This is a genomic window from Lentzea cavernae (assembly GCF_014653695.1).
Lineage (GTDB): Bacteria > Actinomycetota > Actinomycetes > Mycobacteriales > Pseudonocardiaceae > Lentzea > Lentzea cavernae.
Genome location: NZ_BNAR01000007.1, coordinates 57,160 through 171,526, shown reverse-complemented (window position 1 = coordinate 171,526; position 114,367 = coordinate 57,160). Strand labels below are relative to the sequence as shown.

Below are 114,367 nucleotides of genomic sequence, written 5' to 3'. Positions count from 1 at the left end.
CCTCGGGTTGACCAGCTTCCTGGTGACCAGCGACGGGGAGCGTGTCGCCAATCCGGCGCACTTGGCCCGCAAAGCGCGAAGTCTCGCCCGCTACCAGCGCAGGCTGGCCCGTTGCCGGCCAGGCAGCCTCAACCGCCGCAAGGCCAAGGTCAAGGTCGCTCGTGCGCACCGCGAGGTTCGTCATGCGCGCGCGGACTTCCTGCACCGCACCACCACACGTCTCGTGCGTTCGGCGGACCTGATCGCGATCGAGGACCTCTCGGTGCGGAACATGGTCCGCAATCGCGGTCTCGCCCGCGCCATCTCCGACGCGGGATGGGGTGAGTTCCGCCGTCAGCTGGAGTACAAGTGCGCCCGCTCCGGTCGGAGACTGGTCGTGATCGACCGGTGGCACCCGTCCAGCAAGACGTGCTCGAACTGCGGGTTTCGGCTCGCTGAGCTGGAGCTCTCCACCCGGCACTGGACGTGTCCGGACTGCCGCACCCGGCACGACCGGGATCTGAACGCGGCGAAGAACATCCTTGCGGCTGGTCGAGTCGTAGCCCGAGGCGACTCGGGTGAAGCCTGCGGAGCTGATGTCAGACGGCAAGGATCCTCCTTTCCGCGATCGGCAGTGAAACAGGAAGCCCGCGCTGTGAGGCGCAGTCCGTAGGGACTACCCGCCGCAAGGCGGGCGGGAACCCCGTCCTCGTGGCGGGGGAAGTCAACTCATCTCGCTGTCGTTCGCCTCTACCAGCTGGAACCAGTAGAAACCGTGACCCGGAAGGGTCAGCAGGTAGGGGAGTTCCCCGATCGCGGGGAATTTGACACCTCCGGTGAGCTCCAGCGGCGTGTGGTCGCGGTGCTCGGAGAGGTCCAGCTCGACGGGTTGCGGGAAGCGGGACAGGTTGTTCACGCAGAGCACGATGTCCTCGCGGCCGTCCGGGCGCTTCCACTGCCGCTTGTAGGCGAGCACGCTCGGGTTCGAGCCGCCGAGCTCGGTGAAGTCGCCCTCGGCGAACGCGTGGTGCTGCTTGCGCACCTCGATCATGTGCCGCGTCCAGTTGAGCAGCGACGTCGAGCTGTTGAGCTGGGCCTCGACGTTCAGGCCCTGGTAGCCGTAGACCGGGTCCATGATCACCGGCAGGTAGATCCGCCCGGGGTCGCACGACGAGAAACCGGCGTTGCGGTCGGGCGTCCACTGCATGGGCGTGCGGACGGCGTCGCGGTCCTGCAGCCAGATGTTGTCGCCCATGCCGATTTCGTCGCCGTAGTACAGAACGGGCGATCCGGGCAGGGACAGCAGCAGTGCGGTGAACAGTTCGTGCTGGTTGCGGTCGTTCTCCAGCAGCGGGGCGAGCCGTCGGCGGATGCCGATGTTCGCCTTCATCCGCGGGTCCTTGGCGTACTCGGAGTACATGTAGTCGCGCTCTTCGTCGCTGACCATCTCGAGGGTGAGCTCGTCGTGGTTGCGCAGGAAGATGCCCCACTGGGCGTTCTCGGGGATCGCCGGCGTCTGCGCGAGGATCTCCGAGATCGGGAACCGCGACTCGCGCCGCACCGCCATGAAGATGCGCGGCATCAACGGGAAGTGGAACGCCATGTGGCACTCGTCGCCGCCGACGGCCTGGTCACCGAAGTACTCGACCACGTCCGAGGGCCACTGGTTGGCCTCGGCGAGCAGCACGCGGCCGGGGAACTCGTCGTCGACGACCTTGCGGCACTTCTTGAGGAACTCGTGCGTGCGCGGCAGGTTCTCGCAGATCGTGCCCTCCTCCTCGAAGAGGTAGGGCACGGCGTCGAGGCGGAACCCGTCGATGCCGAGGTCGAGCCAGAAGCGCAGCGTGTCGAGCATCGCCTCCTGCACGTCCGGGTTCTCGTAGTTGAGGTCCGGCTGGTGGCTGAAGAAGCGGTGCCAGAAGAACTGCCCGCGCACCGGGTCGTAGGTCCAGTTCGACGACTCCGTGTCGACGAAGATGATCCGCGCGTCGCTGTAGCGCGAGTCGTCGTCGCTCCACACGTAGTAGTCGCCGTACGGGCCGTCCGGGTTCTGCCTCGACTCCTGGAACCACGGGTGCGCGTCGGAGGTGTGGTTGAGCACCAGGTCGGTGATCACCCGGATCCCGCGCCGGTGCGCTTCTTCCAGCAGGTAGACGAAGTCGTCGACCGTGCCGAACTCCGGCAGCACCGCCCGGAAGTCGCTGATGTCGTACCCGCCGTCGCGCAACGGCGAGGCGTAGAACGGCGGCAGCCAGAGGCAGTCGACGCCGAGCCACTCCAGGTAGTCGAGGCGGGAGGCGAGACCCCTGAGGTCGCCCGTGCCGTCGCCGTTGGAGTCGCTGAAGGCCCGGACCAGGACCTCGTAGAAGACGGCGCCCTTGTACCAGTCCGGGTTCGGCTTGGCCTGCTTCGCTGACCTGAAGTCCTCGGCCTGCGGCTCGACCAGCATGCCGTCGTCGTTGATGGCTTCACCGGTGTGCGGAACACCGTCCAGCCCGAGCTCAGCGTCGGGACGGGAGTCGTCCATGGGTTCCCACCTCGTCGGGGGTTGTGCGGTTGGGCGTTGCCCTAGGAAAAACGGCGCTGCAGGCTGACGACGTGCGCGGTGGCACGCCACGGTTCGAGGCGGATGTAGTTCGCCTGTCCCCAGTCCCACGTCTCACCGGTGACCTCGTCGTGCGCGATCACGCGCTCGTGCCAGTCGAACCCGAGCTCCGGCAGGTCGAGGTACAACGTCCCCTCCTGCGCGTTGTGCGGGTCGAGGCTGACGACGACCACGACCGTGTCGCCGGTCTCCGGATCGCGCTTGGAGAACGCGACCAACGCGTCGTTCTCGATGCTCTGGAACTGCAGCGTGCGCATCTGCTGCAGCGCCGGGTGCGCCTTGCGGATGTGGTTGAGCTTGCGCAGCCACGGCTCGAGGCTGCGCCCGTCCGCCAGTGCACGGGCGTAGTCGCGTGGCCGCAGCTGGTACTTCTCGGAGTTGAGGTACTCCTCGCTACCGGGCTTCACGGCCTCGTACTCGAACAGCTCGTAGCCGCTGTACACGCCCCACGTGGGGGAGAGGGTGGCCGCGAGCGCCGCGCGGAGCCCGAACATGCCGGGGCCGCCGTGCTGCAGCGACTCGTGCAGGATGTCCGGCGTGTTCACGAAGAGGTTCGGTCGCGCCTCGTCCCAGTGGTCGCGGACGTCCTCGCCGAACTCGATCAGCTCCTGCTTGCCCGTCCGCCACGTGAAGTACGTGTAGGACTGGGTGAAGCCGAGCTTGGCCAGACCGTAGAGCCGAGCCGGGCGGGTGAAGGCCTCCGCCAGGAACAGCGTGTCCGGGTAGACCTCCTTCACCTTCCAGATCAGCCACTGCCAGAAGTCCGGCGGCTTGGTGTGGGGGTTGTCGACCCGGAAGATCCGCACCCCGTGCTCGGCCCAGAAGAGCACCACGCGCAACACCTCGTGGTAGAGGCCCTGCGGGTCGAGGTCGAAGTTGATCGGGTAGATGTCCTGGTACTTCTTGGGCGGGTTCTCGGCGTACATGATCGTGCCGTCGGGCTGCGTCGTGAACCACTCCGGGTGCTTGAGCACCCACGGGTGATCGGGCGCGCACTGCAGCGCGAAGTCGAGCGCCACTTCCAGCCCGAGGTCCTTGGCCCGCGCGACGAGCGCGTCGAAGTCCTCGATCGTGCCGAGCTGCGGGTGGATCGCGTCGTGCCCGCCCTCGTCCGCGCCGATGGCCCACGGTGACCCCGTGTCCTCGGGCGTCGCGACGAGCGTGTTGTTGGGGCCCTTGCGGTTGACCCGGCCGATGGGGTGGATCGGCGGGAAGTAGACGACGTCGAAGCCCATCGCCGCGACCCGGTCGAGCTCCTTGGTCGCCGTGGCGAACGTGCCGTGCACGGCCTGGCCGGTCTCGTCGATCCCGCCCGTGCTGCGCGGGAAGAACTCGTACCAGGAGCCGTACGCCGCCTTCTTGCGGTCGCACCAGATCTTGTGGGTCTTGCCCTTGGTGATCAGCTCGCGCACGGGGTGCTCGAACATCACCTTCTGCACGTCGGCGGCCAGGGCGGGCGCGACTCGTTCGGCCAGCGGCCGGTCCACGTCGCGCAGTGCCGTGGCGGCGGACATGAGAAGTGCTCGCTCTTGTCGCCTATCGGGTCGCTTTCCCACCCGATCGAGTAGCCGGGCACCGATTTCAAGATCGTTTGCGAGATCACCGGCACCCTGTCCCGCCGCGATCTTCACCTCAACGGCGTGGTTCCAGGTGCCCCAGGGGTCACTCCACGCATCGATCCGGAAGGTCCAGGCGCCCTCGGCGTCCGGAACCACGGTCGCGCCCCACCTGTCGAGGCCGACTCCGACCTCGTGCATCCGCGTCTGCCGGGCGACTCGGTCGTTCGGTCCACGCCACGTGACTGTCGCCGCGAGTTGGTCGTGTCCCTCGCGCCACACCGTGGCCTGAACCGGAATGTGTTCCCCCACAACGGCTTTGGCTGGATATCTGCCAGCCGACACCACCGGGGTCACGTCGTCGATACCGAGCCGTCCGCTCATCGGCAGCGCCCTTCGCCGTGTCGCTTCGCGTTGATGCGTCAAATCCTGCCTTGCTCGATCAAGCCGTCTGACAGCGGGTTCCCCATCCTGATCCGTACCCCGCCTGGCTCGATCGCACACCTCAACTGCTGATCGTGTCCAGGGTCTCTCGGCCACGTTCCCAATGCATGGTGGCCACTTGATTGCACTCTTCCCGTACAACTCACCGTGTTACGCGTGCGCTACGGGTACCGTGCGCGCGTGAACAAGCTTGGCGGTCGCTACGTCCTGCTCGATCAGCTCGGCGCCGGTGCGATGGGTGTCGTGTGGCGCGCACGCGACGAGTTCCTGCACCGTGACGTGGCGGTCAAGCAGCTGCTTCTCAACGACGTTGAGTCGAACGAGTTCCACGAGGCCGTGCAGCGCGCCATGCGTGAAGGTCGCATCGCGGCCCGCCTGCAACACCCGAACGCGATCGCCGTGTACGACGTCGTGGTCGAGGACGGCAAACCCTGTCTCGTCATGGAGTATTTGCCGTCCCGCAACCTCTCCTCGATCCTGGAGCGCGGGCCGATGCCTCCCCAGGAGGCCGCGCGGATCGGTTCGCTGGCCGCCGGGGCGCTGGCCGCCGCCCACAGCGCCGGGATCGTGCACCGCGACATCAAGCCCGGCAACGTCCTCATTGGACGCGACGGGACGGTGAAGATCACCGACTTCGGCATTTCGCGCGCTTTGGGCGATGTGGCCGTGACCAAGACCGGCATGCTGGCGGGCACGCCCGCGTACCTGGCGCCGGAGCTGGCCCGCGGTGCCGAGCCCGCGCCGCCCTCGGACGTGTTCTCGCTCGGCGCGACGATCTACGCGATGACCGAGGGCGAGCCGCCGTTCGGCAAGAGCACGAACGACCTCGGGCTGCTCTACAAGGTCGCGCGCGGCGAGACGCGCCCGCCGATGCGCTCGGGCCCGCTCACCGGCCTGCTGACGAGGCTGCTGGCGAACGAGCCGTCCCAGCGCCCGACCGCCGCGCAGGCCGCGGAGGAGCTGAAGGCGATCGCCGCCGGCCAGCCCGTTCCCGCGACCCGCGTGATCCCGCCGCGCCCGATGACCCCGCCGACGGGCACCGCCGTGATGGGCGCGGCCGGCACGATGCAGGGCCCGCCGCCGCGCACCATGCCGCCCCAGCAGCCGCCGCGCACCCGTCCGCCCGCACCGCTGCCCTCGACCTACGACGAGGGCTACGACGACTACGAGCCCGAACCGGAGCCGAAGAAGAGCAACCGGGGGCTCGCCGTCGCGGCCGCGATCCTCGGCGTCCTCCTGATCTCCGGCGTCGCCTACGCGATCTACTCGAACTACGGCGACAACTCGACCGGGGCGGACCCCGGCCCGTCCACGACGACCACTTCGGACACCCCGGAGCCCACCTACGACAAGCCGACCACGAACCCCCCGACGAAGACGACCGAGAAGCAGACGCCGTCGTCCAAGCCGGCCCCGACGACCACGACGAAGCCCCCGGCCACCAAGTTCACGACGGCCCAGATCACGACCTTCGTGAAGCAGCACTACGCGAAGCTGCCGGCGAACGTCGACGCCGCCCGCGGCGACTGGGACCCGGACCGGGCGCCCAGTTCGGCCGAGGAGAAGGAGTTCTGGGGCAAGTACTCCAAGGTCGCGGTGAAGGGGAACCCGGTCGTCGAGGCGAACGAGGACGGCACCTTCACCGTCACGACGGCGCTGGAGCTGACCGACAAGGAGACCGACAAGGCCTCGGTCGAGGAGCACTCGCTCAAGATCTCGGGCAAGGGCGACAAGCCGCTGATCACGAACGAGCAGAGGGGCTGACGGGGTTTCGAAACCCCCGGAAACTTCCCTCCGGCGCCCTCGCTGCCAGTAGCCTCCCCAGCCGTGCAGACAGTCGCCGATCGGTACGCACTGCTCGAACGCCTCGGCAGCGGCGCGATGGGCGTCGTGTGGCGCGCCCGCGACGGGCTGCTGGAGCGCGAGGTCGCCATCAAGCAGCTCCTGCTGCCCGACCTGCCGCCGGAGCAGGTCGAGGTGGCCTGCCAGAGGGCGATGCGCGAGGGCAGGATCGCCGCCCGGCTGCAGCACCCGAACGCCATCGGGGTCTTCGACGTCGTGGTCGAGGACGGCCGGCCGTGCCTGGTCATGGAGTACCTGCCGTCCCTCAGCCTGTCGGCGGTGCTCAAGGAGCGGGGCACGCTGCCGGTCGAGGAGGCCGCGCGGATCGGCGCGCAGGTCGCGGACGCGCTCGCCGCCGCCCACGAGGCGGGGATCGTCCACCGGGACATCAAGCCCGGCAACGTCCTGATCGGGCACAACGGCGCCGTCAAGATCACGGACTTCGGGATCTCCCGGTCGGCGGGCGACGTGTCGGTCACCCGGACGGGCGCGTTGTCGGGCACGCTCGCCTACCTCGCACCCGAGCTGGCCCGCGGCGCCGAACCGAATCCCGCGGCGGACATGTTCTCGCTCGGGGCGACGCTCTACGCGATGACCGAGGGGCAGCCGCCGTTCGGCCGGACCGAGAACGACTTCGGCCTGCTCTACAAGATCTCGACCGGCCAGGTCGTGCCGCCCATCCGGTCGGGGTCCCTCACGCCGCTGCTGACCAGGCTGCTCGCGATCGAGCCCGCGGGCAGGCCGGCCGCCGCCGAGGTCGCTGCGGAGCTGGCCGCCCTCTCCGGCACCGGGGGCCGCCGCCGAGGTGTCCTGGTCGCCGCGGCCGTCGCGGCGGTGGTGTTCACCGCCGCCGTCGTGACCACCTCGTTCGTGCTGGACCGCAACCAGGCCACCACCCCCACCGGCGACGGCTCGGCAGGGCAGAGCACGACCTCACAGCCCGCGGCGTTCACCACCACCGATGTGGACGCCTTCATCAAGCAGCACTTCGCCAAGCTGCCGCACGACCCGGCCGGCGCGCGGCAGGACTGGGCGCCGGAGTTCCGGCCGGCCGAGGGGGACGACGACCGGTTCTGGGAGCGGTACGAGGTCGTCGCGATCTACGGTGAACCCGTGGTCAGCAGCACCGCGCAGGACGAGCGCCACGCCGTCGAGCTCGACCTGACGCTGCGCGAGGCGGGGGCGGCCGAGCACGACGTCTCGATCGTGCGCCACCGGCTCGACCTGATGGTCCGCGACGGCGGGCTGCTCATCACGAGCGCTCGTGAAGTGAGCGGTTGAGGCTGCTCACGGCCCTTCTCCGTCTTGACCGGTTCTGCAAGTCGTTGCAGGTCTGACCGGGAACGTTGTCAGCCCCTCAGGGGTGGCAGGTAAGTTCGCTCGTCATGCGAGCACTTCGACGGTTCACCGTGCGAGCCAGCCTGCCGGAGCCCTTGTCCGCGTTGAGCACGCTCGCCACCAACCTGCGCTGGACGTGGCACCCGCCCACGCAGGACCTCTTCGCCTCGATCGACCCCCGCGTCTGGTCCGAGGTCGGTGGCGACCCGTTGCGCCTGCTCTCCGTCGTGGACGCGGGGAAGCTGGAACACCTCGCGAGGGACGAGCAGTTCCTGCTCAAGCTCCGCGCGCTCGCGAGCGACCTGGAGCGGTACGTGCAGGGTCCGCGCTGGTACCAGCGCCGGCAGGACGAGATCACCCAGCGCCGTGAGCACGGTGCGCCCGACACACCGCTGCCCACGAGCGTCGCGTACTTCTCGATGGAGTTCGGCGTGCACGAGGCGCTGCCGAACTACTCGGGCGGCCTCGGGATTCTGGCCGGCGACCACCTCAAGGCGGCCTCCGACCTGGGCGTTCCCCTCATCGCGGTCGGCCTCCTCTACCGGTCCGGGTACTTCCGGCAGTCGCTGTCGCTCGACGGCTGGCAGATCGAGCACTACCCGACGCTCGACCCGCGCGGGCTGCCGCTCGAGTTGCTGACCGAGCCGTCCGGGCTGCCGCTGCTCGTGCACGTGGCCATGCCGGGCGACCGGATGCTGCGCGCGAAGATCTGGAAGGCGCAGGTCGGGCGCATCCCGTTGCTGCTGCTCGACTCGGACGTGGAGCAGAACGACGAGGACCTGCGCGGCGTCACCGACCGGCTCTACGGCGGCGACCAGAACCACCGCATCCGCCAGGAGATCCTCGCCGGCATCGGCGGTGTCCGCGCCGTCAGGACGTTCTGCGAGCTCACCGGCCACGCCCAGCCCGAGGTGTTCCACACCAACGAGGGCCACGCGGGCTTCCTCGGCCTCGAGCGGATCCGCGAGTACATCACCAACGACGGTCTCGACTTCGACCAGGCGCTCACGGCCTCACGCGCCGGTGCGGTGTTCACGACGCACACGCCCGTGCCCGCCGGCATCGACAGGTTCCCCGTCGACCTGGTCCAGCATTACTTCGGCGCCGAGAACCTGGTGCCGGGCGTGAACACCCAGCGCATCCTCGCGCTGGGCGCCGAGGACAACCCCGGCATGTTCAACATGGCCCACATGGGCCTGCGGCTCGCCCAGCGCGCGAACGGTGTGTCCAAACTGCACGGTGAGGTCAGCCGGGACATGTTCCGCGGCCTCTGGCCGAACTTCGACGGCACCGAGGTGCCGATCGGTTCGGTCACCAACGGCGTGCACGGCCCGACGTGGGCGGCGGCCGAGATGAGCAAGCTGCTCGGAGCGTCCGAAGCGGACACCCAGACGAGTTCCGGGTTCGGCATCGGCTCCTTCGAGCCGGTCACCGACGCCGGGCTGTGGGAGCTGCGGTCGACGTTGCGCGGCCGGCTGGTCGACGAAGTGCGCCGCCGCGTGCGCGAGTCGTGGCTGCAGCGCGGCGCGTCGGCGCTGGAGCTGGGCTGGACCGACTCGGTCTTCGACCCCGACGTGCTGACTGTGGGCTTCGCACGGCGCGTGCCGACGTACAAGCGCCTCACGCTGATGCTGCGTGACCCCGAGCGGCTGCGTTCGCTGCTGCTGCACCCCGAACGGCCCGTGCAGCTCGTCGTGGCGGGCAAGTCGCACCCGGCCGATGACGGCGGCAAGGCGCTGATCCAGCAGATCGTGCGCTACGCCGACGAGGCGGGCGTGAGGCACCGGATCGTGTTCCTGCCGGACTACGACATGTCCATGGCCCGGTACCTGTACTGGGGCTGCGACGTGTGGCTGAACAACCCGATGCGTCCCCTCGAGGCGTGCGGCACGTCCGGCATGAAGGCGGCTCTCAACGGCGGCCTCAACCTGTCCATTCGAGACGGTTGGTGGGACGAGCTGTACGACGGCTCGAACGGCTGGGCCATCCCGACCGCCGACGGCGTCAACGACCCGGTCCGCCGCGACGACCTGGAGGCGAACGCGCTGTACGAGCTGCTCGGCCAGCAGGTCGCGCCGCTGTTCTACGACCGCGGCGAGGACGGCGTGCCGACCCGCTGGATGTCGATGGTCCGGCACACCCTGGCCTCGCTCGGCCCGGTCGTGCAGGCCTCGCGCATGGTCCGCGAGTACGTCGAGACGTACTACGCGCCGGCCGCCGCGTCCGCGCAGAACGTCATCGGTGAGGGCTACCGGGGTGCCAAGGAGCTCTCCTCGTACCGGCACCGGCTGCGCGCGTCGTGGACGCGGGTGCGGGTGCTCGACAGCGACCTGGTGATCAGCGGTTCCTCGGTGCCGGTGCTCGGAGCGCCGGTCATCGTGCGGGCGCGGGTCGAGCTGGCCGGGCTGGAGCCGTCCGAAGTGGACGTCCAGGTCGTGCTCGGCAAGGTGTCGCACGACTCCGACGAGCTGAAGGACATCGTGTCCTCGCCCATGAGCTACGCGGGCAACGGCAACTACGAGGCCGAGGTGCCGCTGCCGCACGCCGGTGCGCTCGGCTACACCGTGCGCGTGCTGCCGCGCCACGGCCTGCTGGCGACTCCCGCCGAACTCGGCAGGGTCGTTCTGGCTGGTTGACCGTTTCACGAGATCGACACAGGGCATCCGGTTCGCCTTCGAACAGCGAACTGGATGCCCTGATGTGTTCGTCTTCCTTGTTGCCCGTTCACTGCTGGTGACCTGCCGCAGGCCTGTACCCCTCACCTCCCTTCCCTCAAACGAATGACCACTTTTTCGAGTGGGTGAATTCGTGATCTCCGCTGGTAGGGGCCAGTGAGCGGGCTTACGCTCCATGGCATGGAATGAACCGCTCCTGAATTCGCTGAAGGAATTTCCGGCGCGGTCCCAGTGAATTGCGCATTGAGGAAGAAGGTAGCCGTGAAGAAAACGATTACCGCACTCTCGCTCGTCGCTGCTCTGTTCACCGCCTCGACCATCCCGGCTGCCAGTGCGTCGCCCGCCGCGCCAGAACTCCCAGCCGCCTGCGCCGGTCTCGTCCAGGACCTCGCCGGAAAGCTCACGAAGACCATCAGCAGTCTCCTGCCCCTGCCCAACGTGGGCGCGGTGACACCGCTGATCGGCGACATGCTCAACCTCGTGACAGCGATGCAGAGCTCAGGCTGTCTACCTGCACTACCCGTGAGCGCGCCCGTGCCGCTGCCGGTGAGGGCGGCGGAGTACACCGGCCCGGTCGACCAGTGCCTGCCGGTCGTGCTGAACCTGATCTCGACCATCGCGGGCCTCGGCGGCACGGTCCTGGGCGCCGCCGGCGGAGCGCTACCCGACGTCGGCAAGGTCACGGGCCTGCTGACCACACTGCTGAAGACCGTCACCGACCTGTTGAGCAAGTGCGGCCTCCCGGCACCTCCCGGTGGCCTGCCCACGCTGCCCGGGCTGCCGTTGCCGGTCGAGAAGAACTGATTCGACGCGGGGTGGGAAAGGGCCCGTCACCAATCCAGGTGACGGGCCCTTTCCCTGGTCCGTTCACTGCGGAATGACGTCGAATTCCTGGGGGTCAGCTGATTTCCAGGCGGGCACGGGTAGCTGCCACCCGCGGGCTCCAGCCCGCGAGTTCGTGCGCCTCGGCCACGAATTCACGGGCTTTCGCGTTGTCACCGTCCGCCATCCACGCGCGCGCGATGGTGATCAGGTCGTCGGCACGGCCCTGCGCGTTCTCGCTCGACTCAGCTGAGTAGCCCGCGAGTTGCCGGGCCTTGGCGTTGTCGCCCTCGATCAACGCCATGATCGCCAGCGTCCCGTGCGCGCGGTGCTTCGGATATCCGGCCTCGTAGGCGTTGTCGAACATGCCGCGCGCGGTTCCCAGCCCGGCCTCCGCCGGGAACTGGCCCGCCTCGACCGCCAGCACGGCGACCCCGGCGGTGGTGGCCATGACGAACGCCAGGTCACGCCTGCTCAGGTCCTCGCGGCTGCTCAGGCCGATCACCGTCTGCAGCGCGTCGAGGTACCGCTCGCGCGCGCAGGACGTCACGACCTTGAGCCCGACCACGGTGAGCAGATCGGGATGCTCCCGCACGAGTTCGGCGTAGATCCGCTCGGCCTCGTCGAGGTCACCGCGCTGGTAGGCGTCCATGCCGGCGAGCACGCCGGGCCGCGCCTCCAGTTCGGCGAGCGGGCGCCCCGTCATCTTCGGCAGCGTGAACACGAACCAGCCGAGGCTGGTGTTGCCGGCCCCGTCCCTCGGCACGAGCTGCAGCAGGAGGCAGGCGGTGGCGGCGAGCGCCATCCCCTTGCCGAACGAGGACCCGGTCGCGAGCCACGTCAGCGCCGCGATCGCCGCGCAGAAGACGATCGCGAACGCTCCGGTCAGGACGGTCCGCCGCCGCACGCCCGGCTTGAGCCCGGTGAGCCCGACCGTGGCGAGCACGGGGAAGCGGCGCAGGACCACCCGCTGGTGCGCCCTGGTCCACGACTTGAGCTCGCCGCTGAGGCCGATGATCACGTGTGTGATCCGGAGTCCGAACAGGACGGCGCCGAGCGCCAGGCCCGCCTGGGCCGCGGTCAGTTCCACGAGCAGGCCGACCAGCGCTCCGGCCAGGCCCAGGTAGAACTCGGACAAGGTCCAGGCGATCGTGCCGGCCACCACGAGTGCCGTCACGACCCAGCGCACAATCGTCACGATCACCAGACGTTACCGGCGTGACGGCGGTTCCAGGGCCGGACGGTCAGACGACGGGCTGCGAGCCGCCCTCGCGGATCGGCAGCCCGGCGGCGCGCCAGCCGCGGTACCCGCCGACGAGGTCCGTCGCGTTCGGCAGCCCGACCCGCTGCAGGTCCCGCGCCGCGAGCGACGACGAATAGCCCTCGTTGCACACCACGACGACGGTCGTGTCCGCGGTGAAGCCCGGCAACCGCCAGTCGCCTTCGGGGTCGAGCCGCCACTCGAGCACGATCCGCTCGACCACGACGGAGTTCTCGATCTCGCCCTCGGCCAGCCGGTTGTGGGCGGGCCGGATGTCCACGACGAGCACGTCCTCGAGCGCGAGCACCTCGTGCGGTTCCAGCCGCTTGAGGTGCGACCGGGCCTCGTCGAGGATGGTGTCGAGCTTGCTCACGGGCCCTCCAGGTCGGCCAGCTGGCGCAGTTGCGACAGGGGCAGGCGTTGCGCGGGCAGAGGCGGGATCGAGTCGGGGATGTCGTGCAACGACGCGTACTCGCGCGTCGGCACGAGCGGCGGCGAGTAGGCGTGCACGGTCGCGGCCGGCGCGTCGAACGGGTTCAGCACCTGGTGTGCCCGCCCGGAACCGAAGCCCAGCGCCTCCCCGGTGCCCCGCACCGCCGACCGGATCGGCCCGGCGGGGTAGCGGTAGTCCTCCTGCAGCGCGCCCTTGAGCACCGTGAACGACCCGGCCGAACCGCCGTGGTCGTGCGGCTCGGTGCCCTGGCCGGGCAGCCACGACAGCAGCCACAGCTCGACGCCCTCGGTCAGCCCCAGGCGCGCCCACCAGCGGCGTTCGGTCGAGTAGTCGAGGATCTGCAGCAGGCCGGTGGTCAGCTCGCTCGCCACGAACGAGGTCAGGTCGCGCAGCTCGCGCGGGGTCCAGAGGTCGCGGGACGGGTGGATCACGTCCCGCAGCAGCTGGCTGTCCAGCACCGGGTGGAGGTCGAATTGATCATGATCTGCATACGTCGAGGTCACGCACTCGCTCCTGATGGCCGCGTCGGTACGGGGTAGCGATCAAGACGCGACGCAGGGCGCTGTCAGCGCGTGCGTCGCGTCGAGCTACACCCGCACGACGCCACGAGAACGAGATCGATCGTGCGGTCTGTCCAGCAGTAGACGACCACGTCCGTGATGGTGCCAGACGCACTCTGAGTGTGGCTAGAGCGTCCATTTGGCGGAAGAACGTCGGACACAGAGTCAAGTAGCCGCAAGGGGTTCAGCGCGGAATGCGCAGCAGGAGCAACGAGCGCGCCGCCATCGCCACCTTCTCCCTGGGCGCCAGCGAACCGGGGTTCGCGGGGGAGCCGTCGGCCGTCGTCGTGTCCAGGAACGGTTCGTACGACGGCCCGTACCGCTCGTGCGGCAGCGTCACGCTGATGGCATCCGCACCTGCGTGCATCAGCATCAGCCACGAGTCGTCCGACACGAGCTCACCGTCGCGCGTGCGCGAGAGGCAGTTCGAGCCGTCGACGAACATGCCGAGCGTGCGGCGGCCCTCGTCGAACCAGTCGGTCTCGGCCATCTCCTGCCCGTCCGGCCGGAACCACACCAGGTCCGGGTTGCCGCTGGGCGTCGTGCGGCCCTCGAAGAACTCGGGCTGCCGCAACGCCGGGGACGACGCGCGCAGGTCGATCAGCCGCTGCGTGAACCCCAGCAGCGCCTCGCCCGCGTCCGTCGTCGTCCAGTCGACCCACGACACGTCGTTGTCGAGGCAGTACGCGTTGTTGTTGCCGCCCTGGGTGCGCCACATCTCGTCGCCCGCCGTCATCATCGGCGTGCCGGTGGACAGCAGCAGCGTCGCGAGCAGGTTCCGCGCCTGCTTTGCCCTCAGCGTGAGAACCTCGGGATCGGACGTCTCACCCTCGGCGCCGCAGTTCCACGAACGGTTGTCGTTCGTGCCGTCGCGGTTGTCCTCGCCGTTCTCCTCGTTGTGCTTGCCGTTGTAGGACACCAGGTCGCGCAGCGTGAACCCGTCGTGCGCGGTGATGAAGTTGATCGACTGCCACGGTCGGCGCAGGTCGTCCGCGTACAGGTCGCTCGACCCGGACAGCCGGTACGCGAGATCGCGCACGGACGTGTGGCCGCGCCAGAAGTCCCTGACAGTGTCGCGGTAACGGCCGTTCCACTCCGCCCACTGCACGCCGAAGTCGCCGACACGGTAGCCGTCGCCCGTCGCGTCCCACGGTTCGGCGATCAGCTTGGACCGGCACAGCACCGGGTCCGTCGTGATGGCCGTGAGCAGCGCAGAGTCGCGGTCGAAGAACCCGCCGCCGGGCCTGCCCATGGTCGAGGCGAGGTCGAACCGGAACCCGTCGACGCCCATCTCGGCGGCCCAGTACCGCAGCGAGTCCGTGACCAGGCGCACGACCTGCGGCGACCCGGCGTCCAGCGTGTTGCCGCAGCCCGTGATGTCGACCGTGCTGCCGCCACCGGCGTGCAGGTAGTACCCCGGCGCGTCGTAGCCGCGGAAGCTGATCGTCGGCCCGTCCGGACCGCCCTCGCACGTGTGGTTGTAGACGACGTCGATCAGCACCTCGATGTTCGCCGCGTGCAGCGCCGCGACCATCGTGCGGAACTCCTGGATCTCGTTGCCGGGCTCGCTCGCGTAGGCCGCGTGCGGCGCGCAGTACCCGAGCGGCGAGTAGCCCCAGTAGTTGCTCGCACCCCTGCTGATCAGCGACGGCTCGTCCTGGAACGCCTGCACGGGCAGCAGTTCGACAGTGGTGACGCCGAGCCGCGCGAGGTGCTCGATCGCCGCCGGGTGCGCGAGGCCGAGGTAGGTGCCGCGCAGCTTCTCCGGGATCTCCGGGTGCTTCTTCGTGAAGCCCCTGACGTGCATCTCGTAGACGACCGCCTCCTCGAACGGCACCTCGGGCTTCACGCCCGTGTCCGCGCCGCCCGGCGAGCTCACGACCGACAGGGGGACGCTGCCCAGCGAGTCGACCGCGGACGGCGGCCCGTGCATCGGGTCGCCGACGTACCCGAGCGCCGCCTCCAGGTTCGTGATCCCGCCCACGACCTGCCGCGCGTACGGGTCGACCAGCAGCTTCGCCGGGTTGCACCGCAGCCCGCGCCCCGCGTCGTACGGCCCGTGGACGCGGAACCCGTACCGCTGCCCCGGCGTGACCCCCGGCACGAGCCCGTGCCAGACGCCGAACGTCCGCTCGGTCAGCTCGACCCGTTTCTCGGCTCCGTCGTCGTCGACGAGGCAGACCTCGACCGCGTCGGCGACGTGGGACGTCACCGCGAAGCGGACACCGCCGGCCTCGGCGTGCGCCCCCAGCGGGAACGGTCGGCCTGCCAGCACCTCGGACTCGGGTCGCGTAGCCATACCCCGATCTTGGCATCCGGCACCGACAAAGAACTCGAGAGTTCACACCGGCGGCGCAGCGGGGTCACCCGGCCCGAGGGACACCCCGATGAGTGGTCGGTCCGGGGCCGTTCGGAAGAATGGGGGTGTGGCGGACGTCGACGTGACAGATCTGGTCGTGCACATGGCGGGCGTGTCGGTCCGCCGAGGGAAGAACACGCTGGTCGGCAACATCGACTGGAGCGTGGAACTGGACGAGCGCTGGGTGGTGCTGGGCCCGAACGGTGCCGGCAAGACGACCCTGCTACGGCTCTCCAGTGCCGACCTGCACCCCACCAGGGGCAAGGTCCACCTCCTGGGTGAACGCCTGGGCAAGACCGACGTCCAGGAGCTCAAGCCCCGGATCGGTCTCTGCTCGGCGGCCCTCGGTGGCCGCATCCCGCCGGACGAGACGGTGGTCGACCTGGTCGTCTCCGCCGGCTACGCGGTGCTCGGGCGCTGGCGCGAGGAGTACGGCAAGCAGGACACGGACCGCGCCCGCGAGCTGCTCGGCACCCTCGGCATGGAGCACCTCGCCGACCGCCTCTACGGCACGCTGAGCGAGGGCGAGCGCAAGCGCACGCTGATCGCCCGCGCGCTGATGACCGACCCCGAGATGCTGCTGCTCGACGAGCCGGCCGCCGGTCTCGACCTGGGCGGCCGCGAGGACCTGGTCGCGAAGCTGTCGGAGCTGGCCCTCGACCCGGACGCGCCCGCGATGGTGCTGGTCACGCACCACGTCGAGGAGATCCCGCCGGGCTTCACGCACGCGCTGCTGCTGCGCGAGGGCTCGATCGTGGCGCAGGGCCTGCTGGACGACGTCCTGACGGAGGAGAACCTCTCGAAGACGTTCGGGCAGGACCTGGAGCTGCAGAAGTCGGGAGACCGCTTCTTCGCCCGCAGGAAAGTCTGAAAAGCTACCGCCGGGTAACGTGACACCGTTGTCGCGACAAACAGGAGGGCGCCGTAGTGGCTGAGTTCGTGAGGCTCGAAGTCGAGGACGGGATCGGCACGATCCGCCTGGAGCGGCCGCCGATGAACGCCCTGAACCGGCAGGTGCAGACCGAGCTCCAGGCCGCCGCGAAGGAGGCCTCCGAGCGTTCGGACGTCTACGCGGTCATCGTCTACGGCGGCGAGAAGGTCTTCGCGGCCGGCGCCGACGTCAAGGAGTTCGCGCAGATCTCCCACGCCGAGATGACGCTGCGGGCCAAGGGCCTGTCGGACGCCCTCGGCGCGCTGGCCTCGGTGCCCAAGCCGACGGTCGCCGCGATCACCGGCTACGCGCTGGGCGGCGGCTTCGAGGTCGCCCTCGGGTGCGACCGCCGCATCGCCGGCGACAACGCCAAGGTCGGCCAGCCCGAGATCCTGCTCGGCCTGATCCCCGGCGGTGGCGGCACGCAGCGCCTCGCCCGGTTGATCGGTCCGTCGAAGACCAAGGACCTGCTCTACACCGGCCGGTTCGTCGGCGCCCAGGAGGCGCTCGAGATCGGCATGGTCGACGAGGTCGTGGCGCCGGACGACGTGTACGCGGCGGCCGTGCGCTGGGCCAAGCAGTTCGTCGGCGGCCCGGTGCTCGCGCTGGCCGCGACCAAGGCGGCCGTGGACGGCGGTCTCGACACCGACCTGGAGTCGGGCCTGAAGCTCGAAAGCCACCTCTTCGCGGCCCTGTTCGCGACGGAGGACAAGAAGAACGGCGTGGAGTCGTTCATCGCGAACGGTCCCGGAAAGGCGAAGTTCAGTGGCAACTGATCCGGCACCGAACCCGCACGCGACGGCCGAAGAGGTCGAGGCGGCGTACAAGGACACCAAGCTCGCCCAGGTGCTCTACCACGACTGGGAAGCGGGCACGTACGACGAGAAGTGGTCGATCTCCTACGACGAGCGCTGCATCACCTACGCGACGGACCGCTTCCGCGCCGCCGCCGGTGAGGTCGGGCCGTACGAGCACGCGCTGGAACTGGGCTGCGGCACCGGCTTCTTCCTGCTGAACCTCATGCAGGGCGGGGTGATCAAGAAGGGCTCGGTCACCGACCTGTCGCCCGGCATGGTCGAGGTCGCGCTGCGCAACGCCGAGCACCTCGGGCTGGACGTCGACGGCCGCGTCGCCGACGCCGAGCGCATCCCGTACGACGACAACACGTTCGACCTCGTCGTCGGCCACGCGGTGCTGCACCACATCCCGGACGTCGAGTCGGCGATGCGCGAGGTGCTGCGCGTGCTGAAGCCCGGCGGCAAGTTCGTGTTCGCGGGCGACCCGACGAACATCGGCAACTTCTACGCCCGCAAGCTCGGCCAGGCGACGTGGTGGCTCACCACCAACATCACCAAGGCCGTGCCGGTGCTGGGCGACTGGCGCCGTCCGCAGGAGGAGCTCGACGAGTCCTCCCGCGCGGCCGCTCTCGAGGCCGTCGTCGACCTGCACACGTTCGACCCGGACCAGCTCGAGGCCACGGCCCGTCGCGCCGGTGCCGTGGGCGTGCGCGCGGTGACCGACGAGCTGTCCGCGGCCCTGTTCGGCTGGCCGGTGCGCACGTTCGAGGCCGCCGTGCCGCGCGAGAAGCTGGGCTTCGGGTGGGCGATGTTCGCCTACCGCACCTGGCAGAACCTCACGTGGGTCGACCAGAACGTGCTCGCGAAGGTGCTGCCGCGCGAGGTGTTCTACAACGTGTCGATCACCGGCGAGAAGACTTCCTGAGTTGGGCTACGCGTTCACCACGGCCGACGTGGCGTTCCTGCGCTCCGCCGCCGGAACCGCCGCGCTGGCCGAGGTGAACGCGTTGCCGTTCTCCGACGCTTCTCGACTGCGTGACGTCGAGACGGCGCGGAAATCGCTCGGGCCGTCGTTCGCCCCGGTCGTGGAAACCGTGCTGCTGCGGCGTCGTGCGGTGTCCAAACTGGACTCCGCCGCGTCGTGGCTCTTCACCGACGACGCCCTGCAGCAGGCCACGGCCTCCGCTGTCGCCCGGCATCGCGCTTCGCGGTTTGCCGGTCGCACGGTGCACGACGTGACGTGTTCTGTCGGTGCCGACCTCTTCGCGTTGAGCGCGGTGGCCTCGCGGTGCGTCGGATCGGATCTTGATCCGGTGCGGCTCGCCATGGCGCGCAACAACGTTCCGGGCGGGCTCGTCGTCCAGGCCGACGCGCTGCGGCCGGTGTCGCGCGCGTCCGCCGTGACGGCCGACCCGGCTCGCCGTGACTCGTCCGGCCGCCGCAAGTGGAACCCCTCGGACTTCGTGCCGCCGCTGGACGAGCTGTCCGAGGTGTACGCGGGTGTCGACCTCGCGGTGAAGTGCGCTCCGGGCATCGACTTCGCCGTCGCGCCGTGGGCGTCCGAGGTCGAGGTGGTGTCGCTGGACGGCGCGGTCCGCGAGGCCTGCCTGTGGACGCGCGGCCTTGCCACGCCGGGGGTCTCGCGCCGGGCCACCGTTCTGCACGGGTCGTCGTCGTGGACGTTGACCGACGCCGAGCCCGACGACTGCCCGGTCGCCCCGCCCGGCGCGTGGCTCGTCGACCCGGACGGCGCGGTCGTGCGCGCCGGTCTGGTGCGGCACTACGCGGCCCAGCATGGGTTGTGGCAGCTCGACGAACGCATCGCCTACCTGAGCGGCTCCGAGCCGCCGCCCGGCATCCGGGCGTTCCGCGTGCTCGAACACGGGCACTACACGGAGAAGTCGCTCAAGTCGTTGCTCAAGACGCGGGGGATCGGCCGGCTGGAGATCCTCGTGCGCGGTCTCGACGTCGACCCGAACACGATGCGCAAGCGCCTCAAGCTCTCCGGTCCCGCCTCGGCCACCGTCGTGCTGACGCGGATCGGCTCAAAGCCGGTCTTCGTCCTGTGTGAGGCTGAGCGCACCTAGCAGCAGGTCGAGGCGGATCGCGTCGAGGTCCGGTCGCAGCCTGCCGCCCTGCGCGAGCGTCGCGATGCCGTGCAGCGAGCTCCAGAACACCTCCGTCAACGCGTCCAGGTCACGGTCGCCGTGAACGGGTTCGACCGCGGCGACCAGTTCTCCGAACGCGTCGAGCAGCTCCTGCGGCACCTCGCTCGTGCCCCACGGGAGGTCGACCTGCTGCACGAACATCGCGTCGTAGAGCGCCGGCCTCTCTCGCGCGAACTCGAGGTACGCCTCCGCTGCCGCCCGCAGCCGGGACTCCCCGCGTGACGGGCGGGCTTTCCGCAGCAGCCGGGCCAGCTCGCCGCTGCCCTGGACCGCCACCGCGCGCACGATCGCGTCCTTGCCCTTGAAGTGGCTGTAGAGCACCGGCTGGCTGTACTCGACCTTCTCGGCGAGCCTGCGCGTGGTGACCGCGTCCCAGCCCTCCGCCTCGGCCAGGTCCCGGGCCGTGTCGATGATCAGCTGATGGCGTTCGGCGCGCTCGCGCTCCCGTCGGTTCTGGATCGTCACGCCACAGAATCTAGCACTGCTAGACATCCGAGCGCTCCTAGTGTTAGCGTCGCTCTTGTCGCTAGCAGTGCTAGATTTCTCTGGAGGATGCAATGCGCTTGGCCACGATCATGGGGTGGCTCGTCGTCGCGGCGGGCTTCTACTTCGGCCTGGGCTACCTGCTCAACGGCGACGGTGCCGCGGCGGGCTTCGGCATCGCCGACCCCACCGGCTACTACGTCGTGAAGGGCGTGCGCGACCTGGCCTACGCGTTAACGGCCTTGATCCTGCTGCTCATGAAGCAACGCCGGGCCCTGGGCTGGGTGGTCCTGGCGGACTCGATCATCCCGATCGGCGACTGCATCGCGGTGATGACGCACGGCGGCACGGTCGGTTACGCGCTCATGGTGCACGGCTCGGCGGCCGTGCTCGTGCTCTTCACCGCGTTCCTGCTGCTCCGTGAGCCAGCGCCCGAACGGCCTCACGCAGTTCCGGCGCACTGATCTCCCCGAGCAGCAGCCCGGTCAGCGCCTGGAACGCCCGCAGCAGCTCGCCGGGACGCGTGGACGACACCAGCGTCCCGGCGAACGCGTCCGCGTCCCGCAGGTCGTCCAGCCCCCGCCCCTGCACCGCGTTCACGCCTTCGCGCAGGCACCACAACGACATCACGTGGTCCCGCATCCCGTTGATCATGTACACCGCCTGCCACACCCGCCCGCGCGCGATGGACGACCGCGCGTGCAGCGCGTACAACCACGCAAGCCCAACGAGTTCGCCGCGGTCGGGCTGCCCGGCCTGCGGCAGCTCGTTGGCCTCCCCGAACACCAGCCTGAACGTCGGCCCGGTGGCACCGAACTCGTCCGACGGCCAGAACGCGACGTCCACCTGCAACGTCGACCGCATCAGGAACACGCGGAACAACACCGCACCACGCCGCACATCAAGATGACCGACGGCACCACGCGCGTACATCAACGCCGTCCAGTCGACGACCACCGCGTCGATCTCACGGCCGACCGACAGCGCGAGGTCGATGTCGGACCAGCGGTCCTCCGCGCCCACCGCCGCCGACCCGGTGAGCGCGGCACCGACCACCCGCGGATCACCCTCGGCGGCGCCGACGAGATCACGCCGCAACCGGTCGCGCTCAGAAACCGTGAACACCACACAACCCCATACGCCACTTCACCCCGGCTTGCGGACCAGATTGGTGTACCCGGCCAGCGCCAGCGTCGCCAGCCCCCACACCGCGAGCTGCACCAACCAGATCGCCGCCGTGAACGCCTGCCCCTTCCGCGACGCCGTGTCGAGGTCGCACCTCGCGCGCATCCCGGTCATCGCCAACGGCAACCCCCGATCCAGCCCCAGCCCCACCAGCTCCACGGTGGAACAAGGAGTTCCGGCCCCGACCGGCGCCGAGGCGACCCGTTCGGCCACGAGATGCCCGGGCCGCGTGGACACCTGCCCGGCCCACCAGCCAATAGCCCCGGCGACGACGAGCACCAGCAACAACGCCGCTGCCGTCCGCCGCGCCCGATACCCGTACCCGGCCAGCACTCCCCACAGCCAGTGGAACCACCGCGTCAACCGCCCGCCCAGCGACCGCGGGCTGCGCCGGCGCAGATCCGTCTGCTGCGCCATGAGGATCCGGCGCACGGTGCCGTCGTGGCCGGCGGCCCGCTCGACCGCGGCCAGCCGTTGGTAACCGGACGCGTGGTAGGCGGGGGTGTGGCAGCGGATGACGTGCAGCCACTCCTCCCAGTCCCACCTCGACGCGAGCGACGCGTAGCTGAAGTGTTCGAGGCGCACCAAAGCCTTGTGCTCGCACGTCGTGCCGCGTCCTCGGTCGGGACACAGGGCGGAGTGCGGCAACCCCACCGCGACGCCGACCGCCGCGTCCCGGAGGTCCAGCACCGGAGCCGACTTCGTCTCCAGCACCACCGTTTTGTCGCAGCTGAACCTCTCGACGTGGGCGCCGGCCATCTCGATCGCGGAGCCGTTGCCGCCGGCGGAGAGCCGGGTCCGGCCGCGGAGGGTGAGATCTCCGCCTATGCGGACACGATCGGCGGTGATCGCGGGACCGGCGGGGTTGGTGATCGTCGTGTCGGTCAGCTCGACGATCCCGCTGATGCGGCCGCCGAGCAGGTTGACCGTGCTGGCCTCGTCGCGGCCCGTGATGCGGACCTCGCTCTTCAGCATGAGACTTCCGTCGACCTTGACGCTGTTCGCGTCCAGCGCGATCCCCGCACTGCAGGTGATCTCCGTGTCCCTCAGGCCGAACTGTCCCAGGAAGTGCGCACCTCGGAGGTCGAGCCCGCTGTCGTGCCCGTTGATCCGGATGTTGCGCCACAACGCGAAGGTGCCGTCCACGACGGCGCTCTCCAGGACCACCGCGGGCCCGGTGGCGTTGGTGATCTCCGTGTCCGCCATGTCGAAGTCCGACGCGAGGTGGGCGCCGGTGAGGTTGATCGCGCCGCGGTGTCCGTGCCCGAGGATCCGGACTCCGTCCCGGAAGATCAGGATTCCGCCCACCTCGAGACCACCGGCCGCCAGCGCGGGACCGGCGGTGTTGGTGATCTCCGCGCCGGTGAGGTCGAGGTCCCCGCCGATGTGGGCGCCGACGAGCCTGACCGCGCCGGGTTCGCTGTCGGCGATGATCCGGACACCGTTGCGCAGGAAGAGGACGCTGTCGAGGTGGAGGCTGTCCGCGTGGATTCCCCCGCACCGCCCGCCGTTGAAGATCAGACTCGGCAGGCTCGCGTAGAGAGCGGTGATCGGCTCTTCGATCGTGCAGTCGGTGAAGGTCAGCCCGGCCGAGGCCTTGACCCTGTTGAGGTTGAGCATGCCGTCGATCCGTGCGCCGCGCAGTCTCACGCCGGCGGCGTCGAGTTCGCCGTGGCGGCCGAGCAGCAATTCCCTGATCAGCCCGGCGGGCACCACGTCGTCCGGCTCGGCGCAGGTCAGCCACTCGCCGTCGCGGGCCGCCGCGATGAGCCGCTGCTCGATGTCGGTCACCCGCGGATCATGCCCGCGGCAGGGGCGGCCCGGTCCGGAGAACCGGTCCGCCCCACCGGGATGGCCTAACCGCGCCCCTATCCCAGTGCCACAGCGAAGATGTGCATGTTCCCGTCGTCCGGCAGCACGACACTCGCCAGTGTCTTGCCCTCCGGAGCCACGTACGTCTTCGTCGCGAAGATGTGCGTGGCGACCTTCTCGCTGCCACCGCCCGACTGGTTGCGGTACGGCGTGTTCGCGACGATCACGTTGCCGAAGCTCGGCGCCGCACCGCCGCCGCCCAGCGTCCAGTCGCTGAACCCGACGTCCACCGAAGCCGTGGTGCCGTCCGTGAACGTCACCGTGGCCGGTTTCGTGCGGGCGCCGTTGGCCGCGGAGCCGACGAACGCCAGCCGCGTTCCGGACAGGGACAGCGTCTGCTTCTGAGCCGTCGCGTTGTCGGGACGTCCGGCAGGCGAGGACGGCCACGTGAACGTGAGGCCGTCGACGGTGGCCGTGCCGCCCGGCGGAAGTCCGGCCGTGGCCAGTGCTTCGCGCGAATAGCTGTAGCCGCCGCCGTCGAAGTCGCCCTCGCCGGTGGCGTCGGCGGAGGCACCGACGTTGTTCACGGCGGCGAGCATGCTGCCCGCCGGCGCCACCTTCACGATCTGCGGCAGCACCACGGGTTTCGCGGCTCCCTCGACGTTCACCGTCACGGTGATGTCGTAGAAGCCCTGTGCCGCGTCGGGTTTGGCCGTGACCGTGAACTCGCCGGGCACGGCGCCGGTCGCCGGCGTGAACGTGAGCGCGTCCGAACCGGTGATCGTGAAGGTCGCCTTCGGGTCGCCGTCGTAGAGCTTGACCGAGTTGACCTTCGCCGTGACGGTCCCGCCGGGCTCCACCACGAGCTGGCGCGGTTCGACCGTCAGGAAGTACGGCTGGTCGTGCTTGATCGGCTTCTCGCCGTCGCGGAACGACGGCGGGGCGTCCGCGGCGCCGGTGCCCCACGACGAAGCCGTCTTGCCCAGCACGAAGTCGAGCTTGCCGCCGCGTTCCACGAACGACTCGGGCAGCCAGGTCTTCGTGGCCGCCTTGCCGTTGACCTTCAGCGACTGCACGTACTTCGTGGCCGTCCCGGCCTGGGGCGCGGTGATGGTGATGTCCTTGCCGCCACCGCGGTTGATCTTCACCGAGGTGAACAGCGGGGCGCTCAGCACCAGTTCGGCGCGGGACGGCACCTGCGGGTAGACGCCCATGGCGGTGAACACGAACCACGACGACATGGCACCGAGGTCGTCGTTGCCGGGGATGCCGCCGGGGGCGTTCTTCCACAGGGTGTTGATGGTCTCGCGCAGCGTCTCCTGCGCCTTGGCGGGCTGGCCCGTGTAGTTGTAGAGCCACGGCACGTTCACGGACGGCTCGTTGTCCAGTTCGGACTTCGCGCCGCCCCGCCCCGTCAGGGCCCAGCTGCCGTCGGCGTTGTGGAAGAAGTCGTCCAGCCGCTTGGTGGCGCGCTCCCGGCCGCCCAGCGAGTCGACGAGTCCGGCGACGTTGTGCGTGACCATCCACGTGTACTGGGCGCTGCTGCCCTCGACGAACCCGTTGCCGGTGTCGGGCGTGAAGTCCTTGACCCACGTGCCGTCGGCGTTGCGGTTGCGGATGTAGCCGCCGGTGGAGTCCGCGACCGGGTCGAAGTTGTTCTGCCACCACTGCGCGCGCTCGGCGAACGTCTTCGCGGTCTTCTTCTCGCCCGCGCGCTCGGCCAGCTGGCTGATCGCGAAGTCCGCCGCGGAGATCTCCAGGGTCTCCGCCGCGCCACCCCAGGCGTTCGACACGGCCGGCATGTACTTGTTCTGCAGGTACTTGTCGAGCGACGGCCGCTGCCCGACGGACATGACGGCCCAGCCCTCCTTGCTCAGGTCCAGCGCCGTGGGCACGGTCGCGGCCTTGACCAACGACCTCAGGGACGACTTGAGGTCGTACCCGTTGCCGCCGAACGCGGAGATGGCGGCCAGCGCGATAGGCGCCGGGTCGCCGTTCATGACGTGCGTGCCGCCGGCGGCGTGCGTCCAGCGGTCCCAGACGCCGTTGTTCTGCTCGGCCTGGTTGAGCAACGACTGCGCGATGTCGGAACCGACCTGCGGCTCGAGCATGGTGAGCAGCTGCAGCTGCGAGCGGTAGATGTCCCAGCCGGAGAACGTTCCGTACTGGGCCTTCTGCCTGCGTTTGTCGATCTTGTGGGTCTTGCCGTCGAACCCGGCGTACTCGCCGTTGACGTCGCTGAACAGGTTGGGGTGCAACAACGAGTGGTACAGCGCGGTGTAGAACTTCGTCCGCTCGTCATCGGAGCCGCCGCCGACCTCGATGCGCTTGAGCTGCTTCTGCCACGCGATGTACGCGTTGTCCCTCATGTCCTCGATGGACTGACCCTTGTTCTCGGCCTTGAGGTTGGCCTTCGCGTTGTCGAGGCTGACGTAGGAGATGCCGACCTTGACCCCGACCTGCGAGCCGGGCGCGAACCCGAGGTAGGCGCCGGAACCCTTGCCCAGCACCGGCCAGCCGTTCGTCCCGTACGTCGTGCCGCCCTGGGAGGACGTGCTTCCGGGCGTGACAACGTTGTCCTGGTACGTGCCGACCTCGGCGAACTCCTGGTCGAACTCCGCCACGAAGTGCAGCGTGTAGTAGCTGCGACGGCCGGCCTGGTTGATGTAACCGCAGAAGTTGCCGCTGGTCACGGAGCCGGTGATGGTCCGCTTGTCCTTGTCGACCACGGTCTGGGCGTCACTGCTGCCGACCTGCGACTTGGAGGTGTTGATCAGCACCGTCGCCGGCTTGTCGGCGGGAAAGCTGAACCGCGCCGCACCAGTGCGTTCGGTGGCGGACAGCTCGGCCTTGGCGCCGGACTTGAGCGTCACGTCGTAACGCCCGGGCTTGGCCACCTCGTCCGCGTGCGCGAACTCGCTGGCGTAAACGGCATCCGTCGCGTCCGTGGTCGGCGACGTCGTGACGGTCCCGACGTGCGGGAAGATCGGGATGTCACCGCTGCCGCCCGCGCAGCCCGTCCCCGACATGTGGGTGAGGCTGAAGCCGCGGATCTTCGTGGCGTCGTACCGGTAACCGCCGGGAGCCGCGGCGCGCAGGGTGTTGCCGCGACTGGCCTCCGGGCTGAAGGAGAACATGCCGAACGGCACGACCGCGCCGGGGAAGGTGTTCCCGAGGTTGGTCGTGCCGATGAACGGGTTCACGTGTGCTGCCGGATCCGGCACCACCTGGACCTGGGGCTGAGCGGAGGCAGGGACCACTACTCCGAACGTCATGGCCACCGCCACCGCAGCTGTCGTGAGGACTCTTCGCTGCATGGACGCGGACCCTACTTTCCGTGCCCGCCCAACCCCAGAGAGCGACGCGAAGTTGTCGTCAAACGGACAAGCGCTGCTCCATGAAGGCCCTCAGTGCGGGCCAATCGCAGTCTTCCGCGACCTCTACCTGGTGCTTTCCCTCGACGAGGGCACCCTCGTCGTCGATGTCCAGACCGTGCGTCTTGAGCGTGAGGCTGCCGGGCACGATCGCCTCCGCCACCGCCACGGCGTCGTGGATCAGGATGCCCTCCTCGCGCCCGGACATGTTCTGCTCGGAGTGCCGCGCGAGGTACTCCCGGTACGTGCCGGTGAGGTTGCTGAGCACCGGGTCGACGTTCGCGAGGAACTCGGTGTCCGCGATGCACCGCTGCGTCAGGTTGAGCGGGACGACGACCGGGTTGCCCCGGCGGATCACCGTCCGGGCCGCCTCGGCGTCGGCCCAGAAGTTGAACTCGGCCCGCAGCGTCATGTTGCCGACGCCGAGCCCGCCGCCCATGACGATCAGCCGCGGGAACTCGACACCCGCCTCCAGAGCGCGGGCTATGTTCGTGAGCGGCCCGATCGCGGCGACGACCGTGTCCGGCGTGATGGTGTCCGCGAAGAACTGCACGACGTCTTCGCCTTTCACCCCTTCGGGGTTCTCCGGCAACGTGAGCGCCTGCCCGCCGAGCCCGTCCTCACCGTGCACGTCCGCCGCCCCACCAGGCCCGCCGAAGCCCCTGACCACCGGCACGTCGGCGCGCCCGAGGTGCGCGAGCAGCCGCAACGCGTTGGCCGTCGTCAGGTCCAGCCCGACGTTGCCGAAGACCGTCGTCAGACCCCGGAGCTCGACCTCGGGACTGCGGGCAGCGAGCGCGATCGCGAACGCGTCGTCGACGCCGGGGTCGGTGTCGATGATGAGAGGAGTCGCCATGCCCCTAGGGTGCCTCAGCGCCGACTTCGGCGACGTCCCACACGACGCACCGCACACCGGGCGGCTCGGTCGCACCCTGGTCGAGCATGGCCTGGTGGTAACGCCGGGCGTCCGCCTCGTTGTCGTACACCTGGATCATGTGCCCCTCGAGCGTCCACGTGCCGTGCACGAACCCGGGCAGCCCGACCTTGCTCGACGCCATCAGCGGCACCTGCGCCCGCAACGCGTCGAGCGCTCCCGGGTCGATGTCCCAGACGCCGATGACCGCCCACATGGGGCCACTGTAGAACCGTCTCGGGCGTGTCGGCCGCCTGAAGTTAAGGTGCCGTCCATGACTTCGATGTGGGGAGCACCCGTCTGGACGCGCTGGCGCAGGTCGCGCCGTGACCCGATGCAGGCGCGCTTCCTCACGGTGGCCTCCCTGCGCTGGGTGCTGCGCCACCGCGCCTACACCCCCTGGTACATCGTGCGGTACTACCGGCTGCTGAAGTTCCGCCTGCTCAACCCGCACGTCGTGCTGCGCGGCATGGTGTTCTTCGGCAAGCGGGTCGAGGTCATGGCCCGCCCCGGCTTCGGCCGCCTCGAGATCGGCCGCTGGGTGCACATCGGCGACGGCAACGCCATCCGGTGCCACGAGGGGTCGCTGCGCATCGGCGACAAGGTCGTGTTCGGCAAGGACAACACGGTCAACTGCTACCTCGACATCGAGATCGGCGCGTCGTCGCTGGTCGCGGACTGGGTGTACATCTGCGACTTCGACCACAGGGTCGAGGACATCACGCTGCCGATCAAGGACCAGGGCATCGTGAAGTCGCCGGTGCGCATCGGGCCGGACTGCTGGCTCGGCGCCAAGGTGACCGTGCTGCGCGGCACCCGCGTCGGGCGCGGGTGCGTGCTGGGCGCGCACGCGATCGTGCGCGGGGACATCCCGGACTTCAAGATCGCGGTCGGCATGCCGGCGCGGGTGGTGCGGGACCGGCGCGCCGACTACGAGGCGGACGCGCAGCGGCGGGCGGACATCGCGGACATGGCCCGCAAGGCCAAGGAGGCGCTGGACAAGTCGATGGAGAGCCAGCCGTGATCTCCTGCGACCGGGTCTTCCGCGCCACCGACCTGGCGGAGGTGCCGCGCAAGCCTGGCGTCTACGTGTGGTTCTTCGACGAGATCCCGGCGGACGTGCCGACCGAGGGCTGTCACGTCGGTGAGCACGGCACCGCGCTGTACGTGGGCATCGCGACGGTCAAGCGGACGCTGAGGTCGCGCCTGCGCAACCACTTCCGCGGCAACGCGTCCGGGTCCACACTGCGACTCACCCTCGGTTGCCACCTCGACCTGCCGTTGCGGCAGGTGGGGTCGCGGCTGACGTTCGGTGATCAGGAACCCGTGGTGAGCGAGTGGCTCGCCGAGCACGGACGCGTCGCGTGCGTCGCTCACGACGATCCCGAATCGCTCGAACAGGAGCTGCTCGGCACCGGCCGGTTCCCGTTGAACATCAAGGACAACCCGCACCCGTACGCGAAGCTGGTCAGCGAGCGACGCGCTGCGGCCAGGTCAGCGGCGCGAGCTGTGGGCGCTTAGGTGCGAAGCCGTCGCCCGGCTGCCGGCCGATGAGCTTGTTGCGCGTCCGCGTGTAGGCCACGGGCAGCACCTGCTCGCGCAGCCACCGCCAGTGGTCCAGCACCGAGGCCGACGCGGCCGTGCCCTCCAGCGGCAGCAGCCAGGCCGGGTCGGACGGAATGCCGAGCGTCGACAGCACGTGCCCGGCCAACCGCCTGTGCCCCAACGACGACAGGTGCAGGCGGTCAGGGCCGAAGTAGCGCGAGTCGTGCACGCACTCGTCGGCCTCGACGTCGACCAGGACGGCGCCGTAGCGGGAAGCCGCGGTGCGCATGGCCGAGTTCAGGGCCTCGATGCGGGGGCGCATGCGCCGGCCGAACGGCATGCGGTGCGAGATGTCGCTCAACGTGAAGACGGCGACGGTCGGTGCGAACGACGTCACGGCGCGCACCATCGCGTCTGCTCGCTCAGCGATCTGTTCGGTGGTGGCGTTGGACATGACGTCGTTGCCGCCGCCGAAGAGCACGACGAGGTCGGGTTCCAGCGCCCGAGCGGACGGGACCTGCTCCACCAGCATCTGGTCGAGACGGCGGCCGCGCACGCCGAGGTTGGCGTAGCGGAAGCCCGGCGCGTCCAGTGCGGACGCGACCCGGTCGGCCCAGCCGCGGTACCGGCCGTCGGGGAGCAGGTCGTCCAGGCCCTCGGTGCAGCTGTCCCCGAGCGCCACGAAGCGTTGGTAAGTCATTCAGTCCTCGGTCACCTGTTGTTAACGGGACCGGCGACTGTAGCGGATCTAGGTGAACAGATTGCCCGTCGCGATTTTGGGGCGCCCCAACACACGTGGTTCGCGCACGGCAGCGGACGAGTACACGGACGCCGTGTCGGCGGCGATCGTGGCCCAGTTGAAGTCGGAGACGAGCCGTGCTTTCGCCGCGCGCGCACGGGATGCGGCCGAGGTGGGGTCGGACAGCACGTCACGCACGGCGCGGGTGAGTCCGTCCACGTCGCCGGGGACGAACGACAGTCCGGTGACGCCGTCCAGCACGACCTCGCCGAGCCCTCCGGCGGTCGACGCGACCAGGGGAGTCCCGGCGGCCGCGGCTTCCAGGGCCACGATGCCGAAAGGTTCGTAACGGGAGGGCAGCACCACGGCGTCGGCCGCGGTGAGCACCGCCGCCAGGGTCCTGTCGGAGAGGTGCCCGACGAACTCCACGGCCCGCAGCACGCGGTGCTTGCGCGCCTGGTCCTGCAGCCACTCGGTCTGCGACCCACCGCCGGCGACGACCACGCGCGTGCCCCGGTGGGCGCGGCGGATGCGGGGGAGCGCGGCGATCAGGTCCTGGATGCCCTTCTCCCACTCGATGCGGCCGAAGAAGAACAGCAGCGGATCACCGTGCGGCGAGTACGTGCGCCGGGCGGCGCCGACGTCCTTCGCGCGCACCTTCCAGCCGCCCGGCTCGATGCCGTTGTGCAGCACGGAGACGTCGGCGGTGTCCACTTCGAACAGATGCGCGACCTCGCTCCGCATCGCCGACGAGCACGTGATCAACGAGTCGGCGCGGTTCGCCAGCCACCACTCCACGGAGTGCACCTGCTGGTTCAGCGGGTGCGACAGCCAGCCCGAGTGACGGCCCGCCTCGGTGGCGTGGATCGTGGCGACCAGCGGCACGCCGAAGGCCTCAGCCAGCGCCACGGCCGGGTGCGCGACGAGCCAGTCGTGCGCGTGCACCACGTCCGGGCGCCACGAACTCAGAGCCAGCCCGGCGCGCGTCATCGCGTGGCCCATCGCGAGCGTCCAGGCCAGGAGGTCCTTCTCGAACACGAAGTGCGCCGGGTCCTCGGCGACGCGGACCAGCCGCACGCCCTCGCTGACCACGTCGACCGTCGGGTGCGTGATCGCGTCCGTGCCGGAGGGCTGGCGGCACAGCACGACGACGTCGTGCCCCTGCGCGGCCAGCTGTGTCGCGAGCGCGTGGACGTGCCTGCCCAGCCCGCCGACGACCACCGGCGGGTACTCCCACGACAACATCAGCACGCGCATCCCGTTACCCCATTCCTCGCGCGTCCAGGTGCCCGAACGGGCCGTCCGCCGCGCGGAGCTCCGCCGCCCTGCCCAGTCCGCGACCGTGTCGTGCCAACGCCGCGAGCTCGCTGAAGCGGTCGCTGTGAATCTTCGCGCGGTAGCGGGCGTAGTCGGCGGCCGAGTCCTTCGTGACCATGAAGGCCCAGTCGCTCGACAACGCCAGCAGCGCCTCGCGCACCGCCTGGTCCAGCACCGGATCCCTCACGTCGGAGGAGAAGTCCAGCCCCAGCAGCTCCTTCTGCACCGACTCGTTCAGCGACACGATGTCGGCGACCTGCGCGCCGTCCCACACGCGCCAGTCCTTGCCGCTGCCCCACGACGACGCTGGCAGCTCGACCGGAGCGCCCACGTGCCCGGCCTCGACGGCACCTCGCAACGTCGTCACGCGCACACCCGCCTCGGGCAACGCGCGCAGCACGCCCTCCAGCCACAACGGACCCTCGTGCCACCAGTGCCCGTACAACTCGGTGTCGTAGGCCGCCACGACCAGCCCGCCATCGATCGCACGCAACCGCCGCACGACCGTCTCCACGAAGTCGGCCACGTGCCTGTCCAGGGCCTCGCGCGCCAGCAACGGGTCGTACGGACGCTTGTCCTCGGGCGCCACGTTCTTGCCCGTCACGCGCGACGGCTTGAGGCCCGTCGGATGATCATAAGTGTGAAAATCCCGGTACGCGGCATCGCCCGGATAGCCGACCTTCGGCGACCAGACGCGGTACGAGACCTCGAGATCGCGCCCGAACGCCAGCACGTCCGACGATCCCACGGGATGCGCGGACGACGTGTCGCCGTGCAGCGCGGGCCCGTCGACCATGAACCTCTTGACGCCCGCCGCCGCGTATCCCGCCTCCATGCCGGGCGAGTAGCCGCACTCCGGCGCCCAGATCCCCTCGGGAGCACGGCCGATGCGCAGCGCGGTGTCGTCCAGGCCGGTCCGCAGGGCGAACGCCCGCACCCGCGGGTCCAGCAACGGCTGGAAGGGGTGCGTCGCCGGCCCGCCGAGCAGCTCGATCGTCGACGAGTCCACAAGCGACCTCAGGACGGGCGAGAACCCGTGCCGCCACTGGGTTTCGAACCTGTCCAGCGCCCAGGAGGACGCGCGGTGCTCGTACGCCGACAGCTCCGGCAGCCGTTCCCCGGCGAAGTGCGAGCGCAGGTGCCAGTTGCCGAGCCAGTCGTGCATGCCGCGCAGGGAGTACGGGTCGTCCAGCTGCGCGGCCAGGACCGGGGTGACGCCGAGCGTCAGCACGTCGGAGCGGCCCTCGTCGGCGAAGCGCCGCAGCATGTCCACGACGGGCAGGTACGAGTGCGCCCACGCCTGGTAGAGCCACTCCTCGCCGACCGGCCACGCGCCGTGGTGGGCGAGCCAGGGCAGGTGGCTGTGCAGGACCAGGCAGAACGTGCCCTCGGAGGCCTTCGTCGTGTGCTGCTCGGTCACGTGCGCACCGCCACGGCCACGAGGTCGAGGCAGGCGTCCATGTCGTCTCCGGTGATGTCGAAGTCCTCCACCGCCACCGACTCCACAGCCTCCTTGAGCTCGACCGGCCACGGCGCACCGGACAGGGCGACTTCGACCTGTGCGTTGATGATCTGTCCGTTCAGGAGCGTGTCAAGCCTTGGTCCGTGACGCAGTCCCGTCAGTTCGTCAACGCGGAAACCAGCGTCGCGCAGCATCTCGTCCAGTTCGGACGGTGCCAGTTCCCTGGTGTGGAACGGGTTCAGCGGCGTGTCCTGGCCGGGCGAGAACGTCAGCCTGTTCGGCGTCGTGACGATGAGCTTCCCGCCGGGACGCAGCACCCGCAGGCACTCCGCCAGGAACCCCTCCTGGTCCCACAGGTGCTCGATGACCTGCAGGTTCGCCACCACGTCGACGCTCTGGTCGCGCAACGGCAGCGTCGCCAGGTTCCCGCGCAGCACGTTCAGCTGAGGGTAGGCGCGGGCCACGTGCTGCGAGGTCAGCTCGTCGTAGTCGAGGGCGACCACCCGGCGGGCGACCGTGCGGATCAGCTGGGCGCCGTAGCCCTCGCCGCACCCCGCCTCCAGCACGACGGCGTCCGCGCAGTGGCCGAGGAGGTGGAGATAGGCCGCCTCGTGGCGCCGGAACCAGTAGTTCTCTTCCGCGATACCGGGGACTGTGCGTTCGCCGGTCAGGGGGAGGGTCACGCCCGCCAGGTTACTTGTGAGTAGACCGCCTGCGAACTACCTGGTGCGCGATCGCGGTGGCGACACCGGCCGCGGCGAGCACCGCGGTCGTCGGGGTGTCCATGTACTTGGACAGGCTGGGCGACTGGCTCGGCCCGGCCAGCCACATCGTCAACGGGGTCGCGTAGGCCAGCGCGAGGGCGCCTGACCACCAGCGCAGGGCCTTGGACCTGCTGTCGCGCAGGCTCGCGGCGAGCACGACGGCGATCGGGATGCCGGAGAGCAGGCCGAACTGGCCGACGACCATGACGGGGGCGGCCCAGGCCGCGACCAGTGTGGACGTCGACGGGTGAACGGCGATGCGGGTGGTCGTGGTCATGACGAGCTCCTTCGTTCGTTAGCGGCAGTCGCAGTTGTTAGAGGTTCTAACTCTCGTGACACGAAGAAGCTAAGCCGAAGCGGGCGTGACTGTCAATAACAAGTGTGAGAGGGTCTAACTATGGTGATGGAGTCAGGCGTGGACGCAGGGCGGAACCCTCGCGAGCGCTACCGAGCCCAGGTGCGCGACGAGGTCAAGCGGCACGCGTGGGAGCAGATCGCCGCCAACGGCGTGACAGCGTTGTCACTCAACGCCATCGCCAAGGAGATGGGCATGACCGGGCCGGCGCTGTACCGGTACTTCGCCGGTCGCGACGAGCTGATCACCGCGCTCATCCGGGACGCCTACCGCAGCCTCGCCGACACCGTCCGCGCCGCCCACGAGGCGGGGACGACCGCCGTGGCGCTCGCCGCGGTCATCCGGGAGTGGGCGCTGAGCGACCCGCAGCGGTACCTGCTGATCTACGGCACGCCGGTGCCCGGCTACCACGCGCCCGACGACATCACCGCCATCTCGGACGAGATCCTGGCGGTGCTCCTGGAGGTCTGCGGCACGGCGGAGGAGACGCCGCAGAGCCCGTTCGACGTGTTCCTGGGCATGGACCGGCGGTGGGCGGGCAAGCTCCTGGCGTCGTCGCCGACGGTGCACCGCGCCCTGTCGTTCTGGACGCGCCTGCAGGGCGTCCTGTCGCTCGAGCTCTCCGGGCACCTCACGCCCATGGGGTTCGACCCCGGGCTGCTCCTCGCGGAGGAAGTCGCGGACCTCTGATCAGAACGGCGAGACCGTGACGGCCAGCGCTCCCGGACCCACGTTCGCGCCGATCGCGGCGCTGACCTGCGTCAGGACGACGTCGCGGGCGTGCGGGATCCGCTTCTGCAGCATCTGGAGCAGCTCGTGGCCCTCCTTCTCGGCCGCGAAGTGCTCGACCGCGAGGTCCACGTTGCGCCCGTAGGCGAGCGCCACGGCCTTGTCCACGAGCTTGGCCAGCGCCCGGTCGCGGCCCACGACCTTGTCGAACGGCTCCACCTCGCCGTCCACGACGGTGAGCAGCGGCTTCACCGAGAGCGCGTCGCCGAAGACCTTGGCCGCCGCGCTGACCCGGCCCGCCTGGCGCAGGTAGTGCAGCGTGTCGACGTAGATCAGCACGCTGGCGTCCCGCCCGCGCTGCTCGGCGACGCTGCGCGCGTTCTGGACGTTGCCGCCGCTCTGCACGATCCGCGCGGCCGCGAGCGCCGCGAAGCCGAGCGTCATGCCCGACGAGTGCGAGTCCACGATGAACACCGGCACGCGCGACTTGGCCGCGGCCTGCTTCGCCGCGTCCGTCGCGGGGGAGAGCTTCGGCGTCACGTGCACCGACACGATCGTCTCCGCGCCCTTCGCCCACGCGTCCTGGTAGGCCCAGAAGAACGCGTCCGGCGCCGGCGGCTGCGTCGTGATCGGGATCTGCGCCTCCATCGCCCGCAGCAGCCTGTCGGTCGGCACGTACGCCTCTTCGATCAACTCCGACCCGATCTTGAGCTGCATCGGGACCGTGATGATGTCGAACCGGTCCGCCAGACGGGACGGGAGTGACGCGGTCGAGTCGGTGACGACGGCTACTCGTGAGGACACGAACGAGGAGGTTAACGAAGCGTGATCGCGGTAGCCACGACCGATGGATGGCAATTCGTGTGATCTCGACCTGGGTGGTCGCTTTCCGTGCGCGGCGAACGCACGGAGTGAACACCCCGGAATGGCCTCCCGGTTGACACAATCGGGTGACTGGACGTTCTTTGGTGTTGATCTAGGGACGTCTTGTTTGCGCAGCAAGAGGGCGATATTCCACGTGTTACTGCAAGCCCGTCCGTCCACTTTCGACGCTGGTTGGCCCCTTCGGCCGTGGGTAAGCTCGCCCAATCTTCGGCCCGGTTGAGTGAGTAGGTGACCATGGGTGCAAAAGAGCAGGAACTAGTTCCGCTGCACGCCGGTTTCGACGTTGTCTACCGTGGTTTTCACCGCCGTCAGGTCATCGAGCACATCGAGAATCTCGAGGAGCAGCTGCGCTTCACGAGCCTCGACAGGGCCGAGGCGCTGGCGCAGGCGGCCGATCTGCGCAAGCTCCTGGAAATGACGCGCCAGGACCTGGAAGAGGCGCGCGCCAGGATCGAACGCCTGGAGACCACGTCCGGTTCGCACGCGAGCGCCACCGAACGGATGCACCGCATGCTCCGCCTCGCCGAGGACGAGACCGCGGAGATGCACCTGCAGGCCGAACGCGAGTGCGCCGATCTCCGCGAGCGCACCGACGGCGAGGTCGCCGCCCTGCGGGCAGAGGCCGAACGCGAGGCCGCAGCCATGCGCGCCGAGGCCGAGTCCGAGCTCTACGCCACCCGCCACGACTGCGCTTCGCGCGCCGCCGCCGTGGAGCGCCGCGAGCTCGAGATGGAGCGCCGCTGCGCCGATCTCGAGGCCCAGCACCGCCAGCGCGCCGACGAGGTGGAGCGCGAGTGCGCGGAGGCCGTCGAACTGGCCCAGGTCGACGCGGACAGGCTGCTGCGGGAGACCGCCCTCCAGTGCAACTCGCTGGAGGCCGACTCCGAACGCAAGCGCGAGAAGGCGCAGCAGTTCTTCGACCTCACGATGACCCGGCGCCGCAACGAGGCCGCGCAACACCTGCAGGAGCAGGAGGCGCTGGCCAAGGCCCGTTCGGAGTTCGTGGTGAAGATGGCGAGCCGCGAGGCGCAGCGCCGCCTCGCCGAGGTCGCCGACCGGACCGTGGAGCTGAACGAGCTGCGCCGCACCGTCCACTCGCAACTGTCCGCGGCCCGCGCCGTCCTCTCCGCGGCCGCTGAACGCGTTGCGCCCGTGCACATCCCGGAGCAGGTGGCCGCCTCGTGAGGCGCTGGGTCCCGCTGCTCGCCGGCGCGCTGATGGTGCCGGCGTCGGTGACGGCGTTCGGCTTCTCCGTGTACGGCGAGGAACTCACGACGGCCCTGTCGTCCTCGCCCGCGGTGCCCGTCGTGCAGTCGGGCCCGGTACCGGTCACCGACTTCCTGGTGCCCCTCCGGATGGAACCGGCCGCACCCCTCGTGCTGCCGGCCGCCGTCGCCCAGGATGCCGTGCGCGACCTGTTCACCTCGCACTCGGTCAAGGGCATCACCTTCGCGCCGGGCACCGCGTCCCTGGTGGGCCGCGGCGAGGACGTGCGGCGATCGCTCGCGGGCGTGCTGCGCAACGTGGCCGGCTCGGTGACGCTGATCGCGCACGCCTGGAACGGCGAGACGGCGTCGCACCGCTGCGACGTGCTCGCGATGGAGAGGGCCGGCCTGCTGCGGCAGTACCTGGCCGAGCAGGGCGTGGACAGCGTGATCACCACTCGGGTGGTCGTGGACCCCGTCTGGGGCCCTCCCACGGACTTCGGACCTCAGATCGACGTCCTCGTCACCTAGGAGCCTTCGCATGGCAGGGGCAGTCGGGATCGTCTTCGGGCTGTGCGTGCTGTCCTTCACCTTGGGGGCAGCCCTCATGTACGTGGTGGTGCGGCGCCGGGAGGACGCCGAGTCGCGCGCTTCCTCGCCGTCGGAGGCACCGCTCGAGCGGACGTGGGTGGAGAAGCCCGCGACCGTCGAGCCGGTGGACGACGACTACGACACGCGGCCGATCCACCGCAACCCGGTGATGGGGCTGCGGCAGCTGGAACCGGCGCTGGCGACGCTGGCCGGACCTGCCATCGCGCCTGTCGCCCGGCCCGGTGCCGCGCCTGTTGTCGAGCCGGTCAGCAAGCTGGCTGCCAAGCCGGTTGTCGGGCCCGGTGCCGCGGCCGTCGTCGAGCCGGTCAACAAGCCGGTTGTCGAGCCCGGTGCCGCGCATGCCGCCGAGCCCGTCAGCAAGCTCGCCGCCAAGCCTGTTGCCAAGCCGGCCGCCGCGCCTGTTGTCGAGCCGGTCAGCGAATTCACCGCCAAGCCGGATGGCGAGCGGGTCACGTCGCCTGCCGCCAAGCCGGTCGCCGGGTCTGCCGCAGAGCTTGCCGCCACACCGGCTGCCAAGTCCGCCGCGGACCTTGCCGCTGAGCCGGTCGCGGAACTCGTCGCGGAACCGAAGACTGTCGGTGCCGCTGGATACGATTGGGATGGGGACCTCGATCCCCCCTTGGGGGAAGTTGAACCCCCCGAATCGAGCGTAGCGGCGAGCACCGACACTTCTGGGCCTGTCGTTGAGGACTCCGGACTCGAGCCGGTCGCGCCGCCCGAGCCGCACCTCGAGCGATACCCCGAACCGCAGCCCGAGCCGCACCTCGGATCACAGCCTGAGTCGCACCTCGAATCGCAACCTGAGTCGCAGCTCGAACCGCAGCCCGAGCCGCAGCTCGAACCGCATCCCGAGCCGCAGCTCGAACAAGAACCCGAGCCGGCTCCACCGCCCGTCGCGAACACGACGCTCCCACCACCCGCCTCACCCCAACCCGCCGAACACACGACGTGGGTCGAACGCGAGGACTTCCGGCAGCGCTACCTCCGAACCTTCGAGGAGGTCCGCCGCAAGGCCGGAAGCAACTAACAACAGCACCTGCCAACAGCAACCGGCAGCGACGACGAACAAGGGAAACCGACGAATGTCGGAAACTCATCGGTTCCTGTCCGAAATCCGCCGGAGAACTCCCGCCGGACGCTGATATCAATCGGACATGACTTCTGCCGCTGACCGAACCGCGCTCTTCCACTCCCTGCACCAGCACGGTCCGCTCGCCCTCCCGAACGCCTGGGACGTGGCCTCCGCCCTGATCGTCGAGGCCGCTGGAGCCAAGGCCGTGGCCACCACCAGTGCGGGTGTGGCGTGGAGCCTCGGCGCCCCGGACGGCGACGCGCTCGACCGCGACCTCGCCATCGACCTCGTCGCCAGGATCGCCCGGGCCGTGAAGATCCCGGTGACCGCGGACATCGAGTCGGGTTTCGGCGAGAACGCGGAGCAGGTCGGTGACACGGCGAGGGCCGTCACCGAGGCGGGGGCGTCGGGCGTCAACATCGAGGACGGTCACGGCAGCGGGCTTCGTGACGTGAAGGAGCAGCAGGAGCGTCTCGCGGCGGCCAGGGAGGCGGCGCCGGACCTCTACATCAACGCGAGGACCGACGTGTTCCTGCGCGGGGTGGGTGAGCCGGGGGAGCGCCTGCATTTGGCGCTGGAGCGCGCGCAAGCCTATCTGGAAGCGGGCGCGAGCGGCATCTTCGTGCCGGGGGTGACCGATCTCGCGACGGTCGGGGAGCTGGCGAAGGCGATCGACGCGCCTCTCAACGTTCTTGCCGGGCCTGGTGCGCCCGCGGTCCACGAACTCGGGACCGCGGGCGCCGCCAGGATCAGCGTCGGCACCGCGCTGGCGTCAGCCGCCTACGCGGTGGCCAGGAAGGCCGCCGAGGAGCTGCTGACGAAGGGCACGTACGACAGCACCAGCGAGGGACTGGGCTACGGCGAGTTGAACGCCCTCTTCGGGAACTAGTGCTTCTTGCCGCGGAACTTGCGCAGCAGCTGTTCCGCCTGCGCGCGCTTGCGCGGGTCCTGCGCCATCTGCCGTGCCTTGGCTTGCAGCTTGTGGCCCTGCGGACTGCGCAGGAACCTGGTGATCTTGTCCATGATGCCGGCCATCGGTCCTCCAGGTGTCCGTTACGTCCATTTCAACGGACGAAACCGTCCCCTGAGTTCCCGAAGCTCATACCGGCGAAACGGTGATGCCCAACGCACCCGGTCCGACGTGGGCGCCGATGGCGGAGCTGACCTGCGTCACCATGAACTGGCGGACGTTGGGGACCTTGCGCCTCAACGTGCGCAGCAGCCGCGTCGCCTTCTCCTCGGCGTCGAAGTGCTCGACGGCGACGTCCACGGTGTCGGTGCCCGCGCGCTTGACCGCGATGTCCAGCATCCGGTTGAGCGCGCGGTCCGCGCCGATCACCTTGTCCAGCGGCGTGATCTGGCCGTCGGCCATGGTCAGCAGCGGCTTCATCGACAGCACCCCGCCGACCAGTGCGGCGGCGGCGCCGATGCGGCCGCCGCGGCGCAGGTACTCGAGCGTGTCGACGTAGATCAGCTCGGTGGACCTGTCGAAGCGCGCCTGGGCCGTCGCGAGCACCCTCTCGACGTTGCCGCCCGCCTCGGCCACCTTCGCGGCGGCCTGGACGGCGTAGCCGATGCTCATCCCGCAGGTGTGGGTGTCGATGACGTGCACGGGAACGCGGACCTTGGCGGCGGCTTCCTTCGCCGCCTCGACCGTTGCGGACTGGCGGCTCGACACGTGGACGGACACGATCGAGCGAACGCCCTGCGCCGCGAGTTCGTTGTACGTCCAGAAGAACGCGTTCGGGTCGGGCGGGATCGTCGCCACGGGCACGTTCGAGCGCATGGCCGACACCAGCTCGGGAACCGGGATGCGGGACTCGTCGTCGGTGTGGTCGCCGATCCGCACCTGGATCTGCACCACTTCGATGCCGAGTCGATCAGTCAGCTGCTCCGGGAGACAAGCCGTGGAGTCTGTCACGATCGCTACTCGCCGGTACATGTCAGCGCAGCCTAGTCCCTCTAATGGGGTAGATCTCAATTGGTGGAGTTAACCGGTGATAACTGTCACGCTAGCCTGGTGCTTGCTCCTGTTTGCAGCGCTGCTACTGGCGGGTAACATCCGGGTGATGGCAGGGTCGTGAACACCCGGCGGCGCGGTCTGAAGTCCTCCGCGCAAGCGTCGCCGCCCGTCCGCAGGAGGTCGAAGAGGACCTATGAACATTGTTGTCCTGGTCAAGCAGGTGCCTGACACCTGGTCCGAGCGCAAGCTCACCGACGCCGACCACACCCTTGACCGCGAATCCGCGGATGCGGTGCTCGACGAGATCAACGAGCGCGCTGTCGAAGAGGCCCTTCTGCTGAAGGAAGCCCACGGCGGCGAGGTCACCGTGATCGCGATGGGTCCCGACCGCGCCACCGACGCCATTCGCAAGGCGCTGTCGATGGGTGCCGACAAGGCCATCCACGTCAGCGACGAGGCGTTGCACGGCTCGGACTCGCTGGCGACGGCGAAGGTCCTCGCGAAGGCGATCGGCACCGTCGAGAACGTCGACCTGGTCGTCGCGGGCAACGAGGCCACCGACGGCCGCGCGGGCGCCGTTCCGGCCATCCTCGCCGAGCTGCTCGGCCTGCCGCAGGTCACCCAGCTGCGCAAGGTCACCGTCGAGGGCTCCACGATCAAGGGCGAGCGCGAGACCGACGAGGGCGTCGCGTTCCTCGAGGCGTCGCTCCCGGCCGTGGTCTCCGTGACCGAGAAGATCAACGAGCCGCGTTACCCGTCCTTCAAGGGCATCATGGCCGCGAAGAAGAAGCCCGTCTCCACGCTCACCGTGGCGGACCTCGGCATCGACGCGTCCGAGGTCGGCCTGTCCGGTGCGTACACCCAGGTGCAGGAGGCTTCCCCGAAGCCGCCGCGCACCGCGGGCCAGCGCGTCGAGGACGGCGGCGACGGCGGGTCCAAGATCGCCGAGTTCCTCGTCGGCCAGAAGCTCATCTGAGGGAGGGGAAATCATGTCTGAAGTACTGGTTCTGGTCGACCACGTCGACGGCGAGGTCAAGAAGGTCAGCTACGAGCTGCTGACGGCCGCGCGCCGCCTCGGCACGCCGTCCGCCGTGGTCGTCGGCGCGCCCGGCACCGCGTCCAAGATCCGCGAGTCGCTCGGCAAGTACGGCGCCGCCAAGGTGTACGCCGTCGAGTCCGACGACGCCGCCGGCTTCCTGGTGACCCCGAAGGTCGACGCTCTGGCCGCCCTCGCCCCCAACGCGTCCGCGGTGCTCCTCTCCGCGACCGTCGAGGGCAAGGAGGTCGCCGGCCGCCTAGCCGTGCGCATCGACTCCGGCTGGCTCGTCGACGTCGTGGACGTCGAGGCCGACGGCACCGGCGTGCAGTCCATCTTCGGTGGCGCGTTCGTCGTCAAGGCGAAGGTCAGCAAGGGCACCCCGGTCATCACCGTCCGCCCCGGCGGCGTGGAGTCCGAGGAGTCCGCCGCGGACGCCGTCCTCGACGAGTCGGTCTCCGTCTCCGTGGACGCCGCCAAGTCCGCCCGCGTCACCTCGCGCGAGACCGTCGTCGGTGGCGACCGCCCGGAGCTGACCGAGGCCTCGGTCGTCGTCTCCGGTGGCCGCGGCGTCGGCTCGGCCGAGAAGTTCTCCGTCGTCGAGGAGCTCGCCGACTCGCTCGGCGCCGCCGTCGGCGCCTCGCGCGCCGCCGTCGACTCGGGCTACTACCCGCACCAGTTCCAGGTGGGCCAGACCGGCAAGACGGTCTCGCCGCAGCTGTACGTGGCGCTGGGCATCTCCGGCGCCATCCAGCACCGCGCGGGCATGCAGACCTCGAAGACGATCGTCGCGGTCAACAAGGACCCCGAGGCCCCGATCTTCGAGATCGCCGACTTCGGTGTCGTGGGCGACCTGTTCAACGTCGCGCCGCAGCTGACCGAGGACGTCAAGAAGCGCAAGGGCTGAGCACTTCCAGCTCACGAACGGCCGTCCCACCTCGGTGGGGCGGCCGTTCGCGTTCGGTCGAGCGACCGAAATCGGGCACATCACCCACCACTACCTCGGGTTAACCGACCTGCCACTGACCGGTCATCGTTCTGACCTGCTGCGATTAGCCAACCCAGCTTCACCCTGGTTCGCATGACGCAGCCGGAACTGCTTGTCAGCACCCCCGTCCAGCAGGACGGGAACGCACCCCGCTACTCCCTCCTCGTCGCCCGTGACAGCGAAGAAGTCGTCGCCGCGCAGCGACTGCGCTACGAGGTGTTCGCCGGTGAGATGGGGGCGACGCTGCACACCCGCGTGCCCGGCCACGACGTCGACGAGTTCGACCAGCACTGCGACCACCTCGTGGTGCGCGACGACCGCACCGGCGAGATCGTCGGCGGCTACCGGATGCTGCCGCCCGAACGGGCGCGGGAGGCCGGAAGGCTTTACGGCGAGGGCGAGTTCGACCTCACCAACCTCGACGACATCCGCAGTTCGACGGTCGAGACCGGCCGTTCGTGCGTGCACCCCGACCACCGCAACGGCGCCGTCGTCAGCCTCGTGTGGGCGGGTATCGCGCGGTACATGTTTCTGAGCGGCCACAAGTGGCTCGTCGGGTGCGCGTCGATCCCGTTGCAGGACGGTGGCGCGCTCGCGGCCGGTGTGTGGGACACGGTGCACGCCAAGCACTACGCGCCCGAGCAGTACCGGGTCACGCCGCACAACCCGTGGGACGTCGACGCGGTCGCACGGCCGGAGAAGACCGTGCTGCCGCCGTTGCTCAAGGGCTACCTGCGGCTCGGCGCCAAGATCTGCGGGCGGCCCGCGCTCGACGCGGACTTCGGCGTCGCCGACCTCTTCATCCTGCTCGGCATGGACCACATGGACCAGCGGTACCTGAAGTTCTTCCTGGGGGAGACGCCATGAGTCACGCCTGGATGCCCGCGTCGCCGTGCGGTGACGGATGTGTCGGCAGCACGCCACAGCAGGTGAACGGGTTCAGGCAGGCCTGGCGGGCCTTCACGGCGATCACCGCACTCCTGTTCGGCGTCACGCTCGCCCTCGCGTTGCTGCTGCCGGGCAGGCAGCGCGAAAGCGTTGTGCGGCTGTGGTTCCACGCCGTGCTGCGGGCGTTCGGGGTGAGGCTCGAGGTGCACGGCGCCAGGAAGTTCCAGGAGGTGCCGAAGCGCGGGGTGCTCGTCGCGAGCAACCACGTGTCGTGGCTCGACGAGCTCGCGATCGACTCGGTGCAGCCGATCAAGCTCGTGGCCAAGAAGGACATCAAGAGCTGGCCGGTGCTCGGCCCGATCATCACGGCGGCCGGCACGGTCTACCTCGACCGCGAGAAGCTGCGCGAGCTGCCGCGAACGGTGGACGAGCTCGCCACGACGTTGCGCAACGGCAGTGCGGTCGGCATCCACGCCGAGGGGACGACGTGGTGCGGGCTCGCGTCCGGGCACTACAAGCCGGCGCTGTTCCAGGCCGCGCTCGACGCCGGGGTGCCGGTGCGGCCGATCGTGCTGCGCTACCGGATCGGCGACCACCGCACGACGCAGCCCGCGTTCATCGGCACCGACACGCTGGTCGACTCGATCCGCCGCGTGCTCAAGGTCCGGGATCTGGTCGTCGAGGTCCACGTGCTGGACGAGATCGCTCCCGGACGCGCCGGAACACGACGCGAACTGGCGAAACTTGCCGAAGAGCAATCAAACCGCTTGACCTCGACCGAACTGGAGATTGCACCATCTACAGGTGACACTCACCGAGCCCGCACCATCACGCCTCTGGTCGCCTGAACGCCGCTGGCCCACGACGGGCATCCTCCTGCTGGTCACGCTCTTCGCCTTCGAGGCGATGGGCGTCGGCACGGCGATGCCCACCATGGTCCGCGAGCTGAGGGGCGAGGCGCTGTACGCGTGGCCGTTCCTCGCGAACCTCGCGGCGAGCGTCATGGCCACGGTCTTCTCCGGACGGCTCTCCGACCGCAGGGGCCCCAAGCCCGCGATCCTGATCGGCGTGCTGCTGTTCCTCGCCGGGCTCGTGGTCGCGGGCGTCGCCGAGAACATGGCGGTGCTGCTCGCCGGCCGGGTGCTGCAGGGCTTCGGCGTGGGCTTCCTGATCGTCGCCGTGTACGTGCTGATCGCGGTCGCCTACCCCGAGGACAGCCGGCCCGCCGTGTTCGGCGCGCTGTCCGCGGCCTGGGTGATCCCGTCGCTGGTGGGGCCGGCGGTCGCGGGCTGGGCGACCGAGCACCTGAGCTGGCGGTGGGTGTTCCTCGGGATCATCCCGCTGGTGCTGCTCGGCATCGTGCTGCTCGTGCCGGTGCTCAGGAAGGTCCCCCCGCACGCCGAGACCCCGCCGGTGCGCAAGCACCTGCCGCTCGCCGCCGTGGCCGTCGGGCTGGGCGTCGTGGGCCTGAGCTGGGGCCTGCAGCACCGCACGTGGTGGCTGATCGCGGTGGCGCTGCTGCTGCTCGCGCCCGCACTGCGCATCCTGCTGCCCAAGGGCACGCTCCTCGCCCGTCGCGGCCTTCCCGTCACGATCCTGGCGCGCGGGCTGCTCGCGGGCACGTTCTTCGCGGTCGAGGGCTTCATCCCGCTGACGTTGAGCGTCGTGCACGGCTACTCGCCCCTGGAGGCGGGCATCCCGCTGACGCTGAGCGCGCTCGGCTGGGCCGGCGCGTCGATGTGGGCGTCACGGCACCCCGAGATCGAGCGTCACACGCTCGTCCGCACCGGCTTCCTGTTCGTCGCGACCGGTGTCGCGGCCGTGACGCTCATCGCACCCACGTGGGGTCCCGCGTTCCTCACGCCGGTCCTGTGGGCCGTGGCGGGCGCGGGCATGGGCATGGCGACGTCCAGCGTCGGCGTGCTGATGATGGCCGCATCACCCGAGGCCGACCGGGGTTTCAACTCCGCCGCGCTGCAGATCTCGGACATGCTCTTCTCGGCGACCATGATCGGACTGGGCGGTGTGCTCGTCGTGGCGACGGCGCCGACCGCGGGCGTGGTGGTGCTCAACCTGTCGATGGCGGCGTTGGCCGTGGTGGGAGCGATTCTGACCGGGCCCCGCATGCGGGCTACCCTTGAGCCCTGATGGCTTATCTCGACCACGCGGCCACGACCCCCATGCACCCCCAGGCGGTCGCGGCCATGACCGAGGCGTTGTCCACCACGGGCAACGCCTCGTCGCTGCACACCTCCGGCAGGCGGGCCCGCCGGGCGGTCGAGGAGGCCCGCGAGGACATCGCCGACGCCCTGGGCGCCCGGCCGTCCGAGGTGCTGTTCACCGGCGGCGGCACGGAGAGCGACAACCTCGCGGTCAAGGGCATCTACTGGGCGAGTGACCGTCGTCGCGTGCTCGCCTCGGCCGTGGAGCACCACGCCGTGCTCGACGCCGTCGAGTGGCTGGAGCGGCAGGGCGCCGAGGTCACCTGGCTGCCCACCGACCGCTTCGGGCGGGTGTCGCCGGAGTCGGTGGCGGAAGCGCTCGACGACGACGTCGCCCTGGTCACCACGATGTGGGCGAACAACGAGGTCGGCACCATCAACCCCGTGCACGACATCGCGCGCCTGTGCTCCGAGCACGGCGTGCCGTTCCACACGGACGCGGTGCAGGCCGTCGGCGCGGTTCCCGTCGACTTCGCCGCGTCCGGCGCCTCCGCGCTCACCATGACCGGCCACAAGGTCGGCGGCCCGTACGGCGTCGGCGTGCTGCTGCTCGCGCGGGACGTGAAGTGCACGCCGTTGATGCACGGCGGCGGCCAGGAGCGCGACGTGCGGTCCGGCACGCTGGACGTGCCGTCGATCGTCGGCCTGGCGCGCGCGGTGCGGATCTCGGTGGACGAACAGGCTTCCCGGGCGGTCGAGACCGCGGCGCTGCGCGACGAGCTGATCGCGTCGGTGCGCGCGGTCGTGCCGGACGTGATCGTGAACGGCGACCCGGTCGACCGCCTGCCCGGCAACGCGCACCTGACGTTCCCCGGCTGCGAGGGCGACAGCCTGCTGATGCTGCTCGACGCACGCGGTGTCGAGTGCTCGACGGGCTCCGCGTGCACGGCCGGCGTCGCACAACCGAGCCACGTGCTGCTGGCGATGGACGTCGAACCGGCGTTGGCGCGCGGATCCCTGAGGTTCTCTCTCGGGCATACGTCGACGCACGCGGATGTTGAAAAACTCGCGACCGTCATCGGCCCGGTGGTCGAGCGCGCACGTACGGCAGGACTGGCAGGCATGAGGCGTTCCCGGAAGGTGGTCAAGCAGTGAAGGTCCTCGCGGCGATGAGCGGTGGTGTCGATTCCGCGGTGGCGGCGGCACGCGCCGTCGAAGCGGGACACGACGTGACGGGCGTGCACCTGGCGTTGTCGGCGAAGCCCGGCACGCTGCGCACGGGCGCACGGGGCTGCTGCACGATCGAGGACGCCCACGACGCCCGCCGTGCCGCTGATCTGATGGGCATCCCGTTCTACGTCTGGGACTTCGCCGAGCGCTTCACCGAAGAGGTCGTCGAGGACTTCGTCGCGGAGTACGCGGCGGGCCGCACGCCGAACCCGTGCCTGCGCTGCAACGAGCGGATCAAGTTCGAGGCGTTGCTGGACAAGGCGATCGCCCTGGGCTTCGACGCCGTCTGCACCGGCCACTACGCGCGGCTGGAGATGGTCGGCGGGCGTCCCGAGCTGCGCCGCTCCGCCGACCTGGGCAAGGACCAGTCGTACGTGCTGGCGTCGCTGACCGAGGACCAGCTCGCGCACGCCATGTTCCCGCTGGGCGACACGACGAAGGACGACGTGCGCGTCGAGGCGGCGTCTCGAGGCCTGTCGGTCGCGAAGAAGCCGGACAGCCACGACATCTGCTTCATCCCGGACGGCGACACGCAGAAGTTCCTGGCGGGCCGCATGGAGACCAAGCCGGGCCTGCTCATCGACGACGCGACGGGCGCGGTGCTGGGCCGCCACGCGGGCGTGCACGAGTTCACCGTCGGGCAGCGCAAGGGCCTCGGTCTCGACGGCCCCGCAGCCGACGGCCGCCCGCGGTACGTGCTGGCGCTGGAGCCGGTGTCCGGGAACGTGCGGGTCGGCGCGGTCGAGAAGCTCGCGGTGACGGAGATTTCCGCGTCCTCCCCGGTCGCACACGTGGAGCTCGACGGGCCCGTCGAGTGCGTCGCCCAGGTGCGTGCGCACGGTGGCACCGCGCCCGCTGTCGCCGAACTGGTCGGCGGCGTGCTGCGGGTGCAGTTGCGGGAGCCGCTGAAGGGCGTGGCCCCAGGCCAGGCCGTGGCGATCTACCGCGAGGACGCGGCCGGCGACATCGTCCTGGCCAGCGCGACCATCGACGCCACCAGCTAATTCGGTTGTAGCGCAGGGAAAGCGGCTCTAGCGTTCGCCGCGTGACGTTCATTGACACGGAGTTCGACCTCGCCGCGCGGGCTCGCACCGCGTTCCGGTGCTTCGTCAGCCCTGCGGACCGCCGGAAGCTGAGCGGTCAGGCCCGTCGCGACGAGATGCCCGTGTGGGTGGTGTCGCCGTTGCGCCGTCTGGGCGCGCGCCGGTTCCGCCGGTCTAGCTGGGACGCCACTCCGAGTTCGCTCCGCACAGGAGCACGCAGGGCAGCTCAGTCGTCACGCCGCCCCTGAGGAACGCCGCGAACGCCGTCGCGCCCGCCGGTTCGACGGCGATCCGGAACTCCTCCCACAGGCGGTCGCGCGCCGAGAGGATCTCCGCGTCCGGCACCAGCAGCGAGGAAACGTTGTGCTGCTGCAGGATTTCCAGCACCAGCGTGCCCGCGCGAGTGGCGCCCAGGCCGTCCGCCGCCACGGAGTTCACCACGGAGTCGACGGGTTCGCCGGCTTCCAGGGCGTTGTGCACCGCGCAGCAGTTCTCGGGTTCCACGGCGACGACGTGACGTCCGCCGGACGCCAGCGCGGCGCCCGCGACCAGTCCGCCACCGCCGGTCGCGACGAAGATCGTGTCGACCTCCGGCGCGTCTTCGACGATCTCCCGGGTCACCGTGGACTGGCCCTCGATGACCGGCAGCGCGTTGTAGGCCTCGATGTAGGGCAGGTCGAGCTCACGGGCGGCTTCGGCGGCCTCGGAGTAGGTCGTGCCGTGGCGGATCAGCTTGGCGCCCAACGCTTCGATGCGCCTGGTCTTGGTCTCGGGCGCGGTCACCGGCACGAACACGGTGGCGTGCGCGCCGAGGAGCTGGGCGGCCTGGGCGACGGCGATGCCGTGGTTGCCGCCGGACGCGGTGACGACCTCGGAGGCGTTCAGCGACAGCAGGGTGTTGACGGCCCCGCGGATCTTGAAGGAGCCGGTGAGCTGCAGGTGCTCGAGCTTGAGCACGAGCGGGCGCCCGTCCACCGTGACGCGCATGACCGGGGTGCGGCGGACGTACTGCGACAGCGTTCTCATGAGAACAGCTTCCACAAGAACTGCACCAGAGTCACGATGCCCAGCAGGAAACACACCAGCACGAACGTGCCGCCGGCCATCACGATCAGGCAGGCGCCCCAGGACGTCTCCTCGTGCGGGGTCGCGTCGAGCTCGCGCTGCAGTTCGAGCTGGGCGTCCTGGTGCAACGAGGCGAGGCGCGTGCGCGCGGTCTCGGTCGGCGCCTCGTCGACGCGGCCCTGCCAGGAGAGCGCGACCAGGCGGGCGTCCGCGCGGCGGTAGGCGTGTTCGAACGCCTCGAGCTCGCCGGGATCGCGCTCGTCGGAGAGGTAGGTCCAGCGGCCCGCCTGTGCCGGCTGGCCGAGCAGCCGGTAGACCTCGGCCAGGCGTTCACGGAGGTCGAGCCGGTGCGGGTAGGTGCCCACGAGTCCGGCGACGCGCTGACGTGCGCGAAGCACGCTGGCGAGGTCGCCACGGCGCAACTCCTCGGCCGCTTTGTGGAGCGTCAGCTCTACCGGCATGGGAACCAGTTTTGCAGGTGGGGCTAGCTTTGACCCGTGTTCGGCCTATCGCTGCTGGTCTGCGGCCTCGCCTGGTGGCTGGGGCTCTACCTGCTCGCCCGCGACCCCCGCAAGCCGCTGCTGTGGTGGGCGGGCGCGGGGATGATCGGCTATTCGGTGGCGGTCGTCGTGCCCCATCCCGTGGTCGTCGGGGTGCCGGCGCTCGCCTGGACGGGTGCGATCCTGCTGCTCGCCCGGCCGGAGCTGATCAGGTGGTGGGTCGGCGGAGCGGCGGTGTTCTTCGTCGCGTCGTTCTGGTTGCCGTGGCTCGTGCTGCTCCCTTTGGGTGCCGCAACGGTCCTGGCCATAAGGAAACGCGCTTACTTTTCACTCGTCGGGGTGATGTTCGGCCTCTCTGCCGGCGCCTTCCTGCTCCGACTCCTGCCCGAGTCGTTGACGCTGCCGATGATCGGTCTCGACCTCGTCGTGTTCGGCGCCCTGGTCGCCGTGACGGACGCCGTCGAGGAGGGCGAGGCGATCCGCGCGGACATGCTGCGGTCGCTGGTGATCGCGGGCTTCACGGCGGTGCTGTTCGGGTCGCAGGTGGTCTTTTTCGGAGGCCCCGACCTCCTCGCGTTCACGACGGTGGCGGCGGCCATCGCGGTCCAGGTGCTCGCAAATCCCCTCGCGTCCGTGGTCGACCGTCTCGCCGTGCCCACCGTCGCGGCCGAACGCGCCGAACTGCGCGAGGCCGCCGAAGCGTTGCCCAAGAGGCGCCCCCTGGTCACCGAGGACGAGGCGGAGTTCGCCCGGCTCACCCGCAAGGCGTTGAGCCATTACGGCGATCTCGGAAAGCTCGTCGCGAGTCCTCTGATCGCCCTGACCGACGACGGTCCGCCGCTCGATCGCGCGGCCCAGTTGAAGAGCATGCTGCTGTCGAGCATTCAACGCCTCAAGCCCGCCGACGGTGAATTCGGGACAAGCGACGAATGGCGTTACTACAACGCCGTCTACTTCTACTACGTCAAGGGAATCCGGCCGTATTCGGTGCGGACCAAGCGCGAGGACCTCGACGCCGAAGACCGCCGCGCGCTGCAGTGGTTCGTGACACAGGTGCCCGAGCGCACGCTCCACAACTGGCAGAACGCCGCCGCGCGCCTGGTCGCGGTAGACCTGATGGCAGGAGTTGGCAGCGCTTGACGTGGCTTTGGCAGCGTTGAGCGGGCGATCGTCGGGCCATGTTGAAATTCGCCTTGAAACTCGACGGTGTCGCTTCGTTCGCACTCGGTCTGCTGACCCTGCTGATCCGCCCGGAAGTCGGGATTCCGGCCGGCTGGCAGATCGGACTCGGCTCTTTCTGCGTCCTTTACGGCGCCGGCGTCTTCTTCCTGGGAACCCGCGCCGTTCCGGACCGCCGAATCGTTCTCCTCGTCATCATCGGCAACGCGGTGTGGGCAGCCGACAGCGTTCTCACCGCGACGCTGGAGTGGTTCCCGTTGACCGGCACCGGTGTCGTGCTGGTGCTGGCTCAGGGACTCGCCGTGCTCGGGTTCGCGGTGCTGCAGGCCGTCGGTCTCAGGTCCGCAGCGTCCGCGAGCGGCCTCGGAACTCGGCCACGACCTCGGTCCCACGCCTGACCGTGATGTCGTAGATCCCGCTGCGGCCGAACCGGGTCCGTTCCACCGCCTCCGCCACCAGCTCGTCACCCTCGTTGACGGGTTTGATGAAGTCGATCTCGGCCGTGGCGGCGACGGTGACGGACCCGGCCCTGTTGCAGGCGCAGGCGAACGCCGTGTCCGCGAGCAGGAACACGAAACCGCCGTGCGCGATGCCGTGACCGTTGATCATGTTCTCCGCGACTGTCATCCGCAGCAGCGCGTAACCGTCGCGCAGCTCGATCGGCGCTATGCCGAGGCCGGTCGAGGCCTTGTCGGCGGCCAGCATCTCAGCAGGACCATTCATTCATCACTCCGCGGGTTTGAGACAATGCGAGCTGTGACCAAGACGACGGTGAAGCGGGCGTTCAAATACCGTTTCTACCCGACCGAAGGGCAAGCGGCGGAGCTGTCCCGCACGTTCGCCTGTGTTCGCCTGGTCTACAACATGGCCTTGGCTGCCCGCGTCACCGCATGGAACGGTGAGCGGCGGCGTGTCACCTTCAGCGATACGTCGTCGATGCTCACCGCTTGGAAGAAGACCGAAGAGCTCGGGTTCCTTCGTGACGTGTCCAGTGTTCCGTTGCAACAGACGTTGCGGCACCTGCACAGTGCTTTCGGGAACTTTTTCGCCAACCGCGCACGTCATCCGCGCTTCAAGTCGCGCAAGAGGTCTCGTGCCTCAGCGGAATACACGAGATCGGCGTTCCGATGGCGTGAGGGCCGGCTTTCGCTGGCCAAGATGACCGAACCGCTGGCCATCGTGTGGTCCCGGCCGCTTCCCGACGGCTCCGAACCGTCCACCATCACCGTGAGCCGCGACAGTGCTGGACGCTGGTTCGTGTCGATGTTGGTCGAGACCACCGTGCATCACTACGCGCCGGTCAGTGCCGTTGTGGGTCTAGATGTCGGGTTGAGTGCGCTGGTGACGCTCTCGACGGGCGAGAAGATCGTCAACTCACGGCATGAAAGGAAGCACCGGGAGCAACTGGCAAGGGCACAACGTGCACTCCACCGAAAGCCGAAGGGATCGGCCAACCGGCAGAGAGCCCGTCTCAAGGTCGCGCGAGTGAACGCTCGCATCGCCGATCGGCGGCGAGACTTCTTGCACAAACTCAGCACTCGGCTCACTCGCGAGAACCAAGCGGTCGTGGTCGAAGATTTGAACGTGCGAGGCATGCTCGGCAATCGTTCGTTGGCGCGCGCGATCTCTGACGCCTCGTGGTCGGAACTACGCCGCATGCTGGTGTATAAGGCTGCATGGTACGGCCGCGAAGTGATCGCGGTGAATCAGTGGTTCCCGTCCACGAAGACCTGCTCGGCTTGCGAGCGGGTGGTCGAGGAGCTGCCGTTGAAGGTGCGGACGTGGACCTGCCTCTGTGGTGCGGTTCATGACCGAGACGTGAACGCGGCGAAGAACGTTCTGGCCGCCGGGCTGGCGGTTGCAGCCTGTGGAGACGGTGTCAGACCGACCCGGCGCGAGCTGGTGAGGCAACCGTCGAAACTTCCCACCTGAGGGAGAAGAAGCAGGAAACGCCTGGCGTGAGCCAGGCAAGACTTCGCTTCCAAGCGGAGGACAAGCCAATCGTGGCAGCGTAATCACCCTGGCGGTGGTGTCACGCAGCGTTCGAGTCGCCTTACTGTCCGAATGCATGATCGTTCAACATCGGAGGTGGGCACCATGGCTGGTTGTTCTTGCTGCGGCGGGTGTACGGGTCCGGGCTGCGGATGCTGCAGCTCCTGCTGAACGCGTTGATGAAGTGAGAGAAGGCCGTTGCGGGAAATCTTCCGCAACGGCCTTCGCTCAGCAGGGGTGAATCAGCCCGTGTAGGTCTTGAACAGGTTCGTGAATTCCCAGTTGGCCTGCGAGATTCCACTGCACGTGGGCGAAACTCCGCCGCCGGGGCAGCCCTTGTCGCGACCGGCGGACCAGAACGCGACCCGCCCGACGTGGTTGGCCTTGGCGTAGTCGAGCACCTTGCGGGCGTCGGCCTGGGTCGTCGTCGGGCCGGTGTCGTTGCGTCCGATCATCGGCGTGAGGCCCAGCAACGCCTTCAGTTGCGCGTCGGACTTCGACGGCCAGATGGCGCGCATCTGCCCGAGGGTGGCGTTCGCGGCGTTGACCATCGCGTCGCCCCAGTTGCCCGTGTAGCCGAAGTTCATCAGCATCGGGTTCACGAGGACGTTGACGCCCTTCGCGGCCGCGTCCTTGATGACGTCCACCGAGTACGGGTCCATGCCGTAGTCCTGGCCCTGGATGCGCATCGTGTAGCTGACGGTGGTGCCGCGGGTGTCCTGCAGCCGCTTCAGCGCCGTGTTGACGACGGCCTGCGGGATCGTGGCTTCCACGTCCACGTCGATGCTGTTGGAGCCCACGGCGTCGAGCACCTTCACGTAGGCGTTGTACAGCGCGTCGGCGGTCGAGCAGACGTGCTCCAGGTACGGGCCCATGGCGCCGCCGGTCGCGACGATGACGCTGCCGCCCTGAGCCTTCAGCGCCCTGGTGTCGTTCACGATCCTGCTGTCGTTCAACGGGACCGTGCCGCCCCACGCGGGATCGCAGCCTGCCGACGAACCCAATGCGAACGCGAGCGTGAAGTGCTTTTGGCCCGTCGCGTTGGCCACGTCGATCAGCGACGGCGACGGCATCGTGATGTCGATGTACGGGGCGACGCGCGCGCTACCGGGCGTGGGCGGCACATCGGACGTCGTGGTGGTGGTCGGTCCGGTCGTCGTGGTCGTAGTGGTGGTGGTCGTGGTGCCGCCACCGCCGCCGCACGGAACGCCGTTGAGCTTGCAGTTCGTCGGCACCGCGGAGCCGCTCACCAGGAAGCCGAAGCTGGTCGACGCACCCGCTGCGACGTTGCCGTTGTACTCGCGGTGGGTGAACGTGTGGTGGTTGCCGCTGCTGGTCGCCGTGGCGTCCCAGAAGGAGCCGAGCGTCGCGCCGGCGAGGTCGAACTCGAGCTTCCAGCCGGCCAGCGCGGTCGTGCCCGCGGTGATCGTGAACTTGCCCTGGTAGCCGGAGCCCCAGTTCGAGTCCTGGCTGAACGCCGCGGACTCACCGGCGGCGGAGGCGGAGGGGGCGACGGCGACGAGTCCGGCCACCAGTGCGGTGGCGGCCCCGGCCGCGAAAAGCGCGAAGCGGGCCATCGGGTGTTCCTTCGGCAGGGAGGAAGGGAGTGGTGCAGGACCACGGGGCGCGTCGCGGTCCTGCACCACGTGCAGGGAGGCGCCCACACGTTCAGCGCCTGCTCAATCACGGTAAGTGGCCTAGACCACAGCGTCAATGGGTCTAGACCTCTTCTGTCCGCCGGACAGTGGAACAATTCGGCGGGTGCGTGGAGCAACTGGAATCGGATCGCTGCCCGGAACCGACATCGACGAGGCGGCGCGCGTCGTCGTCGGAGAACTGCCTGAGCTGCCGCACGTCCCGGAGCTGCCTGGCCGGGGGGTCGGCGCGGACGTGATCGGCCGCACCGCCGGCCTGCTCGTCGACCTCGCCGTCGAGGTCGTCACCTCCGGCTACCGCGTGAACCCGCGCCCCGGCCGCGACCACCGCCGGGCCGTCGACCTGCTGCGCGGCGACCTGGACGCGTTCGACGAGGCGCTGGAACGCGCGGGCGCGCACCCGGAGACGGTCAAGGTGCAGGCCGCCGGGCCGTGGACGCTGATGTCGAACATCGAGCTGATGCGTGGCCATCGGGTGCTCACGGATCCCGGTGCGGTGAAGGAGTTCGCCGAGTCGCTCGCCGAGGGGCTCCGGCAGCACGCGGCCGAGGTCGCCAAGCGCACCAAGGCGAAGGTCGTCGTGCAGCTCGACGAACCGGGGCTGCCCGCGGTGCTGCGCGGGCTGCTGCCGACGCCGTCGAAGCTCGGCACCGTGCCCGCCGTGCCGGAGCCGGACGCCCGTGCGGTGCTCGCCACCGTCATCGAGGCGTTGAAGGACCACGAGGTGATCGTGCACTGCTGTGCGCCGCACCCCCCGTTGACGCTGCTGCGGGAGGCCGGCGCGGCGGGCATCGCGTTCGACGCCACGTTGATCAAGGGGGCGGAGGCGCTCGACGAGATCGGCGAGACGTGGGAGGCGGGCACGACGCTGGCGCTGGGCCTCGTGCCGAGCCTCGACCCCGGTACGCCGGTGGCGCTGAAGGGCATCGGGCAGCGCGCGTTCACCCTGGTCGACCGCCTCGGGTTCCCGCGGTCGATCCTCGCGGAGAAGGCACTGCCGACTCCGACCTGCGGGCTGGCGGGCGCGTCGTCCACCTGGGTCAAGCGCGCGCTCTCGCTGACCCGCGACCTGTCTTCGGCGTTCTCGGAGCCTCCCGAGGGCTGGTGATGTCCGGTATGTGCGGCTAGTCTGCTGCGAACTATTAGGAAACTTTCTTAACCGAAGGCCGAACGCCGAGGCCTGGACCGGGAGTTCCCCTCATGCGCATCAGACGTGCGGCCCTCGTCGCCGCAGTCCTCACAGGCGTGGTCGTCGCGCCTGCACAGGCCCAGACCGCACCCGCCGGGCAGATCAGGCTGGACCAGATCGGGTTCGGCACCTCCGAGCAGAAGCACGCCTACGTGCTCGGAGGCGCCGCGAACACCAGGTTCACCGTGGTGGACAGCCGCGGGCGCACCGTGCTGACCGGGAAGACGGGCGCGTCGACCGGTTCGTGGAGCGACAAGTTCCCCGCGGTGCACCCGATCGACTTCTCCCAGCTGAAGAAGTCGGGCACGTACCGGATCAAGGTCGGCAGCTCGACCTCCCCGGCGTTCAAGGTCGACTCGCTGAAGAAGCTGTTCTCGCCGGTCGCGCACAACACCGTCGAGTTCTTCCAGGCGCAGCGCGACGGCGCCGACGTGATCCCGGGCAGGCTGGGTCGCAAGCCCGCGCACCTCACCGACCGCGAGGCGCTCGTCTACGAGGCGCCGGTGTTCGCGGGCGAGGGCGGCGACCAGATCGCGGCGCCGCTCAAGCCCACCGGCGCGAAGGTCGACCTCGAGGGCGGCTGGTTCGACGCGGGCGACTTCGTGAAGTTCACCCACGCCTCCTCGTACTCGACCGCGTCGATGCTGCTCGCGTTGCGCAACAAGCACAACGACGCCCTGTACGACGAGGCGAAGTTCGGCCTCAAGTGGCTCGACAAGGCGTTCGACGAGAAGACCGGCACGCTCTACGCGCAGGTCGGCATCGGTACCGGCTCCGAGGAGTTCGGCTTCGTCGGCGACCACGACGTGTGGCGCCTGCCCGAGGCCGACGACAAGCTCGACGTGAAGCCGGGCGACAGCGAGTACTTCATCAAGCACCGCCCGGTGTTCCGCGCGAACGTCGCCGGCGAGAAGATCAGCCCGAACCTGGTCGGCCGGGTGGCCGGGTCGTTCGCGCTGGCCGCGCAGATCGAGTCGCGCAAGAACCCGCGCCTAGCGCGGTCGTACCTGGACAAGGCCGCGCAGCTCTTCTCCCTCGCCAAGACCACGGACGTCGGCGAACTCGTGACGGCGTTCCCGCACGCGTACTACCCCGAAGAGTCGTGGACCGACGACATGGAGTTCGGCGCCACCCAGCTCGCGCTGGCCGCGAAGGCGCTGAACGACAAGCGCTACAACCAGTTCGCCCGCGCCGCCACGCACTGGGCCAAGGAGTTCCTGGCCACGGGCGACCCCGACACGTTGAACGTCTACAACATCTCCGCCCTGGGCCACGCCGACCTCGCCCCGTTGCTCAAGAAGGGCATCCCCGGCGCCGAGGTCACCGAGAAGCAGGTCGTCGGCGACATCCAGCGCCAGCTGCGCAAGGGCGCCGACGCCGCCCAGACCTCGCCGTTCCGCACCGCCGCCAACGTCGAGACCTGGGACGTCGGCTCGCGCACGTTCGGCTACATCACCACCGCCGCGCTGTACCAGAAGCTGACCGGCTCCCAGGAGTACGCGACCTTCGGCACGCAGCAGCGCGGCTTCGCCCTCGGCACCAACGCCTGGGGCACCTCGCTGATCGTCGGCGTCGGCACGAAGTTCCCCGAGTGCCCGCACCACCAGGCCGCGAACCTCTCCGGTTCCGTCAACGGCGGCTCGAAGGTGCTGGTGGGCGCCGTGATCAACGGCCCGAACGACGCAACGCTCTTCGGCGACCTCGGCGAGATGCCGCCGGGTTCCGTCACCTGCACCAAGCCCTACACGCTCGAGTTCAACTCCGCGAAGTCCGTCTTCGCCGACGACCTGCGCTCGTGGCCGAGCTCCGAGCCGGCCATCGACTTCACGGCGACGGGAGTGCTCGGCTTCTCGCTGATCGCGAACTCCTGAGTGGCGCCGGCGCGGGCCTGGGTGTCCAATTCGGACTTGTGCTCAGGCTCGCGCTGGTCTTTCTGCTGCTCACGTCCGGTACGGCACACGCATTGCCCCTGGACGTGACCTGCCGAGTCCCCGGCGTGCACGACCCGGACGTGATCCGGACCGTGCACGCCGTCGGTCTTTCTCTGCGCGTGAGCGACAAGGTGATGCTCGCCGGCTTCGAGGCCGGATGGGTCGAGTCGCACATGAACAACCTCTCGTGCGGCGACCGCGACTCCCTGGGCGTGTTCCAGCAACGGCCCTCGATGGGGTGGGGGACGCCGGAGCAGATCATGGACGTGTCCTACGCGGCAAGGCGGTTCTTCGAGTACGCGGTGCGCGTCGACCGCCCTTCGCTGTCGGCGGGAATGCTCGCCGATGCGGTGCAGCGGTCCTGTTGCCCGGAGCGGTACGACCAGGCTGTGGGGCGCGCGGAGTCGATGCTGCGGCAGGCCTGGCAGGGCGGGCCGGAGGTCGTCGGCGGTGTGGTGCACGTGGTGGCGGACGGCGATGTGCGGGCCGATGGGGTGCGGCTGAGTTCGTCGCAGGATTTCGTGGGGCGGCCTTCGGTGGCCGGGCGGTTCGTGTTCGCGCGCACTGCCCGCGGTGAGGTCCGGGTGCTGGCGGATCAGGTCTGGCGGGTGGTGGCGTCGGGGGTGGCGGGTGACCCCGAGGCCGTGGTGCGTCCTGATGGGACGGTCGAGGTGTTCGCGATCTTGGGCGATGGCAGCGTCGCGAAACTGTCAGACCCTCTTGGGATGATTGGGATGGGGGGTGGATCCCCCCAGGGGGCCCGTCAGTCCGTATCGATTCCGACTGGGTCGGCGTCGAGCCAGGCCGATTCGAGCCGGCGAGCGCCGAGCCAGGTCAATTCGGGTGTGCAGGCGCCGAGCCAAACCGCGTCGAGCGAGCAGGAGCCGAACCAAGCCGCTTCAAGCCGACAAGCGCCGAACCAGGCCAGTTCGGGTGTGCAAGCGCCGAGCCGGGCCGTGTCGAGTCAGGCCGATTCGAGCAAGCAGGCGCCGAGCCAAACCGTCCCAACCTGGCAGACGCTGAGCCCGCCCGGCTTCGCCACCGGCAAACCATCCGCCATCCTCCACCCGGACGGCTCCACATCCCTCTACATCCGCTCCGGCGACAAACTCATGGCCACCGCCACCGCCACCGCCACAACCTGGCGCGAGATCGCCTCAGGCCTGGAAGCCTCCCCGGAAGCAGTCCTCCGTCCAGACGGGACGATCGGCGTCCACACCCTCATCGGCGGACGCCCGCACCGCCTCACCACCACTTGGGAACCGCTGACCGAAACCCGCTGCGTCGACACGGTCTCCGCCCAACCCGACGGCACCGTCCACGCGCACAGCAGACGGCGAAGTGATCAAAGTCGGTTGAACGGCTCCGCATACCGGAACGCCCCAGGAGCCACGTCCGCGAACAACCGGGCCTGGAAGTGCGGCGCCCAAGCGGGTTCCGGTGGTGTGATCCCGAACTCCGACGCGAGCCGGAAACCGAACCGCGGGTAGTAGACCGGCGACCCCAGCAGGACGACCGCGGTCTCGCCCCTGGCCTCGGCCGCACCCAGGACCGCGTGCATCAACGCCGACCCGACGCCGGCCCGCTGGTGCGATGGGTGCACGGCGATCGGCCCGAGTCCGAGAGCCGGCACGTCACCGACGTACCCGCGCGTGCACACGACGTGGCCGATCACCTCGTCGGCCACCAGTGACAGCTCCGGGATCCAGCCCTCGTCCTCCCGCAACCAGTCGATCAGCTGGGCTTCCGGGCCGTCGCGGAACGCCAGGTTGGTGACGGCGCGGATGGAGTCGATGTCTGCGGGTGTCTCCCGCCGGATCAGCATGACCCCGCACTGTGGCCAAACGCGTCGCCGCGCGCCACTCAGTTTTCGCCGCCATACTCCGCAGCGTGGTCGTGAGACAGACCGTGATGGTGTGCGCACTTGCCGTGGTGGCCTATCTCGCTGTGTGGTGGGTGTTCAGCGACGAAGAAGAGCCTTCGCCTACGACACAAGCCTTCCTCACGGACTACTCCAAGGTGGAGAAGGGCAGTTGCGTGAGGTTCACCGGCCCCGGGGAGAACGACCAGGGCGTGACGGTCATCGACTGCCAGGGCGGCAAAGCCGCGCTCAAGGTCGGCACCGTTCTCACCGAGACCAGCGGGGAATGTCCGCGCGGTGACTACAAAGTCCTCCGCGACACCCGGCACAACGCGGCGCTGTGCCTGCTGCCGAACGCGGCCAGGGGCGACTGCTTCGAGCTCGACACCGAGGACCTGCAACGGTCTGTCGTGTCCAAGTTCGACTGCTCGGCACCGCGGGTGAACGTGCAGGTGGTCGACGTCGCCGGCGAAAGTTGCCCCGAAACGGCCGAGTTCGGTGTTCCCTATGAGGAGATGACGCTCTGCCTGAGGAGGGTTCGTTGATCGTCTTCGAAGGTCCCGCCGAGTTCGACGCGTGGCTGCACGAGAACGGCGCGACTGAGAACGAGCTGTGGCTCAAGTACGCCAAGAAGGGTTCGGGGATCAAGACCATCACCTACGGCGAGGCGTTGGACGTCGCGTTGTGCCACGGGTGGATCGACGGGCTCACACGGTCGGTGGACGAGACCTACTACTCGCAGCGCTGGACGCCGCGCAGGCCGCGCAGCAAGTGGTCCAAGCGCAACTGCGGCAAGGTCGAGGAACTGATCGCGGCGGGCAAGATGCTGCCGGCGGGGCTCGAAGAGATCGAGAAGGCCAAAGCGGACGGACGCTGGGACGCGGCCTACGCGGGCCCGGCGACGATCGAGGTGCCGGACGACCTCACCGAAGCGTTGGACGCCAACCCCAAGGCCGCCGAGTTCTTCAAGACGCTCAACAGTCAGAACAGGTATGCCGTGCTGTTGCGCATCCACGACGCGAAGAGGCCGGAGACGCGGCAGAAGCGCATCGCTCAGTTCGTTCAAATGCTGGCGGAGGGGCGAAAGCTCTACTCTTGAGCATCATGAAGTGGTTCCGCCGCCGCAAAGCCGAAGACGTCGTCCCCGCTCACCTGCCGAACGCCGAGGAGGCCGCGCGGCTGTTCTGGGAGCGGTGGTTCGAGCTGGTGCCGGTGGTCAGCGCGGCGCTCGGCGACGGTGAACCGCACCGCGTCGAGGACGAGCTCACGGACCTGGTGAACGGGTTGCACCCGGACCTGGTGTTCTCGCTCGAACAGGGCCACATGGCCATGTACGCGCTGGTCGTCACCGGCCAGGAGGACCCGCGGCTGCGCCCGTACACCGACGCGTGGATCGCCGCCGCGCCGCCGTCGGACATGGTGTGGGAGTTCCACGACTCGGTGCCGCCCGTGCCGGACCCGACCGAGGTGGTCGTGAACCTCGGGAAGGTGAGGATGCGGCTCGGCGACTACCGCGTGGTCGCCCAGGTCGACGGGGACGTCGTGGACGTCGCGGTCTACCACCCGGCGCTCTCGGACCTGAGCGACCAGCAGCGGCAGACGATGACGTTCCTGCCTCTGGACGTCACTCTCGGCGAGCGGCTGGCGGGGGAGCGGTTGCGGCGCGTGGAGACCGCGGAGCTCGAACCGCAGGGCACGATCAGCCTGCTGGAGCTGCGTTCCCTCGTGCGGGAGCTCGCCGGGGTTTCGGACGGCTGAAAACTGTCGGACCTGGTCACTAAGCTGTGGGACGTGACCAGCGAGAGCCTTGAAGACGTCCCCGCAGAGGTGCGCGAGCGGCATGCCGTGCTCGCGGAAGAGGTGCGCTCGCACCAGTTCCGCTACTACGTGCTGGACGACCCGATCGTCACCGATGGTGAGTTCGACGCGTTGCTCAAGGAGCTCGAGGCGCTGGAGGCCGCCCACCCCGGCCTCGCCACGCCCGACTCGCCGACGCAGCTGGTCGGCGGCACGTTCTCGACCGAGTTCAAGGCGGTCGACCACCTGGAGCGCATGCTCAGCCTCGACAACGTCTTCGCCCAGGCCGAGCTGACGGGCTGGTTCGAGCGCGTGGGGAAGGAGATCGGCTCCGGCACGCACTTCCTGTGCGAGCTGAAGATCGACGGCCTCGCGATCAACCTGCTCTACGAGAAGGGGCGGCTCACGCGCGCGCTGACCCGCGGCGACGGCCGCACGGGCGAGGACGTGACGCTGAACGTCCGCACGATCGCGGACGTCCCCGTGGTGCTCGAGGGTTCCGACGAGTACCCGGTGCCGGAGCTGGTCGAGGTCCGCGGTGAGGTCTTCTTCGCGGTGGAGGACTTCTTGGCCCTCAACGCCTCCCTGGTCGAGCAGGGCAAACCGCCGTTCGCGAACCCGCGCAACACCGCGGCGGGGTCGTTGCGGCAGAAGGACCCGAAGGTCACCGCGTCGCGCAGGCTGCGGATGATCTGCCACGGCATCGGCAGGTCCGAGGGCTTCGACGTCGGCCGCCAGTCGCTCGCCTACGAGGCGTTGAAGTCGTGGGGCCTGCCCGTGTCCCCGCACACCGAGGTGCTCACCGACCCGGCGGCCGTGCGCGAGAAGGTCGAGTACTGGCGTGAGCACCGGCACGACGCGGTGCACGAGATCGACGGCCTGGTGATCAAGGTCGACGAGGTGGCGCTGCAACGGCGCCTGGGCACGACGTCGCGCGCGCCGAGGTGGGCCATCGCGTACAAGTACCCGCCGGAGGAGGCCACCACCACGCTGCTCGACATCCAGGTCCAGGTGGGCCGCACGGGCCGGGTGACGCCGTTCGCGCTGATGGAGCCGGTGAAGGTGGCGGGCTCGACGGTCGCGCGGGCCACACTGCACAACGGGTCGGAGGTCAAGCGCAAGGGCGTGCTGATCGGCGACCGGATCGTCATCCGCAAGGCGGGCGACGTGATCCCGGAGGTGCTCGGGCCGGTGCTGGCCGCGCGGCCAGCCGACGCGCGCGAGTTCGAGATGCCGACGAGGTGTCCCGAGTGCAACGCGGTGCTGCGCCCGATGAAGGAGGGTGACGTCGACATCCGCTGCCCCAATGCGGAGACGTGCCCCGGTCAGCTGCGCGAACGCCTGGCGTACCTGGCCTCCCGCAAAGCGCTCGACATCGAGGTGCTCGGCTACGAGGCGGCGGCCGCGATCACCGAGTCCACGGTCTACGCGAACGAGGCCGACCTGTTCGACCTCGACGCGGACGCGTTGCGGCAGGTCGAGCGCTTCATGACGATGAAGGGCGAGCTGTCGGCGAACGCGCTGAAGCTGATCGACAACCTGGCGGAGGCGAAGGACCGTCCTCTGTGGAGGGTGCTGGTCGCGCTGTCGATCCGCCACGTCGGCCCGACGGCCGCGCGTGCGCTGGCGCAGGAGTTCGGCTCGATGGACGCGATCCTCGAAGCTCCCGAGGAGGCCCTGGCCAGCGCCGAGGGCGTGGGCCAGACGATCGCGACGGCCGTGGTCGAGTGGCGTGAAACGGAGTGGCGCCAAGGCGTCGTGGAGCGCTGGCGGGCCGCGGGCGTGCGCATGGAGGACGAGCGCGACGCGTCCATCGTGCGCAACCTCGAAGGCCTGTCCATCGTGGTCACCGGCTCGCTCACGGAGTACTCGCGCGACTCGGCGAAGGAGTCGATCCTCGCCCGCGGCGGCAAGGCGGCCGGCTCGGTGTCGAAGAAAACCGCTTTCGTGGTGGTCGGCGACTCACCAGGATCCAAGTACGACAAGGCCGTCTCGCTGAAGGTCCCCGTCCTCGACGAGGCGGGCTTCCGCGTCCTGCTGGAGCAGGGCCCGGACGCGGCGAGGGAAGCGGCGCTCCCCGTCGACGAGGCGGGTACAGGGGCAGGCACAGTGGAAGAAGGCGCAGATGGCTGACCTGATCATCCGCCCGGCGACGGAGGCCGACCTGCACGCGGTCGGCTCCGTGACGGTCGAGGCGTACCGCGCGGACGGCATCGTGGGCTCCCACGACGACTACGCGACCCAGCTGGCCGACGCGGTCTCGCGCTTCCGCGACGCCGAACTGATCGTCGCCCAGGACGAGTCGGGCACCGTCCTGGGCTCGGTGACGGTCGTGCACCCCGGCACGCCCTATGCGGAGATCTCCCGGCCGGGCGAGCTGGAGTTCCGCATGCTGGCGGTGTCGGAGCAGGCACGCGGCCGCGGCGTCGGCGAGACCCTGGTGCGCGCGGTGCTCGACAGGGCGCGCGAGGCGGGCGTGACCCACGTCGTCCTGTCGTCGTCGGAGAAGATGACGGCGGCGCACCGGTTGTACGAGCGGCTGGGGTTCACCCGGCTGCCGGAGCGCGACTGGTCGCCCCTGCCGGGCATCGACCTGAGGGCCTACGCGTACGGGCTGCCGGTCTGAGCAACCCCGTTCGCGGCGGCGCGTCCATCGGGTAGGTGCCGGCGAACGGGGGTTTCGCGCGTGAGAGCAGCAGCGGTCTTGCTCGTGGCGGTGACGCCGCTGGGGGCGTCGGCCGCTCCGGTCGCCCTGGCCGAGGGCGACCGGAGCCAGATCCTCGGCATCGCCCAGCGCTACCTGCAGAACAGGGCTCAGAAGGTCACCACCGGCCCGCAGGAACCGGGCTTCGGCGTCCCGGTCACCGCGGCGCTGGCCAGGAAGCTGGAGGTGCACGAGGCGAAGCTCGACGCGGCCAGGGCGTCGGCCGGCACCCGCTACCGGGCCGCCGTGGTCGAGACGCGCTCCGAACGGTTCCACGTCGACCAGGCCGGCCGGACCGTCGTGGCGAGCCTCTACGAGCACACCGAGTTGCACCTCGCCGAGCCGCACGCGGGTCCGTCCACCGGCTACGGCCTGCCCCACCTGCTCACCTTCGACCGGGCGGGCGAGGGCTGGGTACTCGCGGACGTCGCACTCGGCCACTACAAGCACTGCGCGCTGCTGCCGGAGACGCAGCGACCGTCAGAGTGCTGAGATGATCCGCGCCCGCAACTTCGAGTCACCCGCCGCCTGCTCGTACAGCAGGTCCCGCAACACGTCGGGCGGCAGCGATCTCAGCACGTCCTTGAGCTCCACGTCCTCGGCGTCGGGCGGCGGCACCGTCTCGCCCCGGTCCAGCAGCACCAGCCCGACCGCCACGCAGTGCTTGCAGAAGAACCCCTCGGACCCGTGCGGACAACTGCACGCCCCCACCAGATGCGTCCCCGACCACGACAGCTCGACGGCGTAGGCGTCCTCGTCACCACCCCGCACCCGCGCGGCCACGTGCCTGCTGTGCACCCGCAGGGACAGCACCGCTTCGCGGTAGGTCAGGCCGCGCCAGTACGACTTGGTGCCCGCGCGGTGCAGCAGCAGCTCGGTGGTGAGGGTCGTCGACACGGGGGTCATCCAACCGGGTGACCGCAGAAAGGATCAACATGATCGCGATCGGCCCACTCGAACCCGCGGACCGCACCAGGTGGCAGGAGCTCTTCGAGGGCTACAACACCTTCTACGAACGCACGTTGCCCGCCGAGACCTACGACGAGAAGTGGCAAGCGTTCCAGGCGGACAGTTCCATCCACGCCCTATGCGCCCGCGACGGCGGCACCCTCGTCGGCATCACGCACTTCTTCAAGCACCCCAGCACGTCCGGCCCGGACGTCTGCTACCTGCAGGACCTCTTCACCACCCCCGAGGCACGCGGCCGAGGCGTCGGCCGCGCGCTCATCGAGGCGGTCACGAACTGGGCGAAGCAGCAGAACTGCGCCCGCGTCTACTGGCACACCGCCGAGCAGAACGAGACCGCCCGCCGGCTCTACGACCAGGTCGCGGAGAAGACGCCCTTCGTCCACTACCGAATCGTGCTCTAACGAGCCGTCGTCTCCAGGTCGAGCAACGTCACGGCGGCGCGGAAGTACTTGTTGGTGCCCAGGTCCCGCACCGTCTTGATGTTGAACGCGGCCTTCAGCTTCTCCGCGTCGCCGGGGCTCACGCCCTGCAGCGCGTCGACGGGGGCGTCCAGGATCTCGGTGAGCGGGAGGTTCTCGTAAGCCTTGTCGAGGAGCATGTCGAGGTTCACGGTGACGGCCATGATCTTCATACCTCCAGAAGGTGGGACGATCAGGGCAGATTCTGGGGTCAGATCCGCGATCCCGCAGGACGTAACGACGGTCACCACCCGCCCGATGAGGCGGTCATGCACAAGCTCGAAGCCCACGAGGTGCCTCTGCACAAGGTGTTCGGCAGCGATTACGACTTCCGGATCCCCGACTACCAGCGGCCCTACGCGTGGGGGACGGAGCAGGCGCACCAATTGCTCGAGGACCTGGTCGAAGCGGTCGACAGCGACGAGCCGTACTTCCTCGGGTCGATGGTCCTCGTCAAGGCGGACGGCAAAGCCGACTCCGAGGTGATCGACGGCCAGCAGCGGCTCACGACGCTCACGATCCTCCTCGCGATCGTCCGCGACCTCGCCGCACCAGGGGGCATCCGCGACTCGCTCGGCAAGATGATCGTCGAGCAGGGTGACGAGCTGCTCGGTCTCAAGGCGAAGCCGCGGCTCGCGCTCAGGGAACGGGACCAAGCCTTCTTCCGCACTTACGTGCAGGAGCCGGGACGCGTCGGAGACCTGGTCGCGCTCGGCGACGGAGTGCTGAAGACCGACGCGCAGAAGGCGATCCGCGACAACGCGAAGGCGTTGCGTGCCGCCCTCGTCGGGCTGGGCGAGGAAGCGAGGCACCGACTGGTCAAGATGATCAGCTCGCAGACGTTCCTGGTGGTCGTCAGCACCCCGAACCTGGCGAGCGCTCATCGGATCTTCAGCGTGATGAACGCCAGGGGACTTGACCTGTCGCCGGCGGACATCTTCAAGTCGAAGGTCATCGGCGAGCTCGACGACGAGTACGCCAAGAAGTGGGACGAGGCCGAGGTGAGGCTCGGCCGGAACGACTTCGCCGACCTCTTCCTGTACATCCGGATGATCTTCGCCAAGGAGCGCGCCAAGCAGGACCTCATGACCGAGTTCCCGAAGCAGGTGCTGAACCAGTACCTCTCGGGACGACAGGCCGAGTTCGTCGACGACGTGTTGGTGCCGTACGCCGAGGCTTACGAGCAGATTCGCGACTTCGAGTACGAGTCGACGGCGAAGGCGGAGCAGATCAACTCGTGGTTCCGGCGGCTCGCTCAGATCGACAACAGCGACTGGCTGCCGCCCGCGCTGTGGGCTGTGCGTCACCACGGTCACGACCCGGTCTGGCTGGACGGGTTCCTCGCCCGGTTGGAGCGGCTGGCCGCCAGCATGTTCATCCGCCGCATCTACACGACGCCCCGGGTGATGAGGTACTCGAACCTGCTGCGGGACCTGGCAGCAGGCCACGGGCTGGACTCCCCGGCGTTCGTCCTCGATGCCGACGAACGCGCGGAGACCGTGCGGCAGCTCGACGGTGCGCTCTACCTGGTCCAGAAGACGCGGAGGTACGTGCTGCTCAGGCTCGACGAGATGCTGGCCGGAGATCCTGGTGCCGTCTACAAGTTCCCGGTCATCACGGTCGAACACGTCCTGCCGCAGAGCCCGAAGGAGGGCTCGGTGTGGCTGAGCGACTTCACGGCTGAGGAACGCGCCACCTGGACTCATCGGCTCGCGAATCTCGTGCTGCTCAACAGGTGGAAGAACGCACAGGTCAGCAACAACGACTTCAGCACCAAGAAGGTCAAGTACTTCCTGAGCGGCAAGGGCGTGGCGGCGTTCGCGCTGACCAGCCAGGTGGTCGCTCAGTCCGAATGGACGCCCGCGATTCTCGAGACCAGGCAGAAGGAACTGTTGCGCACGCTCAGCGAGGGCTGGGACCTGTGATCAGCGCTTGCGCTTGACCGCCACCACGACCACCGCCACCAGAGCGATCAACCCGCCCAGCCCCAGCGCCAGGTCGCCGATCGCGAGATCGTCGGCTTGGGCGAGCACCAGGGCCAGTCGCATGCCCTCAACTTAACCCTTGGACCAACGCCGTGAGGAGGATTGTGTGGGACCGTATGAGGTGTGCTGCAAGCCTGTCTGAACGGCTCCCGCACAGCCGCGGAGCACCCGGCCCTGCCGTTGTCCCCGGAGCGCCTGGCCGAGGACGCGGCCGACGTCGCCGCGCTCGGCGTCACGTCGGTGCACATCCACCCGCGTGACGTCATCGGCGGGCTCACGCTCGTCGGGCCCGAGGTGGCCACGACGATCGCCACGGTCCGGGCGGCCGTGCCGGGCATCGAGATCAGCGTGTCCACGAACGTGTCCGGCGTCCGCGAGCCGCTGATCGCCAGCTGGGCGGCGCTCGCGACGGGCAGGCCGGACATCGCCGGCGTGCACGTCGCGGAACCGGGCTGGCGCGAGCTCGCCCAGGCCCTGCACCGGGTCAACGTCGAGGTCGAGCTCGTCGTGGAGGCGCCGGCCGACCTCGGGAACCTGCCGCAGGGCGTCAGCCGCATCACCGTCGTGGCGACCCGGGAGACGGCGGAGGGCCTGCTCGCGCAGGTGGAGCCGCTCGGCCTGCCGGTGCTGCTGCACGGGCGGGACGAAGAGGCGTGGACCGTTCTCGACTACGCCGCGGTCCTCGAGCACCACGTGCGCATGGGCCTCGAGGACACGCTGAAGATGCCGGACGGCCGCACGGCGAAGAACAACGCCGAGCTGGTCGCCACGGCCCGCAGGCGGCAGAGGTCGAGGGCTCCCAGCTAGTCGGGGAGCACGACCGCGACGATGCCGGCCAGGTGCGCCAGGCGGGCCACCTCGGCCGCGCGGAACATCGGGCCGCCGGGGCGGCCGACGACGAGCACGCGGTCGGGCTTGCCCAGGGGCGTCGCGGCCAGTTCGGTGCCCAGCTCGCGCCAGGTCTCCGGCACCCACTCCTCCTCGCCGTCGAGCACGGTCGCGCGCTCCAGCGGGAACCACGGCACGTCCGACATCCGGGTCTCCGGGGCGGCCGACGACGCGGTCAGGCGGGTGATGCCGGTGCCGTTCGGGCCGACGACGATGGCCCAGCCGGCGCGGATGATCTTCGGAACGCCCTCGGTGAAGATCTCGAGGCCCTTCTTGGGCTCCTCGGCGATCTCCTCGACGAGCTCGAGCTCGCGGTGGGTGTCCAGGATGCCCGCGTAGGGGCGCACGGCGTCGACCTCGACGCCCTCGATGGACTCCGCGGCGGTGATCAACGTGTCGGGCAGGCGACCGGAGGGGAGTTCCACCACGAGGTCGTCGATGGCGAGGCCGGAGCCGCGTTCCACCACGTCGACGCTGAGTATGTCCGCCCCGATCTCGCCCAAAGCCGAAGCGACCGCGCCGAGGGTGCCGGGACGGTCCGGGAGCTGGACCCGGATCAGGAACGACAAGGTGAACGCCTCCATAGCTCGTGCGAGAGACCCCGCGTCTCGCGCCGTTGCCGGTCGGTGATTCTCGCAGACGCATCGTCAACGCATGACCTGCTGTCCGCGTTGCGGATCGGTTAAGTTGACGTGCCAGTCAACCGCGGTGGCGGTAACCCGTTCGAAGGCGCGCCTGACCAGCCCATAGACTCACGGGGTTCCCGATTCGTATCCCGACCCTACGGGGGTTGACAGGAGTGCCCAGCATCTCCCGCGACGAGGTCGCGCACCTGGCGAAGCTCGCCAGGCTGGCTGTGTCCGAGGACGAGCTCGACTTGTTCGCCGGCCAGCTCGACGTGATCCTCCAGTCGGTGGCTTCCGTTGGCGACATCGCCACGGCCGACATCCCGCCGACGTCGCACGCCGTTCCGCTGACCAACGTCTTCCGCGAGGACGTGGTCCGTCCGAGCCTCGGTCAGCAGCAGGCGCTCTCCGGCGCTCCTGAGGCCGAGGACGGCCGGTTCCGCGTGCCCCGCATCCTGGGTGAGGAAGCATGACCAACGACCTGATCCACGCCACCGCGGCCGAACTCGCCGCGAAGATCCACAGCGGTGAGGTCTCGTCGGTCGAGGTCACGCAGGCCCACCTGGACCGCATCGCCGAGACCGACGGGAAGGTCCACGCCTTCCTGCACGTCGACACCGAGGGCGCGCTCGCGCAGGCCCGCAGGGTGGACGAGGCCGTCAAGGCCGGTGAGCAGGTCTCCCCGCTCGCCGGTGTGCCGCTGGCGCTCAAGGACGTCATGACGACCGAGGGCGTGCCGACCACGGTCGGTTCCAAGATCCTCGAAGGCTGGCTGCCGCCCTACGACGCCACGGTGACGCGCAAGCTCAAGGAAGCCGGCGTCGTCATCCTCGGCAAGACGAACATGGACGAGTTCGCCATGGGTTCGTCGACCGAGAACTCGGCGTACGGCCCCACGCACAACCCGTGGGACCTCGACCGCATCCCCGGCGGCTCCGGCGGCGGCTCGTCGGCGTCGCTCGCGGCGTTCCAGGCCCCGCTCGCGATCGGCACCGACACCGGTGGCTCGATCCGCCAGCCCGGCGCCGTCACCGGCACCGTCGGCGTGAAGCCCACCTACGGCGGTGTCAGCCGCTACGGCCTCGTGGCGTTCTCCAGCTCGTTGGACCAGGCCGGTCCGTGCGCGCGCACGGTGCTCGACGCCGCGCTGCTGCACGAGGTCATCGCGGGCTACGACCACATGGACTCCACGTCCATCAACGCCCCGGTCCCGCCGGTCGTCGCCGCTGCCCGCGAGGGTCTGTCCGGCGACCTGTCCGGCCTGCGCATCGGTGTCGTCACGCAGTTCAGCGGTGAGGGCTACCAGCAGGGCGTGGCGCGCAGCTTCGAAGCCGCCGTGTCGCAGCTCAAGGAGCTCGGCGCGGAGATCGCGGACGTGTCGTGCCCGAGCTTCGACTACGCGCTCCCGGCGTACTACCTGATCGCGCCGAGCGAGTGCTCGTCGAACCTCGCCCGGTTCGACGCCATGCGCTACGGCCTGCGCGTCGGCGACGACGGCACGCGAAGCACCGAGGAGGTCATGTCGCTGACCCGCGAGGCTGGTTTCGGCCCGGAGGTCAAGCGCCGCATCATGATCGGCACGTACGCGCTGTCGTCCGGCTACTACGACGCGTACTACGGCTCGGCCCAGAAGGTCCGCACGCTCATCACGCAGGACTTCGCGAAGGCGTTCGAGAACTTCGACGTGCTCATCTCGCCGACCACGCCGACCACGGCGTTCAAGATCGGTGAGCGCGCGAACGACCCGATGGCCATGTACAAGGCCGACCTCTGCACGATCCCCGCGAACCTCGCGGGCACCCCGGCCATGAGCGTCCCGAGCGGTCTGTCCGATGAGGACGGAATGCCGGTCGGTCTGCAGATCATGGCTCCTGCGCTGCAGGACCACCGCATGTACCGAGTCGCCGCGGCGTACGAGGCGGCGCGTGGAGCGTTTGGAGGCCCGTCGCTGTGAACATCAAGAGGGCAAGGGGATTCCTCGGCCTGGCCGGTGCCGTCGCGGGTGCGGTGGGAGCGTTCTCCGGCTTCCGCAACGCCCGTGCGAAGAACGACAAGCTGATGCTGGCGAACGCGATCGCGAGCATCGCGGTGGCGGTCACCGGTGCGGCGCTGGCCGCGCGCGCTCTGCGGAAGGACGAGCTGGCATGACCGCTCTGGTTGAGCTGATGGACTACGACGAGGTCATCGAGAAGTACGACCCCGTCCTGGGCCTGGAAGTGCACGTCGAGCTGCACACCAACACGAAGATGTTCTGCGGCTGCGCCAACGTCTTCGGCGGCGAGCCGAACACGAACACCTGCCCGATCTGCCTCGGCCTGCCCGGCGCGCTGCCGGTCGTCAACGCCAAGGCGATCGAGTCCGCGATGCGCATCGGCCTCGCGCTGAACTGCGAGATCGCCGAGTGGTGCCGGTTCGCCCGGAAGAACTACTTCTACCCGGACATGCCGAAGAACTTCCAGACGTCGCAGTACGACGAGCCGATCGCGTTCAACGGCTGGCTCGACGTGACGCTGGACGACGGCGAGGTCATCCGCGTCGAGATCGAGCGCGCGCACATGGAGGAGGACACGGGCAAGTCGCTGCACGTCGGCGGCGCCACCGGTCGCATCCACGGCGCCGAGCACTCGCTGCTCGACTACAACCGCGCCGGCGTGCCGCTGATCGAGATCGTCACGAAGATGATCCCCGGCACCAAGGAGCGCGCCCCCGAGGTCGCCCGTGCGTACGTCACGGCCCTGAGGGACCTGCTCAAGGCGCTCGACGTGTCCGACGTCCGCATGGACCAGGGCTCGCTGCGCTGCGACGCGAACGTGTCGCTCAGCCCGAAGACCACCGGCGCCCTCGGCACCCGCACCGAGACCAAGAACGTCAACTCGCTGCGCAGCGTCGAACGCGCCGTGCGCTTCGAGATGACGCGCCAGGCCGCGGTGCTGGAGTCCGGCGGCGAGGTCACCCAGGAGACCCGTCACTTCGACGAGTCCTCGGGCAGCACCTCCCCGGGCCGCAAGAAGGAGACGGCGGAGGACTACCGCTACTTCCCGGAGCCCGACCTGGTCCCGATCGCGCCGTCGCGCGAGTGGGTCGAGGAGCTGCGCCTGACGCTCCCCGAACTCCCCTGGGAGCGCCGCGCGCGCATCCAGAAGGACTGGAACCTCACCGACGAGGTCCTCCGCGACCTCGTCAACGCGGGTGCCCTCGACCTCATCATCGCGACCGTCGAGGCGGGCGCGAAGCCGGACGAGGCCCGCCCCTGGTGGGTGTCCTACCTCGCGCAGCAGGCGAACACCCGCGGCGTCGAGCTCACCGACCTGCCCATCACCCCCGCCCAGGTGGCACGGGTGATCGAGCTCGTCAACACGGGCGCCCTCACCAACAAGCTCGCCCGTGAGGCCGTCAACGGCGTCCTCGAGGGCGAAGGCGGCCCGGACGAGGTCGTGGAGAAGCGCGGCCTCAAGGTCGTCTCGGACGACTCGGCCCTGGAGAAGGCGGTCGACGAGGCCCTCGCGGCCCAGCCGGACGTCGCGCAGAAGATCCGCGACGGCAAGGTCCAGGCGGCCGGCGCCATCGTCGGCGCGGTCATGAAGGCCACCAAGGGCCAGGCGGACGCGGCCCGCGTGCGGGAGATCGTGCTCGCGCGCTGCAGCTGACAACAACGCCGAAGGGGCTCGTCGGAGATCATTCCGATGAGCCCCTTCTCGTTCGTTTGGGACTGCGATGAATGCGCGGCGGGCATGGCGCCTGTGCAACCGCGTACGCGCCGACCGCTCGTAGATACATATTGGACATAAAAATCACAATGGGTCACCTGTTTGTGCAGGTCGGACTTGGTGATCTTAGGCCGGACGAGTGGCCGTTAGCTAAATGAGACGCGTGCCTGTAGCTGTGTGTGCGACTCTCTCGGGGCAATCCATCTGGGGGGATGGAAAGTAATAGTCCAAACGAGGGGGGAAACCTCATGGCATTCCGACACGAGAACCTGGACCACGCGGCGAACGAGGTCGTCAAGGAAGCCGAGTCCGTGCTCGAGGGCACTCCGGTCGTCGAGCCGGACCCGATCCCGGCACCGCCCACCGAGGTGCCGCGGCCGGACAAGAAGGAAGACCCCGAAGTCACGCCGATGTGCTGCGGCCAGACTCCGAAGTTCTTCTCGTCCAACGCGGAACTGACGACCGACGGCCCGGCCCACCACGAGGCGAACTGCCCGAACCACCCGGACAACGTGGCCAAGGAAGTACTCGCCTAGTCACACTCCGCGCTGTCCGCCGCCGGGCTCTGCGCCTGGTTGGCGGACAGCGCCGTTCGGGCGTATGTGGTGTGATGATCACATGCCCGCTCGTGCCCTGGAAAGAGCGCGCGAGTTGTACCAGAAGGGGTGGACGGAGCAGGACCACTACCGGTTCCCGTCCTCGATCCGCCTTCACAAGCGTGCACTCGTGCACGCCGATCGCGCGCCTGACAGTCCGGAACGGACGGAACTGCGGACCCGCATCCTGTTCTGCCTCGGCGACGCCACCGGCGAAGCCAGCGGGCTGGGCGCCGCCGTCGGGTACTTCGACCAGGCGCGCCAGGAACTCGAACGGCTCGAGGACCCGTGGTTGCGCGTCCTGCTGAAGGGCTCCGCCGACTACTACCAGGCCTGCATCGTCCTGCGCATGGGGCAACCCGAACAGGCCGTTCTGTGGTTCGACCCGTTCATCGACTTCGCGGAGAACGCGTTGCGGACCTCTCCGGAGCGGGTCGACGCGGAGTGGATCAACCGGCTCGCGTCGTCGCTGATCTCCAGGGCTCTCGCGAACGCGGCCATCCGCCGCAGCGACGCCGCTGTCGCCGACCTGGAGCGGGTGGCGGTTCTCAGCGGTGAGCACAGCCTGGACCGGCTCTACCCCTACGTGATCGCCGCGCTCGCCAACACGTACAAGCAAAGCGGGCGGGTCATCGAGGCCCTGCGGCACTACGAGGAGGCGGAACGCCTCTACCTCGCGCACGAGAAGCCGTCGCTGCTGGCCAGTTCGCGGCTCCTGCACGCGGAATGCCTGCTCATGGTCGGCATGTCCGACCACGTCGGCCGGATGCTCGACGAGGCGTTGCCGGTGCTGCGCAAGAACAAGGTCAGCCAGGACATCGCCGAGGTCGAGATGTACCGGGCGTCCGCCGCGTTGCTCGACGACCACTTCGACCTGGCCCGTCGCATGGCGAAGGCCTCCATGCGCAAGCTGGAGAAGCGCGGCAGCACCTGGTGGATGATGGCCGCGCTGATCGAGCTGTGGGCTCATTCCATGCACGTGAAGCGCGTCACGAACGCGTTGGTGCAGAAGGCGTTGACGCTCTCGGAGCACCTCGCGGCCAACCACCTGATCGACGAGGCCAGGCTCGCGGGGATGCTCGCCGTCCGGCTGCAGGTGCGCCGGCGCCGGATCGCGGAGGCCGAGGAACTGCTGAGCAGCCTGCCGGCTCCCCGTGCCGTCACGCCGCTCGACCACCGCATGCAACGCCGGCTCGTGCTCGCGGAACTCGCTCTCGCCAAAGGGGATCGCCGCACCGCGTTGCGGCACGCGCGCAAGGGCCTGGACGAACTCGGCCAGGTGCGCGATCAGCTCGGCGGGCTGGAACTGGTGTCCGCGACCGCGGTGCACGGACGCGAGTTGCGGGAGCTCGTGATCCGGCTGGCGCTGGAGAGCAACAACGCGCGCCAGGTGTTCGTGTGGCTGGAACGCACGCGAGCACAGGCCTACCGCTACGAGCCGCAGGAACTGATCGAGGACGGCGAGCTGGCCAAGCGCATCGCCGAGGTGCGCGGGCTCGGCCGGGAGCTGATGCGCGCGGGTCTCGACGGCCGGCCGACCACCGACCTGCGCAACGAGCTGGTGAAGGCGCAGCGTGAAGCGACGCGCATGGGCTGGCATTCGCAGCGGTGGGGACGCACGCGTCCGATGGCGACCATCAGCGAGGTGATCGCCGGACTGGGCGAGCGCGCGATGGTCAGCTTCGTCGTGTCCGGTGGGGACATGGTGGCCGTCGTGATCGCCGGCGGGCAGGTGCGGACGGTGCGGCTCGGCGCCGCCGACGACGCGCTGGAAGGTGCGCAGAAGCTGCACATCGACCTCAACGCACTGGCGCCCGACCACTTGCCGCCGCCGCTGGTGCAGGTGATCGGGGCGTCGGCGCGCAAGCAGGCCGATGCCCTCGACGCGATGCTGATCAAGCCGTTGATCCACCTGATCGGTGAGCGCGAGTTGGTCGTGGTGCCGACGGGCACGCTGTACGCGGTGCCGTGGGGAGTGCTCCCGAGTTTGCACGGGCGGCCTGTGGTCACGACGCCCAGCGCCACGGCGTGGCTGGCCGCGAGCCAGGCGGACCGGCCGAAGACCGACCGGGTGCTCCTGGTGCGGGGGCCGAGTCTGCAGTTCGCGGACGGTGAGCTGGACCGGGTCGCCGTGCACCACGAGAAGGCGACGGTGCTGGCGGGACAGGACGCGACCGCGGCGGAGGTCCTGGCGCACCTCGACGGCGCGGATCTCGTGCACATCGCGGCCCACGGTGAGCACGAGAACGAGAACGCGCTGTTCTCGCGGCTCGAGCTGGACGACGGGCCGTTGTTCGCTCACGAGCTAGGCAGGCTCAGGACGCCGCCTGCGCACGTCGTGCTCGCGGCCTGTTCGCTGGCGCTGAACCGGATCAGGCCCGGAGACGAGGCGCTCGGGTTCGCCGGCGCCATGCTGGCCGGTGGCACGCGGACCGTGGTGGCCGCGGCCAGCAAGGTCGGGGACGAGGCCAGTGCCGCGGCGATGGCCGACTACCACCGGGCGTTGGTGGCGGGGGCGGCGCCCGCGGTGGCGCTGGCCGAGGCGATGGCGAAGGACCCGTTCCGGCGGCCGTTCCTCTGTCTGGGGTCCGGCTAGCGCCTAGGCCGATCGAGTGATTCGGGCGGGCGAAGTCGCTGGTCAGTGGTGACTTTGCTCCTGGTCGTGAACGTGGTTGGTGAACTTCTCGCGAGGCTGTGCAATGGTGGACCGGACCGAGGGGATGCAACGGCCCGCCTATCGGCTCTAGTCGATGCGCGGGCCGTTGTGCGAGAAAAGTCCGCATGCGCAGAACTCTGCTCGCTGTTCTCCTGGCGGCTGCCGCGGTCGTGGCGGCGCCCGTCAACGGAACGGCGCAACCGACCGCAACCTCGGACCGAGAGCCCGGCAACGGGCCTGAGCGCAATGAGATCGCCACCCTGGACAGCGCTTTCCAGGCGCAGTCCGTGCCGGCGCAGGGGGAGAACCAGGCCGACAGGCACCAGGGTTACCCGCGCAGGACGAAGTTGCGGGCTTACCCGGAGAACGCGGCCGACAAGTCCATCAAGCTCGGTCTGGCGCCGTACCACTCGCTGGCGCCGAAGCTGAACGCGTTGCAGCAGAAGAGCAACAGGATCTCCGTCGAGGTCGTCGGTCAGTCCACGCTCGGCCGGGACCTGTACCTGGTCACGCTGACCGCGCCGGAGAGCCCAATCCAGACCCGGCTCCAGGAACGGTTCCGCGCCACCATCGAGGAGGGGCGCACCGTCCCGCAGAGCCTGTACAAGGCGCCGATCTGGATCAACAACAACATCCACGGCGACGAGTGGGAGGGCACGGACGGCGCGTTGCGCGTCATCGAGCACCTCGCCACGAGCAACGACAAGGCCACGAGGAACCTGTTGCAGCGCAGCAGGGTCTACTTCAACCTCACGGCGAACCCGGACGGGCGCGTCGCCGGCACGCGGGCGAACAACGCGGGGTTCGACCTCAACCGCGACTTCGTCACGAGCTCGCAGCCCGAGAACCGGGCCATGCAGGACATCGTCGAACGCACCCAGCCGTTGATGATGTTGGACGAGCACGGTTACGTGACCAACACGCTGATCGAGCCGACCACGCCGCCGCACGGGCAGAACTACGACTTCGACCTGTACATCAAGCACGGTTATGAGAACGGCCTGCGGATGGAGAAGGCCGTGCAGGCGCTCGGGCACCCCGAGGCGGCGAAGCCGGAGATCCCGTTCCGCGACTACCCCGTCGGCGAGTGGGACGGCTGGGCGCCGATCTACACCGCGCAGTACTCGATGTACCACGGGGCCGTCTCGTACACGATCGAGATCCCCATGCGGGTCAACCGGTCCGACTACGACGCCCTGCCCGCGGCGGAGCTGCAGCGGCGTTCGAAGATCAACACGGACGTCGTCGAGGCCACCATCAAGACCACGCTCGACTACGTGGACGACAACCGCAGGAGCCTGATCGCGAACCAGACGGAGATGTTCCGCCGCGGTGCCAACGGGGAGAGGCAGCGGGCCATCCCCGACGGCTTCGTGCCCGGCTTCGGGCCGGAGGACCGCTTCAGCACGGAGTTCCCGCGCGCCTACGTGATCACGAACGACAGGTCCGCGCCCGCCGCGGCACGGCTCGTCGACCAGCTCGTCCGGCACGACGTGCGGGTCGAACGGGCGGAGCGGCCGTTCACGCTGGGCGGCAAGCGCTATCCGGCCGGGTCGTACGTCGTGGACATGCACCAGCCCAAGCGCGGCCTCGCGAACGTGATGCTGGAGCAGGGCAGCGACATCTCCGACAAGGCGCCGGTCATGTACGACATCTCCGGCTGGAGCCACCGCCTGCTGTGGGGTGCGTCGGTCGACGTCCACAAGAGCGGCCAGTTCCGGTTCGACGGCAAGCCCGTCACCGCCGCCGCACCGACCGGTGACGTCGACGCCGCGCCGGGCACCGACCTCGCGCTCGTGCTGACCGACCAGAAGGACGTCAGCGCGGTCAACGACCTGCTCGGCCGCGGTCTCGAGCTGCGCCGCCAGGACGACGGCACGATCGTCGTCCCGGCCAGGGAGAGGGCCGCAGCCAAGGAGGTCGCCGACCGCTACGGCGTGCGCTTCACCAGCGCCAAGCCGGGCGGCCAAGCGTTGCAGCGCAAGGTGATCGCGGCCGCCGTCTCCGCCGACGAGTTGCAGGTGCTGCGCGAGTCCGGGTTCGACGTCCGCACGATCTCCACGGCCGTGCTGAACGCGGGCTTCGACTGGTCGCGGATCGACGCGCTGTACGTGGGCGCGGGCCTCAACCACGGCCAGCTCAACGCCGCCGCGAAGGCGTCGCTCGACGAGTTCCTCAAGCGCGGCGGAGTGGTCACGCGCGGAGCGACAGGCAGCAGGTTCAACACCGACGCCAAGCTCCTGCAGGCCACCCCGGTCGCCGGCTGGGAGGACGCCAACGGCGTGGTGAACGTCGTCAACGGCACCGGCCCGGTCGGTACGGGAGCGCTGCCGCACTCGTTCGTCTACGCACCGCAGTGGTTCACGAACCTCGGCGCGGGCGTGACGGTCGAACAGCGCTACGGCAGCACGGTGATCGCAGCAGGCCACTGGCACGCACGAGACAACGGCACGGGCGGTCAGGACGCGGCTGCGGGCCAGGCAGCGGTCGTCTCCGGAACGGCGGCCAACGGCACGCGAGTCGTCCTCTTCGGCACAGAGCCGATGTTCCGCAACCACCCGAAGGGCCTGTACGCGCAGGTCGCGCGGGCGCTCTTCTGGGCGGGCACGCGATAGGGGAAAGGCGGGGATCGGGAGGCCCCGACAGCCTTCCCGGTCCCCGCCTGCAGTACCCCACACCAGGGTTCCCGCTTCGCGACTTACGAAACCCCCGGCGGCAGGAATCCGTGCGCCGACAGGTCGAACCAGTTGCCCTCGGGATCGATCGCCCGGTACTCCGCGAACGGCCGGTCGCCGCCCCGCAGAGCAGGCTTGGGTTCCAGCGTCTCCAGGTACGGCGCCACGTCGTCGACCTGGAACCCGAAGTGGTTGAAGCCGGTCGGCACGTCCCCGTCGAGCCGCTGCTGGATCAACGCCAGGTTGAAGTACCCGTCGGTGACGAAGTGGCTGCCGTCGGGATCGGTGTGGAACAACGACATCCCGAACCGCGAGGTGTAGAAGTCGGCCATCTCCTTGGCGTCCTGCACGACGAACGCGATGTGCCGCAACCGTGGCCTGCTCATGACCGTCCCTTCGGGATCATGTTGTGGAACGCGGCGATCTCCCACCCGTCCGCGCGCCGCACGACGACGGCCTGCGCGTGGGTGGTGATGCCCGCCGGCGCGATGGACGACGTGACGTGCACGACCGACACGACGTCGGTCAACGGCCTGACCAGGCTGATCTCGGCGGTCAGCTCGGTGTCGCGGTAAGGCCCCGCGAAGAGCTGCGAGTGCCCGAGCGCCACGGCCCGCCGCCCGAACAGCTCCTCACCGCGGACCGTCACGAAGTCGACGTCCTCGGCGAAGACGGAGGCGAACGCGTCACCGTCCCCGAGGGCCCAGCCCTTCTCCATGCGTTGCCACAGCGCGTAGATCTCTTCGGTCATGAGTGGTTCGTCCTCAACGGCAGGCGCAGGCACTGGGCGTCCCACGCGGCGAGCGAGTAGTAGAGGCCGCCATGGCGGCGTTCGAGGTAGCAGACGACGTTCACGGGCCATCCGCTGTTGCGGAACATGTGCTCGTCCATCGGCGTGGGGCTGTCGCTCAACGGCCGGTCGCGCTCGCACTCGGGCCCGAGCCGGTGCCAATCCGGGTGCAGGTGGATCGAGCCGAGGACGTCCAGCTCACGAGCGTCCGCCGCCCGCGTGATCGTCAGCAGGTCGGCGGGGTCGAGCCACCACGCCCGCACCGGGTTCTCGTACGCCGTGCCGAACCGCGGCACGATCGTCGAGGCGAACTCCTCCCGCGCCGAGGGGTCCGTCAGACGCGCGTTGCGCCCGAACGCCACCTCCGACACGACGGCCTCGGTGCCGGCGGACCGGCCGAGCAGCACCGCGAAACACGGTCTCGGCTCGTCCTCGGTGATGAACGAGTATTCGGCGGACGCGGCCTCCAGAAACGTTTTCACGGCGCGATCCGAAAACAGCACCGCGTCGGTGCGTGCCGGGCGCTCGGCCAATTCCATCACGCAGCCGAACGTATCGAGACCACAACGTCTCACGCGAGATTCCGGAGGGTGTTGGCCCTATTACATTGAGCTATAACATCGGGCGCATGCGTCTGGAAGTGCGGCACCTCGAACTGGTCGTGGCGATCGCGGACTGCGGCAGTCTGCGCAAGGCCGCCGCCCGCCTGCACCTCACCCAGCCCGCGGTGTCGACGCAGCTCAGGCGCATCGAGGACCACCTGGGCGGAGTGCTGTTCCTGCGCGCGGCCGATGGCGTCACGCTCACGCCGACGGGTCAAGACTTCGTGCAGGAAGCCCGGTCGATGCTCACTCAGCTCGTGACTCTCGAACGCGTAACGCGCCGTAACGCGCAAAGTCCCAGCGCTCCCACCAGGCTCGCCGGAATCCCCGCCTATCACTTCGGACTACTGGTGAGTGCGTTAAAAGGCGACGTCACCAGCCGCACCATCAAGGAGACGGGAACGCTCACGGCGTTGCTCACCACCGGCGAGCTGGACATCGCGGTGATGCGCCGATTTCCCGGTGCTCCGCTGTCCTTTCCGCCGAACGTCGGACATCGGCTGCTCACCCGTGAGCCGCTGTTCGTCGCAGTGCCCGAACACCACCCGTGCGCGCGCGAACCCGAGATCGGGCTGGAAGCCCTGGCGAACGACAAGTGGGTCATGCCCGAGCCCGACGACAGCGGCATGAACGCCCACTTCGCCCGTGAGTGCGCGGCAGCGGGGTTCGAGCAACGGATCGCGCACTTCAGCAGCGAGGCGCACGTGGCGCTGACGTTGATCAGGGAGTCCGGCGCGGTGTGCCCGCTCTACCCGGTCGGAGGAACGCCGCCCGGTGTCGCCCGCCTGCCGCTCACCGGCAACCCGCTGGTGCGCGAGGTCGTGCTGGCCTGGCGCACGGACGCGCCGGTCGCGGAGGAGGTCGACGACCTGTGCGAGCAGGTCGCCGCGGGCTATCTGAAGCTGGTCGAGGAGAGCGAGGTCTACGCGCGGTGGTGGCGCGACGGGGGAGAGGCGTTCGCGCTCAGCGCTTAGCCGACACAGCCCCTGGACCGCTCAGTCCTTGGTCCCGCCGCCGTTGTTCGGGCGCACGATGATCACGACGCGGTCGTCCGACGACACGGGCTGGCCACCGGTCTTGTTGACCGTGCCGACCAGCGACGCCGACTCGTTGAGCATCTCCATCGGCCCGAGCAGGCCGAAGCCGTCCTCCGCCATGGCGATCTCGGGCTTGCCCGTGAACGAACCGGCGGCGTTCATCGACAACGACTGGTAGCCGGGCGTCTTGGACGTCGCCACGGACAGCTGGTCCGAGTACGACGAGCAGCCCATGACACCGGGCCGGTCCGGCCACGCCCACGCCGCGTCGCCGAGCTTGCCCGGCGTGACGCGGTAGACGACGTCGCCGCTCGCGGCCCAGTCCGTCACCCAGATCTTCTGCGTGTCCGCCGAGACGCACAGGCCGCCGGGCAGCCGCAGGCCGGAGGACATCACGGCGGTACCGGCCGTGGGGTTGCCCTGGGCGGGCTGGCCGGAGCCGTCGATGCGCAGCACCTTGCCCGCCAGCGAGTTCGGGTCGGCGGCCAGCGCGGGGTTCCCGGCGTCACCGGTCGCGACGAGGATCGCGCCCTTGCGGTCGCTCGCCAGCACACCCCGGTTGCCCGACGGGCCCTTCGGGATGCCGGTGAGGATCGGCTTGGGCGAGTCGCCGGGCGCGATGCGCAGCACCCGGTTGTCCGTCGCGGTCGTCACGTAGACGTAGGCGAGCTGGTCCTCGGCGAACGTCGCCGACAGCGCGAGCCCGGTCAGCCCGCCGTCGGTCGACGCGTCGACCTCCAGCTTGGCGATCACGACCGGGTCGACGTCCTTGGTGACCTTGACCAGGCGCCCGCCGCGTTCGGTCGCGTACGCCGCGACGCCGCCCTGCGCGTCCCCGCCGATCGGGGCGACCCCGGTGACGGTGTCGAGGCACGTGGCCACCACGGCCGGGTGGTAGTCCTTGCAGCCCTGCGGCGGCGGCACGCTCTGCGGCGCCGGGTTGCGGCCCTGGTCACCGGGCGTCGGGCGGTACTCGCCCGGCAGCTCAGGACGCGGACCCGCCTGCGGGGTCAGCTGTGGTTGCGCGCTCCACTGCGTCGGCGCCGGCTCGTCGGGAAAGCTCGCGCAGCCCCCTGCCAGCAGGCAGACGGCGGTCAGCAACGCAACGGAACGAACCACGCCCCCAGGTTAGGTGCGCGACCGTGAACCCGAAGTCAACTTCTACCGGACCTGGCGAAATCGACCGACCTCACCCGGTCGAGCAGCAGGTCGAGCTCGTCGCTGACCACCTCCGGCGCCTCCAGCGGCAGGTAGTGGCTGCACGGGAGCACCCGCAGCCGCGCCTGGGGCAGCGCGCCGACGGGCCCGGACATGCTCTCCGTCGTCGCCAGCACGTCGTCACGACCGGCCAGCAGTGTGACGGGGCACCCGATCGGGCTGAGGTCCTGGCGCGGCGTCTCGCCCAGCGCGAGCGCCAGCGTGAAGTACCAGCGCCAGTCGTGCTGCAGGAACCGGCTCACCGCGTGGGTGACCGCAGCGGGGTCGCTCGACGGCTTGATCACGCCGCTGTGCCGCAGCAGGAACGTCGTCGCGTCCGTCACCGGGAGGTGGTGCAGCACCCTGTCCAGCACCGGACCGGCCTGCTGCAGCAGCTTCGCGCTCGTCAGCCCGACGAACCGGCGCACGTTCCTGGGGACGAGCGGCAACATGGCGTCGAACGAGTCACCCGGCGCGCCCGCGACGAGCAGCAGGCCCGCCACCCGCTGTGGATGACGCAACGCCAGTTCGGCCGCGACCGTGACGCCCATCGACCAGCCCATGACGACGCACCGCTCGATGCCCGCGTCGTCCAGCACGGCGATCGCGTCCGACACGTGGTCGTCGAGCGAGATGTTGCGCTCGTCTACGGGCCGGTCCGACCCCATCGTGCCGCGCATGTACCAGCTGAGCAGGCCCGCGCGGCCGGTCAGCGACGGCCACGACTCGGGCCCGGAGCCCACGCCGGGGCACAGCAGCACCGGTGTCTCCTCGCCTGGCACCTGCCACGTCCGGATCTTCGTGCCGTCCCACGCGATGATGTCGTGCTCCCGCATGCCGAACATTCTGACGTACTTTGCAGGGGTGACGCTCACCGTGCTCGTGCCAGATGATTTCGGAGTTCAAGCCCTGTCCCAGGTGGACGGTGTCCGCCCGGTCCGGTACGTGCCAGGGGAGCCGTTGCCCGCTGACGGCCGGGACGCCGAGGTCCTGATCCCGAGATTCCTCGCCGGCACCGACCCGCGCGAGGTGTTCGCGTCGTTGCCGAACCTCAAGCTCGTGCAGCTGCTCAGCGCCGGTGCCGAGAACTTCATCGGCAAGGTGCCGGACGGTGTGCTGCTCTCCACGTGCCGTGGCGCGCACGGCGGCAGCACCGCGGAGTGGGCGATCGGCGCTCTTCTGGCCATTTACCGAGACTTCCTCGTTTTCGAGCGCGCTCGCGCCGATGGCCGCTGGGACTACCACCTCACGGACACCTTGCAGGACAAGAAGGTCTTGATCGTCGGCGCCGGCGACCTCGGTGAGCAGCTGCGCAAGCGGCTCGAACCGTTCGACGCCACCGCCGTGCTGGTCGGCCGCACGGCCCGTGACGGCGTGCACGGCCAGGACGAGCTGCCGCAGTTGCTGCCGGAGTTCGACGCGGTCGTGATCTTCACGCCCATGACCGAGGAGACCCGCCACCTCGTCGACGCCAAGTTCCTGGCCGCGATGAAGGACGGCGCGATCCTGGTCAACGGGGCCCGCGGCCCGGTCGTGGACACGGACGCATTGCTCGCCGAACTGAATTCCGGGCGACTGCGCGCGGCCCTCGACGTGACCGATCCCGAGCCGCTGCCCGAGAACCATCCACTGTGGACCGCGCCCGGCCTGCTGCTCACCCCGCACGTGGCCGGGTCGTGCACGGGGCACACGCAGCGCGCCTACGCCGTCGCCGCCGCGGAGATCTCCCGGTTCGCCTCGGGTGAGGAGCCCCGCAATCTGGTGCACGGGACGTACTAGCCCATCCGGGTGAAACTGGGCTGCCGTTCGGCTCTCGCGCGCCCGCACGTGGCCCCCTAGCGTGCGGGCGTGGCCACTCACGACAAGGGCTCGACCAGCTCGAGCGCCTTCTCCGACGACTCGTTCTACTCGGGCAGCGGAGGGGGAGTACACCACTTCGACGACGGCACCGCGAGAGTCGGCGGAGACACGGTGCAGGCGTACGACTCGACCACGAAGGCGTTCGACAACACGGGTTACACGCCGCTGGACACGTCCACTGTGGACTCGCGGGACGACGACCTGTTCGAGGACGACCGCAGGAAGTTCGGCTGGACGGCCGGGCCGGACATCGGCCTGCTCGGGCTGCGCGCCGTGCTCGGCGGCATCTTCCTGCTGCACGGCATGCAGAAGGTCTTCGGCATGTTCGGCGGGCCCGGCATCAACGGCTTCGCGCAGTCGCTCGAGAAGATGGGCTACCGCGAGTCTGTCGTCCTCGCCTGGGTCACCGGCATCACCGAACTGGCCGGCGGCGGCCTCCTCGTGCTGGGCCTGTTCACGCCGCTGGCCGCGGCGGGCCTGCTCGCCGTGATGGCCAACGTCATCGCGCTGCAGTACAAGGGTGGCTTCTTCGGCCCCAACGGCGTGGAGCTGGAGCTGGCGCTGGCCGGCATGGCGTTCACGGCGCTGTTCGCCGGACCGGGCCGGGCCGCGCTCGACTACAACCGCAGCTGGTTCCGCCACCCGCTGGCCGCCGGGTTCATCGCGCTGGTCATCGGGGCCGGTGGCGCCGCGGTGACGTACTTCGTCTTCCGGTAAGAACTCACGGATGCGGAAGAACGTGACGGGAGCGGTGCTCCAGCTCGCCCTGCTGGTGATCGGGATCCCGGTCGTCTACCTGCTGGCGTTCCCGTTCGGGCTCACCGCGCGCTCCCTGCTGCCGCCGCTCGGCCTGCTCGCGGGTCTGGTCGTCGCCGGCGTCATGGTCAAGAGGACGGAGCAGCCCGTCAGCGGACCGCTGACGGGCTGGCTCGTGTTCGGTGTGTGTCTGGCGCTCGCCGCGCTGCTCTAGAGGTCCGGGTTGCGGACGGCGCCCGTGGACGCGTCCGTCGCCATCCGCGCGTACGCCCGCAGTGCGGCCGTCACCGGGCGGACCCGGTCCACCGGCTGCCACGGCCGTTCCGACGCCTCCATCTTGGCGCGGCGCTCGGCCAGGACCTCGTCGTCCACCAGCAGCTCGAGGCGCCGCTCGTGGACGTCGATCAGGATCCGGTCGCCGTTCTGGACCAGGCCGATCGTGCCGCCGCCCGCCGCCTCCGGCGAGATGTGGCCGATCGACAGGCCGGACGACCCACCGGAGAACCGGCCGTCCGTGATCAGCGCGCACTTCTTGCCCAGGCCCGAGCCCTTGAGGAACGCCGTCGGGTGCAGCATCTCCTGCATGCCGGGGCCACCGGACGGGCCCTCGTAGCGCACGACCAGGACCTCGCCCGCCTGGATCTCTTTGTTCAGGATCGCCGAGACGGCCTGCTCCTGGGACTCGACGACGCGCGCCGGGCCCTCGAAGTGCCACAGCTCCTCGTCGATGCCCGCGGACTTGATGATCGCGCCGCGTTCGGCCAGGTTGCCGCGCAGCACGTTCAGGCCGCCGTCACGCGTGTAGGCGTGTTCGTCGTCGCGGATGCAGCCACCGGCCGCGTCGGTGTCCAAAGAGGACCAGCGGTTCGACGTCGAGAACGCCTCGGTCGTGCGCACGCCACCGGGGGCGGCGTGGAACAGCTCGATCGCCTCCGGCGACGGGTTCTCGGCGCGGATGTCCCACTTGCCGAGCCACTCCGCCATGGTCGGCGTGTGCACCGACGTGACGTCGTCGTTGAGCAGGCCCGCGCGGTAGAGCTCGCCCAGCAGCGCGGGGATTCCGCCGGCCCGGTGGACGTCCTCCATGTGGTAGTCGGAGTTCGGCGACACCTTCGACAGGCACGGCACGCGGCGCGACAGGTCGTCGATGTCCTGCAGCGTGAAGTCGATCTCGCCCTCCTGCGCGGCGGCGAGGATGTGCAGCACGGTGTTCGTCGAGCCGCCCATGGCCATGTCGAGCGCCATCGCGTTCTCGAACGCCTTGCGGTTCGCGATCGACCGCGGCAGCGCCGACTCGTCGTCCTCGCCGTACCAGCGCTTGCACAGCTCCACGACCACACGGCCGGCTTCGGAGAACAGCTCGCGGCGCGCGGCGTGCGTGGCCAGCGTCGAACCGTTGCCCGGCAGCGAGAGCCCGAGGGCCTCGGTGAGGCAGTTCATGGAGTTCGCGGTGAACATGCCGGAGCAGGAACCGCACGTCGGGCACGCGGAGCGCTCGACCTCGGACAGCCCGTCCTCGCTCACGTTCGGAGACGCGGACGCGGAGATCGCGGTGATCAGGTCGGTCGGCGCGACGGCGACGCCCTCGACGACGACGGCCTTGCCGGCCTCCATCGGCCCGCCGGACACGAACACGACGGGGATGTTGAGGCGCATGGCCGCGTTGAGCATGCCGGGCGTGATCTTGTCGCAGTTCGAGATGCAGACGATCGCGTCGGCCTGGTGCGCGTTGACCATGTACTCGACGGAGTCGGCGATGATCTCGCGGCTGGGCAGCGAGTAGAGCATCCCGCTGTGGCCCATGGCGATGCCGTCGTCGACCGCGATGGTGTGGAACTCGCGTGCGACACCGCCCGCTTCGCGCACCGCCTCGGCCACGATGTCCCCGAGGTCGCGCAGGTGCACGTGGCCCGGCACGAACTGCGTGTAGGAGTTGGCGATCGCGATGATCGGCTTGCCGAAGTCGCTGTCCGTCATGCCGGTCGCGCGCCAGAGGGCGCGGGCTCCGGCGGCGTTGCGACCGTGGGTGGTGGTGCGAGAGCGGAGCTGAGGCACTGCTCCTCCAGATTCAGTTCAAGACAAAAACGCACGGGACGCGGGGGTGAGGCGTCCACCAGTCTGGGAGCGGTGCCTCAAAGGTTACTTGTGCGCAGGCTCGCCGAGACCAGCAGATACGCCAGTGCGAGCGTGATCACGTGCACGACGGTGCACCACAGGCAGATCTTGCCGATGATCAGGAACTCGGCCGCGACCAGGTAGACGACCATCAGCACGCCGACGCCGACCGCCGCGAGACGCACCCACTTCAGCGCCTCGATCCTCCACGCGAACGGGAGGCAGATCACGGTCAGGAAGGCGAAGAAGGCCAGTCCGAGGAACGCGACGGGAACGCCCAGGAGCTCCGACTGCTCGCTCGTGGTCACGGTCTCGCAGTCGATCACCGCGTCCGCCGAGCACAGCAGAGCGTTCGCGTTGAAGTGCGTGTACGTCAGATAAGCCGAGGTCAGCAGGCCTGCGATGGACAGCAGCAGGCTCAGCAGCGGAACCCGTTTGATCACTTCTCCGACTGTACGGACTTCTCCTCCGCCACTTTCGGGGCATCCTCGGTCACGTCTTCCGCGACCTCGGCGGGTTCTTCTTCCTCCGTGATCGTCGGGTCGGGCACGCGCCCACCGCTGACCAATGACAGCGCCGGCAGGTGCATGAACCGCACCGCGGGCAGCGTCACCTCGGACCCGTCCTTCTTGACCGCGCGCAGCCAGCCCTTCTGGACCAGCCGGATCGACTTCACGTCATCCCACTTGAGCGTCGTGGTGCCGAACGCCCCGCGCGCGACGATCTCCTCCTCGGTGACGGTCGTGCGGTTGCGCAGCACCCAGTAGGCGTAGCCGAGCGGCAGGACGTAGAGCGCTTGCAGCCCGGGAGCGACCCACGCCACAGGGGTGACGCAGATGACGATCAAAGCCGCTGCGAGCAGGGCCGTTGCCGGGATGCGAAAGACCAGCTTCTTCACCCGGACGATTGTTCCACGTCCACGATCCGGGAATTCCATCTCGCAGAGTTGACGCACTCTTGCGCGAGGCGATAACGTCCGCTTCATGCAGCGCACGCTCGTTCTCGTACTTCTCAGGCGCGTCGACGCCTGAGCCGAACAGCCTGCGTCGACGCGCGACCCTCGCACGACCCATCTCCGGGTTGTCGAGGGTTTTTTCGTGTCCGGACCCCGATACCCACGAGGCAATGATGACCAGCGCACCATCGCGACAGGCTCCCGAGCCCACGTCGCCACGTCCAGGTCCGCGGCCCAAACCGGCCCCGCCGACGGGCGCACCGATTCGTGTAACCGGTGCTCAGTCCCTCGTGCGCTCGCTTGAGGCGGTCGGCTGCGAAGTGGTCTTCGGCATTCCCGGCGGGACGATCCTTCCCGCGTACGACCCGCTGCTGGACTCCACGAAGGTCCGGCACATCCTCGTCCGCCACGAGCAGGGCGCAGGGCACGCGGCGACCGGATACGCGCAGGCCACCGGCAAGGTCGGGGTCTGCATGGCGACCTCGGGACCGGGTGCGACCAACCTCGTCACCCCGCTCGCGGACGCGAACATGGACTCCGTGCCCGTCGTCGCGATCACCGGCCAGCAGTCGCGGCCGCTGATCGGCACGGACGCCTTCCAGGAGGCGGACATCTGCGGCATCACGATGCCGATCACCAAGCACAACGTCCTCGTGACCGACGCCGCGGAGATCCCGCGGGCGATCGCGGAGGCGTTCCACATCGCGTCGACCGGCCGACCCGGCCCCGTCCTCGTCGACATCCCCAAGGACGTGCTGCAGGAGCAGACCAGCTTCTCGTGGCCGCCCGAGATGCGCCTGCCCGGTTACCGGCCGACGACCCGGCCGCACGGCAAGCAGGTCCGCGAAGCCGCCAAGCTGATCGTCAACGCCCGCAAGCCCGTTCTCTACGTGGGCGGCGGCGTGATCAAGGCGGACGCGCACGCCGAGCTGCTGCGCCTGGCCGAGGACACCGGCATCCCGGTCGTCACGACGCTGATGGCGCGCGGCGCGTTCCCCGACTCGCACGACCAGCACCTGGGCATGCCCGGCATGCACGGCACCGTCGCAGCCGTCGCGGCGATGCAGCGCTCGGACCTGTTGATCGCGCTCGGCGCCCGGTTCGACGACCGCGTGACCGGCCAGCTCAACTCGTTCGCCCCGGACGCGCAGGTCATCCACGCCGACATCGACCCGGCCGAGATCTCCAAGAACCGCCGCGCGGACGTCCCGATCGTGGGCGACTGCAAGGAGATCATCACCGAGCTGATCGAGGCCGTCCGCACCGAGCGCGAGACGGCGAAGGCCGTCGACCTCTCCCCGTGGTGGACGACGCTGAAGTCGCTGCGCGAGACGTTCCCGCTGGGCTACGACTGGCCGGAGGACGGCACGCTGTCGCCGCAGTACGTCATCGAGCGCATCGGTTCGCTGTCGCCTGCCGACACGATCTACACCGCGGGCGTCGGCCAGCACCAGATGTGGGCCGCGCAGTTCGTGAAGTACGAGCACCCGCGCACGTGGATCAACTCCGGCGGCCTCGGCACGATGGGCTTCGCCGTTCCCGCCGCGATGGGCATCAAGGCCGGCGTGCCGGACACCACGGTGTGGGCCATCGACGGCGACGGCTGCTTCCAGATGACCAACCAGGAGCTCGCCACCTGCGCCATCGAGGGCCTCCCGGTGAAGATCGCCGTGATCAACAACGGCAACCTGGGCATGGTCCGCCAGTGGCAGACCCTGTTCTACGGCGAGCGGTACTCCAACACGGATCTGGGGACGCACAAGCACCGCATCCCAGACTTCAAGCTCCTGGCGGAAGCCCTCGGCTGCGTGGGCCTGCGTGCGGAGTCGCGCGAGGAGGTGGACGAGGTGATCCAGAAGGCACTGGAGATCAACGACCGCCCCGTCGTGGTGGACTTCGTCGTCGGCAAGGACGCCCAGGTGTGGCCCATGGTCGCGGCGGGCACCGGCAACTCCGAGATCATGGCCGCCCGCGGTATCCGCCCCCTGTTCGATGAGGACCTGTGATGACCAGGCACACGCTGAGCGTTTTGGTCGAGGACAAGCCCGGTGTGCTCGCACGCGTCGCCGGCCTGTTCTCCCGCCGCGGCTTCAACATCGAGTCGCTCGCGGTCGGCCGCACCGAGTACCCCGACATCTCCCGCATGACCATCGTGGTGTCGGTCGACGAGCTGCCGCTGGAGCAGGTGACCAAGCAGCTCAACAAGCTCATCAACGTCATCAAGATCGTGGAGCTGGAGCCGAGTGCTTCCGTTCAGCGGCAGCTGGTGTTGATTAAGGTTCGTGCGGACGCGACGGTGCGGTCGCAGGTCCTCGAAACCGTTCAGCTCTTCCGCGCGAAGGTCGTCGACGTCTCGCCCGAGGCCGTCACGATCGAGGCAACGGGCACTTCTGAGAAGCTCGACGCCCTGCTGCGCATGCTGGAGCCCTACGGGCTTCGCGAGATCGTCCAGTCCGGCATGGTCGCCATCGGCCGTGGCGCTCGTTCCATCACTGCCACCGCGGTTCGCTAGAAACCAGACAGAAGGAAATACAGTGAGCGTTGAGATCTTCTACGACGACGATGCCGACCTGAGCATCATCCAGGGCCGCAAGGTCGCCGTGATCGGCTACGGCAGCCAGGGCCACGCCCACGCGCTGTCCCTGCGCGACTCGGGCGTCGAGGTCCGCATCGGCCTGCAGGAGGGCTCCAAGTCCCGCGCCAAGGCCGAGGAAGAGGGCCTGGAGGTCGGCACGCCGGCTGAGGTCTCCGCGTGGGCCGACGTGATCATGATCCTCGCGCCGGACACCGCGCAGCGCCACATCTACGCGAACGAGATCGCCGCGAACCTCAACGAGGGCGACGCGATCTTCTTCGGCCACGGCTTCAACATCCGCTACGGCCTCATCACGGTCCCGTCCGGTGTGGACGTCGCCATGGTCGCGCCGAAGGGCCCCGGCCACCTGGTCCGCCGCCAGTTCGTCGACGGCAAGGGCGTGCCTGCCCTGATCGCCGTGGAGCAGGACGCCTCGGGCAACGCCCAGGCCCTCGCCCTGTCCTACGCGAAGGGCATCGGCGGCACGCGCGCCGGCGTCATCAAGACGACGTTCAAGGAAGAGACCGAGACCGACCTCTTCGGCGAGCAGGCCGTCCTCTGCGGTGGCGCCTCCGCGCTGGTGCAGGCGGGCTTCGAGGTGCTGACCGAGGCGGGCTACGCCCCCGAGGTCGCGTACTTCGAGTGCCTGCACGAGCTCAAGCTGATCGTCGACCTCATGTACGAGGGCGGCATCGCCCGCATGCGCTACTCGATCTCCGACACGGCCGAGTTCGGCGACCTGACCCGCGGCCCGCGCGTCGTCACCGCCTCGGTCAAGGAGGAGATGAAGAAGATCCTCACCGAGATCCAGGACGGCACCTTCGCGAACGAGTGGGTGGCCGAGGACGACAACGGCCGCGCGAACTACAAGAAGCTGCAGCAGGAGGGTGAGAACCACCCGATCGAGGTCACCGGCAAGAAGCTCCGCGACATGATGTCGTGGGTCGACCGCCCGATCACCGAGACCGCCTGACCTCCAGGTCCTTCGTGTCGAGGAAGGCCCGCGGAGCGCATGTCACGCCCCGCGGGCCTTCCGCTTTCCGCTCGCTTCCATCCGCTAACTTCAACCGCATGACCGAGAGCGCGCCGATCTACGACGACAAGGCCCACGTGCGCGGCAAGCTGGACCTCCGCAACGCGCAGTGGAAGCGCCCGCCGGAGCCCGAGCCCGAGGACGGCCACGTCGAGATCGCCTTCATCGAGCACACCGACGGCGCCACCTACGTCGCCATGCGCAACTCCAAGCAGCTCGAACCCGTCCTCACCTTCACGATGGCGGAATGGGACGCCTTCGTCCTGGGCGCTAAAGACGGCGAGTTCGACGAGCCGTGGTGACCGCCTCGACGACCTCCTCCACCGGCAGGGTCCCGTCCACGATCACGGCCCCGAGCGCCCGGTAGCGGGCCTCCATCCGCTCGTTGTGCCACAACGAGGCCGCCAACTCCTCAGGATGCTTCCCGAAGGAGTTGGTGGTCCGGCCCGCCAACCGCTCCCGCAGCGTCGCGTCGTCGATCACCAGGCACACCACCAGGTCGAACAGGTCCCGAACCTCGGCCTCGTTCTCGACCCCGCCGAACAGGTACACCTCCCGGCCCCGCGACCGATCGGCCAGCTCCACCACCCGGTCCCGGCTGATCAGCCAGCCGTACCGGTCGAGCCACCCGGCGGGCACCGGGTCCGGAGGGTCGACCACGACCTCCCCGCTGACCCGGTCGATCCAGCGGTTGTAGCCCTCCCAGTCGGTGTCGACCGCCGCTTCACCACGCTCCTTGAGCAGGTCGCAGACCGTCGACTTACCGGCTCCGGAAACCCCCGTCACCCACACCAGTGGCATCGGCGGAGCATCCCACGCGCCTCGCGACGAGTCCGCTGATTTTCGGCGGCGGACACCTCCGCCGGAACCGGCAGCAGCCACGACAAGCCGATCCCGCTGGTACCGGCACCAGCCATCGCAAGGCGACCCCTCCGCTGGAACCGGCGCCAGCCACCGGAAACCGACCCGCGCGGTGCCAACCGGTCAGCCGACAACGCAAGGGCAACCTCGGACGAAACCTGGCGTGGCGATGCGAAGCGAGCCGTCCGAACCTGCTGCCGACTGGGCGGCGGTGCACCCCGCTCATGGCGATTGGGGCTTGACCTTGAGTGGCGGGGTGCTACCCCTTATCGGGCACGGCCGGGCGCTTTTCAGCCCGGCTTTTCCGGCCGTCTCAGCGCCTCGCCGGAGGCTCAAGGTCAAGCCCCAATCGCCAGCCTTTGATTCGTCACGACCCGCGCGCCCGTCCTCGCAAGGCGACCTCTCTTCCGGGAACGCGACCAACCCCGCTGGAACCGCGACAAGCCAACGCAAGCCGACCCGCGCCCCACCCGAGCAGCCCACCCCACCCCAACACCCCACCCCACCCGAGCGGCCACTCCACCCGACCTCGACCCGGTCCCAACCCCTGGGCATCACCCTGACGAGTGAACGCACGCCAGCCCCACCCCAGTCCCATACTGCAAGACGCGGACCGTGACCTGAGCCACCCGGCGGAATGCCCGCGCAAGCCCCCTGTCTATGCTCGTTAACAGTCCGGACACATTGCGGTGCTCCGGTCGGCGCGGGCCAGCCGCCCCCGACCACGCCCGCGCCCCACGATCCGACCCTTCCTGGGAGCGATGTCCGTGAGCAGCAACACGAGCCGACCTGTTGTCCTCATCGCCGAGAAGCTCGCGCCGTCCGTTCTGGACGCTCTCGGCGACGGCGTCGAAGTGCGCCACGTGGACGGCACCGACCGCGCAGCCCTCCTCGAAGCCGTGCAGGACGCGGACGCCCTGCTGGTCCGTTCCGCCACCCAGGTGAACGCCGAGGTCTTCGCGGCCACGCGCAAGCTGAAGGTCGTGGCGCGCGCGGGTGTCGGCCTCGACAACGTCGAGGTCCCGGCCGCCACGCAGAACGGCGTGATGGTCGTCAACGCCCCGACGTCCAACATCGTCAGCGCCGCCGAGCACGCCGTGGCCCTGCTCCTGAGCGTCGCGCGCCAGATCCCGGCCGCGCACGAGACGCTGCAGAACCACGAGTGGAAGCGCTCCAAGTTCAACGGTGTCGAGCTCAACGGCAAGACGGTCGGCGTGGTCGGCCTCGGCAAGATCGGCCAGCTGTTCGCGCAGCGCATCGCCGCGTTCGGCGTCGAGCTCATCGCCTACGACCCGTACGTGTCCGCCGCGCGCGCCGCCCAGCTCGGCATCGAGCTCGTCAGCCTCGAGGAGCTGCTCGAGAAGGCCGACGCGATCTCCATCCACCTGCCGAAGACGCCGGAGACCAAGGGTCTCATCGGTGCGGAGCAGCTGGCGAAGGCCAAGCGCGGCGTCATCATCGTCAACGCCGCCCGCGGTGGCCTCATCGACGAGGAAGCCCTCGCCGAGGCCGTCAAGGAGGGCCAGGTCGGCGGCGCCGGCATCGACGTCTTCTCCACCGAGCCCACGACCGAGAGCCCGCTGTTCAACGTGCCGGGCATCGTCGTCACGCCGCACCTCGGCGCGTCCACGGCCGAGGCGCAGGACCGCGCGGGCACCGACGTCGCGAAGAGCACGATCCTCGCGCTCGCCGGCGAGTTCGTGCCGGACGCCGTCAACGTCCAGGGCGGCGCGGTCGGCGAAGAGGTCCGCCCGTACCTGCCGCTGGTGCAGAAGCTCGGCACCGTCCTGAGCGCCCTGTCGCCCAAGGCCCCGACCAGCGTCACCGTCGAGGTCCGCGGCGAACTGTCCAATGAGGACGTCGCGATCCTGCCGCTCGCCGCGCTGCGCGGGGTGTTCTCGAAGGTCGTCGAGTCGCAGGTGACGTTCGTGAACGCGCCGAGCCTCGCCGCGGACCTGGGCGTGAGCGTCGAGCTCGTCAAGGAGACCGAGAGCCCGAACCACCGCAGCCTCGTCACGGTCAAGTCCGTGCACGCGGACGGCAGCACGTTCAGCGTCTCCGGCACGGTCAGCGGCATCGCGCAGGTCGAGAAGCTGGTGAACATCAACGGCCGCAACTTCGACCTCCGCGCCGAAGGCACCGTGCTGCTGCTGGAGTACCCGGACCGTCCCGGTGTCATGGGCACCGTCGGCACGCTGCTCGGCGAGGCCGGCGTGAACATCGAGGCCGCGCAGATCAGCCAGACCGGCAGCGACGCCGTCATGGTGCTGCGCGTGGACCGCCCGGTCGACACGCAGGTGCTCGACCCGATCGGTGCCGCCGTGGGTGCGCGCACGGTCCGCTCTGTCGACTTCGGATAGTCACGACAAACGGGAAGGGGATGCGCAAAGTCCCCTTCCCGTGTCCATCGCCATTCACAACGAAGTCGTAACAGGCAACTATCCGTAGACAACATTCATACTTTCGGGGCAGTCGCGGAGACACGATCAGCGATTAGCGTCCCCACGAGGTTGACCCGGTGCCGTAGAGGGCTACGGCACTTTTCCACTCGGGTCGAAGCACACACCTCGGTTGGGGCAACGTTGTGAAGAGACGATCGAGTCTGGTGGTGTTCTCTGCCATCACCACACTGCTGATCGCACCTGCCACGGCACAGGCGCAGAGCGAACCGCTCGCGCAGCCGGTCAAGGGTGCACAGGGGCTGGACGCGAAAGCGTTGCACCTCAAGGTTTCTCCCAGGCTGAACACCGCGGGCACGGTCACCGCGTTCGTCGCGCTCGACCGCAAGCCGGCCGTCGACGCGTTCGACGAGAAGAAGAGCCAGGGCAAAGAGGTCGCGAAGCAGGCCGCCAAGCAGGCCAAGAACGACACCGGCGCCACGGCGGACCAGGTCGTCGGCCAGCTCAAGAGCGCTGACACGCAGACCAAGGAGCTCTACCGCACTTCCAACGGCGTCCCCGGCGTCGTCGTGAAGGCCGACGCGCAGAAGGTCCGCGAACTGGCCCAGCGCTCCGACGTCCTCGCGGTCTACCCGGTCGTGCCGAAGAAGCGCCAGAACTCGAACGCCGTCCAGCTCACCAGGACGCTCAACGTCTGGCAGCAGTACGGCAAGCTCGGTGACGACGTCCGCGTCGGCATCATCGACACCGGCGTCGACTACACGCACGCGAACTTCGGCGGTCCCGGCACCGTCGCGGCGTTCGAGGCCGTCGACCCGACCAAGAGCGACCCGAACTTCCCGACCTCGAAGGTCGTCGGCGGGTACGACTTCGTCGGTGAGACCTACGACGGGGAGAGCACCGACCCGGCGATCAACACGCCGAAGCCGGACCCGAACCCCATCGACTGCAACGGCCACGGCTCGCACGTCGCGGGCACCACGGCCGGGTTCGGCGAGAACGCCGACGGCAGCACCTTCAAGGGCGACTACACCAAGCTCGACGCCGAGAAGCTCAACGCGATGAAGATCGGTCCCGGCACCGCGCCGAAGGCCCAGATCTTCGCGCTGAAGGTCTTCGGCTGCGAGGGTTCGACCAACGTCACCTCGCAGGCCCTGGACTGGTCGCTCGACCCCGACGGTGACGGCGACTTCTCCGACCACCTCGACGTGGTCAACCTGTCGCTCGGCTCCGACTACGGCGCCCCGGACGACCCCGACAGCCTGTTCGTCAAGAAGCTGTACCGCGTCGGCGTCATGCCGGTCTTCTCCGCGGGCAACGGCGGCGACCTCTACGACATCGGCGGCTCGCCGGGCAACACGCCCGAGGCGCTGACCGTCGCCTCCACGCGCGACTCCTACGTGCTGCGCGACGGCGCCGAGGTGAAGGGGCAGGGCCTCAAGCCCGGTCAGTACAGCCAGAACTTCACCGGCTACCTGGGGTACGACAAGGAACTGCCGGTCGTGAAGCTGACCCAGGCGGGAAACCTCGACGGCTGCCAGCCGATCACCGACGCGGTCGCGGGCAAGTTCGTCTGGCTGGAGTGGGACGACAACGACGCCACGCGTCGCTGCGGTTCCGGTGCACGGGCCAACAACGTGCAGGCGGCGGGCGGTCAGGGCGTGCTCCTGTCGTCCACTTTGGAGAACTTCGCGGCGGGCATCGCGGGCAACGCGGCCATCCCGATGTTCCAGTTCACCGGCTCGGCCACGGCGGCGGTCCGCCCGGCGCTCGACGCGGGCACGCTGGTCGTCCGCCTCGCGGGTGACCTGCGCACCTCGACGGCGACGTACGACCAGTCCATTTCGGACACCCCGAGCGCGTTCACCAGCCGCGGCACCCGCGGTCAGTCCATCAAGCCGGACGTCGCGGCCCCCGGTGACACGATCTCGTCGACCGCCGTCGGTTCCGGCAACGACCGCCTGGTGATCTCCGGTACGTCGATGGCGTCGCCGCACGTCGCCGGCATCGCCGCCCTGGTCCGCCAGGCGCACCCGGACTGGACGCTGGAAGAGGTCAAGGCCTCGATCATGAACACCGCCGGTGCGGACGTGAAGGAGAACGGCAAGACCTTCGCCCCCAACCGGGTCGGCACCGGCCGCGTGGACGGCAAGGCCGCGATCGACAACCAGGTCCTCGCCTACGTCGAGGAGGACAACGGTTACGTCAGCGCGAACTTCGGCGTCGTCGAGGTCTCGAAGCCGGTCTCCAAGTCCAAGACCATCAAGATCGTCAACAAGTCCACGAAGTCCGTGGAGTACAAGGTCGGCTACACCGCGGCCACGACGATCCCCGGCGTGAGCTACGTGCTCTCGCAGGACAAGGTGAAGCTGAGCCCGCGCGGCATCGCCCGCGTCCAGGTCACGCTGAAGATCACCGACCCGAAGGCGCTGCGCAAGACCGTCGACTCGACGGTCGAGCCGCTCCAGCTCGACACGCCGCGCCAGTTCCTCGCGGACGCCTCCGGTCGCGTGACCCTCACGCCGACCGCCGGCGCCACGGTGCCGCTGCGCCTGTCGGTCTACTCGGCGCCGAAGCCGGTCGCGGACATCGGCACCGCGTCCAGCCTCAAGTTCCGCGGCAACGACAAGCAGGCCGTGCTGAACCTGACCGGCAAGGGCGTCGACCAGGGCACCGGCTCGCAGGCGTACCGCTCGCTGATCAGCGTTCTCGAGCTGCAGGCCCAGTCGCCGAAGCTGCGCGACTGCCGCCGCAACGTCACCGAGAACTGCGCGCTCAACGAGACCGCCAAGGGCGGCGACCTGCGCTACGTCGGCGCGGCCTCCACGGCCCCGCTGGCCAAGGCGCAGGGCAGGCCCGAGGAGGCGCTGCTCGCGTTCGGCGTCGCGACCTGGGGCAACTGGTACAACCTGGGCAAGAACACCATTCCGTTCGTCGACATCGACACCAACGGTGACGGCACCGCGGACTTCGAGGTGTTCGCCACCCGCCTGACCGACACCGACCTGCTGGTCGCGTCCACCGTGGACCTGAAGACGGGCGAGACCGTCGACATCCAGGGCGTGAACGGCCTGTTCGGCGACGTCGACGCGAACGTCCAGGACACCAACGTCGTCGTCCTGCCGGTGCTGCTGAGCGCACTGGGCATCGACGCGACGAAGGACACGGCGCGCCTCTCGTACGTCGTGGGCGTCGGCGGCTACTACGCCGCGCCGGGCAACGCGAACAAGCTGGTCGACGTCATCGACCGCAACCTGTCCTACGACCCGCTCAAGCCGGGTCTGTGGGCGCAGGGCGGCGGCGACGCGGCACTGTCGTACGTCGCGAAGCCGGGCACCGCGCTCGTGGTGAACAAGGACGAGGCCGCTCTCAAGGCCGACAAGTCCGAGGGCCTGCTGGTCCTCAACCACCACAACGCCAACGGTGACCGCGCGTCGGTCGTCACGGTGAAGTCGAACGGCCGCGGCGGCGCCTACTAGGCACCGCCAGGTCGGATGTTTCACGAGAGGCCCGGTTGCCCGTCAGGGGGACCGGGCCTCTCCGTGCGTCACAGCCCGGAACTGCCTGCCGTCACCCCTTGACGCGACCCCCTTCCTACGGTCGAGTGACACTCGAAAGCGGGGAATGGGCCGTGTGGGTGTCCCGCAGTACGGGAGATAACACCCCGATGGGGTGTCCGGCATGCGGAGAGCGGCCGCGTTGCCGGTAGCCTTTCGCGTGAGGAAAGTAGTCCCACCAATTGGGGACTGACACCTGGGAGGTGTGTGGATGCGGCTCGCAGTGATCCCAGGAGACGGGATCGGGCCCGAGGTCATCGCTGAGGCCCTGAAGGTTCTCGGTGAGGTCGTTCCGGCGGCCGAGATCACGCGTTACGACCTCGGCGCGGCGCGCTGGCACGCCACGGGAGAGTTGTTGCCCGAGTCGGTGCTCGGTGAGCTCCGCCAGCACGACGCGATCCTGCTCGGCGCGGTGGGCGACCCCTCGGTGCCGAGCGGAATTCTGGAGCGGGGCCTGCTTCTGAGGCTGCGCTTCGAACTCGACCACCACGTGAACCTCCGCCCGGCTCGTCTCTACCCCGGTGTCCGCAGCCCGCTCGCGGACCCGCCGGAGATCGACATGGTGGTGGTGCGCGAGGGCACCGAGGGCCCGTACGCGGGCAACGGCGGCCTGCTCCGCAAGGACACGCCGCACGAGATCGCCACCGAGGTCTCGCTGAACACCTCGTTCGGCGTCGAGCGCGTGGTCAGGGACGCCTTCGCACGTGCGTCCAACCGCCAGCGCCGGCACCTGACCTTGGTGCACAAGACGAACGTCCTCACGCACGCCGGCTCGTTGTGGTCGCGCGTCGTGGAGGAGGTCTCGCTGCAGCACCCGGACGTCACCGTGGCCTACCAGCACGTGGACGCGGCGACCATTCACATGGTCACCGACCCGGGCCGTTACGACGTGATCGTCACCGACAACCTGTTCGGCGACATCCTGACCGACCTCGCCGCCGCCGTCACGGGCGGAATCGGCCTGGCCGCGTCGGGGAACATGGACGTCACGAGGCGCAACCCGTCGATGTTCGAGCCGGTGCACGGTTCGGCGCCGGACATCGCGGGCCAGGGCATCGCCGACCCGACGGCCGCCGTGCTGTCGGTCGCGCTGCTGCTCGACCACCTCGGTGAGCACGAGTCGGCCCGCCGGATCGAGGCCTCCGTGGCCTTTGATCTGGCGACCAGGGACCACCAGTCGCCTGGGGCCACCTACGCCATCGGCGACCGTCTCGCGGCACTCGTGTCGTCGAACGTGCGCACGGGCTGAGTTCTGCCAGATGTTTCGAAGCCCGGCCGGAGCTGCTCCGGCCGGGCTTCGGCGTTTCTCCGCGTCGTGCGTCAGAGCTGGCCGTTGGCCTCACGCCACGCGCGCTCCTTCTGGATCCACTCGTTGTCCTGCGGGAACTCGTCGATCGTCGGCACGCGGCGGATCTCGGTCTTGAACCCCGGTCCGGTCATCGGCATGCGCTTCGCCCACTCGACCGCCTCCTGGATCGAGGCGACGTTCAGCAGGTAGAAGCCGTTGAACAGCTCCTTGGTCTCGCCGTACGGGCCGTCCGTGACGACCGGCGGCTCCTGCGAGTAGTCGACGACGACGCCCTCGGACACGTCGGAGAGGCCCTCGGCGGCCAGCAGCACACCGGCGCGGATCAGCTCGTCGTTGTACGCGCCGACCGTCTCCAGCATCTTGTCGAAGTCGAACTCGCCCATGTTCTCGAAGGCCTCGTCGGTGGCGCGCATGATCAGCATGTACTTCACGGTGTGTCTCCCTGTGGGTCTCGCTCGTTGACGTCCAGAGGTCGAACGGGCGTGGTGCCGGATCGACATCACACCCGAAAAATTTCCGAACTTCCTGTTTTCGCAGGTAGGGTCACTGAAGTCGTGCGTGGGGGAAGTCCGGTCGAAGTCCGGCGCTGACCCGCAACGGTAGGCCCCACCTCTGTGGGGACGAGCCCGAATACCCGCGCACGGTGCCCAGCACCTCCGATTCCGCCGTGGACTGCGGGAAGGACCCAGTGATCTCCAAGATCAGCGCGCTCATCGGCGTGCTCGTCGTCAGCATCGTCGCGGGCGTGGCCCTCGGCCCCGTCTCCGTCCCGTTCGACGTCACCGCCGAACTGCTCTGGGAGGCGATCCGCGGCGGCACGATCCCCGCGGACCTCGTCGGCCAGTACCACATCGTCTGGGACATCCGGCTGCCCCGAGTCCTGCTGGCCGCGGTCGTGGGCGCGGGGCTGAGCACGGTCGGCGTCGCGATCCAGGCCATGGTCCGCAACGCGCTGGCCGACCCGTACGTCCTCGGCATCTCGTCGGGCGCGAGCGTGGGTGCGACGGCCGTGGCGACGCTCGGTGTCCTGTCCGGTCTCGGCGTCTACGCGCTGTCGGTCGGGGCGTTCGTGACGGGTCTCGGTGCCACCGCCCTGGTCTACATCACCGCGCGCACGAGCCGTGGGCTCACACCGTTGCGACTGGTGCTGACCGGGACCGCGCTGGCGTACGGGTTCTCCGCCGTGGCGATGCTGCTGGTGTTCCAGGCACCGCACGGGGAGGCGGCGCGGGCGGCCATGTTCTGGTTGCTCGGCAGTCTGGGCGGTGCGAGCTGGACGTCGTTGCCGATCGCCGCCATCGCGACCGTGCTCGGCATCGCCTACCTGATGACCAGGGCCCGTCAGCTCAACGCGCTGGCCATGGGGGACGAGACCGCGACGACGCTCGGCGTCGGAGTCAACCGGTTCCGCACCCACCTGTTCATCGTCACCGCCGGCATCACGGGCGTGCTGGTGGCGGTGAGCGGCGCGGTGGGTTTCGTCGGGCTGATGCTGCCGCACCTCACGCGCATGGTCGTGGGCGCCGACCACCGCAAGGTCCTCCCGCTCGCACCCCTCGCCGGGGCCTCGTTCCTGGTCTGGGTCGACGTGGCCGCGCGGATGCTCGCGGCGCCGGAGGAGCTGCCGCTGGGCGTCATCACGGCCGCGATCGGCGTGCCGTGCTTCATCTTCCTCATGCGCCGCAAGACCTACGTGTTCGGAGGACGTTGATGCGCGTCGACATCGACCAGGTCACCGTCCGCGGCATCATCACGGACATCACGCTGCACGCCTCGAACGAGGTCGTCGGCATCGTCGGCCCGAACGGCAGCGGCAAGTCGACGACGTTGCGCTGCGTCTACCGCGCGCTGAAACCCGACTCCGGCGCCGTGCTGATCGACGGCGAGAACGTCCACAAGCGACAGCACATCGCCCGCGACCTCGCCGCGCTCAGCCAGGAGTCGCAGGTCGAGTTCGACTTCACGGTCGCCGAGGTCGTGGAGATGGGACGCCTGCCGCACGAACGCGACTCCGCCCGCGACCGCCGCGTGGTGGGCGAGGCACTGGACACAGTGGACGTCTCCCACCTCGCCGGCCGCAGCTTCCTCAGCCTGTCCGGCGGCGAACGCCAGCGCGTGCTCATCGCCCGCGCGATCGCCCAGGAACCCCAGGTGCTCGTGCTGGACGAGCCCACCAACCACCTCGACATCCGCCACCAGCTCGAGGTGCTCGCGCTGGCGCGAAGCCTGGGCATCACCGTGCTCACCGTCCTGCACGACCTGAACCTCGCCGCGTCCTACTGCGACCGGCTGCACGTGCTCGACGAGGGAAGGCTGGTCGCCTCCGGCACACCTTCGGAAGTCCTCGTCCCCGAGCTGATCGCCAAGGTCTTCCACGTCAGCGCACACGTGGTGCGACACCCGACCACAGGAGTGCCCCAACTCCTGTTCGACCAGGAGGTCACCCCTTGAGAACCGCACTCGTCACAGCCGCCCTGCTGCTCGTCTCCGGCTGCGGCGCCACGGTCGCGAAGGACCCTTCCGCGTCCGACCCGGTGACCGTCACGAACTGCGGCCAGCAGGTCACCTTCGACAAGATCCCGTCCAAAGTGGTCACGAACGACACCGGCATCACCGAGATGATGTTCGCGCTGGGCCTGAAGGACCGGATGGCGGGTTACGTCGTGAACGGTCTGAAGACGGTCGACGTGCAGACCTCGCCGTGGAAGGCGGACTTCGAGAGCGGCAAGCACCTGTCCGACAAGATCTCCAAGGAGGTCGTGCAGGGCGTCAACGCGGACCTGGTGTTCGCCGGCTGGAACTACGGCTTCAGCGAGAGCACCGGCTTCACCCCGGACGCGTTGAAGGAGCTCGGGATCGGCAGCTACCTGTTGACCGAGGCGTGCCGCAACGGTGTGGGGAAGCAGCGCGGCATCATGCCGGCGCTGGACGCGCTGTACACGGATCTGCGCAACCTGGGGAAGATCTTCCGGGTCGAGGCGAAGGCCGAGGAGCTGATCAAGGGGTACTCCGAGCAGATCGCCCGTGCGGGGAAGCTGATGGAGGGCAAGCCGCGGCCGAAGGTGTTCCTCTACGACAGCGGGCAGGACCAGCCGTTCACGTCCGGGAAGAACGCGGCGCCGCAGGACGTGATCTCGCGGGCCGGTGGGGACAACCTGTTCGGGGACCTGAACGACAGCTGGACGACGGTGAACTGGGAGACCGTGGTGCAGCGGAACCCCGACGTGGTGCTGATCGTGGACTATGCGGACGGTGAGGCGAACACGCCTGAGGAGAAGCAGCGGTTCCTGGAGAGGTTCGCGCCGTTGGCCAACTCGCCTGCGATTCAGGGAAAGCGGTTCTTCTCGTTGCCGTACGCGGCTTTGGTGGAGGGGCCTCGGAACGCGGCTTCGATCGAGGCGTTCGCGAAGTTCCTGGCCGGGGCCTGAGCTCCTGGGTGTCATCGCCCGGCGGCAGTGGGCACCGCGCGGGTGGGCTTGCGGTAGCTGGTCGCGGTTCCAGCAGGGTGGTCGCCTTGCGGCCCCTCTGGCCCTGAAGTCACGAGCGTGAACCCGTGACCAGATAGTGGGAGATTTCCTCCCGTCGCTTGGTACGCCGTGCTGAGCTGTGGCAGCATCCCGGTCATGGCTCAGTTCACCGCCACCATTATTGACGAGCGCGTCGGGTAGCTGCCGCCCCAGGCACCCGACGCGCAGACCTCTCGCATCCCGCGGGGGGTCTTTTTGTTTGCCCTGATGAGGAGATGACTCCGATGGCCGGCCCCAGCGACGAGTTCCACGTCTACGACACGACGTTGCGCGATGGAGCACAACGTGAGGGCATTTCGTACTCCGTCACGGACAAGCTCGCTGTCGCGCGGTTGCTGGACGGGCTCGGCGTCGGGTTCATCGAGGGCGGCTGGCCCGGCGCGTTGCCCAAGGACACGGAGTTCTTCGCGCGGGCGGCGGCCGGGGATCTGGAACTGAAGCACGCCAAGCTGGTGGCGTTCGGGGCGACGCGCAAGGCCGGGGTCAAGGTCGAGGACGACCCGCAGGTCAGGGCGTTGCTGGAGTCGCAGGCGCCGGTGGTGACGCTGGTGGCCAAGTCGGACCTGCGGCACGTCGAGCGGGCGTTGCGGACGGACGCCGACGAGAACCTGAAGATGGTGCGCGACACGGTCAGGTTCCTGAAGGAACATGGGAGGCGGGTCTTCCTCGACGCCGAGCACTTCTTCGACGGGTACGCGTTCTCGCCGGACACCAGCCTGAAGGTGCTGGAGTCCGCTGTGGAGGGTGGCGCGGACGTCGTGGTGCTGTGCGACACGAACGGCGGGCAGTTGCCGCTCGGGCTCGCGGAGACGGTCGCGGAGGTCGTCGAGAAGACGGGTTTCCGTGTTGGAATCCACTGCCAGGACGACACGTCCTGTGCTGTGGCGAACACTCTCGCGGCCGTTCAGGCGGGCGCGACGCACGTTCAGTGCACCGCCAACGGTTATGGCGAGCGAGCGGGTAATGCGGACCTGTTCGCCGTCGTGGGAAACCTCGTGACCAAGCTCGGCATGGAGGTGCTCCCGACCGGGGCGCTGGCCGAGCTCACCCGTGTCTCCCATGCGTTGGCCGAGATCGCGAACATCGCACCCGACACCCACCAGGCTTATGTCGGGTCGTCAGCATTCGCCCACAAGGCGGGTCTGCACGCGAGCGCGATCAAGGTGGATCCGGAGCTCTACAACCACATTGTTCCGGACACCGTCGGCAACGACATGCGGGTGCTGGTCACCGAGATGGCCGGTCGGGCGAGCATCGAACTCAAGGGACGTGAGTTCGGGCTCGACCTGGCCGGCCGGGGGACCGAGGTCGGGAGTGCTCTGCAGCGCGTCAAGGAGCTGGAGGCGAAGGGCTGGTCGTTCGAGGCGGCCGACGCCTCGATGGAGCTGCTGCTGCGCGGCGAGCTGTCCCAACTGGACACTCCTCCCTTCACGCTGGAGTCCTACCGGGTCGTGCTGGACCACCGGTCGGACGGCGAGATCGTGTCCGAGGCCACGGTCAAGGTGCACGTGGCGGGGGAGCGGGTCATCGCGACCGCCGAGGGCATCGGGCCCGTGCACGCCCTGGACGCGGCGCTGCGCAAGGCGTTGTTGCCGCACCTGTCCTGGTTGGACACCGTCGAGCTGGCCGACTACAAGGTGCGCATCCTCACCGAGCACCCCGGTACGGACGCCGTGACGCGCGTGCTCGTGGAGTCGACCGACGGCGAACGCGAGTGGACGACGGTCGGGGTGCACGGGAACATCGTCGAGGCTTCCTGGCTTGCACTGTGTGACGCATTGGTGCACAAGTCGATGCGTTCCAGCTCACACATCTAAGGTGTAGTACGTGCGTATTGCCAGGATCGCTCATCCCGCAGGCGTGGCCTTCGTCGAGGTTCAAGGCGACGAAGCCGCGGAAATCGCCGAACACCCCTTCGGCACGCCCACGTTCACCGGCCGGAAGTGGCCGTTGGCCGACGTGCGGCTGCTCGCTCCCATCCTGCCGACCAAGATCATCGGTGTGGGGCGGAACTACGCGGACCACGCGAAGGAGCTCGGCAACGAGGTTCCCGCGGAGCCGTTGCTGTTCTTCAAGCCCAACACGTCGGTGGTCGGCCCGAACGTGGAGATCAAGCTCCCGGCCGTGTCCGAGCGCGTCGACTTCGAGGGCGAGGTGGCCGTCATCATCGGCCAGCCGTGCCGCGACGTGCCGCGCGCGAAGGCCACGAGCGTGATCATGGGTTACACCATCGCCAACGACGTCACGGCGCGCGACCTGCAGAAGAAGGACGTGCAGTTCACGCGTGCCAAGGGTTTTGACACGTTCTGCCCGTTGGGTCCCTTCATCGAGACCGAGTTCGACGCGTCCGACGTGCGCCTCGTCACCGAGGTCGACGGTGAGGTGAAACAAGACGGTCGTACTTCTTCGATGGTGCACGACATCCCGTCACTCGTGGAGTACGTCTCCCACATCATGACGCTGCTGCCGGGCGACCTGATCCTGACCGGCACCCCGGCGGGCGTCGGGCCGATCAGGGCCGGACAGACGGTCTCCGTGACTGTGGACGGCCTCGGTACGCTCACCAATCCGGTCGCAAATAGGTAGCCGTACGGAGCAATCCGGCGTCCGGCAGTTCACGCACCCGGGTACCCACGAGTAACTTCCCGGTGTCATGACGGACCCGGCGTGCACCCGTGTGTTGCTGGTCGACGGTTCGCAGCTCATCACCGAAGGGCTGCGGATCTCGCTGCACCGCACGCACTGCTTCCGCGTTGTGGGTATCGCCCACACCGTGGCCGACGCTGCGCGGAGTCTGAGGGGCACACCGGTGGACCTGGTGGTCACGGACTTCGACGTGCCGGGCGCCGGGCCGCTGCGCACCGTGCGGGACACGGCGCAGTACCGGCCTGGCGCCCCTGTCGTCGTCCTGTCCAATGCGGACAGTCCGAGCTGGGCCCGCGCGGCGCTCGACGCCGGCGCGGTGGCCTACCTGCTCAAGACCTCGCCCGTGGCCGAGCTGTTGCCGCTGATCGCGGCCGCGGTGCGAGGTGCTCCCGCCACGATCGACGCGCGAGTCGGATCACTCGCGCGCCTGCCGTCGCGGATGCCGCCGCCGGCGTCGCTCGGCCGGCTGTCGGCGCGCGAGTTCGACGTCCTGGCCGAGATGGCGAAGGGCATGGACAACGCGCGCATCGCCCAGCGGCTCTTCATCAGCAACGACACCGTGAAGACCCACGTGAAGGCGATCCTGCGCAAGCTGGGCGCCCGTGACCGCGCCCACGCCGTGGCGATGGTGCTCGGCGAGTCCTCCGAGGCGTTCGTCACGACCTGACAATGGTCTGCGGGTCCCTCCGCGCGAAGTCGGGCGCGTGCTCGGGACGCGGGCCGATCGCGACCACGTAGGCGGGGACGGCCTGCAGGAACGGCAGTTTCTGGGCGATCTTGAGCGGCAACGGCATGCCCGTGCTCGACACCGTCTCGGTGCTGTTGAGCTTGCGGCCGAGGAACAACCTGTGGATCACCCGCTGCACGGTCTGGATCACCACGGTCGGGAACAGCCTGCGCCCGCGCACCTTCGCGAGCGTCGCGCCCGTGACCCGGCCCTCCCGCAACGGCTTCGCGAGCACGGTCGCGGCCGCCACCGCGTCCTGCACGGCCAGGTTGATGCCCACGCCGCCGACCGGTGACATCGCGTGCGCCGCGTCACCGATGCACAGCAGTCCGTCCACGTGCCACTGGCGCAACCGGTCCAGCTTCACGTCGAGCAGCTTCACCTCGTCGAGGTCCGTGATGTGACCGACCCTGTCCGCGAGCCACGGGACGAGCGTGACGACGCGCTCGCGGAACTTCTCGATTCCCTCGGCGCGCACGGCCTGGTCCGTTCCCTTGCGGATCAGGAAGGCGCACTGGAAGTACTCGCCACGTGGAATCAGCACGAGCGCACTGCCCGAGCTGAACCTGCCGGCGCCACCCTTCACGGCGTCGCTTTCCTTGCGCGGCAACCGGAACCACCACACGTCCATCGGCGCGCCGAAGCTGTAGACCGGGAGTTCCACGGCCGCGCGCAGGATCGAGCTCCGCCCGTCCGCCGCGACGACGAGGTCGGCGGCGAACTCGCCCTCGTGCCCGTTGACGCGGTCCCGGTACTTCACGCCCGTGACCCTGTTGCCGCTCTTGGTGATCTCGGTGACCTCGGTGTTCATCCGCAGCGTGAACGTCGGCTCGAGCCTGCCCGCGTCCGCCAGCAGGTCGAGGAAGTCCCACTGCGGCACCATCGCGATGCGCTTGTTCGGACCGGGAAGCCGCGACAGGTCGGCGATCGTGGCCTTCGCGCCGCCGTCGAGCAGCGCCTCGATCTTGTCGACGTCCTGGTGCGGGACCTGCTCGAAAGCCGGACCGAGCCCCAACTCGTCCAGCAGCGTGAGCGTCGACGCGTGCACCGTGTCGCCGCGGAAGTCGCGCAGGAAGTCGCCGTGCTTCTCGAGCACCGTGACCTCGACGCCCCCGCGGGCCAGGAGCAGCCCCAGCACCATCCCGGCAGGTCCGCCGCCGACGACGAGACAGGTTGTCCTCTCCATGGTGATCCCCTCTTTTCAACTCATGTTGAATTAAGGCAAGCATGCTCGTGATCGCCAGGTGCGTCAAGCCGTGTTCGCAGTGGCGTGGCTCTCGTTCGGGGCCGTCCAATGTGGACAGTCTGGCGGGCCAGGCCTCGAAAAGGTTGCGGTTGGGGCGAAATGTCGTTGTGCGGTCTAAAGTGTCGCGCTCGCGGAACGGTCCGGCCGCGCGGAGGTCGTTGCCCCGCCGAACAACACTCGACTGGGCGATTGCGTCTGGCGCCCGGAGGAGTCTGACTGGTTCGTTCGGGGCCTCAAGGTCCGCTTGATCGTGCAAGGACCTGTAGGAATCACCTCGTTAGCCGAATCGGACGAGGGCCCCTCGCACCTAACCTTCCGGGGTGACAACTGCGTCCCCGACTTTCACGCGTAAGAGAACCGGCGAGATCCGCGCTGTGTGCCTGGACGTCGACGACACACTTGTCGACTACAGCTCTTCTTCGCGAGCCGCGTTGGCCTCGATGGTCGGTAACGCCGACGCCTGGTCGTTGTGGCAGCGGATCACAGACGACCACGTCTCCCGCCAGCTCGCCGGCGAGCTCCAGTACGAGCACATGCGCAACATCCGCACCCAGGCCTTCTTCGCCGCGCTCGGCGAGGAGCTCTGCCTGGAGGAGGCCACCCGCCGCGAGCTGGGTCGCCAGGAGATCCTCTCGGCGAGCTGGTGCCTGTTCCCGGACGCGATCCCGATGCTCGACTGGCTGCGCGCCACGGGCCTCCCGATCGCCGCGATCAGCAACGCGTCGGGCCGCCACCAGCGCATGAAGATCGCCCAGCTCGGCCTCGCCGAGTACTTCGACGCCGTGCTCATCGCCGGGGAGGTCGGCTGCGCCAAGCCTGACCGCGTGATCTTCCACACCGCGTGCCTGGCCCTGGGCGTCTCGCCCGGCGACACCGTCCACGTGGGCGACCGCCTGCACGCCGACGCCATCGGCGCGCGCGACGCCGGAATGCACGGCGTCTGGATCAACCGCATCGGCCCGACCGGCGGCACGCTGCCCGCGGGACTGTCGTCCATCACGACGCTCGCGGAACTGCCGGAGCTCCTCGTGTGCGAGCTCTCCACCGCGCACGCCTGAGATCGACCTCGAGACCGGCCCTCACCTGCGCTTATGCGTGTAGGTGGGGGCCGATTTCACTTCTGGTGGGGGCGTGGTCTAGTATTTCTCACGGCAGCAACGAGGACCTCGGAACTCCTTCGGAGAGACGAAGTCGATCGTGAAAGCCAATGGGGTATGGTGTAATTGGCAGCACGACTGATTCTGGTTCAGTTAGTCTAGGTTCGAGTCCTGGTACCCCAGCTGCTGCGGAAGAACTGCTCTCGGGTAAGCTTCTGGAGCTGCTGAAAATGCAAGACACAGCAGTAGGTAAGAAAAGAACTGAATAGCCGGATTTGGACCGGGCAGAGCGATCTGATAAGGTTCACACCAGCAAGAAGTTCTAGGGCCCCGTCGTCTAGCGGCCTAGGACGCCGCCCTCTCAAGGCGGTAGCGAGGGTTCGAATCCCTTCGGGGCTACAGAGGTGGGAGAGGCCTGTCTGCGGAGAACGCAGACAGGCCTCTTTCGCTTTTGTCCTCTGGGGGCCGAGCTTCCAGACCCCCAGCCGGCGGGCTCCGCCCCCGGACCCCCGGAGTTGATGTGCCCGATGGGTCTGGTTGGCGCTTCGCTTCGCTCGCGAATGTGTGTGGGACTTCGCTTCGCGTCAGCCGGGTCAGGTGAGTCCTGAATTGGGTCGCTGTCTATTGCGATGTCTTGGGGATCCTCATCTGTGGCTTTCCTCTCCTCTCTAGGTCGCTAAGTCCACGTCGTCTCTTCGTGGGCATTCATGGCACAACTTCGCTGTCTGCTTGGCCCTCTTTGACGCGCCATGCTTCTGGCTGGCGTTGGGCCGTGTGGCGGGTGTCTGTTGAGACGGGTTGTGTGGCGTGTCGGGTGGGTGGGGCGGCGTGTCGGGGGTGGCATGCGGAAGGCCGCCCTATCCGGAGGGTTAGGGCGGCCTTGGGGTGTGGTGCTTTAGAGGCGGCTTTGCAGGGCCTCGGCTGCTGCTAGTAGGTCTGCGGCCCAGCGGGCTCCTGGGCGGCGGCCCATGCGGTCGATGGGGCCGCTTACCGAGACGGCGGCCACCACGGCGCCGGAGGAGTCCCTTACGGGGGCTGAGACTGAGGCGACGCCTGGTTCTCGTTCTGCGACGCTTTGGGCCCAGCCTCGGCGGCGGACCTCCAGGAGGGTGCGTTCGCCGTAGACGGCGTCGGCCAGGACTGCCCTTTGGGTGCCTGGGTCTGACCACGCGGCCAGGACTTTGGCGCCTGAGCCCGCTGTCATGGGGAGCCTTGCGCCGATGGGGACCGTGTCTCTGAGGCCGGAAGGGGGTTCGGCTGAGGAGATGCAGACGCGTTGCATGCCGTCGCGGCGGTAGAGCTGGACGCTCTCGCCTGTGATGTCGCGCAGGCGTGGCAGGACTGAGGAAGCCGCGTCCAGCAACGGGTCTGTCGCGCCGCCTGCCAGTTCTGCCAGGGCCGCGCCTGGGCGCCAGCGGCCGTCGGAGCCCCGGCGCAGCAACCGGTGCACCTCGAGGCCCACGGCCAGGCGGTGTGCGGTCGCTCGCGGGAGGCCTGTGCGGTTGCACAACTCGGCCAGGCCACAAGGATCTTTTGCTACGGCGTTCAACACGGCCACTGCCTTGTCCAGCACGCCGATCCCGCTATGCTGTCCCACAAGCCGATACTAACTTCCCAGACAGTGAGAAGTCCAGATCTGTCGGCGCGTCCATGATGTGGGAGATGTCGCGATGAGCCGCACGCTCGCGGAGAAGGTGTGGGAGGCACACGTTGTGCGCCACGGAAGTGGTGCGGAGCCGGACCTGCTCTACATCGACCTCCACCTGCTGCACGAAGTCACCAGCCCCCAGGCGTTCGACGGTCTGCGCCTCGCGAACCGCAAGCTGCGCAGGGCCGATCTCACGATCGCCACCGAGGACCACAACGTTCCGACCGTCGACATCGACAAGCCGATCGCGGATCTGGTGTCGCGCACGCAGGTGGAGACGCTCCGGCGCAACTGCGCGGAGTTCGGCGTGCGGCTGCACCCGATGGGCGACTTCGAGCAGGGCATCGTCCACGTGGTCGGCCCGCAGCTCGGCCTCACGCAGCCGGGCATGACGGTGGTGTGCGGCGACAGCCACACGAGCACCCACGGTGCGTTCGGTGCACTGGCGTTCGGCATCGGCACGTCCGAGGTCGAGCACGTGATGGCGACGCAGACGTTGCCGCTGCGCCCGTTCAAGACGATGGCCATCAACGTCAACGGCGCGCTCGGTGAGGGCGTCACGGCGAAGGACATCATCCTCGCGGTCATCGCGAAGATCGGAACCGGTGGCGGGCAGGGTTATGTGCTCGAGTACCGCGGCGACGCCATCGAGGCGCTGTCGATGGAAGCGCGCATGACGGTCTGCAACATGTCGATCGAGGCGGGCGCGCGCGCCGGCATGATCGCGCCGGACGACACGACGTTCGACTACATCCTGGGCCGCGACCACGCTCCGTCCGGCGCGGACTGGGACGAGGCCGTCGAGTACTGGCGGACGCTGCGCACCGACGACGACGCGACGTTCGACGCCGAGGTGCACATCGACGCGGCGGACCTCACCCCGTTCGTCACGTGGGGAACCAACCCCGGCCAGGGACTGCCTCTGGGTGCGAACATCCCCGACCCCGAGAAGATCGCGGACGAGAACGAGCGCGTGGCCGCCGAGAAGGCGCTGACGTACATGGGCCTCGAGCCCGGCACGCCGCTGCGCGACATCCGCGTGGACACGGTGTTCCTCGGCTCCTGCACCAACGGGCGCATCGAGGATCTGCGCGCCGCGGCGGACGTCATCAAGGGGAAGCACGTCGCTTCAGGAGTACGGATGCTGGTCGTCCCCGGTTCGATGCGGGTGCGCAAGCAGGCCGAGGACGAGGGCCTGGACAAGGTCTTCCTCGACGCGGGCGCCGAGTGGCGGCAGGCCGGCTGCTCGATGTGCCTTGGCATGAACCCGGATCAGCTCGCACCCGGCGAGCGCAGCGCGTCGACCTCCAACCGCAACTTCGAGGGCAGGCAGGGCAAGGGCGGCCGGACGCACCTCGTGTCCCCGCTCGTCGCCGCCGCCACGGCCGTGCGCGGCACCCTCTCCGCCCCCGCAGACCTGGAGGTCTGAGTCATGGATGCCTTCACCACCCACACGGGCGTCGGCGTGCCGCTGCGCAGGTCCAACGTGGACACCGACCAGATCATCCCGGCCGTCTACCTCAAGCGCGTGACCCGCAGCGGGTTCGAGGACGGGCTCTTCGCCGCCTGGCGCGGTGACGAGCACTTCATCCTCAACCAGGAGCCCTTCAAGGCGGGCAGCGTCCTCGTCGCGGGCCCCGACTTCGGCACCGGGTCCTCTCGGGAACACGCCGTCTGGGCGTTGATGGACTACGGCTTCCGCGTCGTCATCTCGTCCCGGTTCGCGGACATCTTCCGGGGCAACTCCGGCAAGCAGGGACTCGTGGCGGCGCAGTGCAGCCAGTCCGATGTCGAGCTGCTGTGGAAGGTGCTGGAGTCAGAACCCGGCACGCCGGTCACCGTCGACCTCACCGACAAGACCGTTCGCGCCAAGGACTTGGTAGCCCCGTTCGAGATCGACGACTACACCCGCTGGCGCCTTCTGGAAGGCCTCGACGACATCGCTTTGACGCTGCGCCACGAGGCCGAGATCAGCGATTTCGAGGGCAATCGCCAGACTTGGCTGCCCACAACGGATCCGCTTCCGGCGGTCTGAGAGGGGGCCGGATTCTCCCCTTGAGAGGGGCGAATCCGGCGCCTCCCGTCCCTCGAAGGGGCGCAATTAGCCACGCCACAACGAAAAATCTGGCGTGGCGATTGGTATTTCTTGCGTTTTGGGCCTACCGTTGCGTTCTAGTCGGCCCGACGCTTATGGGCCGTGAGCGTCCTGGGAGGGACTGAAGGTGAACAAGGCCCAGCTCATCGAGGCGCTCGCCGAGCGCCTCGGAGACAAGAAGACCGCCGGTGCTGCTGTTGACGGGCTCGTCGATGTGATCGTGCGCTCCGTCAACAAGGGCGAGAAGGTCAACATCACGGGCTTCGGCGTCTTCGAGAAGCGTGCCCGTGCGGCCCGCACGGCGCGCAACCCGCGCACCGGCGAGACCGTGAAGGTCAAGAAGACCAACGTGCCCGCGTTCCGCCCCGGCTCGACGTTCAAGGACGTCATCAGCGGCGCGAAGAAGCTGCCGAAGGCCGTTGCCGCCAAGGCCGCCGCGAAGCCCGCCACCGCCGCTGCCGCCGCGAAGCCCGCGGCTGCCAAGGCTCCGGCGACCAAGGCCGCGACGACCCGCGCGACGACCACGACGCGCACCCGCACGGCCGCGGCCGCCACCAAGGCGCCCGCGACCCGTCGCACCACCACGGCCGCCGCGGCGAAGCCCGCTGCTGCCAAGGCGCCTGCGAAGGCGACCGCCACGAAGGCCGCCGCCACCAAGACGGCTGCTGCCAAGGCTCCGGCCAAGCGCGCCACGGCCGCTGCCAAGCCGGCCGCTGCCAAGACGACGGCTGCTGCCAAGCCCGCGGCGAAGACCGCGGCTGCGAAGCCGGCTGCTCGCAAGACGGCTGCCAAGAAGAAGTGAGACGGGCCTCCTGAGGGAGGCTGCGTCACTTCAGAACCACGCGGAAGGCCCCGGTGTGCGCACACCGGGGCCTTCCGCGTGTCCGGGGAGAGGTCGTCGACGAGGTCGTTGGCCTGCAGGAAAGGCGCGCGAGAGGGTCGCTGAGATGGTTGGGGTGCCAGGGAGGCGACCCGGGCGGCCGGGGAGTCCACTGGGGCAGTGGGGAAGCGCGCGAAGGCGCTGAGGAAGCGCGGTAGGCGTGGTGAGCAGTTCACCGCAGAGCGTGTGCGGACGAGCTCGGAGAAACGTTCCCGAGTCGCGTCTCAGAATTGCGGAACCGGTCGCGCCGATTGCCGCACGGCCTTCCCGGCACTCCTCCGGAGACCTTCCGCAACCCCTCTGCCCACCAGTAGAAATAACGCCGACGCGCCTGCGAACACCCCCGGCACAAGCGAAACCGCCGCCCTCCCGCCCGACTTGGTTGCCAGAGGCGAACTTTCGTCGGAGCGGGAAGACGGCGGCTGGGAACGTCTGAGAACTGCCTTACGGACGCGGCAGTGCCGAGGCCAGGTAATGCGCCGACACCAGCGTTGGCCAGCGCGAAGGCGAGTCCGAAGTGGACCAGGTGCCGAACGGCCTGGTGAAGGCGAGCACCCAGGTGCTGCCCTTCTTGCAGGGGATCTCGTCGAGGCGCAGCCCGCCCATTTCGGCCAGCGACTGCACGACCGACGGGATCACCCCGCCCTGCGACGAGACGACGGCCCGGCCCTCTTGAGCGGCGACCTCCAGCAGGCGCACGAGACCGGCGTCCGGGTCGGGCCAGTAGCCCTCCTCCGACAGGCGGTGCTCCTCGACGACGTCCACGTCCAGGTCCTCGGCCACGCCCCGCACGGTGTCCGCACAACGCACCCTGGGCGCCGTGTGGACGCGCACAGGCGCCCACAGGGGCAGCAACGTGCGCAGCGCCGCGGCCTGGCGCCAGCCGGCGTCCGAGAGCGGGCGGAGGTCGTCGTCGCCGTCCCACTCGGACCGCTTGCCGGCCTTCGCGTGCCGCACCAGCACGACCAGCAGCAGGTCTGCGGGCAGGCGGGCGAACTCCTCCAGCACCTCGCGGTCCGGTTCGTAGGTCAGCAACGAGGAGGCCTCGGCGACCGGCAGCCACCGCAGTTCGTCGACTTCCTCGTTGGCCGCGAAAGAACCGGAAACAGCTTCGGCGGCGTAGTAGTCGACGGTCTTCGGCACGCCCTTCACCGAATAGGAGACCTGCCGCAGATGGCGGCCGAGCACGCAGGAGAAGCCCGTCTCCTCGTGGATCTCCCGCACCGCGCAGGCGGGAATCGTCTCCCCGTGGTCGAGTTTGCCCTTCGGCAGGGACCAGTCGTCATAACGCTGGCGGTGCACGACCGCGACTTCGACGTCTCCGCCGGCATCGCGCCAGAGCACCGCCCCAGCAGCTTTGATCACCCAAGAGCTCCGTGCTTGTGCAGCAGTTCCATCTGGTGGTCCCGCACGGACGAGCCGTCCGACGGCGAGGCTTCCCATTCTCCGTCAGAACGGAGCACCCAGCA

Annotated in this window: 109 protein-coding genes, 2 tRNA genes and 1 riboswitch (2 of these 112 running past the window's edge); of the genes, 68 read left to right on the top strand and 43 right to left on the bottom strand. The window is 69.1% G+C overall.

Features of this window, described 5'->3' with window-relative positions; all coding sequences use genetic code 11:
* Positions 1-652, top strand: partial view of an RNA-guided endonuclease InsQ/TnpB family protein gene (locus IE307_RS23745; RefSeq protein WP_229905012.1) — the 3' portion only. The gene continues 617 nt to the left of window position 1, outside the view; the window shows 652 of its 1,269 coding nt (coding positions 618-1,269); its start codon lies beyond the left edge, outside the window; its stop codon occupies positions 650-652.
* A gap of 51 nt (positions 653-703) precedes the next feature.
* Here IE307_RS23745 and treS read toward each other — a convergent pair whose 3' ends face one another.
* Positions 704-2,506 (bottom strand): maltose alpha-D-glucosyltransferase, encoded by a 1,803-nt coding sequence (gene treS / locus IE307_RS23740; RefSeq protein ID WP_191301188.1) that lies wholly within the window; start codon positions 2,504-2,506, stop codon positions 704-706.
* Positions 2,507-2,547: 41 nt separating this feature from the next.
* Complete coding sequence (locus tag IE307_RS23735) at positions 2,548-4,524, bottom strand: alpha-1,4-glucan--maltose-1-phosphate maltosyltransferase (RefSeq protein ID WP_191301186.1); 1,977 nt, start codon at positions 4,522-4,524, stop codon at positions 2,548-2,550.
* Positions 4,525-4,764: 240 nt separating this feature from the next.
* Here IE307_RS23735 and IE307_RS46920 point away from each other — a divergent pair, with 240 nt between their 5' ends.
* The 4 genes from IE307_RS46920 (at position 4,765) to IE307_RS23715 (ending at position 11,243) form a co-directional block, all read left to right on the top strand.
* Entirely contained in the window at positions 4,765-6,348 is a 1,584-nt protein-coding gene (locus IE307_RS46920) for a serine/threonine-protein kinase (RefSeq protein ID WP_229905011.1), read from the top strand.
* 63 nt (positions 6,349-6,411) lie between these two features.
* The gene (locus IE307_RS46915) at positions 6,412-7,707 is read left to right on the top strand and encodes a serine/threonine-protein kinase (protein WP_308436394.1); all 1,296 of its coding nucleotides are present in this window, start codon (positions 6,412-6,414) and stop codon (positions 7,705-7,707) included.
* 104 nt (positions 7,708-7,811) lie between these two features.
* Positions 7,812-10,400: an alpha-glucan family phosphorylase gene (gene glgP / locus IE307_RS23720; protein WP_191301184.1), complete on the top strand. Its 2,589-nt coding sequence runs from the start codon at positions 7,812-7,814 to the stop codon at positions 10,398-10,400.
* Positions 10,401-10,700: 300 nt separating this feature from the next.
* Positions 10,701-11,243: a hypothetical protein gene (locus IE307_RS23715; protein ID WP_191301182.1), complete on the top strand. Its 543-nt coding sequence runs from the start codon at positions 10,701-10,703 to the stop codon at positions 11,241-11,243.
* 94 nt (positions 11,244-11,337) lie between these two features.
* Here the strand turns inward: IE307_RS23715 and IE307_RS23710 are convergent, their stop codons facing one another.
* The 4 genes from IE307_RS23710 to glgX all read right to left on the bottom strand — a co-directional run bounded on the left by IE307_RS23710 (position 11,338) and on the right by glgX (position 15,835).
* Positions 11,338-12,459 carry a tetratricopeptide repeat protein gene (locus tag IE307_RS23710; RefSeq protein ID WP_191301179.1) on the bottom strand — a complete coding sequence of 374 codons (1,122 nt, stop codon included), beginning with the start codon at positions 12,457-12,459 and terminating at the stop codon, positions 11,338-11,340.
* A 46-nt stretch (positions 12,460-12,505) separates the two neighbouring features.
* Positions 12,506-12,895 carry a rhodanese-like domain-containing protein gene (locus tag IE307_RS23705; RefSeq protein WP_191301177.1) on the bottom strand — a complete coding sequence of 130 codons (390 nt, stop codon included), beginning with the start codon at positions 12,893-12,895 and terminating at the stop codon, positions 12,506-12,508.
* Positions 12,892-13,479: a cysteine dioxygenase gene (locus IE307_RS23700; RefSeq protein WP_191301175.1), complete on the bottom strand. Its 588-nt coding sequence runs from the start codon at positions 13,477-13,479 to the stop codon at positions 12,892-12,894. Before IE307_RS23700 ends, IE307_RS23705 begins: the two co-directional genes overlap by 4 nt.
* 241 nt (positions 13,480-13,720) lie before the next feature.
* Positions 13,721-15,835 carry a glycogen debranching protein GlgX gene (glgX, locus tag IE307_RS23695; protein WP_191301173.1) on the bottom strand — a complete coding sequence of 705 codons (2,115 nt, stop codon included), beginning with the start codon at positions 15,833-15,835 and terminating at the stop codon, positions 13,721-13,723.
* Positions 15,836-15,923: 88 nt separating this feature from the next.
* Here glgX and IE307_RS23690 point away from each other — a divergent pair, with 88 nt between their 5' ends.
* From IE307_RS23690 to IE307_RS23675, 4 genes are read left to right on the top strand one after another with little or no spacing between them, the layout of a single operon-like run.
* Positions 15,924-16,766, top strand: a complete 843-nt coding sequence (locus IE307_RS23690) for an ABC transporter ATP-binding protein (protein WP_191301171.1) — start codon at positions 15,924-15,926, stop codon at positions 16,764-16,766.
* Positions 16,767-16,822: 56 nt separating this feature from the next.
* Complete coding sequence (locus tag IE307_RS23685) at positions 16,823-17,602, top strand: enoyl-CoA hydratase/isomerase family protein (RefSeq protein WP_191301169.1); 780 nt, start codon at positions 16,823-16,825, stop codon at positions 17,600-17,602.
* A complete protein-coding gene (locus IE307_RS23680; protein ID WP_191301167.1) occupies positions 17,592-18,548 on the top strand; it encodes a class I SAM-dependent methyltransferase in 957 nt (318 codons plus the stop codon). Before IE307_RS23685 ends, IE307_RS23680 begins: the two co-directional genes overlap by 11 nt.
* A 1-nt stretch (position 18,549) precedes the next feature.
* Positions 18,550-19,710 carry a THUMP-like domain-containing protein gene (locus tag IE307_RS23675; protein WP_191301165.1) on the top strand — a complete coding sequence of 387 codons (1,161 nt, stop codon included), beginning with the start codon at positions 18,550-18,552 and terminating at the stop codon, positions 19,708-19,710.
* On the opposite strand, the gene IE307_RS23670 is transcribed toward IE307_RS23675, so the two are convergent.
* Positions 19,669-20,256 (bottom strand): TetR/AcrR family transcriptional regulator, encoded by a 588-nt coding sequence (locus IE307_RS23670; RefSeq protein ID WP_191301163.1) that lies wholly within the window; start codon positions 20,254-20,256, stop codon positions 19,669-19,671. The two genes, IE307_RS23675 and IE307_RS23670, sit on opposite strands and share 42 nt — an antisense overlap.
* 92 nt (positions 20,257-20,348) lie before the next feature.
* Between IE307_RS23670 and IE307_RS23665 the strand changes: the two genes are divergently transcribed.
* Positions 20,349-20,738: a DUF4267 domain-containing protein gene (locus IE307_RS23665; RefSeq protein ID WP_191301161.1), complete on the top strand. Its 390-nt coding sequence runs from the start codon at positions 20,349-20,351 to the stop codon at positions 20,736-20,738.
* Here IE307_RS23665 and IE307_RS23660 read toward each other — a convergent pair.
* The 5 genes from IE307_RS23660 to IE307_RS23640 all read right to left on the bottom strand — a co-directional run bounded on the left by IE307_RS23660 (position 20,674) and on the right by IE307_RS23640 (position 27,775).
* Positions 20,674-21,399, bottom strand: coding sequence for a nucleotidyltransferase domain-containing protein (locus IE307_RS23660; RefSeq protein ID WP_191301159.1), 726 nt, complete (start codon positions 21,397-21,399; stop codon positions 20,674-20,676). The two genes, IE307_RS23665 and IE307_RS23660, sit on opposite strands and share 65 nt — an antisense overlap.
* Before the next feature lie 21 nt (positions 21,400-21,420).
* Positions 21,421-23,250, bottom strand: a complete 1,830-nt coding sequence (locus IE307_RS23655) for a hypothetical protein (RefSeq protein WP_191301157.1) — start codon at positions 23,248-23,250, stop codon at positions 21,421-21,423.
* A 77-nt stretch (positions 23,251-23,327) separates the two neighbouring features.
* On the bottom strand, positions 23,328-26,588 hold the full coding sequence (locus tag IE307_RS23650; RefSeq protein ID WP_191301154.1) for a GH92 family glycosyl hydrolase: 3,261 nt from the start codon (positions 26,586-26,588) through the stop codon (positions 23,328-23,330).
* Positions 26,589-26,646: 58 nt separating this feature from the next.
* Positions 26,647-27,501, bottom strand: a complete 855-nt coding sequence (locus tag IE307_RS23645) for a nucleoside hydrolase (RefSeq protein ID WP_191301152.1) — start codon at positions 27,499-27,501, stop codon at positions 26,647-26,649.
* Between the two features lie 4 nt (positions 27,502-27,505).
* Positions 27,506-27,775 (bottom strand): hypothetical protein, encoded by a 270-nt coding sequence (locus tag IE307_RS23640; RefSeq protein ID WP_191301150.1) that lies wholly within the window; start codon positions 27,773-27,775, stop codon positions 27,506-27,508.
* Between the two features lie 57 nt (positions 27,776-27,832).
* Here IE307_RS23640 and IE307_RS23635 point away from each other — a divergent pair, with 57 nt between their 5' ends.
* Both IE307_RS23635 and IE307_RS23630 read left to right on the top strand, forming a co-directional pair.
* Complete coding sequence (locus IE307_RS23635) at positions 27,833-28,582, top strand: acyltransferase (protein WP_191301148.1); 750 nt, start codon at positions 27,833-27,835, stop codon at positions 28,580-28,582.
* Positions 28,579-29,079 (top strand): GIY-YIG nuclease family protein, encoded by a 501-nt coding sequence (locus tag IE307_RS23630; protein WP_191301146.1) that lies wholly within the window; start codon positions 28,579-28,581, stop codon positions 29,077-29,079. The genes IE307_RS23635 and IE307_RS23630 overlap by 4 nt, the downstream gene beginning before the upstream one ends.
* On the opposite strand, the gene IE307_RS23625 is transcribed toward IE307_RS23630, so the two are convergent.
* From IE307_RS23625 to IE307_RS23605, 5 genes are read right to left on the bottom strand one after another with little or no spacing between them, the layout of a single operon-like run.
* Positions 29,027-29,803 (bottom strand): SGNH/GDSL hydrolase family protein, encoded by a 777-nt coding sequence (locus IE307_RS23625; protein ID WP_191301144.1) that lies wholly within the window; start codon positions 29,801-29,803, stop codon positions 29,027-29,029. The two genes, IE307_RS23630 and IE307_RS23625, sit on opposite strands and share 53 nt — an antisense overlap.
* Before the next feature lie 48 nt (positions 29,804-29,851).
* Positions 29,852-31,099 (bottom strand): glycosyltransferase family 4 protein, encoded by a 1,248-nt coding sequence (locus tag IE307_RS23620; RefSeq protein ID WP_191301142.1) that lies wholly within the window; start codon positions 31,097-31,099, stop codon positions 29,852-29,854.
* Between the two features lie 4 nt (positions 31,100-31,103).
* Complete coding sequence (locus IE307_RS23615) at positions 31,104-32,579, bottom strand: 1,4-alpha-glucan branching protein domain-containing protein (protein WP_191301140.1); 1,476 nt, start codon at positions 32,577-32,579, stop codon at positions 31,104-31,106.
* Positions 32,576-33,304, bottom strand: a complete 729-nt coding sequence (locus IE307_RS23610) for a class I SAM-dependent methyltransferase (RefSeq protein WP_229905010.1) — start codon at positions 33,302-33,304, stop codon at positions 32,576-32,578. The genes IE307_RS23615 and IE307_RS23610 overlap by 4 nt, the downstream gene beginning before the upstream one ends.
* 10 nt (positions 33,305-33,314) lie before the next feature.
* Complete coding sequence (locus IE307_RS23605) at positions 33,315-33,662, bottom strand: hypothetical protein (RefSeq protein WP_191301138.1); 348 nt, start codon at positions 33,660-33,662, stop codon at positions 33,315-33,317.
* A gap of 138 nt (positions 33,663-33,800) precedes the next feature.
* Between IE307_RS23605 and IE307_RS23600 the strand changes: the two genes are divergently transcribed.
* Positions 33,801-34,430: a TetR/AcrR family transcriptional regulator gene (locus IE307_RS23600; protein ID WP_373306034.1), complete on the top strand. Its 630-nt coding sequence runs from the start codon at positions 33,801-33,803 to the stop codon at positions 34,428-34,430.
* Here the strand turns inward: IE307_RS23600 and IE307_RS23595 are convergent, their stop codons facing one another.
* Entirely contained in the window at positions 34,431-35,273 is an 843-nt protein-coding gene (locus tag IE307_RS23595; RefSeq protein ID WP_191301136.1) for a DegV family protein, read from the bottom strand.
* 315 nt (positions 35,274-35,588) lie between these two features.
* Between IE307_RS23595 and IE307_RS23590 the strand changes: the two genes are divergently transcribed.
* The 4 genes from IE307_RS23590 to IE307_RS23575 all read left to right on the top strand — a co-directional run bounded on the left by IE307_RS23590 (position 35,589) and on the right by IE307_RS23575 (position 39,132).
* Positions 35,589-36,539: a coiled-coil domain-containing protein gene (locus IE307_RS23590; RefSeq protein ID WP_191301134.1), complete on the top strand. Its 951-nt coding sequence runs from the start codon at positions 35,589-35,591 to the stop codon at positions 36,537-36,539.
* Complete coding sequence (locus IE307_RS23585) at positions 36,536-37,090, top strand: hypothetical protein (protein WP_191301131.1); 555 nt, start codon at positions 36,536-36,538, stop codon at positions 37,088-37,090. Before IE307_RS23590 ends, IE307_RS23585 begins: the two co-directional genes overlap by 4 nt.
* Positions 37,091-37,100: 10 nt before the next feature.
* A complete protein-coding gene (locus IE307_RS23580; RefSeq protein WP_191301129.1) occupies positions 37,101-38,198 on the top strand; it encodes a hypothetical protein in 1,098 nt (365 codons plus the stop codon).
* A 127-nt stretch (positions 38,199-38,325) separates the two neighbouring features.
* Complete coding sequence (locus tag IE307_RS23575) at positions 38,326-39,132, top strand: isocitrate lyase/PEP mutase family protein (protein WP_191301127.1); 807 nt, start codon at positions 38,326-38,328, stop codon at positions 39,130-39,132.
* Here the strand turns inward: IE307_RS23575 and IE307_RS23570 are convergent.
* Both IE307_RS23570 and IE307_RS23565 read right to left on the bottom strand, forming a co-directional pair.
* Complete coding sequence (locus IE307_RS23570; protein WP_191301125.1) at positions 39,129-39,278, bottom strand: hypothetical protein; 150 nt, start codon at positions 39,276-39,278, stop codon at positions 39,129-39,131. The two genes, IE307_RS23575 and IE307_RS23570, sit on opposite strands and share 4 nt — an antisense overlap.
* 64 nt (positions 39,279-39,342) lie before the next feature.
* The gene (locus IE307_RS23565; RefSeq protein WP_191301123.1) at positions 39,343-40,185 is read right to left on the bottom strand and encodes a DegV family protein; all 843 of its coding nucleotides are present in this window, start codon (positions 40,183-40,185) and stop codon (positions 39,343-39,345) included.
* Between the two features lie 214 nt (positions 40,186-40,399).
* Between IE307_RS23565 and IE307_RS23560 the strand changes: the two genes are divergently transcribed.
* The 7 genes from IE307_RS23560 (at position 40,400) to mnmA (ending at position 47,514) form a co-directional block, all read left to right on the top strand.
* On the top strand, positions 40,400-41,182 hold the full coding sequence (locus IE307_RS23560; protein WP_191301121.1) for an electron transfer flavoprotein subunit beta/FixA family protein: 783 nt from the start codon (positions 40,400-40,402) through the stop codon (positions 41,180-41,182).
* Between the two features lie 13 nt (positions 41,183-41,195).
* The gene (locus IE307_RS23555; protein ID WP_191301119.1) at positions 41,196-42,149 is read left to right on the top strand and encodes an electron transfer flavoprotein subunit alpha/FixB family protein; all 954 of its coding nucleotides are present in this window, start codon (positions 41,196-41,198) and stop codon (positions 42,147-42,149) included.
* A 174-nt stretch (positions 42,150-42,323) separates the two neighbouring features.
* Positions 42,324-43,097 (top strand): GNAT family N-acetyltransferase, encoded by a 774-nt coding sequence (locus IE307_RS23550; protein WP_191301117.1) that lies wholly within the window; start codon positions 42,324-42,326, stop codon positions 43,095-43,097.
* Positions 43,094-43,966: a lysophospholipid acyltransferase family protein gene (locus IE307_RS23545; protein ID WP_191301116.1), complete on the top strand. Its 873-nt coding sequence runs from the start codon at positions 43,094-43,096 to the stop codon at positions 43,964-43,966. The genes IE307_RS23550 and IE307_RS23545 overlap by 4 nt, the downstream gene beginning before the upstream one ends.
* Positions 43,923-45,266 carry an MFS transporter gene (locus IE307_RS23540; protein ID WP_229905009.1) on the top strand — a complete coding sequence of 448 codons (1,344 nt, stop codon included), beginning with the start codon at positions 43,923-43,925 and terminating at the stop codon, positions 45,264-45,266. Before IE307_RS23545 ends, IE307_RS23540 begins: the two co-directional genes overlap by 44 nt.
* Positions 45,266-46,435 carry a cysteine desulfurase family protein gene (locus tag IE307_RS23535; protein ID WP_191301114.1) on the top strand — a complete coding sequence of 390 codons (1,170 nt, stop codon included), beginning with the start codon at positions 45,266-45,268 and terminating at the stop codon, positions 46,433-46,435. The genes IE307_RS23540 and IE307_RS23535 overlap by 1 nt, the downstream gene beginning before the upstream one ends.
* Positions 46,432-47,514 (top strand): tRNA 2-thiouridine(34) synthase MnmA, encoded by a 1,083-nt coding sequence (gene mnmA / locus IE307_RS23530; protein WP_191301112.1) that lies wholly within the window; start codon positions 46,432-46,434, stop codon positions 47,512-47,514. The genes IE307_RS23535 and mnmA overlap by 4 nt, the downstream gene beginning before the upstream one ends.
* A 213-nt stretch (positions 47,515-47,727) precedes the next feature.
* On the opposite strand, the gene IE307_RS23525 is transcribed toward mnmA, so the two are convergent.
* Both IE307_RS23525 and IE307_RS23520 read right to left on the bottom strand, forming a co-directional pair.
* Entirely contained in the window at positions 47,728-48,579 is an 852-nt protein-coding gene (locus tag IE307_RS23525) for a serine/threonine dehydratase (protein WP_191301110.1), read from the bottom strand.
* The gene (locus IE307_RS23520; RefSeq protein WP_191301108.1) at positions 48,576-49,079 is read right to left on the bottom strand and encodes a DUF6584 family protein; all 504 of its coding nucleotides are present in this window, start codon (positions 49,077-49,079) and stop codon (positions 48,576-48,578) included. The genes IE307_RS23525 and IE307_RS23520 overlap by 4 nt, the downstream gene beginning before the upstream one ends.
* Positions 49,080-49,115: 36 nt before the next feature.
* Here IE307_RS23520 and IE307_RS23515 point away from each other — a divergent pair, with 36 nt between their 5' ends.
* Positions 49,116-50,258: a hypothetical protein gene (locus IE307_RS23515; protein WP_191301106.1), complete on the top strand. Its 1,143-nt coding sequence runs from the start codon at positions 49,116-49,118 to the stop codon at positions 50,256-50,258.
* A gap of 38 nt (positions 50,259-50,296) precedes the next feature.
* A complete protein-coding gene (locus tag IE307_RS23510; protein WP_191301104.1) occupies positions 50,297-50,695 on the top strand; it encodes a hypothetical protein in 399 nt (132 codons plus the stop codon).
* Here IE307_RS23510 and paaI read toward each other — a convergent pair.
* Complete coding sequence (gene paaI, locus IE307_RS23505; protein WP_191301102.1) at positions 50,634-51,020, bottom strand: hydroxyphenylacetyl-CoA thioesterase PaaI; 387 nt, start codon at positions 51,018-51,020, stop codon at positions 50,634-50,636. The two genes, IE307_RS23510 and paaI, sit on opposite strands and share 62 nt — an antisense overlap.
* 33 nt (positions 51,021-51,053) lie before the next feature.
* Here paaI and IE307_RS23500 point away from each other — a divergent pair, with 33 nt between their 5' ends.
* Positions 51,054-52,229, top strand: coding sequence for an RNA-guided endonuclease InsQ/TnpB family protein (locus IE307_RS23500; protein ID WP_229905008.1), 1,176 nt, complete (start codon positions 51,054-51,056; stop codon positions 52,227-52,229).
* A gap of 302 nt (positions 52,230-52,531) precedes the next feature.
* Here the strand turns inward: IE307_RS23500 and IE307_RS23495 are convergent, their stop codons facing one another.
* Positions 52,532-53,866, bottom strand: coding sequence for a glycoside hydrolase family 18 protein (locus IE307_RS23495; RefSeq protein ID WP_191301099.1), 1,335 nt, complete (start codon positions 53,864-53,866; stop codon positions 52,532-52,534).
* A 136-nt stretch (positions 53,867-54,002) separates the two neighbouring features.
* Between IE307_RS23495 and IE307_RS23490 the strand changes: the two genes are divergently transcribed.
* The gene (locus tag IE307_RS23490; RefSeq protein WP_191301097.1) at positions 54,003-55,052 is read left to right on the top strand and encodes a methionine synthase; all 1,050 of its coding nucleotides are present in this window, start codon (positions 54,003-54,005) and stop codon (positions 55,050-55,052) included.
* A 92-nt stretch (positions 55,053-55,144) separates the two neighbouring features.
* Positions 55,145-57,004, top strand: coding sequence for a glycoside hydrolase family 9 protein (locus IE307_RS23485; RefSeq protein ID WP_191301095.1), 1,860 nt, complete (start codon positions 55,145-55,147; stop codon positions 57,002-57,004).
* Between the two features lie 1,405 nt (positions 57,005-58,409).
* On the opposite strand, the gene IE307_RS23480 is transcribed toward IE307_RS23485, so the two are convergent.
* Positions 58,410-58,889, bottom strand: coding sequence for a GNAT family N-acetyltransferase (locus tag IE307_RS23480; RefSeq protein ID WP_191301093.1), 480 nt, complete (start codon positions 58,887-58,889; stop codon positions 58,410-58,412).
* A gap of 65 nt (positions 58,890-58,954) precedes the next feature.
* Between IE307_RS23480 and IE307_RS23475 the strand changes: the two genes are divergently transcribed.
* The 6 genes from IE307_RS23475 to IE307_RS23450 are packed head-to-tail and all read left to right on the top strand — an operon-like array spanning position 58,955 to position 63,918.
* Positions 58,955-59,470 carry an LppU/SCO3897 family protein gene (locus IE307_RS23475; RefSeq protein WP_191301091.1) on the top strand — a complete coding sequence of 172 codons (516 nt, stop codon included), beginning with the start codon at positions 58,955-58,957 and terminating at the stop codon, positions 59,468-59,470.
* The gene (locus IE307_RS23470; RefSeq protein ID WP_229905006.1) at positions 59,467-60,024 is read left to right on the top strand and encodes a YdeI/OmpD-associated family protein; all 558 of its coding nucleotides are present in this window, start codon (positions 59,467-59,469) and stop codon (positions 60,022-60,024) included. Before IE307_RS23475 ends, IE307_RS23470 begins: the two co-directional genes overlap by 4 nt.
* Positions 60,025-60,029: 5 nt before the next feature.
* Entirely contained in the window at positions 60,030-60,683 is a 654-nt protein-coding gene (locus IE307_RS23465; protein WP_191301089.1) for a hypothetical protein, read from the top strand.
* A gap of 33 nt (positions 60,684-60,716) precedes the next feature.
* Positions 60,717-62,855: an NAD-dependent DNA ligase LigA gene (gene ligA, locus IE307_RS23460; RefSeq protein WP_229905005.1), complete on the top strand. Its 2,139-nt coding sequence runs from the start codon at positions 60,717-60,719 to the stop codon at positions 62,853-62,855.
* Positions 62,848-63,348 carry a GNAT family N-acetyltransferase gene (locus tag IE307_RS23455; protein WP_191301087.1) on the top strand — a complete coding sequence of 167 codons (501 nt, stop codon included), beginning with the start codon at positions 62,848-62,850 and terminating at the stop codon, positions 63,346-63,348. The genes ligA and IE307_RS23455 overlap by 8 nt, the downstream gene beginning before the upstream one ends.
* A 60-nt stretch (positions 63,349-63,408) precedes the next feature.
* Entirely contained in the window at positions 63,409-63,918 is a 510-nt protein-coding gene (locus IE307_RS23450) for a hypothetical protein (protein ID WP_191301085.1), read from the top strand.
* On the opposite strand, the gene IE307_RS23445 is transcribed toward IE307_RS23450, so the two are convergent.
* Positions 63,907-64,323, bottom strand: a complete 417-nt coding sequence (locus IE307_RS23445) for an SWIM zinc finger family protein (protein ID WP_191301082.1) — start codon at positions 64,321-64,323, stop codon at positions 63,907-63,909. The two genes, IE307_RS23450 and IE307_RS23445, sit on opposite strands and share 12 nt — an antisense overlap.
* Positions 64,324-64,361: 38 nt before the next feature.
* Here IE307_RS23445 and IE307_RS23440 point away from each other — a divergent pair, with 38 nt between their 5' ends.
* Entirely contained in the window at positions 64,362-64,796 is a 435-nt protein-coding gene (locus tag IE307_RS23440; protein ID WP_191301080.1) for a GNAT family N-acetyltransferase, read from the top strand.
* On the opposite strand, the gene IE307_RS23435 is transcribed toward IE307_RS23440, so the two are convergent.
* On the bottom strand, positions 64,793-65,026 hold the full coding sequence (locus IE307_RS23435) for a hypothetical protein (RefSeq protein WP_308436393.1): 234 nt from the start codon (positions 65,024-65,026) through the stop codon (positions 64,793-64,795). The two genes, IE307_RS23440 and IE307_RS23435, sit on opposite strands and share 4 nt — an antisense overlap.
* Before the next feature lie 96 nt (positions 65,027-65,122).
* On the opposite strand from IE307_RS23435, the gene IE307_RS23430 reads away from it, so the two are divergent.
* Positions 65,123-66,778, top strand: a complete 1,656-nt coding sequence (locus tag IE307_RS23430; protein WP_191301078.1) for a DUF262 domain-containing protein — start codon at positions 65,123-65,125, stop codon at positions 66,776-66,778.
* On the opposite strand, the gene IE307_RS47315 is transcribed toward IE307_RS23430, so the two are convergent.
* Entirely contained in the window at positions 66,779-66,901 is a 123-nt protein-coding gene (locus tag IE307_RS47315) for a hypothetical protein (protein WP_268250400.1), read from the bottom strand.
* Between the two features lie 60 nt (positions 66,902-66,961).
* Between IE307_RS47315 and IE307_RS23425 the strand changes: the two genes are divergently transcribed.
* On the top strand, positions 66,962-67,645 hold the full coding sequence (locus IE307_RS23425) for a 3-keto-5-aminohexanoate cleavage protein (protein ID WP_191301076.1): 684 nt from the start codon (positions 66,962-66,964) through the stop codon (positions 67,643-67,645).
* On the opposite strand, the gene IE307_RS23420 is transcribed toward IE307_RS23425, so the two are convergent.
* Positions 67,642-68,295 (bottom strand): ACT domain-containing protein, encoded by a 654-nt coding sequence (locus tag IE307_RS23420; RefSeq protein WP_191301735.1) that lies wholly within the window; start codon positions 68,293-68,295, stop codon positions 67,642-67,644. The genes IE307_RS23425 and IE307_RS23420 overlap by 4 nt on opposite strands.
* 230 nt (positions 68,296-68,525) lie before the next feature.
* Here IE307_RS23420 and gatC point away from each other — a divergent pair, with 230 nt between their 5' ends.
* The 7 genes from gatC (at position 68,526) to IE307_RS23385 (ending at position 77,926) form a co-directional block, all read left to right on the top strand.
* Positions 68,526-68,825 (top strand): Asp-tRNA(Asn)/Glu-tRNA(Gln) amidotransferase subunit GatC, encoded by a 300-nt coding sequence (gene gatC / locus IE307_RS23415; protein WP_189154510.1) that lies wholly within the window; start codon positions 68,526-68,528, stop codon positions 68,823-68,825.
* Entirely contained in the window at positions 68,822-70,306 is a 1,485-nt protein-coding gene (gene gatA / locus IE307_RS23410) for an Asp-tRNA(Asn)/Glu-tRNA(Gln) amidotransferase subunit GatA (RefSeq protein ID WP_191301074.1), read from the top strand. The genes gatC and gatA overlap by 4 nt, the downstream gene beginning before the upstream one ends.
* Positions 70,303-70,500, top strand: a complete 198-nt coding sequence (locus tag IE307_RS23405; protein WP_229905004.1) for a hypothetical protein — start codon at positions 70,303-70,305, stop codon at positions 70,498-70,500. Before gatA ends, IE307_RS23405 begins: the two co-directional genes overlap by 4 nt.
* On the top strand, positions 70,497-71,999 hold the full coding sequence (gatB, locus tag IE307_RS23400) for an Asp-tRNA(Asn)/Glu-tRNA(Gln) amidotransferase subunit GatB (RefSeq protein WP_191301072.1): 1,503 nt from the start codon (positions 70,497-70,499) through the stop codon (positions 71,997-71,999). The genes IE307_RS23405 and gatB overlap by 4 nt, the downstream gene beginning before the upstream one ends.
* 308 nt (positions 72,000-72,307) lie before the next feature.
* On the top strand, positions 72,308-72,595 hold the full coding sequence (locus tag IE307_RS23395; protein ID WP_191301070.1) for a hypothetical protein: 288 nt from the start codon (positions 72,308-72,310) through the stop codon (positions 72,593-72,595).
* 82 nt (positions 72,596-72,677) lie between these two features.
* Positions 72,678-75,251 (top strand): CHAT domain-containing protein, encoded by a 2,574-nt coding sequence (locus tag IE307_RS23390; RefSeq protein ID WP_191301067.1) that lies wholly within the window; start codon positions 72,678-72,680, stop codon positions 75,249-75,251.
* A gap of 185 nt (positions 75,252-75,436) precedes the next feature.
* The gene (locus IE307_RS23385; protein ID WP_191301065.1) at positions 75,437-77,926 is read left to right on the top strand and encodes a M14 family zinc carboxypeptidase; all 2,490 of its coding nucleotides are present in this window, start codon (positions 75,437-75,439) and stop codon (positions 77,924-77,926) included.
* Positions 77,927-78,009: 83 nt separating this feature from the next.
* Here the strand turns inward: IE307_RS23385 and IE307_RS23380 are convergent, their stop codons facing one another.
* The 3 genes from IE307_RS23380 to IE307_RS23370 are packed head-to-tail and all read right to left on the bottom strand — an operon-like array spanning position 78,010 to position 79,258.
* Positions 78,010-78,372, bottom strand: a complete 363-nt coding sequence (locus IE307_RS23380; protein ID WP_191301063.1) for a VOC family protein — start codon at positions 78,370-78,372, stop codon at positions 78,010-78,012.
* Positions 78,369-78,737: an SgcJ/EcaC family oxidoreductase gene (locus tag IE307_RS23375; RefSeq protein ID WP_191301061.1), complete on the bottom strand. Its 369-nt coding sequence runs from the start codon at positions 78,735-78,737 to the stop codon at positions 78,369-78,371. Before IE307_RS23375 ends, IE307_RS23380 begins: the two co-directional genes overlap by 4 nt.
* Positions 78,734-79,258 (bottom strand): MPN domain-containing protein, encoded by a 525-nt coding sequence (locus IE307_RS23370; protein WP_191301059.1) that lies wholly within the window; start codon positions 79,256-79,258, stop codon positions 78,734-78,736. The genes IE307_RS23375 and IE307_RS23370 overlap by 4 nt, the downstream gene beginning before the upstream one ends.
* A gap of 146 nt (positions 79,259-79,404) precedes the next feature.
* On the opposite strand from IE307_RS23370, the gene IE307_RS23365 reads away from it, so the two are divergent.
* Entirely contained in the window at positions 79,405-80,352 is a 948-nt protein-coding gene (locus tag IE307_RS23365) for a LysR family transcriptional regulator (RefSeq protein WP_191301057.1), read from the top strand.
* A 21-nt stretch (positions 80,353-80,373) separates the two neighbouring features.
* Here IE307_RS23365 and IE307_RS23360 read toward each other — a convergent pair whose 3' ends face one another.
* A complete protein-coding gene (locus tag IE307_RS23360) occupies positions 80,374-81,534 on the bottom strand; it encodes a PQQ-dependent sugar dehydrogenase (protein WP_229905003.1) in 1,161 nt (386 codons plus the stop codon).
* Between the two features lie 35 nt (positions 81,535-81,569).
* On the bottom strand, positions 81,570-82,448 hold the full coding sequence (locus tag IE307_RS23355) for an alpha/beta fold hydrolase (RefSeq protein ID WP_229905002.1): 879 nt from the start codon (positions 82,446-82,448) through the stop codon (positions 81,570-81,572).
* 28 nt (positions 82,449-82,476) lie between these two features.
* Between IE307_RS23355 and IE307_RS23350 the strand changes: the two genes are divergently transcribed.
* The 3 genes from IE307_RS23350 to IE307_RS23340 all read left to right on the top strand — a co-directional run bounded on the left by IE307_RS23350 (position 82,477) and on the right by IE307_RS23340 (position 84,442).
* Positions 82,477-83,391 carry a 2-hydroxyacid dehydrogenase gene (locus IE307_RS23350; RefSeq protein ID WP_229905001.1) on the top strand — a complete coding sequence of 305 codons (915 nt, stop codon included), beginning with the start codon at positions 82,477-82,479 and terminating at the stop codon, positions 83,389-83,391.
* Positions 83,392-83,460: 69 nt separating this feature from the next.
* On the top strand, positions 83,461-84,189 hold the full coding sequence (locus IE307_RS23345; RefSeq protein WP_191301051.1) for a DoxX family protein: 729 nt from the start codon (positions 83,461-83,463) through the stop codon (positions 84,187-84,189).
* Positions 84,190-84,199: 10 nt separating this feature from the next.
* Complete coding sequence (locus tag IE307_RS23340; protein ID WP_191301049.1) at positions 84,200-84,442, top strand: hypothetical protein; 243 nt, start codon at positions 84,200-84,202, stop codon at positions 84,440-84,442.
* Here the strand turns inward: IE307_RS23340 and ilvD are convergent.
* The 3 genes from ilvD to IE307_RS23325 all read right to left on the bottom strand — a co-directional run bounded on the left by ilvD (position 84,439) and on the right by IE307_RS23325 (position 87,241).
* Positions 84,439-86,283, bottom strand: coding sequence for a dihydroxy-acid dehydratase (gene ilvD / locus IE307_RS23335; protein ID WP_191301047.1), 1,845 nt, complete (start codon positions 86,281-86,283; stop codon positions 84,439-84,441). The two genes, IE307_RS23340 and ilvD, sit on opposite strands and share 4 nt — an antisense overlap.
* Before the next feature lie 77 nt (positions 86,284-86,360).
* Positions 86,361-86,786, bottom strand: a complete 426-nt coding sequence (locus tag IE307_RS23330) for a vitamin K epoxide reductase family protein (protein WP_191301045.1) — start codon at positions 86,784-86,786, stop codon at positions 86,361-86,363.
* Positions 86,783-87,241 carry a PH domain-containing protein gene (locus tag IE307_RS23325; protein WP_191301043.1) on the bottom strand — a complete coding sequence of 153 codons (459 nt, stop codon included), beginning with the start codon at positions 87,239-87,241 and terminating at the stop codon, positions 86,783-86,785. The genes IE307_RS23330 and IE307_RS23325 overlap by 4 nt, the downstream gene beginning before the upstream one ends.
* A gap of 230 nt (positions 87,242-87,471) precedes the next feature.
* Between IE307_RS23325 and IE307_RS23320 the strand changes: the two genes are divergently transcribed.
* From IE307_RS23320 to IE307_RS23305, 4 genes are all read left to right on the top strand, one after another.
* Positions 87,472-89,304, top strand: a complete 1,833-nt coding sequence (locus IE307_RS23320) for an acetolactate synthase large subunit (protein ID WP_191301041.1) — start codon at positions 87,472-87,474, stop codon at positions 89,302-89,304.
* Complete coding sequence (gene ilvN, locus IE307_RS23315; RefSeq protein WP_030479767.1) at positions 89,304-89,810, top strand: acetolactate synthase small subunit; 507 nt, start codon at positions 89,304-89,306, stop codon at positions 89,808-89,810. The genes IE307_RS23320 and ilvN overlap by 1 nt, the downstream gene beginning before the upstream one ends.
* 22 nt (positions 89,811-89,832) lie before the next feature.
* The gene (gene ilvC, locus IE307_RS23310) at positions 89,833-90,846 is read left to right on the top strand and encodes a ketol-acid reductoisomerase (RefSeq protein ID WP_189153880.1); all 1,014 of its coding nucleotides are present in this window, start codon (positions 89,833-89,835) and stop codon (positions 90,844-90,846) included.
* Between the two features lie 98 nt (positions 90,847-90,944).
* On the top strand, positions 90,945-91,208 hold the full coding sequence (locus tag IE307_RS23305; protein ID WP_090051086.1) for a DUF397 domain-containing protein: 264 nt from the start codon (positions 90,945-90,947) through the stop codon (positions 91,206-91,208).
* Here the strand turns inward: IE307_RS23305 and IE307_RS23300 are convergent.
* Positions 91,177-91,707, bottom strand: a complete 531-nt coding sequence (locus tag IE307_RS23300) for an ATP-binding protein (protein WP_191301039.1) — start codon at positions 91,705-91,707, stop codon at positions 91,177-91,179. The two genes, IE307_RS23305 and IE307_RS23300, sit on opposite strands and share 32 nt — an antisense overlap.
* Before the next feature lie 827 nt (positions 91,708-92,534).
* On the opposite strand from IE307_RS23300, the gene serA reads away from it, so the two are divergent.
* The 3 genes from serA to IE307_RS23285 all read left to right on the top strand — a co-directional run bounded on the left by serA (position 92,535) and on the right by IE307_RS23285 (position 98,972).
* The gene (serA, locus tag IE307_RS23295) at positions 92,535-94,127 is read left to right on the top strand and encodes a phosphoglycerate dehydrogenase (RefSeq protein WP_229905000.1); all 1,593 of its coding nucleotides are present in this window, start codon (positions 92,535-92,537) and stop codon (positions 94,125-94,127) included.
* Positions 94,128-94,369: 242 nt separating this feature from the next.
* On the top strand, positions 94,370-97,645 hold the full coding sequence (locus IE307_RS23290) for a S8 family peptidase (protein WP_373306037.1): 3,276 nt from the start codon (positions 94,370-94,372) through the stop codon (positions 97,643-97,645).
* 289 nt (positions 97,646-97,934) lie between these two features.
* A complete protein-coding gene (locus IE307_RS23285; RefSeq protein ID WP_191301032.1) occupies positions 97,935-98,972 on the top strand; it encodes a 3-isopropylmalate dehydrogenase in 1,038 nt (345 codons plus the stop codon).
* A 71-nt stretch (positions 98,973-99,043) separates the two neighbouring features.
* Here the strand turns inward: IE307_RS23285 and IE307_RS23280 are convergent, their stop codons facing one another.
* A complete protein-coding gene (locus tag IE307_RS23280; RefSeq protein WP_191301030.1) occupies positions 99,044-99,463 on the bottom strand; it encodes a YciI family protein in 420 nt (139 codons plus the stop codon).
* Between the two features lie 77 nt (positions 99,464-99,540).
* Positions 99,541-99,690, top strand: a riboswitch (cobalamin riboswitch).
* 30 nt (positions 99,691-99,720) lie between these two features.
* Between IE307_RS23280 and IE307_RS23275 the strand changes: the two genes are divergently transcribed.
* From IE307_RS23275 to IE307_RS23250, 6 genes are all read left to right on the top strand, one after another.
* Positions 99,721-100,743: a FecCD family ABC transporter permease gene (locus IE307_RS23275; protein ID WP_229904999.1), complete on the top strand. Its 1,023-nt coding sequence runs from the start codon at positions 99,721-99,723 to the stop codon at positions 100,741-100,743.
* Positions 100,743-101,483 (top strand): ABC transporter ATP-binding protein, encoded by a 741-nt coding sequence (locus IE307_RS23270; RefSeq protein WP_191301026.1) that lies wholly within the window; start codon positions 100,743-100,745, stop codon positions 101,481-101,483. Before IE307_RS23275 ends, IE307_RS23270 begins: the two co-directional genes overlap by 1 nt.
* Entirely contained in the window at positions 101,480-102,460 is a 981-nt protein-coding gene (locus IE307_RS23265; RefSeq protein ID WP_191301024.1) for an ABC transporter substrate-binding protein, read from the top strand. The genes IE307_RS23270 and IE307_RS23265 overlap by 4 nt, the downstream gene beginning before the upstream one ends.
* Before the next feature lie 323 nt (positions 102,461-102,783).
* Positions 102,784-104,376, top strand: a complete 1,593-nt coding sequence (gene cimA / locus IE307_RS23260) for a citramalate synthase (protein WP_229904998.1) — start codon at positions 102,784-102,786, stop codon at positions 104,374-104,376.
* 10 nt (positions 104,377-104,386) lie between these two features.
* Positions 104,387-105,145, top strand: coding sequence for a fumarylacetoacetate hydrolase family protein (locus IE307_RS23255; protein WP_191301020.1), 759 nt, complete (start codon positions 104,387-104,389; stop codon positions 105,143-105,145).
* 67 nt (positions 105,146-105,212) lie between these two features.
* Positions 105,213-105,872, top strand: coding sequence for a response regulator transcription factor (locus tag IE307_RS23250; protein ID WP_191301018.1), 660 nt, complete (start codon positions 105,213-105,215; stop codon positions 105,870-105,872).
* Here IE307_RS23250 and IE307_RS23245 read toward each other — a convergent pair.
* Positions 105,862-107,118, bottom strand: a complete 1,257-nt coding sequence (locus IE307_RS23245) for an FAD-dependent oxidoreductase (protein ID WP_191301016.1) — start codon at positions 107,116-107,118, stop codon at positions 105,862-105,864. The two genes, IE307_RS23250 and IE307_RS23245, sit on opposite strands and share 11 nt — an antisense overlap.
* Before the next feature lie 380 nt (positions 107,119-107,498).
* Between IE307_RS23245 and IE307_RS23240 the strand changes: the two genes are divergently transcribed.
* The 3 genes from IE307_RS23240 (at position 107,499) to IE307_RS23230 (ending at position 108,674) form a co-directional block, all read left to right on the top strand.
* Entirely contained in the window at positions 107,499-108,236 is a 738-nt protein-coding gene (locus tag IE307_RS23240; RefSeq protein WP_229904997.1) for an HAD family hydrolase, read from the top strand.
* 150 nt (positions 108,237-108,386) lie between these two features.
* Positions 108,387-108,458 (top strand) — tRNA-Gln (locus IE307_RS23235).
* A 143-nt stretch (positions 108,459-108,601) separates the two neighbouring features.
* A tRNA-Glu gene (locus tag IE307_RS23230) sits at positions 108,602-108,674 on the top strand.
* 496 nt (positions 108,675-109,170) lie between these two features.
* Here the strand turns inward: IE307_RS23230 and IE307_RS23225 are convergent.
* Positions 109,171-109,872 carry an IclR family transcriptional regulator gene (locus tag IE307_RS23225; RefSeq protein WP_177221282.1) on the bottom strand — a complete coding sequence of 234 codons (702 nt, stop codon included), beginning with the start codon at positions 109,870-109,872 and terminating at the stop codon, positions 109,171-109,173.
* 73 nt (positions 109,873-109,945) lie between these two features.
* Between IE307_RS23225 and leuC the strand changes: the two genes are divergently transcribed.
* From leuC to IE307_RS23210, 3 genes are all read left to right on the top strand, one after another.
* The gene (gene leuC / locus IE307_RS23220) at positions 109,946-111,352 is read left to right on the top strand and encodes a 3-isopropylmalate dehydratase large subunit (RefSeq protein WP_191301013.1); all 1,407 of its coding nucleotides are present in this window, start codon (positions 109,946-109,948) and stop codon (positions 111,350-111,352) included.
* Between the two features lie 3 nt (positions 111,353-111,355).
* On the top strand, positions 111,356-111,958 hold the full coding sequence (leuD, locus tag IE307_RS23215; RefSeq protein ID WP_191301011.1) for a 3-isopropylmalate dehydratase small subunit: 603 nt from the start codon (positions 111,356-111,358) through the stop codon (positions 111,956-111,958).
* Between the two features lie 187 nt (positions 111,959-112,145).
* A complete protein-coding gene (locus tag IE307_RS23210; protein WP_191301009.1) occupies positions 112,146-112,820 on the top strand; it encodes an HU family DNA-binding protein in 675 nt (224 codons plus the stop codon).
* A 522-nt stretch (positions 112,821-113,342) separates the two neighbouring features.
* On the opposite strand, the gene IE307_RS23205 is transcribed toward IE307_RS23210, so the two are convergent.
* Positions 113,343-114,260: an NUDIX hydrolase gene (locus IE307_RS23205; protein WP_229905037.1), complete on the bottom strand. Its 918-nt coding sequence runs from the start codon at positions 114,258-114,260 to the stop codon at positions 113,343-113,345.
* Positions 114,260-114,367: the final stretch of an RNA degradosome polyphosphate kinase gene (locus IE307_RS23200; RefSeq protein WP_191301005.1), read on the bottom strand. It continues 2,187 nt past the right edge of the window; 108 of the gene's 2,295 nt are visible here — the last part of the coding sequence; the start codon falls outside the window, past its right edge; it ends in the stop codon at positions 114,260-114,262. Before IE307_RS23200 ends, IE307_RS23205 begins: the two co-directional genes overlap by 1 nt.

Coding starts and splice junctions, on each gene's coding strand:
- treS (WP_191301188.1), bottom strand. CDS start 2,506: ATGGACGACTCCCGTCCCGACGCTGAGCTCGGGCTGGACGGTGTTCCG.
- IE307_RS23735 (WP_191301186.1), bottom strand. CDS start 4,524: ATGAGCGGACGGCTCGGTATCGACGACGTGACCCCGGTGGTGTCGGCT.
- glgP (WP_191301184.1), top strand. CDS start 7,812: ATGCGAGCACTTCGACGGTTCACCGTGCGAGCCAGCCTGCCGGAGCCC.
- glgX (WP_191301173.1), bottom strand. CDS start 15,835: ATGGCTACGCGACCCGAGTCCGAGGTGCTGGCAGGCCGACCGTTCCCG.
- IE307_RS23690 (WP_191301171.1), top strand. CDS start 15,924: ATGAGTGGTCGGTCCGGGGCCGTTCGGAAGAATGGGGGTGTGGCGGAC.
- IE307_RS23665 (WP_191301161.1), top strand. CDS start 20,349: ATGCGCTTGGCCACGATCATGGGGTGGCTCGTCGTCGCGGCGGGCTTC.
- IE307_RS23650 (WP_191301154.1), bottom strand. CDS start 26,588: ATGCAGCGAAGAGTCCTCACGACAGCTGCGGTGGCGGTGGCCATGACG.
- IE307_RS23645 (WP_191301152.1), bottom strand. CDS start 27,501: ATGGCGACTCCTCTCATCATCGACACCGACCCCGGCGTCGACGACGCG.
- IE307_RS23640 (WP_191301150.1), bottom strand. CDS start 27,775: ATGTGGGCGGTCATCGGCGTCTGGGACATCGACCCGGGAGCGCTCGAC.
- IE307_RS23635 (WP_191301148.1), top strand. CDS start 27,833: ATGACTTCGATGTGGGGAGCACCCGTCTGGACGCGCTGGCGCAGGTCG.
- IE307_RS23625 (WP_191301144.1), bottom strand. CDS start 29,803: ATGACTTACCAACGCTTCGTGGCGCTCGGGGACAGCTGCACCGAGGGC.
- IE307_RS23620 (WP_191301142.1), bottom strand. CDS start 31,099: ATGCGCGTGCTGATGTTGTCGTGGGAGTACCCGCCGGTGGTCGTCGGC.
- IE307_RS23605 (WP_191301138.1), bottom strand. CDS start 33,662: ATGACCACGACCACCCGCATCGCCGTTCACCCGTCGACGTCCACACTG.
- IE307_RS23590 (WP_191301134.1), top strand. CDS start 35,589: ATGGGTGCAAAAGAGCAGGAACTAGTTCCGCTGCACGCCGGTTTCGAC.
- IE307_RS23580 (WP_191301129.1), top strand. CDS start 37,101: ATGGCAGGGGCAGTCGGGATCGTCTTCGGGCTGTGCGTGCTGTCCTTC.
- IE307_RS23575 (WP_191301127.1), top strand. CDS start 38,326: ATGACTTCTGCCGCTGACCGAACCGCGCTCTTCCACTCCCTGCACCAG.
- IE307_RS23570 (WP_191301125.1), bottom strand. CDS start 39,278: ATGGCCGGCATCATGGACAAGATCACCAGGTTCCTGCGCAGTCCGCAG.
- IE307_RS23565 (WP_191301123.1), bottom strand. CDS start 40,185: ATGTACCGGCGAGTAGCGATCGTGACAGACTCCACGGCTTGTCTCCCG.
- IE307_RS23560 (WP_191301121.1), top strand. CDS start 40,400: ATGAACATTGTTGTCCTGGTCAAGCAGGTGCCTGACACCTGGTCCGAG.
- IE307_RS23555 (WP_191301119.1), top strand. CDS start 41,196: ATGTCTGAAGTACTGGTTCTGGTCGACCACGTCGACGGCGAGGTCAAG.
- IE307_RS23550 (WP_191301117.1), top strand. CDS start 42,324: ATGACGCAGCCGGAACTGCTTGTCAGCACCCCCGTCCAGCAGGACGGG.
- IE307_RS23545 (WP_191301116.1), top strand. CDS start 43,094: ATGAGTCACGCCTGGATGCCCGCGTCGCCGTGCGGTGACGGATGTGTC.
- IE307_RS23535 (WP_191301114.1), top strand. CDS start 45,266: ATGGCTTATCTCGACCACGCGGCCACGACCCCCATGCACCCCCAGGCG.
- IE307_RS23525 (WP_191301110.1), bottom strand. CDS start 48,579: ATGAGAACGCTGTCGCAGTACGTCCGCCGCACCCCGGTCATGCGCGTC.
- IE307_RS23520 (WP_191301108.1), bottom strand. CDS start 49,079: ATGCCGGTAGAGCTGACGCTCCACAAAGCGGCCGAGGAGTTGCGCCGT.
- IE307_RS23510 (WP_191301104.1), top strand. CDS start 50,297: ATGTTGAAATTCGCCTTGAAACTCGACGGTGTCGCTTCGTTCGCACTC.
- paaI (WP_191301102.1), bottom strand. CDS start 51,020: ATGAATGGTCCTGCTGAGATGCTGGCCGCCGACAAGGCCTCGACCGGC.
- IE307_RS23495 (WP_191301099.1), bottom strand. CDS start 53,866: ATGGCCCGCTTCGCGCTTTTCGCGGCCGGGGCCGCCACCGCACTGGTG.
- IE307_RS23490 (WP_191301097.1), top strand. CDS start 54,003: ATGGGTCTAGACCTCTTCTGTCCGCCGGACAGTGGAACAATTCGGCGG.
- IE307_RS23485 (WP_191301095.1), top strand. CDS start 55,145: ATGCGCATCAGACGTGCGGCCCTCGTCGCCGCAGTCCTCACAGGCGTG.
- IE307_RS23480 (WP_191301093.1), bottom strand. CDS start 58,889: ATGCTGATCCGGCGGGAGACACCCGCAGACATCGACTCCATCCGCGCC.
- IE307_RS23465 (WP_191301089.1), top strand. CDS start 60,030: ATGAAGTGGTTCCGCCGCCGCAAAGCCGAAGACGTCGTCCCCGCTCAC.
- IE307_RS23455 (WP_191301087.1), top strand. CDS start 62,848: ATGGCTGACCTGATCATCCGCCCGGCGACGGAGGCCGACCTGCACGCG.
- IE307_RS23440 (WP_191301080.1), top strand. CDS start 64,362: ATGATCGCGATCGGCCCACTCGAACCCGCGGACCGCACCAGGTGGCAG.
- IE307_RS23435 (WP_308436393.1), bottom strand. CDS start 65,026: ATGAAGATCATGGCCGTCACCGTGAACCTCGACATGCTCCTCGACAAG.
- IE307_RS23430 (WP_191301078.1), top strand. CDS start 65,123: ATGCACAAGCTCGAAGCCCACGAGGTGCCTCTGCACAAGGTGTTCGGC.
- IE307_RS47315 (WP_268250400.1), bottom strand. CDS start 66,901: ATGCGACTGGCCCTGGTGCTCGCCCAAGCCGACGATCTCGCGATCGGC.
- gatA (WP_191301074.1), top strand. CDS start 68,822: ATGACCAACGACCTGATCCACGCCACCGCGGCCGAACTCGCCGCGAAG.
- gatB (WP_191301072.1), top strand. CDS start 70,497: ATGACCGCTCTGGTTGAGCTGATGGACTACGACGAGGTCATCGAGAAG.
- IE307_RS23395 (WP_191301070.1), top strand. CDS start 72,308: ATGGCATTCCGACACGAGAACCTGGACCACGCGGCGAACGAGGTCGTC.
- IE307_RS23390 (WP_191301067.1), top strand. CDS start 72,678: ATGCCCGCTCGTGCCCTGGAAAGAGCGCGCGAGTTGTACCAGAAGGGG.
- IE307_RS23385 (WP_191301065.1), top strand. CDS start 75,437: ATGCGCAGAACTCTGCTCGCTGTTCTCCTGGCGGCTGCCGCGGTCGTG.
- IE307_RS23380 (WP_191301063.1), bottom strand. CDS start 78,372: ATGAGCAGGCCACGGTTGCGGCACATCGCGTTCGTCGTGCAGGACGCC.
- IE307_RS23375 (WP_191301061.1), bottom strand. CDS start 78,737: ATGACCGAAGAGATCTACGCGCTGTGGCAACGCATGGAGAAGGGCTGG.
- IE307_RS23365 (WP_191301057.1), top strand. CDS start 79,405: ATGCGTCTGGAAGTGCGGCACCTCGAACTGGTCGTGGCGATCGCGGAC.
- IE307_RS23355 (WP_229905002.1), bottom strand. CDS start 82,448: ATGCGGGAGCACGACATCATCGCGTGGGACGGCACGAAGATCCGGACG.
- IE307_RS23340 (WP_191301049.1), top strand. CDS start 84,200: ATGCGGAAGAACGTGACGGGAGCGGTGCTCCAGCTCGCCCTGCTGGTG.
- IE307_RS23320 (WP_191301041.1), top strand. CDS start 87,472: ATGACCAGCGCACCATCGCGACAGGCTCCCGAGCCCACGTCGCCACGT.
- ilvN (WP_030479767.1), top strand. CDS start 89,304: ATGACCAGGCACACGCTGAGCGTTTTGGTCGAGGACAAGCCCGGTGTG.
- IE307_RS23305 (WP_090051086.1), top strand. CDS start 90,945: ATGACCGAGAGCGCGCCGATCTACGACGACAAGGCCCACGTGCGCGGC.
- IE307_RS23300 (WP_191301039.1), bottom strand. CDS start 91,707: ATGCCACTGGTGTGGGTGACGGGGGTTTCCGGAGCCGGTAAGTCGACG.
- IE307_RS23285 (WP_191301032.1), top strand. CDS start 97,935: ATGCGGCTCGCAGTGATCCCAGGAGACGGGATCGGGCCCGAGGTCATC.
- IE307_RS23270 (WP_191301026.1), top strand. CDS start 100,743: ATGCGCGTCGACATCGACCAGGTCACCGTCCGCGGCATCATCACGGAC.
- cimA (WP_229904998.1), top strand. CDS start 102,784: ATGGCCGGCCCCAGCGACGAGTTCCACGTCTACGACACGACGTTGCGC.
- IE307_RS23250 (WP_191301018.1), top strand. CDS start 105,213: ATGACGGACCCGGCGTGCACCCGTGTGTTGCTGGTCGACGGTTCGCAG.
- IE307_RS23245 (WP_191301016.1), bottom strand. CDS start 107,118: ATGGAGAGGACAACCTGTCTCGTCGTCGGCGGCGGACCTGCCGGGATG.
- leuC (WP_191301013.1), top strand. CDS start 109,946: ATGAGCCGCACGCTCGCGGAGAAGGTGTGGGAGGCACACGTTGTGCGC.
- leuD (WP_191301011.1), top strand. CDS start 111,356: ATGGATGCCTTCACCACCCACACGGGCGTCGGCGTGCCGCTGCGCAGG.